At 72.6% G+C, this 115056-nt stretch carries 99 protein-coding genes and 2 riboswitches (1 of these 101 cut by a window edge); of the genes, 33 read left to right on the top strand and 66 right to left on the bottom strand.

Annotated elements, in window-relative coordinates; translation table 11 throughout:
- Positions 1 to 875: the 5' portion of an ABC transporter ATP-binding protein gene (locus AC0693_RS09090; RefSeq protein WP_478742332.1), read on the bottom strand. The gene continues 172 nt to the left of window position 1, outside the view; the window shows 875 of its 1047 coding nt (coding positions 1–875); the start codon lies at positions 873 to 875; its stop codon lies off the left edge, out of view.
- A gap of 124 nt (positions 876 to 999) precedes the next feature.
- Entirely contained in the window at positions 1000 to 2313 is a 1314-nt protein-coding gene (locus tag AC0693_RS09085) for an NYN domain-containing protein (RefSeq protein ID WP_469336654.1), read from the bottom strand.
- A gap of 241 nt (positions 2314 to 2554) precedes the next feature.
- On the opposite strand from AC0693_RS09085, the gene AC0693_RS09080 reads away from it, so the two are divergent.
- Positions 2555 to 2728 carry a hypothetical protein gene (locus AC0693_RS09080; protein ID WP_356412245.1) on the top strand — a complete coding sequence of 58 codons (174 nt, stop codon included), beginning with the start codon at positions 2555 to 2557 and terminating at the stop codon, positions 2726 to 2728.
- Between the two features lie 106 nt (positions 2729 to 2834).
- Here the strand turns inward: AC0693_RS09080 and dnaE are convergent, their stop codons facing one another.
- Positions 2835 to 6377, bottom strand: a complete 3543-nt coding sequence (gene dnaE / locus AC0693_RS09075; RefSeq protein ID WP_356412243.1) for a DNA polymerase III subunit alpha — start codon at positions 6375 to 6377, stop codon at positions 2835 to 2837.
- A gap of 215 nt (positions 6378 to 6592) precedes the next feature.
- On the opposite strand from dnaE, the gene AC0693_RS09070 reads away from it, so the two are divergent.
- The 5 genes from AC0693_RS09070 (at position 6593) to AC0693_RS09050 (ending at position 12493) form a co-directional block, all read left to right on the top strand.
- On the top strand, positions 6593 to 7918 hold the full coding sequence (locus AC0693_RS09070) for a DUF2252 domain-containing protein (protein ID WP_356412299.1): 1326 nt from the start codon (positions 6593 to 6595) through the stop codon (positions 7916 to 7918).
- 65 nt (positions 7919 to 7983) lie between these two features.
- Positions 7984 to 8691: a hypothetical protein gene (locus AC0693_RS09065; protein WP_469319543.1), complete on the top strand. Its 708-nt coding sequence runs from the start codon at positions 7984 to 7986 to the stop codon at positions 8689 to 8691.
- Positions 8692 to 8737: 46 nt separating this feature from the next.
- Positions 8738 to 9532, top strand: a complete 795-nt coding sequence (locus AC0693_RS09060) for a DsbA family protein (protein ID WP_356412239.1) — start codon at positions 8738 to 8740, stop codon at positions 9530 to 9532.
- A 104-nt stretch (positions 9533 to 9636) separates the two neighbouring features.
- Entirely contained in the window at positions 9637 to 11298 is a 1662-nt protein-coding gene (locus tag AC0693_RS09055) for an alkaline phosphatase D family protein (RefSeq protein WP_478742336.1), read from the top strand.
- Positions 11299 to 11518: 220 nt separating this feature from the next.
- Positions 11519 to 12493, top strand: a complete 975-nt coding sequence (locus tag AC0693_RS09050) for a zinc metalloprotease (RefSeq protein WP_478742352.1) — start codon at positions 11519 to 11521, stop codon at positions 12491 to 12493.
- Positions 12494 to 12579: 86 nt separating this feature from the next.
- Here the strand turns inward: AC0693_RS09050 and AC0693_RS09045 are convergent, their stop codons facing one another.
- Entirely contained in the window at positions 12580 to 13149 is a 570-nt protein-coding gene (locus AC0693_RS09045; protein WP_478742338.1) for a dienelactone hydrolase family protein, read from the bottom strand.
- Between the two features lie 68 nt (positions 13150 to 13217).
- On the opposite strand from AC0693_RS09045, the gene AC0693_RS09040 reads away from it, so the two are divergent.
- Entirely contained in the window at positions 13218 to 14270 is a 1053-nt protein-coding gene (locus tag AC0693_RS09040) for a mechanosensitive ion channel family protein (protein ID WP_468467553.1), read from the top strand.
- Positions 14271 to 14355: 85 nt separating this feature from the next.
- On the opposite strand, the gene AC0693_RS09035 is transcribed toward AC0693_RS09040, so the two are convergent.
- Both AC0693_RS09035 and AC0693_RS09030 read right to left on the bottom strand, forming a co-directional pair.
- Positions 14356 to 15726 (bottom strand): sensor histidine kinase, encoded by a 1371-nt coding sequence (locus AC0693_RS09035; protein ID WP_478801372.1) that lies wholly within the window; start codon positions 15724 to 15726, stop codon positions 14356 to 14358.
- A 104-nt stretch (positions 15727 to 15830) separates the two neighbouring features.
- Positions 15831 to 16541 carry a response regulator transcription factor gene (locus AC0693_RS09030; RefSeq protein ID WP_469319545.1) on the bottom strand — a complete coding sequence of 237 codons (711 nt, stop codon included), beginning with the start codon at positions 16539 to 16541 and terminating at the stop codon, positions 15831 to 15833.
- Between the two features lie 73 nt (positions 16542 to 16614).
- On the opposite strand from AC0693_RS09030, the gene AC0693_RS09025 reads away from it, so the two are divergent.
- Together AC0693_RS09025 and AC0693_RS09020 are read left to right on the top strand one after the other, a co-directional pair.
- On the top strand, positions 16615 to 17808 hold the full coding sequence (locus AC0693_RS09025) for a UDP-N-acetylglucosamine--N-acetylmuramyl-(pentapeptide) pyrophosphoryl-undecaprenol N-acetylglucosamine transferase (protein WP_478801316.1): 1194 nt from the start codon (positions 16615 to 16617) through the stop codon (positions 17806 to 17808).
- Complete coding sequence (locus tag AC0693_RS09020) at positions 17805 to 18842, top strand: SDR family NAD(P)-dependent oxidoreductase (protein ID WP_469319547.1); 1038 nt, start codon at positions 17805 to 17807, stop codon at positions 18840 to 18842. The genes AC0693_RS09025 and AC0693_RS09020 overlap by 4 nt, the downstream gene beginning before the upstream one ends.
- A 31-nt stretch (positions 18843 to 18873) precedes the next feature.
- Here the strand turns inward: AC0693_RS09020 and AC0693_RS09015 are convergent, their stop codons facing one another.
- From AC0693_RS09015 to AC0693_RS08995, 5 genes are all read right to left on the bottom strand, one after another.
- Positions 18874 to 20466 carry a Na+/H+ antiporter gene (locus AC0693_RS09015; RefSeq protein WP_356412224.1) on the bottom strand — a complete coding sequence of 531 codons (1593 nt, stop codon included), beginning with the start codon at positions 20464 to 20466 and terminating at the stop codon, positions 18874 to 18876.
- A gap of 66 nt (positions 20467 to 20532) precedes the next feature.
- The gene (locus tag AC0693_RS09010) at positions 20533 to 21018 is read right to left on the bottom strand and encodes a GNAT family N-acetyltransferase (protein ID WP_469319549.1); all 486 of its coding nucleotides are present in this window, start codon (positions 21016 to 21018) and stop codon (positions 20533 to 20535) included.
- A 4-nt stretch (positions 21019 to 21022) separates the two neighbouring features.
- Entirely contained in the window at positions 21023 to 21964 is a 942-nt protein-coding gene (locus AC0693_RS09005) for an RluA family pseudouridine synthase (protein ID WP_351038861.1), read from the bottom strand.
- A gap of 87 nt (positions 21965 to 22051) precedes the next feature.
- Entirely contained in the window at positions 22052 to 22615 is a 564-nt protein-coding gene (lspA, locus tag AC0693_RS09000) for a signal peptidase II (RefSeq protein ID WP_356412221.1), read from the bottom strand.
- A 131-nt stretch (positions 22616 to 22746) separates the two neighbouring features.
- A complete protein-coding gene (locus AC0693_RS08995; RefSeq protein WP_478801315.1) occupies positions 22747 to 23571 on the bottom strand; it encodes a TraR/DksA family transcriptional regulator in 825 nt (274 codons plus the stop codon).
- Between the two features lie 573 nt (positions 23572 to 24144).
- Between AC0693_RS08995 and ileS the strand changes: the two genes are divergently transcribed.
- On the top strand, positions 24145 to 27291 hold the full coding sequence (gene ileS, locus AC0693_RS08990; RefSeq protein ID WP_478801314.1) for an isoleucine--tRNA ligase: 3147 nt from the start codon (positions 24145 to 24147) through the stop codon (positions 27289 to 27291).
- 382 nt (positions 27292 to 27673) lie between these two features.
- Here ileS and AC0693_RS08985 read toward each other — a convergent pair whose 3' ends face one another.
- The 16 genes from AC0693_RS08985 to rsmH form a co-directional block, all read right to left on the bottom strand.
- A complete protein-coding gene (locus AC0693_RS08985; protein WP_356412216.1) occupies positions 27674 to 28900 on the bottom strand; it encodes a DivIVA domain-containing protein in 1227 nt (408 codons plus the stop codon).
- A 49-nt stretch (positions 28901 to 28949) separates the two neighbouring features.
- Complete coding sequence (locus tag AC0693_RS08980; RefSeq protein WP_351038871.1) at positions 28950 to 29246, bottom strand: YggT family protein; 297 nt, start codon at positions 29244 to 29246, stop codon at positions 28950 to 28952.
- An 82-nt stretch (positions 29247 to 29328) separates the two neighbouring features.
- Positions 29329 to 29949 (bottom strand): cell division protein SepF, encoded by a 621-nt coding sequence (locus tag AC0693_RS08975; RefSeq protein ID WP_478801313.1) that lies wholly within the window; start codon positions 29947 to 29949, stop codon positions 29329 to 29331.
- 163 nt (positions 29950 to 30112) lie between these two features.
- Complete coding sequence (locus AC0693_RS08970) at positions 30113 to 30832, bottom strand: YggS family pyridoxal phosphate-dependent enzyme (RefSeq protein WP_356412212.1); 720 nt, start codon at positions 30830 to 30832, stop codon at positions 30113 to 30115.
- A gap of 3 nt (positions 30833 to 30835) precedes the next feature.
- Positions 30836 to 31567, bottom strand: coding sequence for a peptidoglycan editing factor PgeF (pgeF, locus tag AC0693_RS08965; RefSeq protein ID WP_469319552.1), 732 nt, complete (start codon positions 31565 to 31567; stop codon positions 30836 to 30838).
- Entirely contained in the window at positions 31564 to 32769 is a 1206-nt protein-coding gene (gene ftsZ, locus AC0693_RS08960; protein WP_356412209.1) for a cell division protein FtsZ, read from the bottom strand. The genes pgeF and ftsZ overlap by 4 nt, the downstream gene beginning before the upstream one ends.
- Positions 32770 to 33046: 277 nt before the next feature.
- A complete protein-coding gene (locus AC0693_RS08955) occupies positions 33047 to 33889 on the bottom strand; it encodes a cell division protein FtsQ/DivIB (RefSeq protein WP_478801312.1) in 843 nt (280 codons plus the stop codon).
- A gap of 31 nt (positions 33890 to 33920) precedes the next feature.
- The gene (gene murG, locus AC0693_RS08950) at positions 33921 to 35015 is read right to left on the bottom strand and encodes an undecaprenyldiphospho-muramoylpentapeptide beta-N-acetylglucosaminyltransferase (protein ID WP_356412207.1); all 1095 of its coding nucleotides are present in this window, start codon (positions 35013 to 35015) and stop codon (positions 33921 to 33923) included.
- Between the two features lie 6 nt (positions 35016 to 35021).
- The gene (gene ftsW, locus AC0693_RS08945) at positions 35022 to 36389 is read right to left on the bottom strand and encodes a putative lipid II flippase FtsW (RefSeq protein ID WP_356412205.1); all 1368 of its coding nucleotides are present in this window, start codon (positions 36387 to 36389) and stop codon (positions 35022 to 35024) included.
- Between the two features lie 60 nt (positions 36390 to 36449).
- On the bottom strand, positions 36450 to 37877 hold the full coding sequence (gene murD, locus AC0693_RS08940; RefSeq protein ID WP_356412204.1) for a UDP-N-acetylmuramoyl-L-alanine--D-glutamate ligase: 1428 nt from the start codon (positions 37875 to 37877) through the stop codon (positions 36450 to 36452).
- The gene (gene mraY / locus AC0693_RS08935) at positions 37859 to 38929 is read right to left on the bottom strand and encodes a phospho-N-acetylmuramoyl-pentapeptide-transferase (protein WP_356412202.1); all 1071 of its coding nucleotides are present in this window, start codon (positions 38927 to 38929) and stop codon (positions 37859 to 37861) included. Before mraY ends, murD begins: the two co-directional genes overlap by 19 nt.
- Positions 38926 to 40350 carry a UDP-N-acetylmuramoyl-tripeptide--D-alanyl-D-alanine ligase gene (locus AC0693_RS08930; RefSeq protein WP_356412200.1) on the bottom strand — a complete coding sequence of 475 codons (1425 nt, stop codon included), beginning with the start codon at positions 40348 to 40350 and terminating at the stop codon, positions 38926 to 38928. The genes mraY and AC0693_RS08930 overlap by 4 nt, the downstream gene beginning before the upstream one ends.
- Complete coding sequence (locus tag AC0693_RS08925; protein ID WP_469336629.1) at positions 40347 to 42116, bottom strand: UDP-N-acetylmuramoyl-L-alanyl-D-glutamate--2,6-diaminopimelate ligase; 1770 nt, start codon at positions 42114 to 42116, stop codon at positions 40347 to 40349. The genes AC0693_RS08930 and AC0693_RS08925 overlap by 4 nt, the downstream gene beginning before the upstream one ends.
- 37 nt (positions 42117 to 42153) lie before the next feature.
- The gene (locus AC0693_RS08920) at positions 42154 to 44118 is read right to left on the bottom strand and encodes a peptidoglycan D,D-transpeptidase FtsI family protein (protein WP_469319555.1); all 1965 of its coding nucleotides are present in this window, start codon (positions 44116 to 44118) and stop codon (positions 42154 to 42156) included.
- 4 nt (positions 44119 to 44122) lie between these two features.
- Positions 44123 to 44620: a cell division protein FtsL gene (gene ftsL / locus AC0693_RS08915; protein WP_356412194.1), complete on the bottom strand. Its 498-nt coding sequence runs from the start codon at positions 44618 to 44620 to the stop codon at positions 44123 to 44125.
- Between the two features lie 79 nt (positions 44621 to 44699).
- The gene (gene rsmH / locus AC0693_RS08910) at positions 44700 to 45659 is read right to left on the bottom strand and encodes a 16S rRNA (cytosine(1402)-N(4))-methyltransferase RsmH (protein WP_478801311.1); all 960 of its coding nucleotides are present in this window, start codon (positions 45657 to 45659) and stop codon (positions 44700 to 44702) included.
- Positions 45660 to 45951: 292 nt separating this feature from the next.
- Here rsmH and AC0693_RS08905 point away from each other — a divergent pair, with 292 nt between their 5' ends.
- From AC0693_RS08905 to AC0693_RS08890, 4 genes are all read left to right on the top strand, one after another.
- On the top strand, positions 45952 to 46566 hold the full coding sequence (locus tag AC0693_RS08905) for a beta-class carbonic anhydrase (protein WP_468467574.1): 615 nt from the start codon (positions 45952 to 45954) through the stop codon (positions 46564 to 46566).
- Between the two features lie 98 nt (positions 46567 to 46664).
- Positions 46665 to 47675 (top strand): AAA family ATPase, encoded by a 1011-nt coding sequence (locus tag AC0693_RS08900; protein WP_356412190.1) that lies wholly within the window; start codon positions 46665 to 46667, stop codon positions 47673 to 47675.
- Positions 47675 to 49057 carry a DUF58 domain-containing protein gene (locus tag AC0693_RS08895; protein ID WP_469319556.1) on the top strand — a complete coding sequence of 461 codons (1383 nt, stop codon included), beginning with the start codon at positions 47675 to 47677 and terminating at the stop codon, positions 49055 to 49057. The genes AC0693_RS08900 and AC0693_RS08895 overlap by 1 nt, the downstream gene beginning before the upstream one ends.
- Positions 49054 to 51456, top strand: a complete 2403-nt coding sequence (locus AC0693_RS08890; RefSeq protein WP_478801310.1) for a transglutaminase TgpA family protein — start codon at positions 49054 to 49056, stop codon at positions 51454 to 51456. The genes AC0693_RS08895 and AC0693_RS08890 overlap by 4 nt, the downstream gene beginning before the upstream one ends.
- A gap of 574 nt (positions 51457 to 52030) precedes the next feature.
- Here AC0693_RS08890 and AC0693_RS08885 read toward each other — a convergent pair.
- Genes AC0693_RS08885 through AC0693_RS08875 form a run of 3 tightly spaced genes read right to left on the bottom strand, consistent with a single transcriptional unit; the run spans position 52031 to position 55603 of the window.
- On the bottom strand, positions 52031 to 52669 hold the full coding sequence (locus tag AC0693_RS08885) for a TetR/AcrR family transcriptional regulator (protein WP_356412184.1): 639 nt from the start codon (positions 52667 to 52669) through the stop codon (positions 52031 to 52033).
- A 29-nt stretch (positions 52670 to 52698) separates the two neighbouring features.
- A complete protein-coding gene (locus AC0693_RS08880; RefSeq protein WP_478741459.1) occupies positions 52699 to 54783 on the bottom strand; it encodes a YhgE/Pip family protein in 2085 nt (694 codons plus the stop codon).
- A complete protein-coding gene (locus tag AC0693_RS08875) occupies positions 54755 to 55603 on the bottom strand; it encodes an ATP-binding cassette domain-containing protein (protein ID WP_478801309.1) in 849 nt (282 codons plus the stop codon). Before AC0693_RS08875 ends, AC0693_RS08880 begins: the two co-directional genes overlap by 29 nt.
- A 294-nt stretch (positions 55604 to 55897) precedes the next feature.
- On the opposite strand from AC0693_RS08875, the gene AC0693_RS08870 reads away from it, so the two are divergent.
- The 5 genes from AC0693_RS08870 (at position 55898) to AC0693_RS08850 (ending at position 60086) form a co-directional block, all read left to right on the top strand.
- Positions 55898 to 56371, top strand: a complete 474-nt coding sequence (locus AC0693_RS08870; RefSeq protein WP_469319560.1) for an SAV_6107 family HEPN domain-containing protein — start codon at positions 55898 to 55900, stop codon at positions 56369 to 56371.
- Positions 56372 to 56460: 89 nt separating this feature from the next.
- A complete protein-coding gene (locus tag AC0693_RS08865; protein ID WP_356412177.1) occupies positions 56461 to 57219 on the top strand; it encodes a class I SAM-dependent methyltransferase in 759 nt (252 codons plus the stop codon).
- 252 nt (positions 57220 to 57471) lie between these two features.
- The gene (locus AC0693_RS08860; RefSeq protein WP_469319561.1) at positions 57472 to 57882 is read left to right on the top strand and encodes a DUF3040 domain-containing protein; all 411 of its coding nucleotides are present in this window, start codon (positions 57472 to 57474) and stop codon (positions 57880 to 57882) included.
- 143 nt (positions 57883 to 58025) lie between these two features.
- The gene (locus tag AC0693_RS08855) at positions 58026 to 58643 is read left to right on the top strand and encodes a DUF4126 domain-containing protein (protein WP_478741458.1); all 618 of its coding nucleotides are present in this window, start codon (positions 58026 to 58028) and stop codon (positions 58641 to 58643) included.
- 18 nt (positions 58644 to 58661) lie between these two features.
- Entirely contained in the window at positions 58662 to 60086 is a 1425-nt protein-coding gene (locus tag AC0693_RS08850; protein ID WP_469319562.1) for a phytoene desaturase family protein, read from the top strand.
- Positions 60087 to 60117: 31 nt separating this feature from the next.
- On the opposite strand, the gene AC0693_RS08845 is transcribed toward AC0693_RS08850, so the two are convergent.
- The 5 genes from AC0693_RS08845 to AC0693_RS08825 all read right to left on the bottom strand — a co-directional run bounded on the left by AC0693_RS08845 (position 60118) and on the right by AC0693_RS08825 (position 64602).
- A complete protein-coding gene (locus tag AC0693_RS08845; protein WP_478801308.1) occupies positions 60118 to 61071 on the bottom strand; it encodes a hypothetical protein in 954 nt (317 codons plus the stop codon).
- A gap of 41 nt (positions 61072 to 61112) precedes the next feature.
- A complete protein-coding gene (gene metF, locus AC0693_RS08840; protein ID WP_356412168.1) occupies positions 61113 to 62027 on the bottom strand; it encodes a methylenetetrahydrofolate reductase [NAD(P)H] in 915 nt (304 codons plus the stop codon).
- 144 nt (positions 62028 to 62171) lie between these two features.
- On the bottom strand, positions 62172 to 62810 hold the full coding sequence (gene thiE, locus AC0693_RS08835; protein ID WP_478801307.1) for a thiamine phosphate synthase: 639 nt from the start codon (positions 62808 to 62810) through the stop codon (positions 62172 to 62174).
- A gap of 70 nt (positions 62811 to 62880) precedes the next feature.
- Positions 62881 to 63246: an Rv2175c family DNA-binding protein gene (locus AC0693_RS08830; protein ID WP_356412165.1), complete on the bottom strand. Its 366-nt coding sequence runs from the start codon at positions 63244 to 63246 to the stop codon at positions 62881 to 62883.
- A 102-nt stretch (positions 63247 to 63348) separates the two neighbouring features.
- Positions 63349 to 64602 (bottom strand): NAD(P)/FAD-dependent oxidoreductase, encoded by a 1254-nt coding sequence (locus tag AC0693_RS08825; protein ID WP_478801371.1) that lies wholly within the window; start codon positions 64600 to 64602, stop codon positions 63349 to 63351.
- Positions 64603 to 64729: 127 nt separating this feature from the next.
- Positions 64730 to 64842, top strand: a riboswitch (TPP riboswitch).
- Between AC0693_RS08825 and thiO the strand changes: the two genes are divergently transcribed.
- From thiO to AC0693_RS08800, 5 genes are all read left to right on the top strand, one after another.
- A complete protein-coding gene (gene thiO, locus AC0693_RS08820) occupies positions 64840 to 66018 on the top strand; it encodes a glycine oxidase ThiO (protein WP_469319207.1) in 1179 nt (392 codons plus the stop codon). (Overlaps the previous riboswitch by 3 nt.)
- Positions 66015 to 66251 (top strand): sulfur carrier protein ThiS, encoded by a 237-nt coding sequence (gene thiS, locus AC0693_RS08815; RefSeq protein WP_478801306.1) that lies wholly within the window; start codon positions 66015 to 66017, stop codon positions 66249 to 66251. Before thiO ends, thiS begins: the two co-directional genes overlap by 4 nt.
- 2 nt (positions 66252 to 66253) lie before the next feature.
- Complete coding sequence (locus tag AC0693_RS08810) at positions 66254 to 67069, top strand: thiazole synthase (RefSeq protein WP_356412159.1); 816 nt, start codon at positions 66254 to 66256, stop codon at positions 67067 to 67069.
- Positions 67070 to 67615: 546 nt separating this feature from the next.
- Entirely contained in the window at positions 67616 to 69547 is a 1932-nt protein-coding gene (gene pknB, locus AC0693_RS08805; protein WP_478801305.1) for a Stk1 family PASTA domain-containing Ser/Thr kinase, read from the top strand.
- Complete coding sequence (locus AC0693_RS08800; RefSeq protein ID WP_478801304.1) at positions 69547 to 70404, top strand: deoxyribonuclease IV; 858 nt, start codon at positions 69547 to 69549, stop codon at positions 70402 to 70404. The genes pknB and AC0693_RS08800 overlap by 1 nt, the downstream gene beginning before the upstream one ends.
- Before the next feature lie 34 nt (positions 70405 to 70438).
- On the opposite strand, the gene AC0693_RS08795 is transcribed toward AC0693_RS08800, so the two are convergent.
- A complete protein-coding gene (locus tag AC0693_RS08795) occupies positions 70439 to 71071 on the bottom strand; it encodes a sulfite oxidase-like oxidoreductase (protein ID WP_468467598.1) in 633 nt (210 codons plus the stop codon).
- 164 nt (positions 71072 to 71235) lie between these two features.
- On the opposite strand from AC0693_RS08795, the gene bfr reads away from it, so the two are divergent.
- On the top strand, positions 71236 to 71715 hold the full coding sequence (gene bfr, locus AC0693_RS08790) for a bacterioferritin (protein WP_356409768.1): 480 nt from the start codon (positions 71236 to 71238) through the stop codon (positions 71713 to 71715).
- Positions 71716 to 71794: 79 nt separating this feature from the next.
- On the opposite strand, the gene AC0693_RS08785 is transcribed toward bfr, so the two are convergent.
- Positions 71795 to 72070, bottom strand: coding sequence for a (2Fe-2S)-binding protein (locus AC0693_RS08785; protein WP_469336616.1), 276 nt, complete (start codon positions 72068 to 72070; stop codon positions 71795 to 71797).
- Positions 72071 to 72218: 148 nt separating this feature from the next.
- Positions 72219 to 73583 carry a class II 3-deoxy-7-phosphoheptulonate synthase gene (locus AC0693_RS08780; RefSeq protein WP_468471053.1) on the bottom strand — a complete coding sequence of 455 codons (1365 nt, stop codon included), beginning with the start codon at positions 73581 to 73583 and terminating at the stop codon, positions 72219 to 72221.
- Between the two features lie 254 nt (positions 73584 to 73837).
- Between AC0693_RS08780 and AC0693_RS08775 the strand changes: the two genes are divergently transcribed.
- Complete coding sequence (locus AC0693_RS08775; RefSeq protein ID WP_478801303.1) at positions 73838 to 75841, top strand: chorismate-binding protein; 2004 nt, start codon at positions 73838 to 73840, stop codon at positions 75839 to 75841.
- Positions 75842 to 75888: 47 nt separating this feature from the next.
- On the opposite strand, the gene AC0693_RS08770 is transcribed toward AC0693_RS08775, so the two are convergent.
- The 5 genes from AC0693_RS08770 to AC0693_RS08750 all read right to left on the bottom strand — a co-directional run bounded on the left by AC0693_RS08770 (position 75889) and on the right by AC0693_RS08750 (position 81079).
- Positions 75889 to 76884, bottom strand: coding sequence for a 2-hydroxyacid dehydrogenase (locus AC0693_RS08770; RefSeq protein WP_478801302.1), 996 nt, complete (start codon positions 76882 to 76884; stop codon positions 75889 to 75891).
- 137 nt (positions 76885 to 77021) lie between these two features.
- Positions 77022 to 78050 (bottom strand): 6-phosphofructokinase, encoded by a 1029-nt coding sequence (locus tag AC0693_RS08765; protein ID WP_478741443.1) that lies wholly within the window; start codon positions 78048 to 78050, stop codon positions 77022 to 77024.
- Between the two features lie 195 nt (positions 78051 to 78245).
- A complete protein-coding gene (locus AC0693_RS08760) occupies positions 78246 to 78890 on the bottom strand; it encodes a response regulator transcription factor (protein WP_356409792.1) in 645 nt (214 codons plus the stop codon).
- 92 nt (positions 78891 to 78982) lie between these two features.
- Positions 78983 to 80197 carry a MacS family sensor histidine kinase gene (gene macS / locus AC0693_RS08755; protein ID WP_478801301.1) on the bottom strand — a complete coding sequence of 405 codons (1215 nt, stop codon included), beginning with the start codon at positions 80195 to 80197 and terminating at the stop codon, positions 78983 to 78985.
- Positions 80198 to 80281: 84 nt separating this feature from the next.
- A complete protein-coding gene (locus AC0693_RS08750) occupies positions 80282 to 81079 on the bottom strand; it encodes a lysophospholipid acyltransferase family protein (RefSeq protein ID WP_478741474.1) in 798 nt (265 codons plus the stop codon).
- A gap of 165 nt (positions 81080 to 81244) precedes the next feature.
- On the opposite strand from AC0693_RS08750, the gene AC0693_RS08745 reads away from it, so the two are divergent.
- Both AC0693_RS08745 and AC0693_RS08740 read left to right on the top strand, forming a co-directional pair.
- A complete protein-coding gene (locus AC0693_RS08745; protein WP_356409750.1) occupies positions 81245 to 82024 on the top strand; it encodes an alpha/beta hydrolase in 780 nt (259 codons plus the stop codon).
- Positions 82017 to 82625, top strand: coding sequence for a hypothetical protein (locus tag AC0693_RS08740; RefSeq protein ID WP_478801300.1), 609 nt, complete (start codon positions 82017 to 82019; stop codon positions 82623 to 82625). The genes AC0693_RS08745 and AC0693_RS08740 overlap by 8 nt, the downstream gene beginning before the upstream one ends.
- Before the next feature lie 445 nt (positions 82626 to 83070).
- On the opposite strand, the gene AC0693_RS08735 is transcribed toward AC0693_RS08740, so the two are convergent.
- The 6 genes from AC0693_RS08735 to AC0693_RS08710 form a co-directional block, all read right to left on the bottom strand.
- A complete protein-coding gene (locus AC0693_RS08735) occupies positions 83071 to 83847 on the bottom strand; it encodes an endonuclease/exonuclease/phosphatase family protein (RefSeq protein ID WP_356409745.1) in 777 nt (258 codons plus the stop codon).
- A 71-nt stretch (positions 83848 to 83918) separates the two neighbouring features.
- Positions 83919 to 84860, bottom strand: a complete 942-nt coding sequence (locus tag AC0693_RS08730) for an ROK family glucokinase (RefSeq protein WP_356409743.1) — start codon at positions 84858 to 84860, stop codon at positions 83919 to 83921.
- A 62-nt stretch (positions 84861 to 84922) separates the two neighbouring features.
- Positions 84923 to 85438 (bottom strand): DUF5304 domain-containing protein, encoded by a 516-nt coding sequence (locus AC0693_RS08725; protein WP_478801299.1) that lies wholly within the window; start codon positions 85436 to 85438, stop codon positions 84923 to 84925.
- Positions 85439 to 85509: 71 nt separating this feature from the next.
- Positions 85510 to 86733, bottom strand: a complete 1224-nt coding sequence (locus AC0693_RS08720) for an ArsA family ATPase (RefSeq protein ID WP_478801298.1) — start codon at positions 86731 to 86733, stop codon at positions 85510 to 85512.
- 76 nt (positions 86734 to 86809) lie between these two features.
- Positions 86810 to 87250, bottom strand: coding sequence for an SRPBCC family protein (locus AC0693_RS08715; protein ID WP_356409735.1), 441 nt, complete (start codon positions 87248 to 87250; stop codon positions 86810 to 86812).
- Positions 87251 to 87356: 106 nt separating this feature from the next.
- The gene (locus AC0693_RS08710) at positions 87357 to 88145 is read right to left on the bottom strand and encodes a metallophosphoesterase family protein (RefSeq protein ID WP_478801370.1); all 789 of its coding nucleotides are present in this window, start codon (positions 88143 to 88145) and stop codon (positions 87357 to 87359) included.
- A 270-nt stretch (positions 88146 to 88415) separates the two neighbouring features.
- Between AC0693_RS08710 and AC0693_RS08705 the strand changes: the two genes are divergently transcribed.
- Positions 88416 to 90212 (top strand): AMP-dependent synthetase/ligase, encoded by a 1797-nt coding sequence (locus AC0693_RS08705; RefSeq protein ID WP_356409730.1) that lies wholly within the window; start codon positions 88416 to 88418, stop codon positions 90210 to 90212.
- 191 nt (positions 90213 to 90403) lie between these two features.
- Here the strand turns inward: AC0693_RS08705 and AC0693_RS08700 are convergent, their stop codons facing one another.
- The 7 genes from AC0693_RS08700 to AC0693_RS08670 form a co-directional block, all read right to left on the bottom strand.
- The gene (locus AC0693_RS08700; RefSeq protein ID WP_478801297.1) at positions 90404 to 92020 is read right to left on the bottom strand and encodes a GMC oxidoreductase; all 1617 of its coding nucleotides are present in this window, start codon (positions 92018 to 92020) and stop codon (positions 90404 to 90406) included.
- Positions 92021 to 92158: 138 nt separating this feature from the next.
- Entirely contained in the window at positions 92159 to 93301 is a 1143-nt protein-coding gene (locus AC0693_RS08695; protein ID WP_469319219.1) for a glycosyltransferase family 4 protein, read from the bottom strand.
- A 19-nt stretch (positions 93302 to 93320) separates the two neighbouring features.
- On the bottom strand, positions 93321 to 94442 hold the full coding sequence (locus AC0693_RS08690) for a hypothetical protein (RefSeq protein WP_478801296.1): 1122 nt from the start codon (positions 94440 to 94442) through the stop codon (positions 93321 to 93323).
- A gap of 94 nt (positions 94443 to 94536) precedes the next feature.
- Positions 94537 to 95574, bottom strand: coding sequence for a C40 family peptidase (locus AC0693_RS08685; RefSeq protein WP_356409718.1), 1038 nt, complete (start codon positions 95572 to 95574; stop codon positions 94537 to 94539).
- Between the two features lie 262 nt (positions 95575 to 95836).
- On the bottom strand, positions 95837 to 96868 hold the full coding sequence (locus tag AC0693_RS08680; protein WP_469336571.1) for a C40 family peptidase: 1032 nt from the start codon (positions 96866 to 96868) through the stop codon (positions 95837 to 95839).
- 252 nt (positions 96869 to 97120) lie between these two features.
- On the bottom strand, positions 97121 to 98485 hold the full coding sequence (locus AC0693_RS08675; protein ID WP_356409786.1) for an NYN domain-containing protein: 1365 nt from the start codon (positions 98483 to 98485) through the stop codon (positions 97121 to 97123).
- Between the two features lie 43 nt (positions 98486 to 98528).
- Positions 98529 to 98768 carry a hypothetical protein gene (locus AC0693_RS08670; protein ID WP_356409713.1) on the bottom strand — a complete coding sequence of 80 codons (240 nt, stop codon included), beginning with the start codon at positions 98766 to 98768 and terminating at the stop codon, positions 98529 to 98531.
- 162 nt (positions 98769 to 98930) lie between these two features.
- Here AC0693_RS08670 and AC0693_RS08665 point away from each other — a divergent pair, with 162 nt between their 5' ends.
- Together AC0693_RS08665 and AC0693_RS08660 are read left to right on the top strand one after the other, a co-directional pair.
- Positions 98931 to 99665, top strand: a complete 735-nt coding sequence (locus tag AC0693_RS08665; RefSeq protein ID WP_469336569.1) for a rhomboid family intramembrane serine protease — start codon at positions 98931 to 98933, stop codon at positions 99663 to 99665.
- A complete protein-coding gene (locus AC0693_RS08660; RefSeq protein ID WP_351040466.1) occupies positions 99662 to 99943 on the top strand; it encodes an Lrp/AsnC family transcriptional regulator in 282 nt (93 codons plus the stop codon). Before AC0693_RS08665 ends, AC0693_RS08660 begins: the two co-directional genes overlap by 4 nt.
- A 392-nt stretch (positions 99944 to 100335) precedes the next feature.
- On the opposite strand, the gene AC0693_RS08655 is transcribed toward AC0693_RS08660, so the two are convergent.
- From AC0693_RS08655 to ctaE, 6 genes are all read right to left on the bottom strand, one after another.
- Entirely contained in the window at positions 100336 to 101751 is a 1416-nt protein-coding gene (locus AC0693_RS08655) for an aminotransferase class V-fold PLP-dependent enzyme (protein ID WP_478801295.1), read from the bottom strand.
- A gap of 223 nt (positions 101752 to 101974) precedes the next feature.
- A riboswitch (SAM riboswitch) is annotated at positions 101975 to 102091 on the bottom strand.
- 85 nt (positions 102092 to 102176) lie between these two features.
- The gene (gene trpD / locus AC0693_RS08650; protein WP_469319225.1) at positions 102177 to 103241 is read right to left on the bottom strand and encodes an anthranilate phosphoribosyltransferase; all 1065 of its coding nucleotides are present in this window, start codon (positions 103239 to 103241) and stop codon (positions 102177 to 102179) included.
- Between the two features lie 145 nt (positions 103242 to 103386).
- A complete protein-coding gene (gene qcrB, locus AC0693_RS08645) occupies positions 103387 to 105015 on the bottom strand; it encodes a cytochrome bc1 complex cytochrome b subunit (RefSeq protein ID WP_356409702.1) in 1629 nt (542 codons plus the stop codon).
- A complete protein-coding gene (qcrA, locus tag AC0693_RS08640) occupies positions 105012 to 106070 on the bottom strand; it encodes a cytochrome bc1 complex Rieske iron-sulfur subunit (protein WP_469319226.1) in 1059 nt (352 codons plus the stop codon). The genes qcrB and qcrA overlap by 4 nt, the downstream gene beginning before the upstream one ends.
- The gene (gene qcrC, locus AC0693_RS08635; protein WP_356409696.1) at positions 106067 to 106876 is read right to left on the bottom strand and encodes a cytochrome bc1 complex diheme cytochrome c subunit; all 810 of its coding nucleotides are present in this window, start codon (positions 106874 to 106876) and stop codon (positions 106067 to 106069) included. Before qcrC ends, qcrA begins: the two co-directional genes overlap by 4 nt.
- Positions 106877 to 106952: 76 nt before the next feature.
- Complete coding sequence (ctaE, locus tag AC0693_RS08630; RefSeq protein WP_356409693.1) at positions 106953 to 107573, bottom strand: aa3-type cytochrome oxidase subunit III; 621 nt, start codon at positions 107571 to 107573, stop codon at positions 106953 to 106955.
- Between the two features lie 176 nt (positions 107574 to 107749).
- Between ctaE and AC0693_RS08625 the strand changes: the two genes are divergently transcribed.
- On the top strand, positions 107750 to 108151 hold the full coding sequence (locus AC0693_RS08625; RefSeq protein WP_356409690.1) for a hypothetical protein: 402 nt from the start codon (positions 107750 to 107752) through the stop codon (positions 108149 to 108151).
- 141 nt (positions 108152 to 108292) lie between these two features.
- Here the strand turns inward: AC0693_RS08625 and AC0693_RS08620 are convergent, their stop codons facing one another.
- From AC0693_RS08620 to ctaC, 4 genes are all read right to left on the bottom strand, one after another.
- Positions 108293 to 109546, bottom strand: coding sequence for a L,D-transpeptidase (locus tag AC0693_RS08620; protein WP_469319227.1), 1254 nt, complete (start codon positions 109544 to 109546; stop codon positions 108293 to 108295).
- 113 nt (positions 109547 to 109659) lie between these two features.
- A complete protein-coding gene (locus tag AC0693_RS08615) occupies positions 109660 to 110058 on the bottom strand; it encodes a cytochrome c oxidase subunit 4 (protein WP_356409685.1) in 399 nt (132 codons plus the stop codon).
- Positions 110055 to 111785, bottom strand: coding sequence for an aa3-type cytochrome oxidase subunit I (ctaD, locus tag AC0693_RS08610; RefSeq protein ID WP_356409683.1), 1731 nt, complete (start codon positions 111783 to 111785; stop codon positions 110055 to 110057). The genes AC0693_RS08615 and ctaD overlap by 4 nt, the downstream gene beginning before the upstream one ends.
- Positions 111782 to 112771 (bottom strand): aa3-type cytochrome oxidase subunit II, encoded by a 990-nt coding sequence (gene ctaC / locus AC0693_RS08605; RefSeq protein WP_356409680.1) that lies wholly within the window; start codon positions 112769 to 112771, stop codon positions 111782 to 111784. Before ctaC ends, ctaD begins: the two co-directional genes overlap by 4 nt.
- Positions 112772 to 113065: 294 nt before the next feature.
- On the opposite strand from ctaC, the gene AC0693_RS08600 reads away from it, so the two are divergent.
- A complete protein-coding gene (locus AC0693_RS08600) occupies positions 113066 to 114457 on the top strand; it encodes an aminotransferase class V-fold PLP-dependent enzyme (RefSeq protein WP_469336565.1) in 1392 nt (463 codons plus the stop codon).
- Positions 114458 to 115056 lie beyond the last annotated feature (599 nt).

Genomic DNA, 115056 nt, shown 5'->3' with positions numbered 1-115056 from the left:
GATTCCTCGGCCCGCTCCAGCAGGGCCGCGACCTCCGGGACGTGCAGCGGGGCGCTCTCGCGCCACACCAGGTCGAGCCGGACCTCGCCGGAGACCTCGGCCTTGAGTCCGGCCGGGGTGTCGCAGGCGATGACGCGGCCCTGGTCGATGACGGCGACCCGGTCGAGGACCGTTTCCGCCTCGATGACGTTGTGGGTGACCAGGAGGACCGTGGCGCCGCGTTCGGCGCGCCTGCGGTCCACGGCGCGCCAGACGGCCCGCCGGGCGACGGGGTCCATGCCGGTGGTGGGTTCGTCCAGGACCAGTACGGGCCGCTCCCCCACCAGGGCGGCGGCGAAGCAGGCGAGGCGTCGCTGGCCGCCGGAGAGCTTCTTCAGGGGCCGGGCGGCGAGCGGGGTCAGGCCGAGTTCGTCGAGGACGGCGTCCCGCTCGGCGCGCGCCTCGCGCAGGCCGAGTCCGCGCAGCCGTCCGGTCGTCTCGGCGGCCAGGGCCACGGTCAGCTCGTCGAGGGCGGTGGATTCCTGGCCCAGGTAGGCCAGCAGCCGGGAGGCCCGCTCGGGGTGGCGGACGAGGTCGTGGCCGAGCAGGGTGACCGAGCCGGAGTCGGGCCGCAGCAGCCCGGTCAGCTGGCGCACCAGGGTGGACTTGCCGGCGCCGTTGGGTCCGAGGAGGCCGAAGATCTCGCCGCGGCGGACGTCGAGGCTGATGCCGTCGTTGGCGCGGGTGGCGGGCAGGGCGGGGGCTCCGCGGCCGCCCCGGGCCGCGGGGTAGGTCTTGACCAGGTCGCGCACGGCGCAGACGACGTCCCCCGGCCGGTCCCCCGGTCCCGGTGCCGCGGACCGTTCGCGTCCTGCCTGTGCTGTGCCCGTATCCACGAGGGAGCAGCCTACGGGGTTCCCGCGTCGCCGCCGTCCCCGGGGCGCGGCGGCCGGCCCGGGCGGGGGGCCGGACGGGCGGCGCGGGGCTGATCCGTGCCCGGGCTCATCCACGGCCCGGGGCTCATCCGCCGCCCGGGGAGAGGGCGGAGGCGCTCGGGGTGGCGGCGGGCGCGGTGGCGGTGGCCTGCTCGGCGGCGGCGCGGACGTCGATCTCCCGCCAGAATCCGGCCCGGATGGCGTAGCGGTCGTGTTCGTCGATCTGGTCGTCCTTGTGCGCGAGCAGTCCGAAGCGGGCGGCGTAGCGCAGCAGCTCGCCGTCGATGCGGTGCGGGATGCGCGGGTACATGGTGGACAGCTTGTGCAGGTGGACGCTCTCGGGCAGGCGTTCCATCCAGCGGCGGGCGAAGACCTGGCCGACCTCGAAGGGGTCGCCGCCGACGGTGGTGATGTCCTCCTCGCGGTCGGCCCAGCGCTGTTCGGCGCTGGTGAGCTGGGCGAGGGTGGGCAGGGAGGCGGTCTCGGCGGGTTCGCCGAGCGGTCCGGCGCGGTCGATCCAGCCCTTGTCGGAGGACCAGCGCAGGGCGCTGGGCGCCTGGGCGCCGGGCGAGACCTGCTGGCCGTTGGCGGTGGGCGCGGGGCCGGCGCCGTGGCCCGGGGCGCGGAGCACGGCGAGGTCCTTGGGGGTGGGCACGGGCCGGCCGGGGGCCACGGGCTGGGTCGCCCCGGCCGGGTCGCTGCGGGGGGCGGCGGGCTCCGCCTCGCGCCGGCCTCCGGGGCCGGAGCCGCCCCGGCCGGCTTCGGCGAGGGCCGCTTCGGGCAGCGGGGCCGAGAGGATCGCGGCGATCTCGGGGCGCGGAGCGGGGGCGGGGGCGCAGAGTCCGGAGAGGTCGCGGGCGCGGACGGCGCGGGTGATCCAGGCGCGGTCGAGGACGCGGCGCTCGTCGGCCTCGGCGACGAGGTCCTCGGACTGGTTGTAGTCGCCGTCGGCGGCCTGGACGGCCCAGAGGTGGACGGCGACCCCGTGTTCCTTGGCGGACATCAGGCCGGGGAGCAGGTCGCCGTCGCCGGTGACGAGGACGACGTCCGAGCAGGCCCGGTTGCGGGCGAGTTCGGTCAGTTCGGCGTGCATGGCGGCGTCGACGCCTTTCTGCGCCCAGCGGCCGTCGCTGCGGGTCAGGGCGCCCAGGCGGACGGTGACGCGGGGCATGACGCGCAGCCGCCGGTGCTCGGGCTGCGGTACCCGGTCGGGGGCGCCGTCGAACCAGTAGATGCGCAGCAGGGGCTGTTCCGTGTCGGCCTCGGCCCGCTCGCGCAGGCCCTGGATGAGGGCGGCGTGGTCGACGGTGATCCGGGAGCGCGAGGGCTCCCCTGCGAGGAGACTCGCGGCGGCGCCCAGCAGATAGCCGGCGTCCACCAGGACGACGCAGCGGTCCACGTTTCCACCCTCTTCCCTGGGGGTCCCGCCCGGCCGAGCGGGGGGACGGTCTGGGTTTTCCCCGAGTCTGCCCGAACGCAAGGAGGTTGACGGCCGGAACTCGATCATCGGCGTGGCGGATCTCACGGCGGGCGCGGGCGAGGCGCCGACTACGCGCAGTAATGATCCAAAATGCGGCCCTTGGGGCGGTATGTGAGGGTGAAGGCGGTCCTGGCCCCTAGACCCTCACGGAGGTTCCACCATGGCCAAGAACAAGAAGCAGAACCGCGAACCGCAGAAGTCCTCGGCTCCGGAACGCGGAGCCGATCAGGCCAGGAGTTCGTCGCTGACGGATCAGGCCCAGCAGCGGATCTCGCACCCCACGCCCGCCGACATGGCGCGCAAGGGCCGGGAGAAGCGCTTCGGCCACAACTGACGCCTCCGTGTGCGGTACGTGAAAGGGCGCGTCCGGGATGTCTCCGGACGCGCCCTTTCTTCACGTACCGCGACCCGCCGGGCCCGCGGGCCCTGCGGCGGCGGCGCTATCCGGCCAGGCAGGCCGGGCCGAGGAGCACCTTGAGGTCGCCGAAGAGCGCGGGGTCGGGCTGCACCCGGTGCTTGTCGAGGCGCAGCACCGTGGTGGTGCGCGGCCCCTGGAGCTTGATCCGGACTTCGGTGTTCCCCTTGTGGTGGCGCAGGATCTCGCCGAGACGGGTGACCATCGGCGGGGTGACCTTGACGGTGGGGATGGTCAGGACGACCGGGGCGTTGGTTCCGGCGGAGGTGAGGTCGGGGACCATCATCTCCATGGCGACCAGGCGGGGCACGTCCTCGCGCTTGTCCAGGCGGCCCTTGACGAAGACGACGGTGTCCTCGACGAGCTGGGTCGAGACGAGCTGGTAGGTCGCCGGGAAGAACATGCACTCGATGGAACCGGCGAGGTCCTCGACGGTGGCGATCGCCCAGGCGTTGCCCTGCTTGGTCATCTTGCGCTGGAGGCCGGAGATGATGCCGCCGATGGTGACGACCGCGCCGTCCCCGTGCTCGCCGCCGGTGAGCTGCGAGATGCCCGCGTCCGTCTTGTCGGACAGCACGTGCTCCAGGCCGAAGAGCGGGTGGTCGGAGACGTAGAGGCCGAGCATCTCGCGCTCCTGGGCGAGCAGGTAGGACTTCTCCCACTCCACGTCGGAGAACTCGACGTCGAGGCCGAAGCCGGGCTCGTCGCCCGCGCTCTCGTCGCCCATGCCGCCGAAGAGGTCGAACTGCCCCTCGGCCTCCTTGCGCTTGACCGCCACCACGTTGTCGATCATCGGCTCGTGGTGGGCGACCAGGCCCTTGCGGGTGTGGCCCATCTCGTCGAAGGCCCCGGCCTTGATCAGGGATTCGACGGTCCGCTTGTTGCAGACCACGGCCTCGACCTTGTCGAGGAAGTCGGGGAAGGTCGAGTACTTCCCCTTGGCCTTCCTCGTCTTGATGATCGAGTCGACGACGTTGGTGCCGACGTTGCGGACGGCGGTGAGCCCGAAGAGGATCACGTCGTCGCCCTGCGCGGCGAAGTTCGGCTCGGACTCGTTCACGTTCGGCGGGAGCACCTTGATGCCCATGCGCCGGCACTCGTTCAGGTAGATCGCGGACTTGTCCTTGTCGTCCTTGACCGAGGTGAGCAGACCCGCCATGTACTCGGCCGGGAAGTTCGCCTTGAGGTAGGCGGTCCAGTAGGAGACCAGGCCGTACGCGGCCGAGTGGGCCTTGTTGAAGGCGTAGCCGGCGAAGGGGACCAGGACGTCCCACAGCGCCTTGATCGCCTGGTCGCTGAAGCCCTTCTTCTTGGCGCCCGCCTCGAAGATGACGAAGTTCTTCGCCAGCTCCTCGGGCTTCTTCTTGCCCATCACGCGGCGCAGGATGTCGGCCTCGCCGAGCGAGTACCCGGCGATGATCTGGGCGGCCTTCTGGACCTGCTCCTGGTAGACGATGAGGCCGTAGGTGACGCCGAGGATCTCCTTGAGGGGCTCCTCCAGCTCCGGGTGGATCGGGGTGATCTCCTGCTGCTTGTTCTTGCGCAGGGCGTAGTTCGTGTGCGAGTTCATGCCCATCGGGCCCGGCCGGTACAGGGCCGAGACGGCGGAGATGTCCTCGAAGTTGTCGGGCTTCATCAGGCGCAGCAAGGAGCGCATGGGGCCGCCGTCGAACTGGAAGACGCCGAGGGTGTCGCCGCGGCCGAGCAGTTCGAAGGTCTTGGGGTCGTCGAGCGGCAGGCCCAGGAGATCGATGTCGATCCCCTTGTTGGCCTTCACCATCTTGACGGCGTCGTCCATGATCGTGAGGTTGCGCAGGCCGAGGAAGTCCATCTTCAGCAGGCCGAGCGACTCGCAGCTCGGATAGTCCCACTGGGTGATGGTGACGCCGTCGGTGTGCCGGACCCAGACGGGCACGTGGTCCGTGATCGTCTCGCTGGACATGATGACGCCGGCCGCGTGCACGCCCATCTGGCGGACGAGGCCCTCGACGCCCATGGCGGTGTCGATGACCTTCTTCACGTCCGGTTCGTTCTCGTACATCCCGCGGATCTCGCCGGCCTCGCCGTAGCGCGGGTGCTTCGGGTCGAGGATGCCGGAGAGCGGGATGCCCTTGCCGAGGACGTCGGCGGGCATGGCCTTGGTGAGCCGGTCGCCCATGGCGTAGGGGTAGCCCAGGACGCGCGCGGAGTCCTTGATCGCGTTCTTGGCCTTGATGGTGCCGTAGGTGCCGATCATGGCGACCTTGTCGGCGCCGTACTTCTCGGTCACGTACCGGATCACCTCGACGCGCCTGCGCTCGTCGAAGTCGATGTCGACATCGGGCATGGAGACGCGCTCGGGGTTCAGGAACCGCTCGAAGATCAGGCCGTGGGTGATCGGGTCGAGGTCGGTGATGCCCATGGCGTAGGCGACGATCGAGCCGGCCGCGGAACCACGGCCGGGGCCGACCGCGATCCCCTGGTTCTTGGCCCACATGATGAAGTCGGCGACCACGAGGAAGTAGCCGGGGAAGCCCATCGAGATGATCGTGTCCATCTCGTACTCGGCCTGCTTCATCCGGTCGTCCGGGATGCCCGCGGGGTAGCGGCGGTGCATGCCCCGCATGGTCTCCTCGCGGAACCAGCTGACCTCGGTGTGGCCCTCCGGGATGTCGAACTTCGGCATCAGGTTCCGGAACTGGAACATGCCCTCGGTGTCGACCTGCTCGGCGACCTTCCAGGTGTTGGCGCAGCCCTCCTGCCAGGCGTCCGAGGAGTCGATGGCGTACATCTCCTCCGTGGACTTCAGGTAGTAGCCGGTGCCGTCGAAGCGGAAGCGGTCCGGGTCGGAGAGGTTCTTGCCGGTCTGGATGCACAGCAGGGCGTCGTGGGCGCCCGCCTCGCTCGCGTAGGTGTAGTGCGAGTCGTTCGTCACCAGCGGCGGGATGCCGAGCTTCTTGCCGATCTCCAGCAGCCCGTCGCGGACCCGGCGCTCGATCTCGATGCCGTGGTCCATCAGCTCCAGGAAGTACCGCTCCTTGCCGAAGATGTCCTGGTATTCGGAGGCGGCCTTGAGGGCCTCGTCGAACTGGCCGAGGCGCAGCCGGGTCTGGAGTTCGCCGGAGGGGCAGCCGGTGGAGGCGATGAGCCCCTCGGACCACTGGCTGATGGTCTCCTTGTCCATGCGGGGCCACTTGGTGAGCCAGCCCTCGGCGTAGGCGTCGGAGGAGAGCCGGAAGAGGTTGTTCAGGCCGGTGGCGTTCGCGGCCCAGATCGTCTTGTGCGTGTATCCGCCGGAGCCGGAGACGTCGTCGCGCTTCTGGTGCGGCTGGCCCCACTGGATGCGGCGCTTGTTGCGCCGGGACTCGGGGGCGACGTACGCCTCGATCCCGATGATCGGAGTGATGCCCGCCTTCTTCGCCGTGTGGAAGAAGTCATAGGCCCCGTGCAGGTTGCCGTGATCGGACATGGCGATGTGGGACATGCCCATCTCGTTGCACGCGTTGAACATGTCCTTCAGCCGCGCGGCACCGTCCAGCAGCGAGTACTGGGTGTGGACGTGCAGGTGCGTGAACGGCGTTTTGGTCACGACGGCAGACCTCCGGGGGAAGTGAGGGGGCAGCCTCGAAGTCTACGTCGACCCGGTCGAAGATCGGGGAGCGCGCGAAGCGCTCGATGAGGGGTGGTGGTCGGGTGGCGGGTGGGAGGGCACCGAACGGTACGGTCGTCCGTTGCAGGACCATGGACGCTGTCCGGAAACCGACCGGCAGCCCGAACCACCCGCGCCACCTGGAGGCACCCGCCATGGCGGTCACCGAGACGACGAACGAGCAGCGCGCCGAGCAGATACTGGACGTGTTCGACACCGCGTTCGGCTCGCTGCTCGCGGCCGACCCCGCCGCCTTCCAGGTCAAGTTCCGCAAGATGGCGGCCTCCGCCTTCGCCTTCTACCGGGGCACCGCCTGCCTGTTCTACGCGGACCTGGAGCGGGAGCGGCACGGCGGCCCGTACCTGGACGAGCAGACCGGCCGGGTCTGGATCCACGGCGACCTGCACGCCGAGAACTTCGGCACCTACATGGACTCCAACGGCCGGCTGATATTCAACGTCAACGACTTCGACGAGGCGTACGTCGGCCCCTTCACCTGGGACCTCAAGCGCTTCGCGGCCTCCGTCGCCCTGATCGGCTACACCAAGGCGCTCAGCGACGACCAGATCAGCGGCCTGGTGCGGACGTACGCCGCCGCCTACCGGGAGCGGATCCACGCCCTGGCCACCGGCGCGAAGAACGACGAGGTGCCCTCCTTCACTCTGGACACCGCCGACGGCCCGCTGCTGGGGGCGCTGCGGGCGGCCCGCGCGCGCACCCGGTTCTCGCTGCTGGACTCGATGACCGAGATCCGCGACTTCGAGCGCCGCTTCACCGAGGGCGGCGGCGCGATCGAGCTGGACGCGGCGACCCGGTACAAGGTGCTGGCCGCCTTCGACGGCTACCTGGAGACCCTGCCGGAGGAGTCGCTGGTCCGCCCGGACTCCTACCGGGTCAAGGACGTGGTCGGCCGCCGGGGCGTGGGCATCGGCTCGGCGGGCCTGCCCTCCTACAACATCCTGCTGGAGGGGCACAGCGACGCCCTGGAGAACGACGTCGTGATCTACCTCAAGCAGGCGCAGACGCCGGCCGTCTCCCGGCACGTGACCGACCGGGCGGTACGGGACTACTTCCTGCACGAGGGCCACCGCACGGTGATCTCCCAGCGCGCGCTCCAGGCGCACGCCGACCCGTGGCTGGGCTGGACCGAGCTGGACGGGTCGGGGCAGCTGGTCGCGGAGGTCTCCCCCTACGCGGTGGACCTGGACTGGTCGGACATCGACGACCCGGCGGAGATCGCGGCCGTGGTCGCGGACCTGGGGCGGGCGACGGCGACCATGCACGCGGCGGCCGACGCGGCCGAGAGCGGGCAGTCGCTGGTGCCCTTCTCCACCGAGCGGGCCATCGACGCGGCGATCGCAGCCGACGAGGAGGGCTTCGCCGGGCTGCTGGTCGATTTCGCGCACGCCTACGGCGCCCGGGCGCGCGCGGACCACCAGATCTTCGTGGACCTCTTCCGCAATGGGCGGATCACTCCGTAAAAGTCCGTTTATGTGAGTGGGGCCGGGGTCCTCCTTCACAGGGACGCGTGGCACACTCGGCCGCGATGGACATATCAGAGGCGGGGCTCCGGGGGCTGCGCGGGCTCCGAGGGCTGCGGGCGGCGCTGTTCAGCGCGTTCGTCGTGCTGCTCTCGGCCGGCTCGCACGTCCTGCTGTCCCGGGTGCCGCTGCCGCCCGTCCTGCTGGCCGGCGCCTTCGCCGCCGTCTTCGGACCGGCCTTCGTCCTGGCCGGCCGCGAGCGCGGCTTCGCCGCGATCGGCGGGCTGCTCGTCCCGCTGGAGCTGGCCGCCGACACGGCCTTCAGCGCCGCCCAGCACCTCTGCTACGGCCCCGCGGGCGGCCCGGTCGACGGCCCGCTGCGCGCGCTCGGGCTGGCGGAGCTGTGCGGGGGCACCCCGGTGGGCGGGCCGCTGGCCACGGTCGCCGGGCCCGCCGCCGACCCGGCGCTGCTGCTGACCTCGCCCGGACCCTGGACTCCCTGGCTGCTGCTGGCGGCGCACGTCTCGGTGGGGCTGCTGGCCGCCCTGTGGCTGCGCCGCGGGGAGCGGGCCCTGGGCCGGCTGCTGCGCGTGATCGCGGTGCGCGCCTTCCGGCCGCTGCTGCTCGCGGTGGCTTCGGTGGCCGCGGCCCCCGGGTCCCGGCGGCCCGCACTGCGGGCGGTCCTTCCGGGCGTGGGGGCCCGTACCCGCTTCCCCGCCCATTCCGTGGGACGGAGGGGACCGCCGCGTCCGGCGCCCGTCTTCGGCGCCTGACGCACGCAGTCCCCCATCCGCAGTCCCTGATCCCACGGAGTACCCCATGAGTTCCCGCAACAGCCACGCCAACAAGGCAGCCGCGCGCGAGAAGCTGCGCGCCGAGCGCGAGCGCCAGGCGAAGAAGGACAAGGTCCGCCGTCAGGTCATGGTGGCGGGCGCGGTCGTCGTGACCCTCGCGCTGGCGGGCGGCATCGGTTACGCGGTCGTCCAGAACACCAAGCCCACCGCCTGGGAGGCCGCGGCCACGGCCACGCTGGTCAAGCCGAAGAACACCACCGGCGACAACGGCACGACCGTGGTCATCGGCAAGGCGGACGCGAAGAAGACCCTGGAGCTGTACGAGGACTCCCGCTGCCCGGCCTGCGCCCAGTTCGAGCAGACCGCGGGCGCGCAGGTGAAGAAGGACGTCGACGCGGGCAAGTTCAAGCTCCAGTACATCGGCGCGACCTTCATCGACAAGATGTCCTCCGGCGAGGGCTCGAAGAACGCGCTCAGCGCGCTGGGCGCGGCGCTCGACGTCAGCCCGGAGGCGTTCCTGGAGTACAAGGCGGCGCTGTACTCGACGGCGAACCACCCCGACGAGCGCGACGACGCCTTCGCCAAGGACGCGGCCCTGCTGAAGGTCGCGGACCAGGTCCCGGCCCTCAAGGGCAACGCGGCCTTCAAGAAGGCGGTCGAGGACGGCACCTACGACCGGTGGGCGCTGGAGATGTCCAAGGCGTTCGACAAGTCCGGCGTGACCGGCACCCCGACGCTGAAGATGGACGGCAAGAAGATAGAGACCCCGCAGACGGTCGAGGCGTACAACACCGCGATCGACGCGGCCCTGAAGGGCTGATCCGGGGCACCGGGCGACAGGGGCGGGCGAACTCCGGGAGTTCGCCCGCCCTTTGCTTTCCCAGGGCTGTCCCGCAGCCCTACCGGCCAGTAATCTGACCGGCCGTGACCAGTCATCTCCCCTCTCCTTCCGCCGAGCCGCGTCGCCGTACGGTCGTCAAGGCCGCCGCCGGTGTCGCCGTGCTCGCCCCCGTCGCCGCGACGGCCGCCCTGGCAGCGCCCGCCCGGGCCGCCGCGAACGCGCCCGCCTTCCTGCACGGCGTCGCCTCGGGCGACCCGCTGCCCGACGGCGTCCTGCTCTGGACGCGCGTCACCCCCACCGCCGGGGCCGTCCCCGGCTCCGGCCTCGGCCCCGACACCCGCGTGGACTGGGAGGTGGCCGAGGACCGGGCCTTCACCCGGATCACCGCGAGCGGCTCCGTCACGGCGACGGCGGCCGCCGACCACACCGTCAAGGCGGACGTGCGGGGGCTGCGTCCGCAGACCGCCTACTGGTACCGGTTCACCGCCGGGGACACGGTCTCCCCGGCCGGGCGGACCCGTACCGCCCCGGCGGCCGGCGCGCGGGTCCCCGGCATCCGCTTCGGCGTGGTCTCCTGCGCGAACTGGGAGTCGGGCTACTTCTCCGCCTACCGGCACCTGGCCGCCCGCGCCGACCTGGACGCGGTGCTGCACCTGGGCGACTACATCTACGAGTACAAGACGGGCGGCTTCCCGGAGCCGAAGTACGTGGTGCGCCCGCACGCGCCGACGCACGAGATCCTCACCCTCGCCGACTACCGCACCCGGCACGGGAACTACAAGACGGACGCCGACCTCCAGGCGCTGCACGCGGCCCACCCGGTGATCGCGATATGGGACGATCACGAGTTCGCCAACGACGCCTGGTCCGGCGGCGCGGAGAACCACACGCCGGGCGCCGAGGGCGACTGGGCGGCCCGCGCCGCCGCCGCGAAGCGGGCCTACTTCGAGTGGATGCCGGTGCGCCCCTCCACCGAGGGCACCGTCTACCGGCAGCTGCGCTTCGGCGACCTGGTCGACCTCCTCCTGCTGGACCTGCGCAGCTTCCGCTCCCAGCAGGCCGGCGTCGGCAGCGGCGCGGTGGACGACCCGGAGCGCAGCATCACCGGGCGGGCCCAGCTGGACTGGCTGAAGTCCGGGCTGGCCTCCTCGCAAGCCGCGTGGAAACTGGTCGGCACCTCGGTGATGATCTCCCCGGTGGCCTTCGGCGCGCTCCCGGCGCACCTGCTGGAGCCGCTGGCCGGGCTGCTGGGGCTGCCCAAGGGCGGCCTCGCCGTCAATGTCGACCAGTGGGACGGTTACACGGACGACCGGGCGGAGCTGCTGGGCCATCTCAGCGGCCGCGACATCCGCAACACGGTGTTCCTGACCGGTGACATCCACATGGCGTGGGCCAACGACGTGCCGGTGACGGCCGCGACGTACCCCTTCTCGAAGTCGGCGGCGGTCGAGTTCGTGGTGACCTCGGTGACCTCGGACAACCTCGACGACATCCTCCACGTCCCGGCCGACACCGTCTCGCTGGTGGCCGAGACCGCCGTCAAGGCCGCCAACCGCCATGTGAAATGGCTGGACATGGACGCTCACGGGTACGGCGTCCTGGACGTGACGGCCGAGCGGTCGCAGATGGACTACTACACGATCTCGGACAAGACGAAGCAGAACGCGACCTCGTCCTGGGAGCGTTCGTACCGGACGCTGAACGGTACCCAGAAGGTGGAGCGGGCAGACCGGCCGGTGCGCTGACGCGCCGTCAAATTTCCGGCGCGTGGGGGTTTTCGGCCATTTTCCGGAGGCCCCCACTCCCCGGAAGCAACAAATCTTTTACTTTCAAGCATTGACTTGAAGATGACATGCACACGTAAGCTTCGCGCCAGCGTGAGGAAATACCTCCGCCCCCACCACGCTACGAGGAGCCCACGTGCGCGCTGTCGCCCGCATATCCCCCCTTCTCCGCCGCCGCCTCATGGGAACGGCCGTCCTCGCCGGAACCCTTGCCCTGGCGCCGCTGACCTCCCCCACCTCGGTCGCCGCCGCCTCCGCCGTCAAGACCCCCGCCGAGGTCTGCGCCGACCAGGGCGCCGGGACCGGCGCCGCCGCCAACGCCCGTGTCGCGCGCCCCCACACGCAGCACGCCTCCGACTCCAACGAGCTGACCGACGCCCAGGTCAAGGCCATGGACGCGGACCTCAAGTCGAAGCTCGGCCTGGCGGCCGCCACCGCCAAGGCGCAGCAGCTCGACGGCCTGCGCGCCGACGCCGTCGCCGCGACGACGACCATCCCGGTCTACGTCCACGTGATCACCAACGGCACCGCCGGCCAGCTGACGTCCGCGCAGATCAACAGCCAGATCGCCGTCCTGAACGCCGCCTACGCGGGCCAGGGCACCGGCAACGTCAACTCCGGCTTCCAGTTCGCGCTCGCCGGCACCGACACCACGAACAACGCGACCTGGTACACCGTCTCCGACGGCACCACGGCCGAGAAGAACATGAAGAACGCTCTGCGCAAGGGCGGCAAGAACGCGCTGAACCTCTACACCGCCAACCTCGGCGGCGGGCTGCTCGGCTGGGCCACCTTCCCCAGCTCGTACAACTCGCAGCCCAAGATGGACGGCGTGGTCATCCTCAACAGCTCCGTCCCCGGCGGCTCCGCCACCAACTACAACCAGGGCGACACCGCCACCCACGAGGTCGGCCACTGGCTGGGCCTCTACCACACCTTCCAGGGCGGCTGCTCGGGCAGCGGTGACTCGGTCACCGACACCCCGGCCGAGTCGAGCGCGGCCTTCGAGTGCCCGACCGGGCGCGACACCTGCACCGCCAGCGGCGCGGACCCGATCCACAACTTCATGGACTACACGTACGACTCGTGCATGTACCAGTTCACCTCGGGCCAGGTAGCCCGCATGAAGAGCATGTGGACCGCCTACCGCGCCTAGTCCTCCGGCGCCGAAAGGGGCACGGTCCGGCATCCGCCGGGCCGTGCCCCTCGCCGTATCCGGCCCGTGCGGGCCCGCCGGTCCTCCTACAGGTTGTCGAGGAAGGCCAGAGCCACCTTCCAGGTCTGCTCGGCCGCCTCCTCGTCGTAGTCCGGGAGTTCCGGGTCCGTGTAGAGGTGACCCGCACCCGGGTAGCGGTGGACCTCCACGTCCGCGCCCGCGCGCCGCATCCGCAGGTACCAGGCGGTCAGCCAGTCGTGCGGCTCGAAGGGGTCCGGGTCCGCGATGTGCAGCTGGACCGGCAGGTCGTCGACCGCCGCGTCGTCGGCGATGTCGGAGGTGCCGTGCAGGAGCAGCAGCCCGCGCGCCTTGGCGTCGGCGAAGGCGAGGTGCTGGGCCACCGAGCCGCCGAAGGAGAAACCGGCGTAGACCAGACCGCCGTCCGAGTGGGGAGCCGCCGCCAGGACCGCGCGCCGGAGCAGCTCGTCGCGGCCGATCTCCTCCTGGTGGGCCATGCCCTCCTCGACCGTCCCGAACGTACGCCCCTCGAAGAGGTCGGGGACCTGCACCTCGTGCCCCGCGGCCCGCAGCCGCTCGGCCGCGGCGAGCACCGCGGGCCGCAGACCGTACGTCGAGTGGAAAAGCATGATGTTCATGGGTCAATCGTGCCAGCTCGGCGGACTCCCGCCCACGGGAGCCCGACCGGCTCCGCTACGGTCTGGGCATGGAGACCGTACTGCGCCCGCTGATCGTGATCGGCGGCTCGGTCGTACTCACCCTGTTCGCCGGGTGGCTGCTCGACCTGCTGCTGCGCCGCGCCGACGCCCGGCACCGCGAGACCCCGCTGTGGGGTCTGCTGCGCCGCTGCCGCCCCCCGTTCCTGCTGCTGCTGTGGGCCGCCCTGCTCCGGGCCTCGTACCTGCAGGCCGGGACGCTGGGGATCTACCGGGTGCCCGTCGGCCGCGCCCTGGACCTGGTCCTGATCGCGGCGGCGGCCTGGTTGCTGGTGCGGATCGCGACCGCGGCCGTCGAATCGGTGTACTTCCGCTACGCCGCCGGGGCCACCGACCAGGCCCGGGTGCGCCGCGTCCGTACGCAGATCACGCTCATCCAGCGGGCCGTCACCGCGATGGTCGTGGTGCTGGCGGTCGCCGCGATGCTGCTGACCTTCCCCACGATGCGGACGGTGGGCGCCTCGATGCTGGCCTCGGCGGGCGTCGTCGGCATCGTGGCCGGCATCGCCGCCCAGTCCACGCTCGGGAACCTCTTCGCCGGACTCCAGATCGCCTTCGGCGACACCGTCCGGATCGGGGACACGGTCGTCGTGGACAAGGAATGGGGGAAGGTCGAGGAGATCACCCTGACCTTCCTCGTCGTGCGGACCTGGGACGAGCGGCGGATCACCATGCCGGTGTCGTACTTCACCGGGAAGCCGTACGAGAACTGGTCGCGCGGCGGCGCGGAGATGACCGGGACGGTCTTCCTGCACCTGGACCACCGGGCCCCGGTCGCCCTGATGCGGGAGAAGCTCCAGGACATCCTGAAGGAGCACCCCGAGTGGGACGGCCGCTCCAGCGGCCTGGTCGTCACCGACACCACCCCGCACACCATCCAGGTCCGGGCCGTGGTCACCGCGAAGGACGCGGACGACATCTGGACCCTGCGGTGCGCGGTCCGCGAGCGGCTGATCGCCTGGCTGGCCGCGGAACACCCCTACGCCCTCCCCCGCATCGCGACCTCACCCGCCGTCGAGGCCCCGCCCGGACCCCTCTCCTGACGCGCCCCTCGCACGCCTCGGCCCCGGGGGGCCTCACCGGCTTCGCGCCGCTGCGCCGGACTCCGTCCGTCGAGCCCGCCCCGGCCTACACGCCGCCGCCCCCACCGAAAGCCAGCCGGAACAGCGCCCCGCCTCCCGGCGCCCGCTCAGCCGTCAGTTCCGCCCCGTGCGCGCGGGCGATCTGGCGGGCCATGGCCAGGCCGAGACCCGAACCGGGCAGGGCGCGGGAGGCGTTCGCGCGGTAGAAGCGGTCGAAGACGTACGGGAGGTCCTCGTCCGCGATGCCCGGGCCGTGGTCCCGGACCGTCAGCTGCGGACGGCCGCCGGACGCGGTCAGTTCGACCTCCACCGGGAGCCCGGGAGGGCTGAACTTCGCGGCGTTGTCGAGCAGGTTGGCCAGCAGCCGGCTGAGCCGGGCCGGCACGCCGGGGACCGTGCCCCCGGCCTCTTCCCCGGCCGTGCGGAGCTCCTCGGCCACCCGGAGGGCGAACGGCACGGCCGGCCAGTGCGTACGGGCCGCCGCCACCCCGTGTTCCAGCAGCGCGGCCAGCCGCACCCGTTCCACCAGCGGCTGCGGCTCCTCGTCCCGGGCCAGCTCGATCAGGTCGTTGACCAGCCCGGTCACCTCCCGCAGCTGGCGGCCCAGCGCCCCGCTCGCCCGCTCCCGCTGCTCCGGGGTCAACCGGTCGGCGCGCGCCAGGAGTTCGGCGTTGGTCCGCAGCGCGGTCAGCGGGGTGCGCAGTTCGTGCGAGGCGTCGGCGACGAGCCTGCGCTGGGCGGTGACGGACTGCTCCAGCTCGCCCAGCATCGTGTTGAAGCTGTCCGCGAGCCGGGTGATCTCGTCCTCCCGCCCCGGCGGGGGCAGTTCGATCCGGTGCCGGGGGTCGCGGGTCGCGGCGATCCGCTCGGCCGTGGCGGTGAGCCGGGTGACCGGCGCCAGCCCGGTGCGCGAGACCCAGTACCCGAGCCAGGCGGCGAGCAGCACCCCGGCCGCGCCGGTCAGGATCAGCTGCCAGGCGGCTTCCGTGATCCCCGCCTCGACGGAGTCGGCGCGCAGCGCGACCTGGAGCGCCCGCCCGTCCGCGAAGTCGGTGGTCAGCATCCGGGCGGGGAAGCCGGACACTTCGATGTCCGTGTAGAAGGGCCGGCGCTCGCCCGCGGCGACCTCCCGGGTCCGCTCGTCGACCGGCAGCAGGAACCCCTTGGCCGGGTCCCGCCCGGGATCCCGCGGCACCACCTCCGCGCAGGCGGGCGCCGCCCGGAAGCGGCACTCCCCGGCCAGCGTCCCGGGCCCGGCCCCCGCGCCGCGCTGCGCGGCGAGCCGGGCGGACTGGGTGAGGCTGCTGTCGAGCTGCTCGTAGAGCGCGGACCGCACGACGAGGAACGCGGCCACGCAGACCCCGAGCGCGACGAAGGCCACGGCTGCGGTGACGGCGAGCGCGAGGCGGGTGCGCAGCGGCCGGCGCCGCCGCCAGGGCGCGCCGAGCCCGCGGCGGCCGCGCCCGCGGAGCCCCGCACCGCGCGGCCCGCCACCGCCCCCGCCCCCGGCGCGCTGCCCGCTCACGCCGCGTCCAGCCGGTAGCCGACCCCGTGCACCGTGTGGACGAGGCGCGGTTCGCCCGCGGCCTCCAGCTTGCGGCGCAGGTAGCCGACGTACACGGCCAGCGAGTTGGAGTCCGGGCCGAAGTCGCGCCCCCACACCAGCTCCAGGATCAGCTCGCGCGGGAGCACCTGCCCGGGATGGCGCAGCAGCAGTTCGAGCAGGGCGGCCTCGGTCCGGCTGAATTCCAGGTTCCGGCCGCCCCGGCGCCCGGTCCGGGTCGCCGGGTCGAGGACGAGGTCGGCGAAGCCGAGTTCGGCGGGCCCGCCGTCCGGCTCCGGCGCGGCCCGCCGCAGCAGCGCCCGGACCCGGGCCACCAGCTCGTCCAGGGCGAAGGGTTTGACGAGGTAGTCGTCCGCCCCCGCCTCCAGCCCGTCGACCCGCTCGCTGACCGAGCCGAGCGCGGTGAGGACGAGTACGGGCGTCCGGTCGCCCAGCGCCCGCAGCTGACGGCACACCCCGAGCCCGTCGAGCACCGGCATCATCACGTCCAGCACCAGCGCGTCCGGCTGCCAGCTCCCGACCTCGCTCAGCGCGGCCAGCCCGTCGGCGGCCCCGCGCACCTCGTACCCCTCGACCGCGAGTCCGTCCTGGACGGCGGCCCGCACCTCCGGCTCGTCGTCGACCACCAGGATCCGCTGACCACGGCCACCGCTCGGCTGACTGCTCATGGGACACAGAGTGCCAAAGGCGGCCGGCCGAACCTCTTAGAACCTTCTTAGGGCGCACCGGGAGTGTGCGGCCATGACCACACCACTCTCCGTCGTGATCGGTGCGGGCGGCACCGGCGGCCACATCTATCCGGGGCTCGCGCTCGCCGACGCGCTGCGCGCCGCCGTCCCCGGGGCGGTCATCTCGTTCATCGGGACCGAACGCGGCCTGGAGACCGAGCTGATCCCCGGCGCGGGCTACCGGCTGCACACCGTCGACATGATCCCCTTCGATCCCGCGCTCGGCGCGAAGCGCTACCTGCTGCCCGCGGCCCTGCTGCGCTCGGCGGGCCAGGCCCACACCGTCATCCGCGCCCAGGGCGCACAGGTCGCCGTCGGCATGGGCGGCTACCCGAGCGCGCCCGCCGTCCTGGGGGCGCGGATGGCCGGGCTGCCCGCCGTGATCCACGAGTCCAACGCGGTGCCCGGCCGGGCCAACCGCTTCGCGGCCCGGCTCACCCCGCACATCGCGGTCGCCTTCGACCGCAGCCGCGCCCACCTGGCGGGCGGGGCGCACGCGCTCACCACCGGAATGCCGATCTCCGCGGCGCTGTCCGGGCTCGCGCGGCTGGACCGCCCGGCGCGCGAGGCGCTGCGCCACGAGGCCCGGCGGGCCCTGCGGGTGCCCGCCGGTCGGCGGCTCGTCGTGTTCAACGGGGGCAGCCTGGGCGCCGTACGGCTGACCGGGGCGGCGACCGCCCTGGCCGGGCTGTGGCGCGAGCGGGACGACGTGCAGCTGCTGGTCAAGACCGGGCCGGGGGCGCTGGACGCGGCGGCCGGGGAGCTGGCGGCGAACGGCGGCCACCGGATCGCGCGGGCCGTGCCCTACCTGGACCGGATGGACCTGGTGTACGCGGCGGCGGACCTGGTGGTGTGCCGGGCGGGTTCGGCGACCGTCGCGGAACTGGCCGCGACGGGGGTCCCGGCCGTGCTGGTGCCCTACCCGCACGCGCCCGGCGACCACCAGACGCACAACGCCCGGGTGCTGTCGGAGGCGGGCGCGGGCCTGCTGCTGCCCGACGGCGAGACCACCGCCGCCCGGCTCGCCGAGCTGGTGGGGCCGCTGCTGGCCGATCCGGCCCGGCTGGCCGCCATGGCCGGCGCCGCGGATCCGGGCCCGCACGCGCGGGCCGCCGAACTCCTGGCCGCCGAGGTGTTGCGGGTCGCCGGCCACCCCCTGCCGTTCCCCTCCCCCTTCCTCTACACCTCCCTGGAGCAGCACGCATGAGCACCGCAGCACACCCCGGCGCCGCACGCCCCGCCCCCGCCGCCGACTGGAGCGGGCGCACCGTCCTGGTCACCGGGGCGGAGGGGTTCATCGGCTCCACCCTGGTCGACCTGCTGGTGGCGCGGGGCGCCCGAGTGCGGGCCTTCGTGCACTACAAGCCCTACGCGGACAAGGGCCACCTCGCGCGCTACCTGGCGGACCCGGGCGGCCCGGTGGAGATGTGGGCGGGCGACGTGCGGGACGCGGGCCGGGTGAGCGACGCGGTGGCCGGGTGCGACACCGTCTTCCACCTGGCCGCGCTGATCGGGATCCCGTACAGCTACGTCTCCCCCGGGGCCTACGTGCAGACGAACGTGACCGGCACCGAGAACGTCGCCGAGGCCTGCCGGCGCCACGCGGTGCGGCGCCTCGTGCACACCTCGACCAGCGAGGTGTACGGCACCGCCCTGACGGCGCCGATCTCCGAGGCCCACCCGCTCCAGCCGCAGTCCCCGTACTCCGCGTCCAAGATCGGCGCCGACATGATGGCGCTCTCCTTCCACCACGCCTTCGGGCTGCCGGTGACGGTGGTGCGGCCCTTCAACACCTACGGCGCCCGGCAGTCGGCGCGGGCCGTGATCCCGGCGATCCTCGCGCAGCTGCACTCCGGCGCCCGGGAGATCCGCCTCGGCTCGCTGACCCCGACCCGCGACTTCACCTACGTCACGGACACGGCCGAGGGGTTCCTGGCGCTCGCCGGGTGCGACCGGGCCCTGGGCGAGGTGGTCAACCTCGGCTCCGGGCAGGAGATCTCCATCGGGGACCTGGCCGCCGCGCTGATCACCGCCTCGGGCCGGGACGCGGAGGTCGTGGCCGACCCCGCGCGGCTGCGCCCGTCGGGCAGCGAGGTGCAGCGGCTGCTGTCGGACAACTCCCGGGCCCGCGAGTGGGCGGGCTGGCAGCCGCGGGTCTCCCTCACCGGGGGGCTGGCCCTGACCTCGGAGTGGATCGCGGGCCACCTGGACCTGTTCGCCCCGGACCGCTACCAGGTGTAGCCGCAGGGGCTCGGGGGCCTGGTGGACCGGCCTACGGATTGCGCAGGCTGCGGACGTCCAGGTGGCGCAGGACCCGGTCGACGATCTCCGGATCGGCGCCGGGTTCGCTGCGCGCCGCGAGCACCTCGTGGCGGGCGGCGGACATCATCTCCCGCTGGATGCGCTGGACGTCCCGGATCCGCTCCACCCGCTTCGCGTACGCCTCGCGCCGCTCGTCGTCGACCATGTCGGGGCTGATCCTGGCGCCGACGTCGTAGGCCCGCCGGTGCAGCTGCTCGACCAGGTCGTCCGGGAGCTGCTCCACCTCCTCGATCTCCTTGAGCCGCCGCTTGGCGGCCCGCGCGGCGCGGATCGCGAGCGCGCGCTCGACGTCCCGCTCCGCGTCCTCGTCCGCCTCCACCCCCAGGCGGCGCACCAGCCAGGGCAGGGTGAGCCCCTGGATCAGCAGTGTGACCATGATCACGGCGAAGGCGATGAAGACGATCTCGTCGCGGACCGGGAAGGGCTCCCCGTCGTCCGTCCGGTACGGAAGGGCCAGGGCCAGCGCGACCGAGGCCACCCCGCGCATCCCGGCCCACCACATGACCACGCTCTCCCGCCAGGTCAGCGGGATCTCCTCGTCGACGTCGCGCCGGTCGTGCAGCTTCTGCGCCAGCCAGGACGCGGGCATCAGCCACAGCAGCCGGACCCCGACCACGACCGCGACGACGGCCGCCGCCCACCCGGCCATGGCCCACTCGCGGCCGCTCGCCGTGCCGAAGACGTGGTGCAGCTCCAGCCCGATCAGCCCGAAGGCAACACCGGTGACCAGCATGTCGACGACTTCCCAGAAGGTGTGCCCGGCCAGCCGCCCGAGCACGTCGTCCGCGTCCGTGGCGTACTCGGCCAGGAACAGCGCGGTGGTCAGCACGGCCAGCACGCCCGACCCCCCGAACTCCTCGGCGAGCACGTAGGCGACGAAGGGCACCAGCAGGGTCAGCCCGATCTGCAGCGTGGCGTCGCCGAGCCGGCCCATGAGCCGGTTGGCGGCCCAGCCGAGGGCCAGGCCGACGGCCAGCGCGACGACGGCGGACAGCACGAACTCGCCCAGCGCGCCGGGCCAGGAGAAGCTGCCGCCGACGGCAGCGCCGACCGCCACGTGGTAGAGCACGATGGCGGTCACGTCGTTGAAGAGCCCCTCGCCCTCCAGGATCGACACCATCCGCCGGGGCAGCCCCAGCGCTCCGGCGACCGCGGTCGCCGCGACCGGGTCGGGCGGGGCCACCAGCGCGCCGAGCGCGACGGCCGCCGCGATCGGCAGCCCGGGGACCACCGCGTGCGCGACGGCGGCCACGGCGGCGGTGGTCACGAAGACGAGCGCGACCGCGAGCAGGAAGATGGGCCGGATGTTGGCCGCGAACTGCCGCCAGGAGGTCCGCTGCACCGAGGCGTAGAGCAGCGGCGGCAGGACGAGCGGCAGGATGTACTCGGGCGGGATGTCGACGTTCGGGACCACCGGGACGAGGGCCAGGACCACCCCGCCGATGGTCATCAGGACCGGCGCGGGCAGCCGGAGCCGGTCGCCGAGCGGGACGGTGACGACGGCGCCGAGCAGGAGCACGAAGAAGAGGGCGAGCTGATCCACTCCCTCACCCTGCCCCATCCCCGGGCACGGATGCCTCAGGCGTGCGGGCCGGGGGTGTGGTCCCGGTTATCCCAGGGGCCGGCGCATCGCCCGGTGCGGCATGCCCGCGTCGTCGAACTCCGGGCCGTACGCCGTGTACCCGAGCCGCTCGTAGAAGCCGAGCGCGTGCGTCTGCGCGCCGAGGTCCACCGCGCTCAGACCCAGCCGTACGGCCTCGGCCTCGATGGCCCGGACCAGCGCGGCCCCGACGCCGAGGCCGCGGGCGGCCTGGGTGACGGCCAGCCGGCCGAGCGATCCCACGTCCGGGGAGCCCGTCTTGCCGAGGGCGGCCGCGCCGTGCAGCAGCCGCCCGGTGCCGAGCGGTCCCTGCGGCCCGACGGCCAGGACGTGGACCGCGTCCGCGTCGTAGGCGTCGTACTCGATGGATTCCGGCACCGACTGCTCGATGACGAACACCTCGGTCCGCACGGCGAAGCAGGCCGCGACATCGGCCTCCGACGCCGCGACACGGACCTCGTACGCCACCGGCCCGGCGGCCGCGCCCGCGGTCATCCGGTCACTCGCTCTCGGCGCGGATCACGTCCAGCGCGTGCTGGAGGTCGGCCGGGTAGGTGCTCTCGAACTCGACCCACCGGCCGTCCGACGGGTGCTCGAAGCCGAGCCGCACCGCGTGCAGCCACTGCCGGGTCAGGCCCAGGCGCTTGGCGATGGTCGGGTCGGCGCCGTAGGTGAGGTCGCCCACGCAGGGGTGCCGGTGCGCCGACATGTGCACGCGGATCTGGTGCGTACGGCCGGTCTCCAGCTTGATGTCCAGCAGCGAGGCCGCGCGGAACGCCTCGATCAGGTCGTAGTGGGTGACGGAGGGCTTGCCCTCCTGGGTCACGGCCCACTTCCAGTCCGAGCTGGGGTGGCGGCCGATGGGGGCGTCGATGGTGCCGCTCATCGGGTCCGGGTGGCCCTGGACGAGCGCGTGGTAGCGCTTGTCCACGACGCGCTCGCGGAACTGCTGCTTCAGGGAGGTGTAGGCGCGCTCGGACTTGGCGACGGCCATCAGGCCGGACGTGCCGACGTCGAGGCGGTGCACCACGCCCTGGCGCTCGGAGGCGCCGGAGGTGGAGATGCGGTAGCCGGCGGCGGCGAGGCCGCCGATCACGGTGGTGCCGGTCCAGCCGGGGCTGGGGTGGGCGGCGACGCCCACGGGCTTCATCACGACCACGATGTCGTCGTCGTCGTGGACGATCTCCATGCCCTCGACGGGCTCGGCCACCAGCTCGACCGGGCGCGGCGGGGCGGGCATCTCGACTTCGAGCCAGGCGCCACCGTGCACGCGCTCGGACTTCCCGACGACACTGCCGTCGACCGACACCTTCCCGGCCGAGGCCAGTTCGGCCGCCTTCGTCCGGGAGAACCCGAACATGCGGGCGATCGCGGCGTCGATGCGCTCGCCTTCGAGGCCGTCGGGAACAGGCAGGGTTCGGATCTCGGGAATCGTACTCACCTGTCGAGTATGCAGGACAAGACCGCTCGCCCGATCCGCGATCATGCTCCGGGCGGCCCGGGCGGGCCCGCCCGGGGCTTCGCGCGGTCAGTCCTTGTGGACGGTGCCGTCCGGGTCCAGACCCTTGAAGGAGAGCAGCACGATCAGGATCCCGCCGCACACGATCGCCGAGTCCGCGAGGTTGAAGACGGCGAAGTGCGCGGGCGCGATGAAGTCGACCACGGCGCCCCGGAAGACGCCCGGGGACCGGAAGATCCGGTCGGTGAGGTTGCCGAGCGCACCGCCCAGCAGCAGGCCGAGGGCGATGGCCCAGGGCAGGCTGTAGAGCTTGCGGGCGAGCCGCACGATCACCACGATCACACCGGCGGCGATGCAGGTGAAGATGATCGTGAAGGCCTCGCCGAAACCGAAGGCGGCGCCCGGATTGCGGATCGCGTCGAGCTTGAGCAGGTCGCCGACGAGGCGGATCGGCGGCTGGTGCTCCAGCTTCGCCACCACCAGCATCTTGCTGCCGAGGTCGAGGAGGTACGCGAGCACCGCCACGATGAGCAGTGCCGCGATCCGGCGGTGGCCCCTGGGCCGCTCGGACTCCGGCAGGGGGCCGTCGTCCCCGACCTCGGGCGTACCGATGATGCGCTCCGCCTCTGCCACGTGAGTCCCTCGAACTAGCTCGACCAGGAAGCTGCCAGGCTCCCGGAGACCCTGAACAGAACACGAGAGTACGTCAGGCGGCCGCTTCCGTGGCGTCCCGGTCCGCCCCCGATCCGCACGGCGGTCGCGCCCTAGTGGCGGCGCTCCTGCTTCTGCTTGCACTCGACGCACAGCGTGGCCCGCGGGAACGCCTGCATCCTGGCCTTGCCGATCGCCTTGCCGCAGTTCTCGCAGAGCCCGTAGGTGCCCGCCTCCAGGCGCTCCAGGGCCCGCTCGGTCTGCTCCAGCATGTCGTGGGCGTTGGCCGCGAGGGCCATCTCCGATTCGCGGGTGATGTTCTTGGTGCCCGTGTCGGCCTGGTCGTCGCCCGCGCCGTCCCCGGAGTCCCGCATCAGGCCCGTGATGGCCTGCTCGGAGGCGGTCAGCTCGCCGCGCAGCCGCTCCACCTCCGCGGTCAGCTCCGTACGGGCCTCGGCGGCCTCCTGCGGGGTCCACGGCTCCTCGCCCGGGCGGACGGCGAGCCCACCGGGCTCCGCCGCCGTCGCGGGGGCCACGGTGGCCGCGGCGCGCGTCTTGGGCAGCCCGCTGGTCGCGGCCGTGGCCGCCTTCCTGGCCGTGCCCGTGCTCTTCTTGGCAACCACTGTCCGGGCTCCCGTCTGTTCCGCGGCCGGTGTGGCCGTGGCGTGCTTCGCGGTCGTCTTGGCCGTGCTGGTCCTGGCCGTGCTGTTCTTGGTGTCGCTGGTCTTGGCCGTGCTGGTCTTCACCGTGCTGCTCTTCACCGTGCTCGTCCTCTTGGCCGGGCCGCTCTTCCCGGCCACGTTGTTCACCGTTCTCCCGGCCGTGCCCGTGGCCGTGCCCTGGGTGGCCGCGGCCTTCTTCGCGGCCTTCTGTACCGGTTCCGCCGACGCCTGTTTCGCTGACGCCGTCTTCTTCGCGGCGGTCTTCTTCGCCACCATGGCCGCGGCCCCTTCACATATTGTGATATTGCACGCGAATCGTGGTGGGACGATAAATCGACTTCGGCCCCGCGGCAACGGGGCACGCGTCCGCCGAGGCCGACTGCATCCGTTGTGCCCACCTCCGGGCCCGATAATCCGGTCCTACCGGCACGCCGGAGCCCGGACGCGCGCGTGAGCCCGTTCGGGTCGGTTCCGCGCCCCTTCCGCGCCCCCGCCGCACCCCGCGGCGACCCCCCGCACCACCCCCCGTAAACCGGTCTGCCGAGTCGCCTCCCGGCCCGTACACTGGGCCCAGCGAAAGGCATGGATGGGGACGAGTAGCGTCGGACGCAGCCAGGAGCGACCCGGGGACGGTGAGAGCCCGGGGGCGAGCGCGATGCGAAGGATCACCCCGGAGCCGCCGGAAGAAAGTCCGCAGGTGCCCCCGGGCGCCCGCCGGGTGAGTAGAACCGGCTCGCGCCCCAATGAGGGGGTCGTCGGATCCGTCCGGCGGCCAAGGAGGGTGGTACCGCGGGAGCACTGCTCTCGTCCCTCCGACGGAGATCTCACGCCGCCGGAGGAAGACGCCTCATGACCAACCCGCCGCAGTACCGCCAGGTGCCCGCTCAGGTCGACCTGCCCGCCCTGGAACACGCCGTCCTGGATTTCTGGCGCGAGAGCGACACCTTCGCCAAGACCCTGGCGCAGTCCGAGGGCCGCCCCGAGTGGGTCTTCTACGAGGGCCCGCCCACCGCCAACGGAATGCCGGGCGCGCACCACATCGAGGCCCGCGTCTTCAAGGACGTCTTCCCCCGCTTCCGCACCATGCGCGGCTACCACGTGGCCCGCAAGGCCGGCTGGGACTGCCACGGCCTGCCCGTCGAGCTGGCCGTCGAGAAGGAACTCGGCTTCAACGGCAAGAAGGACATCGAGGCGTACGGCATCGCCGAGTTCAACGACAAGTGCCGTGACTCGGTGACCCGCCACACCGACGCCTTCGCCGAGCTGACGACCCGCATGGGCTACTGGGTCGACCTCGACGACGCCTACCGGACGATGGACCCCGAGTACATCGAGTCCGTGTGGTGGTCGCTGAAGCAGATCTTCGACAAGGGCCTGCTGACCCAGGACCACCGGGTCGCCCCCTGGTGCCCGCGCTGCGGCACCGGTCTCTCGGACCACGAGCTGGCCCAGGGCTACGAGACGGTCGTCGACCCCTCCGTCTTCGTCCGCTTCCCGCTCACCAGCGGGCCCCTCGCCGGTCAGGCCGCCCTGCTGGTCTGGACGACCACCCCCTGGACCCTGGTGTCGAACACCGCCGTGGCCGCGCACCCCGAGGTCACCTACGTGGTCGCCTCCAACGGCGAGGAGCGGCTCGTCGTCGCCGAACCGCTGCTGGAGAAGGCCCTCGGTGAGGACTGGGTCACCACCGGCGAGTCCTTCACCGGCAAGGAGATGGAGCGCTGGACCTACCAGCGCCCCTTCGAGCTGGTGGAGTTCCCGGAGCCCGCGCACTACGTCGTGAACGCCGAGTACGTCACGACCGAGGACGGCACCGGTCTGGTCCACCAGTCCCCCGCCTTCGGCGCCGACGACCTCGCGGTCTGCCGCGCCTACGGCCTGCCGGTCGTGAACCCGGTCCGCCCCGACGGCACCTTCGAGGAGGACGTCCCGCTGGTCGGCGGCGTCTTCTTCAAGAAGGCCGACGAGCGGCTGACCGCCGACCTCGAAGCGCGCGGCCTGCTCTTCCGGCACATCGCCTACGAGCACAGCTACCCGCACTGCTGGCGCTGCCACACCGCGCTCCTCTACTACGCGCAGCCGTCCTGGTACGTCCGCACCACCGCCGTCAAGGACGCGATGCTGCGGGAGAACGAGAAGACCAACTGGTTCCCGGACTCGGTCAAGCAGGGCCGCTTCGGCGACTGGCTGAACAACAACATCGACTGGGCGCTGTCCCGCAACCGCTACTGGGGCACCCCGCTGCCCATCTGGCGCTGCGAGGAGAACCACCTCACCTGCGTGGGTTCGCGCGCGGAGCTGAGCGAGCTGACCGGGACGGACCTCTCGTCGCTGGACCCGCACCGCCCGTACATCGACGACGTCACCTTCCCCTGCACCGCCGAGGGCTGCGCGCTGACGGCCGTGCGCGTGCCCGAGGTGATCGACGCCTGGTACGACTCGGGGTCGATGCCGTTCGCGCAGTGGGGCTACCCGTACAAGAACAAGGACGTCTTCGAGAAGCGCTACCCGGCGCAGTTCATCTCGGAGGCCATCGACCAGACGCGCGGGTGGTTCTACACGCTGATGGCCGTCGGCACGCTCGTGTTCGACAAGTCCTCGTACGAGAACGTCGTCTGCCTCGGCCACATCCTGGCCGAGGACGGCCGCAAGATGTCCAAGCACCTGGGCAACATCCTCCAGCCCATCCCGCTCATGGACCAGCATGGCGCCGACGCCGTGCGCTGGTTCATGGCGGCCGGCGGCTCCCCGTGGGCGGCCCGCCGCGTCGGCCACGGCACGATCCAGGAGGTCGTGCGCAAGACGCTCCTGACGTACTGGAACACGGTGGCCTTCCAGGCCCTGTACGCCCGCACCTCCAACTGGGCGCCCAGCGCGGCCGATCCGGCCCCGGCCGACCGCACGGTGCTGGACCGCTGGCTGCTCTCCGAGCTGCACACGCTGACCCGCGAGGTCACCGAGGCGCTGGAGGCGTACGACACGCAGCGGGCGGGCAAGCTGCTCTCCTCCTTCGTCGACGACCTCTCCAACTGGTACGTGCGGCGCTCGCGCCGCCGGTTCTGGCAGGGCGACGCGGCCGCGCTGCGCACCCTGCACGACGTGATCGAGACGGTCACGCGGCTGATGGCCCCGCTGACCCCCTTCATCACGGAGCGGGTGTGGCAGGACATGGTCGTGCCGGTGACCCCGGACGCGCCGGAGTCGGTGCACCTGTCCAGCTGGCCGGAGTGGGACCCCGCGCGGATCGACGTCCCGCTGTCGCAGCAGATGGTGCTGGTACGGCGCCTGGTCGAGCTGGGCCGGGCCACGCGCGCCGAGTCGGGCGTCAAGACCCGTCAGCCGCTGTCCCGCGCGCTGGTCGGCGTCGCCGGTTTCGACACGCTCTCGCCGGAGCTGCACTCGCAGATCACGGAGGAGCTGAACGTGTCCTCCCTGGCCTCCCTCTCGGAGGTCGGCGGGTCCCTGGTGGACACGACGGCGAAGGCGAACTTCCGGGCGCTGGGCAAGCGTTTCGGCAAGGGCGTGCAGGACGTCGCGAAGGCGGTGGCCGCGGCCGACGCGGCGGCGCTGTCGCTGGCCCTGCGCTCCGGCACGGCCGAGGTCGAGGTGAACGGCGCCCCGGTGTCCCTCACCCCGGAGGAGGTCATCATCACGGAGACCCCGCGCGAGGGGTGGTCGGTGGCCTCCGACTCGGGCGCGACGGTCGCGCTGGACCTGGAGATCACGCCGGAGCTGCGGCTGGCGGGGCTGGCCCGTGACGCGATCCGGCTGATCCAGGAGGCCCGCAAGAACTCCGGCCTCGACGTGGCCGACCGCATCGCCCTGCGGTGGTCCTCCACGGACCCGGAGGTCGTCACGGCCCTGACGGACCACGCGTCCCTCATCGCCGACGAGGTCCTCGCGACGGACTACGCCCGCGGCGAGGCGGACGCCACCTTCGGCTCCGCCTTCGAGGACGAGTCCCTGGCCCTGACCTTCCACCTCCGCAAGGCCTGACGCCCCCCGGTGGCCCGGCTCCCCCGCGGGGGGGGCCGGGCCACCGGCATACCCGGCGTGCCCTCAAACGCCGGGCAGGCTGAAAATGCCACCCCCAGACACCTCCAGCCCCGCCGGCGTTTGAGGCGCCGCCCCCGGCGTGCCCTCAAACGCCGGGCGGGCTGAAATGCACCACCGCAGGCACATCCACCACCGCCACCAGATCCAGCCCCGCCGGCGTTTGAGGCGCCGCCGGAGGCAGGGCGCGGCGGCGGCGCCGGGCGGGCCGGGTTCGCTTTCCTCGGACCCGGACCCGGACCGGGGAACGGAAACGGGCCGGGCCCCGGAGTTCCGTAGGGAACCCGGGGCCCGGCCCGACCGTCTGCCGACGGGTGAGGCGCGCCTAGTTGTCGTCCTCGTCGATCAGGAAGCCCCGCATCGGCGACGGCGCCTGCTGCATCGGCTGCGGCGCAACCGGCCGCACCGGAGCCATCGGCTGCGTCATCGCGGGAGACATCTGCTGCTGGCCACCGTAGGAGGGACCGCCCATCGGAGACGGGCCGCCCATCGGGGAGGGACCGCCCATGGGGGACGGACCGCCCATGGAGTGGCCCATCGCTCCGGCCGGAGCCATCGACGGCGCCGGCGACGGCGGCAGCGAGGCGGTGGCCGGGGTGCGCGGCGGCGCGAGGGAGTCGTCGGCCTGGGTCTCCAGCTGACGCAGCTGGCTCTCCAGGTAGGACTTCAGACGCGTGCGGTACTCGCGCTCGAAGCCGCGCAGGTCCTCGACCTTGCGCTCCAGCGTGGCGCGGGCGGACTCCAGCGAGCCCATCGCGACGCGGTGCTTCTCCTGCGCGTCCCGCTCCAGCGCGTCGGCCTTGGCACGGGCGTCCCGCTCCAGGCCCTCGGCACGCGAACGGGCCTCGCCGACGATCTTGTTGGCCTCGGAACGGGCCTCCGCGATCGCCTGGTCGGCGGTCTGCTGCGCCAGCGACAGGACGCGGGCGGCGCTGTCGCCACCGGGGCCCTGCTGCGGGAGCTGCGGCTGCTGCTGCTGATGCATCGGCTGCATCTGCTGGCCCATGGGCTGCATCTGCTGCCCCATCTGCTGGCCCATCTGCTGCTGCTGCATGGGCTGCATCTGCTGGCCCATCTGCTGCTGCATCTGCTGCTGCTGCATCGGCTGGCCGAGCTGGTTCTGGCCGCCCATGGACTGCTGTCCGGCCATGGGGTGCTGCTGCATGGGGCCGCCCATCTGGCCCGGACCCTGCTGGCCGTGGCCACCGGGGCCGGCGGGCAGCTGCGGCTGGCCGCCCTGCAGCTGGGGCGGACCCATCTGCTGGGGCTGCTGCTGCTGCGGCGGGCCGGATATGGCGGCGGGCACCGGGGCGCCCGGGCCTCGCTGGTCCTGGGGCTCCGGCTTGCGCATGCCCTGCTGCTGCTGGTTCTGCGCGGCGGCACGCGTGGCGGCCGCCAGCTTGGCGCGCAGATCCTCGTTCTCGCGGAGCAGTCGCGTCAGTTCGCCTTCGACCTCGTCGAGGAAGGCGTCAACCTCGTCCTCGTCATAGCCTTCTCGGAGGCGAACGGTCGTGAACTGCTTGTTCCGCACGTCCTCGGGGGTCAGCGGCATCTCTTCTTCACCTCTACGTAGTCGTCGGCAGTCGGCAAGACCGTATCGTTCACACGCTTCTCGCTGCGGTGCTCACGAAACTGATGAGGATGTAAACGATGATCATCAGAACGAAGAAGGACAGGTCGAGTGCCACGCCCCCGAGACGCAACGGCGGGATGAACCGCCGAAGAAGCTTGAGCGGTGGATCGGTGACAGTGTAGGTGGCCTCCAGAACGACCACCATCGCCTTGCCAGGTGCCCACGAGGGTGCGAACTGGAAGACGTAGTCCATGACCAGTCGGAAGATCAGCACGATGAGGAAGCACATCAACGCGATGTAGACAACCTCCAGAGCCACGCCCATCCCGCGCTTCCCTCTCCCCTGCTGTCACTGGTCGGCCTGCCGGCCGGGCCGTTCGTTCCGGTCCCGTGTCTGAGTCGTCGGTCTAGCTTTGGTTGAAGAACCCGCCCTCCGCAATGCGGGCCTTGTCCTCCGCCGTGACATCGACGTTAGCAGGCGACAGCAGGAACACCTTCTGTGTCACGCGTTCAATGCTGCCGTGCAGACCGAACACGAGACCGGCCGCGAAGTCGACGAGACGCTTCGCGTCGGTGTCGTCCATCTCCGTGAGATTCATGATCACCGGGGTGCCCTCGCGGAAGTGTTCCCCGATGGTACGGGCCTCGTTGTAGGTCCGGGGGTGCAGCGTGGTGATGCGGTAGGGCTCCCGCTCGGAGACGACCTTGGGCATGATCACGGGGGCGTTCTTCTCCATGGTGGGGCGTTCAGGTGTGATGGATGCCACGGGGGCGATTCGCGGCGCTCGTCCGTTTTCTACCGGGATCGCGATGGGTTCGCGCTGCGCCGGGGGCTGGACGATTCGTGCCGGTTCTTCCGATACGGGCGGTTGGTGCGATACGGGCTGCTGCCGTCGGTCCCTGTCGCGGACTCGTTCCGGTTCCGGCTCGGGTTCGAACTCGTCGTCGGGGTCGTACCCCGGGTTGTCGTACCGGTCGTCCTCCACGAGGCCGAGGTAGACCGCCATCTTGCGCATCGCGCCGGCCATTCTCTGAGTCCTCCGCTCTGTGGTGGATCGCCCTGTCGCAGGTGTCGCGGGTGCCGTGTCGCCTTGTCACCAAAGTCACCAACTGCCTGCGATCCACGTGGTCTGTCCGCTCATCAGCGGAAATGACCATATTTTCTGCTGTGGTCCGACTTTCTTCGCGACGTTACCCGAGCCGGGCCCTCGCGCCGAGTACCGCAGTGCCGACGCGTACATGTGTCGCCCCGGCCATGACGGCCTGTTCCAGGTCGGCGCTCATCCCGGCCGAGACCATCGTGGCAGCAGGATGGTCCGCGCGCAGCTGGGATGACAATTCCAGCAGCCGCTCGAAAGCAGCCTGTTCGCGTCCCGCGTAGTGACCGGCCAGCGGGGCGACGGTCATCAGACCGTCGATCCGCAGTCCCGGCGCCCCGGCGACGAGGTCCGCCAGTTCCGGCAACAGGTCCGGGGCCGCGCCGCCCCGCTCCCCGCGCTCGCCCGACTCGGCGTCGAGCGCGATCTGTACGAGGCAGCCGAGTTCGCGTCCGGCCTTCACCGCGGCCGCCGAGAGCGCCGGCACCAGCCGGGCCCGGTCGACGGACTGTACGACATGCGCGTATCCCGCCACCGAACGGACTTTGTTCGTCTGCAACTGACCGACGAAGTGCCAGGTGAGGGGCAGATCCGCGCAGGCCGCGGCCTTGGGGGCGGCGTCCTGGTCGCGATTCTCCGCCACATGACGGACCCCCAGGTCCGCCAGCAGTCGTACGTCGCTCGCGGGGTACGTCTTGGTGACCACGATGAGCGTCACCTCGTCCCGCCCCCGCCCGGCCGCCGCGCAGGCGGTGGAGATGCGCTCCTCCACCCGCTCCAGGTTCGCGGCCAGCTCCGAGCTACGGTCAGTCATCTTTCAGTCCCACCAGATGTATCCGGCAAGCCGCCCGGTCACCCGGTCGCGGCGGTACGAGAAGTGGTCCCGCGACTCCAGTGTGCAGACCGGGGACCGGTGGGTTTCCACCACCCCCGCCTCGGCGAGCTGCGCGTGCACTCCGGCGACCACGTCGACGGCCGGTGTCCCCCACGACGTCTCGGCGAAGGCGGCCGGTACGACCGCGGCGACCTCGTCCCGCATCGCGGCGGGCACTTCGTAGCACCGCCCGCAGACGGCGGGACCGGTACGGGCCACCATCCGCGCGGGCTCCGCCCCCAGGGAGACCATCGCCGCCACCGCGGCGGGCACCACCCCCGCGACCAGTCCGGGCCGCCCGGCATGGGCGGCGGCCACCACCCCGGCGACGGGGTCGGCCAGCAGGACCGGCGTGCAGTCGGCGGTGAGGACGGCGAGGGCGAGCCCCCGACGGGTGGTCACCACCGCGTCCACGGCGGGGACGTCCTGGCCGGCGGCCCACGGGCCGTCGACCACGGCGACGTCCCGCCCGTGCACCTGGTTCATCCAGACCACCCGGTCCGGGGCGATGCCCAGCATCCGCGCAGCCTCGGCCCGGTTGGCGCCGACGACGACCGGGTCGTCCCCCACCGCGCCACCGAGGTTCAGCTCCTCATACGGAACGGCGCTCCCCCCGCCCCACCTGTCGGTGAAAGCGAAGTGGGCGCCGTTCGCGGTGTGCCGCTCTATCGTCACTTCAAGAAATCCGGGACATCCAGCTCTTCGGCCGGGCTGTCCTGGTACGGCCGGGCCGTCGGGACCTGCGGGGGCGCGGGGGTCGCGGCCTCGGCGGGCGCCGGCTCGACCGGCACCTGGACGTCCTCGCGCGGGGTGACCGAACCGAGTCCGCCGAAGGCCGGACGGACCGGCTCCGCGGCGCGCACCGGCGGGGCCGGCTCCTCGCGCTTGGTGGACGCGGCGCCGATGACGTTGTCCCGGCGGGCCGGGGGCTGTCCGCCGTCGAACCCGGCCGCGATGACGGTGACCCGCACCTCGTCGCCGAGCGCGTCGTCGATGACGGCGCCGAAGATGATGTTCGCCTCGGGGTGTGCGGCCTCGCTGACCAGCTGGGCCGCCTCGTTGATCTCGAAGAGGCCGAGGTCGGATCCACCGGAGATGGAGAGCAGCACGCCGCGGGCCCCGTCGATGGACGCTTCCAGCAGCGGGGAGGAGATCGCCATCTCGGCGGCGGCCACGGCGCGGTCGTCGCCGCGGGCGGAGCCGATGCCCATGAGGGCCGAGCCCGCCTCGGACATCACGGACTTGACGTCCGCGAAGTCGAGGTTGATCAGACCCGGGGTGGTGATGAGATCGGTGATGCCCTGGACGCCCGACAGCAGGACCTGGTCCGCCGACTTGAAGGCGTCGAGGACGCTGACCTGGCGGTCCGAGATGGACAGCAGCCGGTCGTTGGGGATGACGATGAGGGTGTCGACTTCTTCGCGGAGTTCGGCGATGCCGTCCTCCGCCTGGTTGGCGCGCCGGCGGCCTTCGAAGGTGAAGGGCCGGGTGACGACGCCGATGGTCAGGGCGCCGAGCGAGCGCGCGATGTTGGCGACCACGGGGGCGCCACCGGTACCGGTGCCACCGCCTTCACCGGCGGTGACGAAGACCATGTCGGCCCCCTTGAGGACCTCCTCGATCTCCTCGCGGTGGTCCTCTGCCGCCTTGCGGCCGACGGCCGGGTTGGCTCCGGCGCCGAGGCCCCGGGTGAGTTCGCGGCCGACGTCGAGCTTGACGTCGGCGTCGCTCATCAACAGCGCCTGGGCGTCGGTGTTGATGGCGATGAACTCGACGCCCTTGAGACCGACCTCGATCATTCGGTTGATGGCATTGACACCACCGCCGCCGACACCGATGACCTTGATGACTGCGAGGTAGTTCTGCGGTGCTGCCACGTCGAAGGCCTCTCGCCTCGAGTTACGTGTCGCCGCCTCGCGGGCCTGCGGTGCGACGACTGATGCCGAAAGTGGGACGGTCCAACACGCCGACCCGAACCCTAACCCTGAAGTTTAGGGTTAAGGGTGTGTCTGTTCCCTGGACTCTCCGTACAGGACACTAAGTCGACAAGTGGTGCGCGTTCAACGAACACGCCGAACCTCCCGTTTTTCTTTTCACCCTATGTGATCACCCATATCGCTGGCCAACCAGGGTGCGCCGGTGTTCGACTCGACGTCAACTCCCGGACACCGCAGGTGCCGTGGGAGCGCTCACGTCGAAGTGGTCCGCCTTGGGCGCCGCCTTGAGCAGCGCGGTCAGCGCGCGGGCTTTCGCGGCACCCTGTTCACCGCTCCCCCAGATCACCTTCCGGCCCCGGGTGAGCTCCAGGACGACCGCGTCGTACGAGCCCACCTTGACCAGCAGGGTCTCCCTGGCGACGGCCGGGGGGAGGTCGCCGGCGACGGCCACCGCCTCGTGCAGCAGCCGGTCCTCGTCGAAGCGCCGGGCACTCGGCGACCGTCCGGCGGACAGTTCGAGGACCGGAACTCCTGCGGGTGCTTTCGCAACCGTGTCGAATCGCACACCCGAAGCGTCCACTTCCACGAAGTCCGTGCCCTTTTTGATGAGCAGCACGGGTTTGCGCTCCGTCACTTCGAGTCCGATTCCGTGCGGCCACGACCGGGTGGCGGTCACGGTGTCGACCCGCGGCAGTTTCGCGCGGACCCGGCGTTCGATCTCGTCGGTGTCGACGGTGACGAGCGGCGCGCCGACCGGGACCGCCGCCGCCGCGAGCACCTGGGCGGGGGTGAGCACCTCGGTGCCGCCCGCCGTGACCTTCTCGACGCGCAGCCACGCGGACCCGTACAGGGCCCACGTGACGCCTCCGCCGAGCAGCACGGCGACGAGGAGGGCGGCGAGCAGCACCGGGCCCCGGCGCAGGCGCCCCGGCGCGGGCCGGGGGCCGCCGGGGCCGCGGGAGCCCGGCCCGGTCGCCGCCTTCGCCGTCCGGCCCTGCTCGGGCGCCTTGGCAGGCTTCGGGGGCTTGTCGCCCTCGCGTGCGGTCGTCGCTCCTGCCACTGCGCTGCCTCCTGCGTCGTGCCTGCCCGGGTCAGCGGGCCCTGTGCGCGGCGATCGCCTCGTAGACCATGCCGACCAGCAGATCATCGGCGTCCCGGCGGCCGAACTCCGCTGCGGCGCGCGACATCTCGTACAGACGGTGCGGATCGGCGAGTACCGGGAGGATCTGGCTGAGGATCCACTCGGGCGTCAGTTCCGCGTCGTCGACGAGCAGGCCGCCGCCGGCCTTGACCACCGGCTGGGCGTTGAGCCGCTGTTCGCCGTTGCCGATCGGCAACGGGACGTAGGCGGCGGGCAGCCCGACGGCGGACAGTTCGGCGACGGTCATGGCACCCGCGCGGCACAGCATCATGTCGGCGGCGGCGTACGCGAGATCCATCCGGTCCACGTACGGTACCGGCACATAGGGCGGCATCCCGGGCATGTTGTCGACACGCGGCAGTTCGTTCTTCGGGCCGACCGCGTGCAGGATCTGGATCCCGGAGCGCTGGAGGACCGGCGCGACCGCCTGGACGACCTCGTTGAGCCTGCGCGCGCCCTGCGAGCCGCCGGAGACCAGCAGCGTCGGCAGGTTGGGGTCGAGCCCGAAGGCGGCCCGGGCCTCGGGCCGCACCATGGCCCGGTCCAGGGTGGAGATCGAACGCCGCAGCGGGATGCCGACGTAACGGGCGCCCCGCAGCTTGCTGTCGGGCGTGGAGACCGCGACGGCGGCCGCGTAGCGCGAACCGATCTTGTTGGCGAGGCCCGGCCTGGCATTGGCCTCGTGGACGATGATCGGGACCCCGAGCCGCTTGGCGGCCAGGTAGCCGGGCAGCGCCACGTAGCCGCCGAAGCCGACGACGCAGTCGGCCTTGGTGCGCTCCAGGATCTGCTCGGCGGCCTTGATGGTGCCGCGCAGCCGTCCCGGGACGGTGATCAGCTCCGGGGTGGGCTTGCGGGGCAGCGGTACGGCGGGGATCAGTCCCAGCTCGTAGCCGCGCTCCGGCACCAGGCGGGTCTCAAGGCCCCGTTCGGTTCCGAGGGCGGTGATGCCCACGGAGGGGTCCCGCCTGCGCAGGGCGTCCGCGAGGGCGAGCGCCGGCTCGATGTGGCCGGCGGTCCCCCCACCGGCGAGTACGACATGCACCGAAATTCACCGCTCTCCGGACGGACGCTTCGTGACGCGCCGTCTCATCGTCTTCCATCTCAGCCCGGCCCGCTTCCAGCCGAACTTCGGCTGACGCATCGCGAGTGCCGCGCGCGCCGCGGGCTCCTCCCGCGCGAACGCGATGAGCAGTCCCACGGCGAACATCGTCGGCAGCAGGGCGGACCCCCCGTAGGAGAACAGCGGGAGCGGGACCCCGGCGATCGGCAGCAGACCGAGCACCGCACCGATGTTGATGACGGCTTGCGCCGTGATCCAGGTGGTCACGCCTCCCGCGGCAAACCTGACGAAGGAGTCCTCCGTACGTCCGGCCACGCGGATACCCGCATAGCCTAGGGCCGCGAACAGGGCGACCACCGACAGCGTGCCCGCCAGCCCCAGTTCCTCACCGGTGATGGCGAAGATGAAGTCCGTGTGGGCTTCGGGCAGTTGACCCCATTTTTCCACGCTCGCACCGAGTCCGGAACCGAACCAGCCGCCGGACGCCAGGGCGTAGATTCCGTGCACCGCCTGCCAGCAGAGGTCGTTCTTGCCCGGATCTGTCGCCCCCAGGCACGCGAGGCGGTCCATCCGGTGCGGGCTGGTCCGGATCATCACCGCGACGATCACACCCGCGAAGGCGAGCACCCCCACGAACATCCTGGTCGGCGCCCCGGCGAGCCACAACAGGCCGAAGAGGATGGCGCCGAGGATCATCGCGGTGCCCATGTCCCCGCCGAGCATGATCAGCCCGAGCAGCAGGAAGGCCACCGGCACCAGCGGCACCAGGAGGTGCTTCCACTGGCTCAGCAGCTCCCTGTCGCCCTTGCGGGCCAGCAGGTCGGCGCCCCACAGGATCAGGGCCAGCTTGCCGAACTCGCTGGGCTGGAGCATGAACGGGCCGCCGAGGGAGATCCAGTTCTGGTTCCCGTTGATCGCGACTCCTATCCCCGGGACCTGGACCAGGGCCATCAGGAAGAGGGTTCCGGCGAGGACGGGGTAGGAGAGGGCCCGGTGCAGTTTGACGGGCATCCGGGAGGCGGCCAGCAGCAGGACGGCGCCGATGCAGGCGGCCAGGAACTGCTTCTTGAAGAAGTACGAGGCGCCCAGGCCCAGCTGGAGGCCCTTGATCATGGAGGCCGAGTAGACCATCACCAGACCGAGCACGGTGATCAGCAGGGCGCTGCCGAAGATCAGGTAATACGCGGTGAGCGGACGGTCCCAGGCCCGGCGCACCTGCCGCTGGGTGCGCCGCAGCCCCTCCAGGGAGCCGCGCCCGGTGATCCTTTTCACGCGCGGAGCGGGCCGTTTGCGGCCCTGCGCCCTCGGCTTCGGGGCGGACGGCCGCCGCCCCGGCAGCAGTTGCTTGGCCGGCATGTGTGATCTTCCCCTCCACTCGGACGAGCAGCCGGCCGGAGGGGTCCGGCCCCTGCGTCGCTAGGCGCCCGCCGCGGCGAGTTCGCGGACCGCGTCGGCGAACGCGTCGCCGCGCTCGTTGTAGTTCGCGAACATGTCCATCGAGGCACACGCGGGTGCCAGCAGGACCGTGTCGCCCGGCTCGGCCAGCCGGGCCGCTTCCCGGACCGCCTCGGACATCGCCCCAGTGTCGGTCCGTTCCAGCTCGACGACCGGGACCTCGGGCGCGTGTCGCGCCAGCGCGTCGCGGATCAGGGCCCGGTCGGCGCCCATCAGGACGGCGCCGCGCAGCCGCTTCGCGGAGCGCGCCACCAGCTCGTCGAAGGTGGCGCCCTTGGCGAGGCCGCCCGCGATCCACACGACCGGCTCGTAGGCCGCCAGGGAGGCCTCGGCGGCGTGCGTGTTGGTCGCCTTGGAGTCGTCGACGTACGTGACGCCCGCGACCTCGGCGACGTGCGCGATCCGGTGGGCGTCGGGGCGGAAGTCGCGCAGGCCGTCGCGGACGGCGCGCGGCGGCACGCCGAAGGCGCGGGCCAGCGCCGCCGCCGCGAGGGCGTTGGCGATGTTGTGCGGGGCGGGCGGGTCGACGTCGGAAACCTCGGCCAGCTCCTGGGCGTTCTTCTGCCGGTTCTCGACGAAGGCGCGGTCGACCAGGATGCCGTCGACGACGCCGAGCATGGAGGGGCCGGGGGCGCCGAGGGTGAACCCGATGGCGCGGCAGCCCTCTTCGACGTCGGCTTCGACGACGAGGTCCTCGGTGGCCTTGTCGGACACGTTGTAGACGCAGGCGACGGTGTTGCCCTCGTAGACGCGGCCCTTGTCGGCGGCGTACGCCTCCATGGAGCCGTGCCAGTCGAGGTGGTCGGGGGCCAGGTTCAGGACGGCCGCCGAGTGGGCCCGTACGGAGGGCGCCCAGTGCAGCTGGTAGCTGGAGAGTTCGACGGCGAGCACGTCGTACTCCTCGGCGCCGGTCACCACGTCGATGATCGGGGTGCCGATGTTGCCGACGGCGGCGGTGCGCAGACCGGCGGCGCGCAGGATCGACGCGAGCATCCGGGTGGTGGTGGTCTTGCCGTTCGTGCCGGTGATCGCGAGCCAGGGCGCGGCGTTCTCGCCGCGCAGCCGCCAGGCGATCTCGACGTCGCCGACGACGTCCACACCGGCCGCGGCGGCCGCGGCGAACAGCGGGCTGTCCGGCTTCCAGCCGGGCGAGGTGACGACCAGGTCGGTGCCCTCGGGGAGGGTCTCGGCGTCGGCGAGCCGTACGGAGATGCCCAGGGCGCCGAGTTCGGCGGCCCGGGCGCGGTGGCCCTCGCCGTCGCCGCCGTCCACGACGGTCACGACGGCGCCGAGGCCGGCCAGGGCGCGGGCGGCGCTGACGCCGCTCACGCCGAGGCCGGCGACGGTGATGTTCTTGCCGTTCCAGGCGGTCACTTGTCCGCTGCCCATCCCGCGTAGAAGAGTCCGAGGCCGACGATCACGCACACGCCCTGGATGATCCAGAAGCGGACCACCACAAGGACTTCGGACCACCCCTTGAGTTCGAAGTGGTGCTGGAGCGGTGCCATCCGGAAGACCCGCTTGCCGGTCATCTTGAAGGAACCGACCTGGATCACCACGGACATGGTGATCAGGACGAAGAGGCCGCCGAGCAGGGCGATCAGGAACTCCGTGCGGGAGCAGATCGCGAGGCCTGCGAGCGCGCCGCCGAGGGCCAGCGAACCGGTGTCCCCCATGAAGATCTTGGCGGGCGAGGTGTTCCACCACAGGAAGCCGAAGCAGGCGCCCATGAGGGCGGACGCGACGACCGCGAGGTCGAGCGGGTCGCGCACCTCGAAGCAGGCGGACGGGTTCGGCAGGGTCTGCGCGTTGGCGCAGGACTCCTGGTACTGCCAGACACCGATGAAGGTGTAGGCGCCGAAGACCATCACGGCGGCGCCGGTGGCGAGTCCGTCGAGGCCGTCGGTGAGGTTCACGCCGTTCGACATCGCCAGGATCATGAACAGCGCCCAGACGACGAACAGCACCGGCCCGATGGACCAGCCGAAGTCGGTCACGAAGGACAGCCGGGTGGAGGCGGGGGTGAGCCCGCGCCCGTCCGAGAACTGCAGCGCGAGGACCGCGAAGGCGATGCCGACGATCAGCTGGCCGGCCATCTTGGCCTTGGCCCGCAGACCCAGCGAACGCTGCTTGACGATCTTGATGTAGTCGTCCAGGAAGCCGACCACGCCCATCCCCGCCATCAGGAAGAGCACCAGTAGACCGGAGAAGGTCGGCTGGCTGGAGGTGATCACCTTCGTCAGGGCGTACGCGACCAGCGTGGCCAGGATGAAGGAGATGCCGCCCATGGTGGGCGTGCCCTTCTTCCCGGCGTGGCCGCGCGGCCCGTCGTCCCGGATGAACTGGCCGTAGCCCTTGCGGGCCAGCCCCTTGATCAGCAGCGGTGTGCCGACGAGAGTCAGGAAGAGCCCGATGACTCCCGCGAACAGGATCTGCCTCATCGGCCGGTGACCTCGCCCTCGCGCTCGAGGAGCGCCAGCGCGACCCGCTCCAGGCCGATGGACCTGGAAGCCTTCACCAGCACGACGTCTCCCGGGCGCAGTTCACTGCGCAACAGGTCGACCGCCGCCTGCGCGTCGGACACGAGCACCGACTCCTCACCCCACGAACCCTCGTTATATGCGCCCAGTTGCAGCCAGGACGCTTCCCTGCCCCCGACTGCCACGAGCTTGTTCACGTTGAGCCGGACGGCGAGCCGTCCGACCGCGTCGTGCTCGGCGAGCGACTCGTCGCCCAGCTCGGCCATGGGACCGAGCACCGCCCACGTGCGGCCCCCGTTCGCCCGCGCGCCGCCGCCCATCGCGGCAAGTGCGCGCAGGGCGGCCCGCATGGACTCCGGGTTCGCGTTGTAGGCGTCGTTGACGACTGTCACGCCGTCCGCCCGCTCGGTGACCTCCATCCGCCACCGGGACAGCGTGCCCGCCCCGGAGAGCGCGGTGGCGATCTCGGCGACGGACATGCCCAGCACATGGGCGACGGCGGCCGCGGCGAGCGCGTTCGACACGTGGTGCTCACCGTACAGCCGCAAGGTCACTTCGCCGCACCCGGTGGGTGTGTGGAGTGTGAAGGAAGGCCGTCCGCCCTCCGTCATCCGCACCTCGGTGGCGCGTACGTCGGCGTCGTCGGCCTCGCCGAAGAGGACCGTACGGGCCTTCGTGCGGGCGGTCATGGCCCGTACCAGGGGGTCGTCGGCGTTGAGGACGGCGACGCCGCCCGCGGCCTCGTCCGGCAGGGACTCGACCAGCTCGCCCTTCGCCTGCGCGATCTGCTCGCGGCCGCCGAACTCGCCGATGTGGGCGGTGCCGACGTTCAGGACCAGGCCGATCCGCGGCGGGGTGAGGCCGGTGAGGTAGGCGATGTGCCCGATGCCGCGGGCGCCCATCTCCAGGACCAGGTGCCGGGTTTCGGCGGTGGCCTTGAGCGCGGTGAGCGGCAGGCCGATCTCGTTGTTGAGGGAGCCCGGCGTCCACACGGTGGGCGCGTGGTGCTGGAGCACCTGGGCGATGAGGTCCTTCGTGGAGGTCTTCCCGGCGGAGCCGGTCAGCGCCACGACGTCGGTGCCCAGGCGTTCGACGACGGCCCGGGCGAGGGCGCCGAGCGCCTTCTCGACGTCGGGGACGACGATCGCGGGTACGCCGACGGGACGGGCCGCGAGGACGGCCGCCGCGCCCGCGGCGACCGCGCGCTCGGCGTAGTCGTGGCCGTCGACGCGCTCGCCGTCGAAGGCGGCGAACAGGCTGCCCGGCTCGACCTGGCGGGAGTCGATGACGACGGGCCCGGTGACGCGTACGGACGGATCCGGTATGTCGTGCGCGAGTCCGCCGGTGATGTCGGCGATCTCGGCGAGGGAGAGGTCGATCACTGGTTCACCTCGGCCTGTCGTACGGGCGGGGTCTGTTCGGCCGCGGCGGGGTCCTGCGCGCGGCCGCGGTGTGCCTCGATGGCGGCGCGGAGCACCGCGCGGTCATCGAAGGGGCGGACGACGCCCGCGGTGTCCTGGCCCTGCTCGTGGCCCTTGCCCGCGACGAGGACGGTGTCGCCCGGTGCGGCGCGCGCGACGGCGGCGGCGATGGCCGCCGCCCGGTCGGCGTCGAGGAGGACCGTGGCCCGCTCGGCGGCCGGTACGGAGACGGCGCCTTCGAGCATCGCGGCGAGGATCGCGAGCGGGTCCTCGGAGCGCGGGTTGTCGGAGGTCAGCAGCGCGGTGTCGGCGAACCGGGCGGCCGCGGCGCCCATGGGGGCCCGCTTGGTGGTGTCGCGGTCGCCGCCGCAGCCGAGCACGATGTGCAGCTTGCCCTCGGTGACCTCGCGCAGCGCGCGCAGCACCGATTCGACGGCGTCGGTCTTGTGCGCGTAGTCGACGACGGCGAGGTACGGCTGGCCCGCGTCCACCCGCTCCAGGCGGCCCGGGACCCCGGGGACGGCGGCGACGCCGTCGGCGGCGGTCTGCGGGTCGATCCCGGCGGCGGCCAGGGTGACGATCGCCGCGACCGTGTTGGCCACGTTGAACGGGCCGGGCAGCGGGGCCGTGGCCGAGATCCGCTCCCCGGCCGGGCCCACCAGGGTCAGCGTGGAGCCGACGGGACCGGAGACGACGTCCTCGGCCCGCCAGTCGGCGGCCGGGTCGCCGGTGGCGGAGAAGGTCAGCGTCGGCACGCTCGCCTCCTTCGCGAGGCGGCGGCCGTACTCGTCGTCGAGGTTGACCACGCCCAGGCGGCTGCGGCGCTCGGTGAAGAGCCGCGCCTTGGCCTGGAAGTAGTCCTCCATGTCGGAGTGGAACTCCATGTGCTCGGGGCTCAGGTTGTTGAAGACGGCGACGTCGAAGACGCAGCCGTCCACCCGGCCGAGCACCAGCGCGTGGCTGGAGACCTCCATGGCGACGGCCTGGACGCCGCGTTCGCGCATCACCGCGAAGAGCGCCTGCAGGTCGGTGGCCTCGGGGGTGGTGCGCTCCGATTTGACGGCCTGGTCGCCGATCCGCATCTCGACGGTGCCGACGAGTCCGGTGCTCCGGCCGGCCCGCCGCAGCCCGCCCTCGATGAGGTAGGCGGTGGTGGTCTTGCCGGAGGTCCCGGTGATGCCGATCTGCAGGAGGTCCTCGCCGGGACGTCCGTAGATCGTGGCGGCCAGCTCGCCCATCCGGTCGCGGGGGTCGTCGACCGCGAGGACGGGCAGTCCGGTGGCGGCGGCGCGGGCCGCGCCCGCCGGGTCCGTCAGGATCGCGGCGGCGCCCAGCTCGGCGGCCTGCGGCGCGAAGTCGGCGCCGTGGACGCGGGCTCCGGGCAGGGCCGCGTAGACATCGCCGGGCCGCACCGCACGCGAATCGTGCGTGATGCCGGTGATGCCCGTGGGGCGGCCGTGATGACCGGGGCTGCCGGGCACCTCGGCGGGCACGGGCGTCTCGATGCCGAGCAGCGCGGCCAGATCGCCGAGCGGGGTCGGGCGGACGGCCAGCGGCCGGGGCGCTCCCGGCGGCGTTGCCGGGGCGTCTTTCTGGGTGGTTCTGGGCTGATCAGCGTGGGGCACGGCGGTGAGCGTACCGGGCGCGGCGGGCCGGTCGCGAAGCGAGGGCCCGCTCGTGGGGGCTTCGGCGGTCCGGTTCCCGGGTTTCGGGGTGATCGTTGTCACTGATGGTGCCTCACGGTCTGGTGGCGCGGCGGTCTGCTCACTGGCCGGGTTCGAAGGTGACCGGCAGTCCGGCGGGGGCGGTGCCGCTCGGGGCGACTTGGAGGGACTTGAGGGCGAACTCCATGACCTTCTTGTAGATGGGCCCGCAGATCTGTCCGCCGAAGTAGCTGCCCTTGGTGGGGTTCTGGATGGCGCAGTACACGGTGATGCGGGGGTCGTCGGCGGGGGCGAAACCCGCGAACGACGCGGTGTAGCCCTTGTAGTGGCCGGTGGCGGGATCCACCCGGTTGGACGTTCCCGTCTTGCCGCCGACCCGGTAGCCCGGGATGCGGGCCTTGGTGCCGGTGCCCTCCTGGTCGTCCACGACCGATTCGAGCATCGCGGCCAGGGTCTTGGCGGTCTCGGGGCTCACCACCGTGCGCTTCTCGGGCGCGGGGGCCGGGGTGAAGCGGCCGTCGGGGCCCTTGGTGCCGCGGACCAGGGTGGGCGTGATCCGGACACCGCCGTTGGCGATCGTCGAGTACACGGAGGCGGCCTGCATGGCGTTGAGGGAGAGGCCCTGGCCGAAGGGGATCGTGTACTGCTGGGAGGTGGACCAGGCCTCGGGCCTGGCCAGGATGCCGCGGGACTCGCCCGGGTAACCGAGGCCGGTGGGCTGCCCGATGCCGAACTTGTCCAGGTAGGAGTACAGGACCTTGTTCGCCTCGGCCTGGGTGGGGCCGAGCTGTCCGGTGGCCAGGATGGTGCCGATGTTGCTGGACTTGGCGAGGACCCCGTTGAGGGTCAGGTTCCAGGTCGGGTGGTCGATGTCGTCCTTGAAGAGCCGGTCGCCGCGGTGCAGCCGGTTGGGGACGGTGACGTGGGTGGCGGGGGTGGCCTTCTTCTCCTCCAGGACGGCCGCCATCGACATCACCTTGGCGGTGGAGCCGGGCTCGTAGACGTCTTGGAGGGCCGCGTTGCCCATGGCGGCGGAACGGGCCTTGCCGAGGTCGTTGGGGTCGAAGCCGGGGGCGTTGGCCATGGCCAGGACCTCGCCGGTGCGGGTGTCCTGGACGATGACGTAGCCGCGGTCGGCCTCGGACTTCTGGACCTGCTCGGCGATCGCGCTCTGCGCCGCCCACTGGATGTCGCGGTCGATGGTCAGCTCGATGTCCTGGCCGGGCACGGCGGGCTTCTCGCTGGACCCGGCGGTCGGGACGCGGCGGCCGCCGGACTGGGCGTAGGTCAGCTGGCCGTCCTTGCCGGAGAGCTTCTTGTCGAGCGAGGACTCCAGTCCGCCCGCGCCCTTGCCCTCGGCGTTGACGTAACCCAGTATCCCGGCGGCCAGGTCGCCGTTGGGGTACACCCGCTTGCTGCTGGGCTCCTGGAAGACGCCCGCGAGGACGTTGGCGCCGGGGCCGTTGTTCTTCTTGTCGGCCGCGGCCTTCTCGGCGAAGACCCGCTTGAGGTCCTTGATCTGGTTCCAGACCTGGGGGGTCTGGCGGTGGGCGAGGACGACGTAGCGGGTGTTCTTCGTCGCGAGCCGCTCCGTCAGCTCCTTGGCGTCCTCGCCGAGGATCGGCGCGAGGAGGGCGGCGGCCTGCGCGGGGGCGTCCGGGGCCTTGCTCTCCTGCGGGGTGAACATCGACGGGTCGGCGGTGATGTCGTGCGCGTCGACGCTGGTGGCCAGGGCCACGCCCTTGCGGTCGGTGATGTTCCCGCGCTCGGCGGCCAGGGTGTAGTTGGCGAACCGGTTCTTGGAGGCCGCGGCGGAGAAGGAGGAGGCGTCGACCGCCTGGACCTGGAGCAGCCGGACGACGAAGGCCGCCATGACCAGCGTCAGCGCGACCCCGACCAGCCGCAGCCGCGGCTTGGGGGCGCCGAGCCGGATCGTGTGCGGCGCCCGGGGCGCGGCGGGCCGGCGGGTGGCGGGGCGGGACGCCGGGCGGGCGGCGGGGCGCGCGGTCGTACGGGGCCTGGGCGGCCCGGGGATCCGCCGCCGCGGAGGTTCCTTGGGGCTCACTCGGTCACCTGCCGGGGGTCGGGGTGGGCTTGCCCGCGGAGGGCGGGGGCGGGACGGCGCCGGGTGCCGCGGCGGGCGGGGCGCCCGACGGGCCGGCGGACGCCGCCGGGGGCTGCGGGGCGGCGGACGGGGCGGCCGGCGGCGCGGAGGACGCGGCGGGGGCCGCCGGGGCGGCGGGGGGCGGCGGGGGCGGGGCGGGGGCGTCGGCGGCGGTCGGCGTGCCGCGGACGGTGCCGTCGGCGCCGAGGAAGACCGGGCTGCCGCCGGGCACCAGGCCGAGCTCGCGGGCCCGGCGCTCCAGCGCGTCGGGCGCCGACTGGGCGTCCACGTCGCGCTGGAGGGCCTGCTGCTCGTCGGTGAGCGAGGTGGTCTCCTTCTTCAGCTTGCTGAGGTGGAAGGAACCCTGGTTGAGCGCCGAGTTCAGCAGCAGCAGGCTGATCAGGCCGCCGCCGAGCAGGGCGACGACCAGCAGCACGAAGGGCGTCCGCCCGGCCTTGCTCACCCTGCCTCCTCCCGGTGGGCCCGCCGCGGGACCGTGGCCACGGCCGTGCCGCCCGGCGTCACGAATGCGCCGCCCGGCCTCACAGGTGCTCCGCCCGGATCCGCTCCACGCCCCGGCAGCGGGCCGGGGCCGCGCGGCGGTTCTCCGCGATCTCCTCCTCCGTCGGCAGCTCCGCGCCGCGGGTGAGGAGTCTCAGCTTCGGCTGGTACTTCTCCGGTACGACGGGCAGCCCGGGCGGCGCGGTGTTCGCGGCGCCCGCCGCGAAGACCTGCTTGACCAGCCGGTCTTCCAGCGAGTGGTAGGAGAGCACCGCGATCCGGCCGCCGACGGCGATCCGTTCCACGGCCGCCGGGATCGCCCGCTCCAGCCCCGACAGCTCGCCGTTGACCTCGATGCGCAGGGCCTGGAAGGTCCGCTTGGCCGGGTTGCCGCCGGTCCGCTTGGCCGCCTGGGGCAGCGCGTCGCGGATCAGTTCGACGAGCCGGGCGCTGTTGGTGAAGGGTTCCTTCTCGCGTTCGCGCACCACGGCGGAGACGATCCGCTTGGCCTGCTTCTCCTCGCCGTACTGGCGCAGGATCCGCACCAGCTCGCCCGGCGGGTAGGTGTTGAGGACCTCGGCGGCGCTCATGCCCGTCGTCTGGTCCATCCGCATGTCCAGCGGCGCGTCCTGGGCGTAGGCGAAGCCCCGGTCGGCCTCGTCCAGCTGCATGGAGGAGACGCCGAGGTCGAAGAGGATGCCCTGGACGGTGGGCGTGCCGAGGCCGTCGAGCACCTCGGCGAGGTCGGCGTAGATCGCGTGCACCAGGGTCGCGCGGTCACCGAAGCGGGCGAGCCGCTCGCCGGAGAGCCGCAGCGCCTCCTTGTCGCGGTCGAGCGCGATCAGGCGCGCTTCGGGGAACCGGGTCAGCAGGGCCTCGCTGTGGCCGCCGAGGCCGAGGGTGCAGTCGACGACGACGGCCCCGGGCCTCTCCAGGGCCGGGGCCAACAGGTCCAGGCACCGCTGGAGCATCACCGGGACGTGTCGGGACTCGCTAGTCACAGCGCCCTCTCAGATAACGGCGCGGCAGGCGCACGCACCACCGGGCCGGCCGGAGAGCCGGGGGCGGCCGGGCCGTGCGTACGCGCCGCGCACGCGGAGTTTCATCGGGGGCCGGGAGGCCGGTGAGGGCCGGGCCCCGGCCGGTTCGCGCCACTTTAGTCCAACGGTCGCCGCGGTCAACGAACCGCCCCGCGCGCCGTGCGCCGCCCTCGCGATGAACCGGCAAATGCCGCGAATCACCCGGACGGCCGCGTCCGTCACACCCTTGTGGGTTAGCTCACAACAAGGTCCATTGACGTTCTTTGTCCGCCCTCACTCCCTGCTCGCACCAGCGGTGACCCTTAACGTCGTAGGCATGACGACTTCCGCACACCTGCCTGCCGACTCCGCGCCCGAGTCTTCGGAGCGCGGCAGCGTCACCGACCGCCTCGTCCAGGCGAACGCCCGCTATGCCGACCGGTTCGCCGACCCCGGCATGGACGCCCGCCCGGTCCTCGGCGTGGCCGTCGTGGCCTGCATGGACGCCCGCCTCGACCTGCACGCCGCCCTGGGACTGGAGCTGGGCGACTGCCACACCATCCGCAATGCCGGCGGCGTGGTCACCGACGACACCATCCGCTCCCTCACCATCAGCCAGCGGGCCCTGGGCACCCGCAGCGTGATACTGATCCACCACACCGGCTGCGGCCTCGAAAGCCTGACCGAGGACTTCCGCCACGAGCTGGAGGACGAGGTCGGCCAGCGCCCCGCCTGGGCCGTCGAGGCCTTCCGCGACGTGGACCAGGACGTGCGCCAGTCCATGCAGCGGGTCCGGACCAACCCCTTCCTGCCGCACCGCGACGACGTGCGCGGCTTCGTCTTCGACGTGCACACCGGCCTGCTCCGGGAGATCGATGCAGCCTCTTGAGTGACACCGGGCCGTCACGCCGTCAACAATGTGTGTTTCGGGGTGGGCCGAACATGCGCAAATGGGCGTCGGCCCGGTGAAAGGGCCAGGAGAACCAGGTGACCACGTATGACGACCGAGCGAACCTCGCTGATCTGACCACGACGGCGGAGCGGATCCGCCGTTCGGTCGAGAGCGTGATCGAGGGCAAGCCCGAGGTCGTCCGCCTCGCGCTGACGGTCCTGCTCGCCGAGGGGCACCTCCTCATCGAGGACGTGCCCGGCGTCGGCAAGACCATGCTGGCCAAGACGCTCGCCAAGTCCATCGACTGCTCGGTGCAGCGGATCCAGTTCACGCCGGACCTGCTGCCCTCCGACATCACCGGTGTGAGCATCTACGACCAGCAGCGCCACGAGTTCGAGTTCAAGCCGGGCGCGATCTTCGCCCAGATCGTGATCGGCGACGAGATCAACCGGGCCTCGCCGAAGACCCAGTCGGCGCTGCTGGAGTCGATGGAGGAACGCCAGGTCACCAGCGACGGGCAGACCTACCGGCTGCCCTCGCCCTTCATGGTCGTCGCCACCCAGAACCCGGTGGAGATGGAGGGCACCTACCCCCTCCCGGAAGCGCAGCGCGACCGCTTCATGGCGCGCGTCTCCGTCGGCTACCCCAGCCCCGACGCCGAGCTGGAGATGCTCGACGTGCACGGCGGGCTCTCCCCGCTCGACGACCTCACCGCCGTCGCGCACGCGCACGACATCCTCAAGCTGATCGAGGCCGTCCGCGCGGTGTACGTCGCCCAGCCCGTGCGGCGCTACATCGTGGACCTGGTCTCGGCCACCCGCAGCCACCCGGAGCTGCGCCTGGGCGCCTCGCCCCGGGCCACCCTGCACCTGCTGCGCGCCGTCAAGGCCTCCGCCGCCCTGTCGGGCCGCGACTACGTCCTGCCCGACGACGTCCAGGCCCTGGCCGCCCCGGTGCTCGCGCACCGGCTGCTGCCCACCGCGCAGGCCCAGCTCAGCCGCCGGACCTCCGAACAGGTGGTCGCCGAGATCCTGCAGCGCACCCCGGTCCCGGCCGCCGGCGCGCGCGGCGAGCAGCCGCCGGGCGCCGGCGCCCGGAGCTTCTGATGGCCGCCGGTACCCCTGGCGGTGCCGGCGAGGGACCCGGGGTGCGCGCGGCGCTCTCCGGGCTCACCACCCGCGGCCGGTCCTTCCTGGCCGCGGGCATCGCCGCCGCCCTGTGCGCCTACGTCCTCGGCCAGGCCGAGCTGCTGCGCGTCGGGCTGCTGCTCGCCGTCCTGCCGCTGATCTGCGTCTACGCCCTGCATCGGACCCGCTACCGGGTCTCCGGCAGCCGCCGGCTGACCCCGATGCGCGTGCCCGCGGGCGCCGAGGCCCGGGTGCAGCTGCGGATGGACAACGCCTCCCGGCTGCCCACGGGCCTGCTGATGCTCCAGGACCGGGTGCCCTACGTGCTCGGGCCCCGGCCCCGCTTCGTCCTGGACCGGATGGAACCGGGCGGCCGCCGCGAGGTGTCCTACCGGGTCCGCTCCGACCTGCGCGGGCGCTACCCCCTGGGGCCGCTCCAGCTGCGGCTGGCCGACCCCTTCGGGCTGGTCGAGCTGACCCGCTCGTTCAGCACCTACGACACCCTCACCGTCATCCCGCGCACCGAGCCCCTGCCGCCCGTACGCCTGGCCGGGGAGTCCTCAGGCTACGGCGACGGCAGCCTGCGCGCCCTCGCGCTCGCCGGGGACGACGACGTGATCCCGCGCGGCTACCGGCAGGGCGACGACCTGCGCCGCGTCCACTGGCGCTCCACCGCCCGCTACGGCGAGCTGATGGTGCGCCGCGAGGAGCAGCCGCAGCGCAGCCGGGCGACCGTGCTGCTGGACACCCGCCGCCTCGCCTACGAGGGCGCGGGCCCCGACTCGGCCTTCGAATGGGCCGTCTCCGGCGCCGCCTCCGCGCTGGTGCACCTGCTGGAGCGGGGCTTCTCCGTCCGGCTGCTCACCGACACCGGGAACTCGGTGCCCGGCGAGGGCGCGGGCGGCTTCTCCTCCGGCGGCCACGAGTCCGCCGAGGCGGCCGGGCTGATGATGGACACCCTCGCGATCGTCGGGCACTCCGACGGGGCCGGACTCTCGCGCGCCCACGACCAGGTGCGGGCCGGCCACGACGGGCTGCTCGTCGCCTTCTTCGGCGAGCTGGACGACGTACAGACCGCGATGGCCGCCAAGATGCGCGGCCGGTCGGGGGGCGCGATCGCCTTCGTCATCGACACCGACGCCTGGGCCGACCCGCTGGCGGCGCCCGGGGGGCCGTCCGCCGGGCCGTCCGCGGCGGCGCCCACCCCCCTGGCCGACCGGCTGCGGCAGCTGCGCGACGCGGGCTGGACCGCGGTCGCCGTGCCGCCCGGCACCGCCTTCGCCGACCTCTGGCGGCAGGCGGGCACCGGGCACGGCCAGGACCAGGGCCACGACATGAACACCTCCGGAGGCAGGCCATGAGCGGCCGGGCGAGACTGACCCTCTACGCGCTGCTGGCGACCCTGCTCACCTCGGGCGCCCTGCTGCCGCTGGTCCATCCGACGACCTGGATCTTCCAGGCCGCGGCGCTGGCCGCCGTCCAGAGCGCGGTCGGCGCGGGGGCCCGGCGGGTGCCGCTGGCGCGCCCGCTCACGGTGGCCGCGCAGCTGCTGGTGAGCCTGCTCCTGCTCCTGCTGCTCTTCGCCGGGAAGGGCGCCCCGACCGGCTCGGGGCCGCTCGCGTACCTGGTCACCGACTTCGGCGGGCTGTACGGGCAGGGGCTGCGCGACGTCGGCGAGTTCGCGCTGCCCGCGCCGCTGACCGAGGGCATCCGGCTGCTGCTGATCTCCGGGGTCCTGCTGATCGGACTGCTGGTGGACATGCTGGCGGTGACCGCGCGGGCCGCCGCGGCGGCCGGGCTGCCGCTGCTCGCCCTGTACTCGGTGGCCGCCGGCCTCAACGGCGGGGGCGGCGCGTCCTGGCTGTGGTTCGTCCTGTCCGGCTGCGGCTACCTGCTGCTGCTCCTGGCCGAGAGCCGGGACCGGCTGGCCCAGTGGGGCCGGGTCTTCGGCGGCGCGGCCCCGGGCGGGGGCGCGCCACGTACGGGCCCGGGCGCCGGGAGCCGGCCGCAGGCCCCCGTCCGCACCGGGCGGCGGATCGGCGCGGTCGCCCTCGGGCTCGCCCTCGCGGTTCCGGTGGCGCTGCCCTCGATGAGCAGCGGCCTGCTGGACTCCCAGGGCGGCGGCTCGGGCGGCGCGGGGCAGGGCACCGGGGTCACGCAGGCGGTCAACCCGCTCGTGGCCCTCCAGGACAGCCTCAACACGCAGGACAACCGCGAGGTGCTGAAGTACCGCACGGACAGCCGGGAACTCTCCGACCAGTACCTGCGGATCCTCTCCCTCGACCAGTTCGACGGGGTCAAGTGGGAGGCGTCCGCGCGCCCGCTGAGCGACGTCCCGCAGCGGCTGCCGGACCCGCCGGGGCTGAGCCGGGAGCTGCGGGAGGGCTCCGGCGAGATCCGTACCAGCATCTCGGCGTCCGACACCTACGCGCAGCGCTACCTGCCGATGCCCTACCCGGCGACGGCCGTGGAGGTGCGCGGGCGCTGGCGGTTCGAGCCGGTGGGGCGGACCCTGGTCGGCGAGCAGCTCGGCAAGGACAAGTACCAGAACGCCCAGGGCGCGCAGTACACGGTGCGCAGCGTCGAGCTGCGGCCGACGGCCGACCAGCTCGCGGCGGCCCCGGCCGCCGCGCCGAGCGTCCTCGGCGAGAACACCCGGCTGCCGGACAACCTGCCGGCGGTGGTCTCGGAAACGGCCCGCAAGGTCACCCAGGGGGCGCGCGGGGACTACGCGAAGGCCGTGAAGCTCCAGGACTACTTCGCCGTCGACGGCGGCTTCACCTACGACACCAAGGTCGCCTCGGGCAGCGGCTCGCAGGCCATCGCCCGGTTCCTGGCGGACAAGCGGGGCTTTTGCATCCACTTCTCCTTCTCGATGGCGACGATGGCCCGCTCGCTGGGGATCCCGGCCCGGGTCGCGGTCGGCTTCGCGCCGGGCACCCGGCAGACCGACGGCAGCGTCGTCGTGACGATGCGGGACGCGCACGCGTGGCCCGAGCTGTACTTCGAGGGGGTGGGCTGGACCCGCTTCGAGCCGACCCCGCAGCGGGGGACGGCGCCCGCGTACACCCGGCCGGACACGCCCGTCGCGCAGCCGTCCGCCTCGGCGGCGCTGCCGTCGGCGTCCGCTTCGGCCCCGGTCCCGGCCCCCTCCGCGTCCCAGGACTGTCCGCCGCAGCAGAAGCGGCTCGGCGAGTGCGGCGACGCGGCGGCGGGCGCGGGCGCCGGATCGGGTGACGGGGGCGTCTCGGCCGGGGCGGTCCTCGGCTGGGCCGCGCTGGGGGCGGTCCTGATCGCCCTGCCCCTGCTGCCGCTGCTGTGGCGGAGCCGGGTACGGGGGCGGCGGCTGCGCTCCGGGGACCCGCTGGAGGCCTGGCGGGAGCTCGGGGACGCGGCGTGGGACGTCGGCATCGTGCCCGACGGGGCGCTGTCGCCGCGGGCTGCGGCGGGGCGCATCGTGCGGCGGGGGCGGCTGGAAGCGGATGCGGGTGCGGCGGAGGCCGTGCACCGGGTCGCGGGGGCGGTGGAACGCGTGCTGTACGCGCCCCCGTCCGCGGCGCCCCCGGCGCACGACCTGGCCCCGGACGTCCTGGCGGCCCGCCGGGCCCTCCTGGCCGCGGTCTCCCGCCCGACCCGCCTGCGCGCCCTCCTGGCCCCCCGCTCCGCGGCCCGCCTCACCCGCGCCGCAGCGGCGCAGTGGTCCGTCCTGACGCAGCGCGCCACCACCCTGACGCAGCGCCTCCGCCCCCGCCGCACCTGACCCGGCGGCGGGTGCCCTCAAACGCCGGGCAGGCTGAAATGCCCCGTGGGGCCACCCCCTCCAGCCCGTCCGGCGTTTGAGGACCCGCCGGAGGCAACGGCCACCAGGCCGCGACACGGGCCCCGCCCCTCGCGGACGCCTCCGGCGAGGGCCCTCAAACGCCGGGCAGGCTGCAATGCCCCGTGGGGCCGCCCCCTCCAGCCCGTCCGGCGTTTGAGGACCCGCCGGAGGCAACAGCCGACAGGCCCGGAACCCGGGCGGGCTGGAATTGCCCCCCGCAGGGGAGACGCACGCGGAGACGCCGGTGGGGTGGGCTCGATCCCCCCGAGCCCACCCCACCGGCGCACCGCTCCGACTGCCGGGCCCCCCGCCCCGCACTCGGCGGCAGGATCCCCGCCCCGCTCCGCGGCCCCGTGTCCGCGGTGCGGGCCGGGGCCCCGTCCGTCGCACCCATTCTGTGGCCGCCCCATGGGCCGGCCCATCCGCGCGCATACTCAGCTTCCGCGCCGCCGCACCTGGGTACGGATACTCAGTTCTACGCGTCCGGCTCGCCGGCCGGACACCGCCGACCGGGTCACCGGCTTCCGCTGACCCGCCCCCGCAGCAGCAGCGACAGCGCCGAGTGCACGTCGTCGATCGACCGCTCGCTCTGGAAGGACTGCCAGTCCAGCGCGGCCACCAGCACCATCCCGACCATCGCGGCCGCCGTCAGCGGCACGTCGATCTCCGCGCTGAGTTCGCCCCGCTCGACCCCTTCCCGCAGCACCGTCTCCACCACGGCCACCGCCTCCTGCCGGACCACCATGAGGGTGGACTGCCAGGCCCGGTTGGTCCGCCAGAGTTCGGCGACGTACAGCTGGGTGAAGGCCGGGTAGCGGTCGATGAAGACGAGCCCGGCCCGGATCATCTGGTCGAGCGCCTCGACCCGGGTGCCGCCGCGCGCCTCGGTCTCCTCGGCGGCGGTCCGCAGCGAGGCGGTCAGCAGCCCCACGCCGTGCCGCAGCAGCTCCTCGAAGAGGTCGGTCTTGCTCGCGAAGTTGTAGTAGACCGTGCCCTTCGCGACGCCCGCCCGTTCGGCGATCTCGTCGACCGTGGTCGCGGAGAACCCCTGTTCGGCGATGAGGGTGACGGCCGCTTCGTAGAGCTTCTGCCGCGTGGCCTGGCGTCGGCCGGTGCCGGTACCGGTGCCTGTGCCGGTGCTGCTGCTGTCCATGGCGCTGATTCTCACAGGTCCCCGCTCTCCTACAGGCTCAGGTCGGGGTGCAGCCGGGACATCGACCACACCTGCTTGCCGCGGGCGGCGAGCGTGGTGAGGGCGAGGGCGCCGACGGTGAAGGCGGCCAGGACGGCGAAGCCGGTCCAGACGGGGGCGAGGTCGCCGCCGGTGATCAGTCGGCGCAGGCCCTCGACGACGTACGACATCGGCAGGTAGGGGTGGATCCAGCCGAAGAAGCCGGGGCTGGTCTGGACGGGGTAGGTGCCGCCCGCCGAGGTCAGCTGGAGCATCAGGACGACGAGGACGAGGATCCGCCCGGCCGCCCCGAACTTGGCGTTCAGCCACTGCACGATCGCCGCGAAGCAGGCGGTCACCACGGCGAGGAAGCCGAGGGTGAGGGCGGGGCGCGCCATCTCCAGGCCGAGGCCCCAGTGCAGTACGGACATCAGCGCGCCCACCTGGACGATGCCGAGCCCGGCCACCGGCAGCCAGCCCGCCAGCGCGATCCGCCAGGACGAGGCCCCGGCGGCGAGCGCCCGCTTGTTGAGCGGGGCGATCAGCATGTACGCGACCATCGCGCCGACCCAGAGGGAGAGCGGGATGAAGTACGGGGCGAAGCCGGTGCCGTAGTTGGGCGCCTTGTGCAGGGACTCGTTGGCGAGCTTGACCGGGTCGGCCATGACCTGGGTCCGGGCGTCGCGCTGGGGCTGGTCGTAGTCGGGGATCTTGCCGACGCCGTCGTGCAGGCCGGTGGCGAGGTCGCCCGTACCGTCGACGAGCTTGAACATGCCGCCGTCGAGGGTGTGGGCGCCGTCACCGAGCTTGCCCACGCCGGTCTCCAGGCCGCTGGAGCCGGTGGCTGCGGTGCCGAGACCGGTGTGCAGCTGGGCCGTGCCCTTGGCGACCTTGTGGGCGCCGGTGTTGAGGGCGTCGACCTTCGCGACGGCCGCGTCGAGGTCCGACGAGAGCGCCGGGGCCTTGGCGGCGAGGTCGCGGGCCTGCGTCTCCAGGGTGGTCAGCTGGCCCTTGAGCTTGCCCAGGTCGCCGCCCGCGTCCTTGACCAGCGTGTTGACGTCGGAGGTCAGCTCGGCGGCCTCGGCCGCGTCGTCCTTGACCCTCTTCAGCTGCGGGCAGGAGGCGGGCTGGGGGCCGGTGGCCTTGGTGCAGACGTCGGCGTAGACCGAGGCGGCGCCCGTGGAGACGCGCTGGGTCACCCGCGCGGCGTCGGGCGCCTTCTTGGCGAAGGTGTCGAGGTGGTTGTTGACCGTGCGCGCGGTGTCGGCGACCAGTTCGGCGGTGTCCGAGAGCTGCTTGGGGTCCTTGACCAGCGGGCGCGCCTTGTCGGCGGCGCCGTGGACCTTGTCGGCGAGGGCCTGGGTGCCGGACGCGAGGTCCTTCGTACCCGTCTCCAGCTGGCCGGCGGCGGTGTCGAGCTTCTTGATCCCGCCCGCCAGTTCGCCGGTCTTCTCCTTGGCGGTGTCCAGGCCGTCGGCGAGGTCCTTGGCGCCCTCCTTGGCCTTTCCGGCGCCGTCCTTGAGCTTGTCGGCGCCGTCGGCGGCCTCGGCCGTCTTGTCGTGCAGGTCGGAGAAGGAGACGAAGATCTTGTCGAGGAACCCGCGGGAGGCGTTGGCGGAGGCGGCGGAGCGGACCTCGGCGAAGACGGTGCGCGAGATCGACCCGACGATGTAGTTGTTCGCGTCGTTGGTGCGGACCTGGAGGGCGCTGGTGGTGGGGTCCTCACCGGAGCTGGAGGCGATCTTCCGGCTGAAGTCGGCGGGCATGGTGAGGGAGAGGTAGTACTTCCCCTTTTCCAGGCCCTTGGCCGCCTCGTCGGAGCCGACCTCGTGCCACTCGAAGGTCTTGCTCTGGCGCAGCTTCTTGGTGATCTCGCCGCCCGCGTCGATGTGCTTGCCGGCCGCGTCGGCGCCCTTGTCGTCGTTGACGAGCGCGACGGGGAGCTTGTCGAGGCGGCTGTACGGGTCCCAGAACGAGCAGAGGTACAGGGCGCCGTAGAGCAGCGGCAGCAGGAGGAGGGCCACGAGCGCGGCGGCGGGCAGCTTCCCCCGTCCGAACCGCTTCAGCTCAAGCGCGGCGAGTTTCGGCGAGCGCATCCGCCTCCCCCTTCGTGTCGGTGGTGTCCGTCTCGGTGGCGGCGGTGTCGGTGGCGTCCGCCTCGCTGCCGGCGGTGCCGGTGGTCTGCGTGGTGTCCGTGGTCTCGGACGGGACCGGGGTACCGGTTTCGCCCGTCCGCAGGACCACCGCGCCGGCGGGTGCCTCGCTGCACACCGCGAGGACCGTGGTGCCGGAGTCTGCGATGTGCCGCAGCAGCGTCCAGGCCTCCTCGCGCTCGGCGCCGGACAGCTTGAGGTCGGTGTCGTCGACGGCCAGCAGCCGGGGGCCGCCGAGCAGGGCGATGGCCACGGACAGCCGCAGCGCCTCCAGCCGCTCCAGGTCGCGCACGGAGGTGCGCGGGCCCTTGGGCAGGGTCTCCAGGCGCAGTCCGACGGCGGCCAGCGCGGCGTCGATGCGGACCTGGGCGCCCGAGGCGCGCTCCGCGCGGGGGCGCAGCAGGGCGCGCAGGGGTCCCTCGTAGCGGCGCTGGAGCAGGGCGCCCTCGCGCAGCTGCTCGGCGACGGTGAGCGCGGGGTCGAGGTCGGTGACCCCGGGGACCGGGCCGAGGGCGGCGATGCGGCGGACCGCGGCCGTCTTCTTCGGCAGCCGGTGGCGGGCGATCTCGGCGGATCCCTCGGTGGTCTTCATCCGGCCGGTGAGCGCGAGGAGCAGGCAGGTCCGGCCACTGCCGGAGGGCCCTTCGACGGCGATCAGCGAACCGGCCGGGGCGTCGAGCGACACCCCTCGGAAGACCCAGCCGCGCGGGCCCTTGAGTCCGAAGTTCTCGGCCGTGACGGCCGCTCCGTGCGGGCTGTCCACACCCTCCCCCTCTTTTTGAACTGACTGGTCAGTTCAAAAAGTACCAGCATCGGCCCACCGACCGCACATCCGGGGGGTGTTATGCCGCCGATGTGGGGAAAGCTGCTGGTCAGAGCGATTGTCAGTGGGTGCCTTCACGATGGAGGACAGAAACACGCATTGCGCGGGTGCCCCGACACCAAGACGCCACGCAGCACGGCGCCCTGGCACCGGGTCACCGGCGGGCAAAACGAAGCAGGAAGCAGGAAGCACAAGGCACCAAGGCACGCTCCACGCAACGACAGGAGGTTCGTCATGGCCACACCGTCCCCGTCCCCTGTCCATCCCGTCCTGCGCTCGTCGGGTGCCCCTCCGGCCGCCGTCGAGCTGCTCGACAAGGCCCGGCGCGGGCTCGCGGAGGCGGCGATGCTGCCGCAGCCCAACGAGCGGTACGCCACCGCCCACCTCGCCGCCCTGCGCACCGCCGCGGCCGTGCTCGCCGCGCGCGGGCGGCCCGAGGCCGCGCACCCGCGCCGCCGGCCCCCGATACGCAGCGCCTGGGAGGTGCTCCCCCAGGTCGCCCCCGAGCTGGCCGAGTGGAGCACCCACTTCGCCTCGGGCGCCGCCCGCCGGGCCCGGGCCGAGGCGGGCATAGCGGACGCGGCGAGCAACCGGGACGCGGACGACCTGGTGCGTGCCACCGCCATGTTCCTGCGCCTGGTCGAGCGGATGCTGTCGCTCCAGCCGCTTCTGCCGGGGCCCCGGCCGGACCGTCCCGAGCTGGGATGACCCGGCCGACCGGCGGGGGCGGCGGGCGGCGGAGGCCATAGGGTGGGTCCTTGACCGCTCACCCTTTCCGCGCCGAGGAGTCATCAGCCGTGTCGGACACTTCCCGCCCCCGCGCCTCCCTCCGCACCGCCGTGGTGTGGGAGGTCCTCAAGGACGCTCTGGAGCGCCGGGCCAAGGCGACCGGGCGGGACGTGCTCGACGTACTGGACACCGGCGGCGGCACCGGCAAGTTCGCCGTCCCCGTGGCCCGGCTCGGCCACCGCGTGACCGTGGTCGACCCCAGCCCGAACGCGCTGTTCGGGCTGGAGCGGCGGGTCGCGGAGGCGGGCGTCGCCGATCTGGTGCGCGGGGTCCAGGGCGACGCCCAGGGCTTGCTCGACGTCGTCGACCGCGAGGCCTACGACGTGGTGCTGTGCCACGGCGTGCTGGAGTACGTCGACGACCCGGCCGAAGGCGTCGCCAACACGGTCGCCGCGCTGCGCCCCGGCGGCATCCTCAGCCTGCTCGGCGCCGGCCTGGGCGGAGCCGTCCTGGCCCGCGCGCTGGCCGGGCACTTCACCGAGGCCCGCACGGCCCTGACCGACCCCGCGGGGCGCTGGGGCGCGGGCGACCCGGTGCCGCGCCGGTTCACCGCCGACCAGCTCACCGAACTGTGCGGTGGAGCGGGCCTCGACGTCGGCTCCGTGCACGGGGTCCGGATCTTCGCGGACCTGGTGCCCGGCGTCCTCGTGGACACCGAGCCCGGAGCCGTCGAGGCCCTGCTGCGCCTGGAGGAGGCCGCGGCCGAACTGCCCGCCTTCCACGCGGTCGCCACGCAACTGCACGTCCTGGGCGAGAAGCGGGTCTGATCTGCGGCGCTGTCGCCGACGGAGTACCTCGCGGAACACCCCGTTCAGCCGGTCGGCCCCGTATGATCGGGGGACACCGCCCGGCATGGTGGACGGGCCAATGGGGAATAAGCGCCTCAACGACCGCCCTTACAACGGTACGGTTTGGCGAAATGGCGCAGAGGGGCGGGTTTCACGGGGGCGATTCCCTGCCTATCCTGGAGGGGACCCCCGGTCGCTACCCCGCGCGACCGACGGATGAGGAGGACTCCCGTGCCGCTCTCGGAGCACGAGCAGCGCATGCTCGAGCAGATGGAGCGAGCGCTGTACGCCGAAGATCCCAAGTTCGCGACAGCGCTTGAGGGAAGCGGGCTGCGTACGTACACCCGGCGACGGGTCTACCAGGCGGTCGCAGGCTTTCTGGTGGGTATCGCGCTCCTCATGACCGGAATGGTCGCGCAGAACCTGATCTGGGTCAGCGTGGTGGGGTTCCTCGTCATGCTGGGCTGTGCGGTTCTCGCCGTCACCGGATGGCGCAAAGCGCCCAAACCCGGCGAGCAGTCCGTCACCGGCGGTGCCGGTGACCTGGGCCGCGGCCAGAGCCGGCAGCGCCGGAGCGTGATGAACCGGATCGAGCAGCGCTGGCAGCGCCGCCGTGACGAGCAGGGCCAGCAGGGCCAGTAGCAGCGGGCCCCCGCAGGACACAGGGGTGAGGGGACGGACGCCGGTCGGCGTCCGTCCCCTCACCCGTCTCCGGGCGACCGGCCCGCGGCCCCCGCTCCGCGGGTTGGCCCGCCCGGCCGGGCCGCGTGCTGCATGATGACCGGGTGAGTGTCCTCCCCCTGGTCTTCACCAGCGGCTGGGCCAGCGGGATCAACGCCTACGCCGTGGTCCTGCTGCTCGGCATCTTCGGCGCGACCGGGCTCACCGACGAGGTGCCCGCTTCGCTCCAGCGCACCGACGTCCTGGTGGTCGCGGGCGTCCTGTTCCTCTGCGAGGCCGTCGCCGACAAGATCCCGTACGTGGACTCGCTCTGGGACACCGCGCACACCGTCATCCGCCCCGTCTCCGGGGCCGTCGTCGGGGCGCTGCTGGCCGGGCAGAGCGGTTCGCTCTCCGACATCGCCGCCGGGGCGGTCGGCGGATCCACCGCGCTGGCCAGCCACTTCGTCAAGGCCGGCACCCGGATGGCCGTGAACACCTCGCCCGAGCCGTTCACGAACATCGCGCTCAGCACGGCCGAGGACCTCGGCGTCGGCGCGATCGTCACCTTCGCCATGTTCAATCCGCAGGCCGCCGCTGTCATTGCGGGCGTGCTGCTGCTGATCGGGCTCGCGATGCTGCTCTACCTGTGGACCCGGATCCGCCGCTTCCTGCGCCGCCGCGCGCAGCGGCGCGAGGAGAAGCGCCTGGTCCGGGCCTCGGCGACGGGCCCACCGGGGTGACTCGGTAGGGTCGGGCGCATGGCACGAATTGCGGTGACCGGCGCCGGGATGGGCGCGATGGCGACGGCCGCCCGGCTGGCGGTGGCGGGCCACCGGGTGACGGTGTACGAGCGCTCGGCGACCTACGGCGGCGCGGTGGGGCGCTTCGAGCGCGACGGTTTCTCCTTCGACACCGGACCGGGTCTGCTGCACCTGCCCGCCGTCTACCGCGATCTCTTCGTCAAGACCGGCAAGCGCCCGTTGGAGGAGTGCGCCGAGCTGATCCAGGTGGACCCGGCCGCCCGGCACCTGATGGCCGACGGCGCCGAGGTCACTCTGCCGGGCGCCTCGCGCGGCGGGGTCGCCGCCGTCCTCGACCGGGCCTTCGGCGCGGGCTCCGGGGACCGCTGGAACGCCGTCCTGGGCCGCGCGCGCGACGCCTGGGACGCCACCCGACGCCCTCTGCTGGAGGAGCCGCTGCGCCCCGACTGGCGGGTACTGGGCCGCGACCCCTACCCCGCGCTGCGCGGCAGCGGGCTGCTGCGCCGTCGGCCGCCGACGCTGGCCGAGATGGCCGGGCGGGAGCTGGGCGGGCCGCTGGCGACGCTGCTGGAGGCGACGGTCCTCGGGCACGGGGCCGACCCGCGCACCGCGCCCGCCGCCGCCGCGGTGCTTGCGTACATGGAGCAGACCTTCGGCAGCTGGTACGTCCGCGGGGGCCTGCGGGAGCTGGCCACCGCCGTGTACGAGCGCTGCCGGGAGCGGAAGGTGGAGTTCTGCTTCGGCGCCCCGGTCCGGGAGGTGCTGGAGCACGACGGCCGGGCGGCCGGGGTGCTGCTGGAGGACGGGACCCGGGTGGCGGCGGACGCGGTGGTCTGCGGGGCCGATCCCCGCGGGCTCCTGGTCCCGCTGCTGCCGGGCGCCCGGCCCTGGCCCGCGGACGCGGTGCCCCCGCGCACGGAGGCCCTGAGCCGCAGCACCCTCTTCCTCGCGCTGCGCGGCCCCCGCCCCGGGGACGCCGTCCACCGCACCGTGGTGCACTCCCCCGGATCCCGGCCCGTCACGGTGCTGCGCCCCGACGACCCTGCCACCCGGCCCGACGCGGACCACGAGGCGGTCACCGTGAGCGCCGCGTGCACCGTCGCCGGGACACCGGACGCGGAGCTGCTCGCGGCGGCCGAGCGGGCGGTTCCCGGGCTGCGGGAGCGGCTGCTGTGGCAGGAGGCGCGCACCCCGGCGGACATCGCGCGGGACACGGGCGCGGTGGACGGCGCGGTTCCGCCGCCCGCCCTCGCGGGGGCGGGCGGGCGCATGCTCTACCCCGCGAACGCGACCGCCCTGCCGGGCCTGTACCTGGCGGGCGGCTGGGCCCACCCCGGCGGCGGACTGGCGCACGCCGGGATGACGGGGGCCCTGGTGGCGGGCCTGATCGTGGAGGGGGCCGGCTTCCGCGGCTCCCGCTGAGCCGACGCCCGGGCCGCCGGGCGCCCGGCCGTCAGTAGCGGTACGGCTCGTAGTCCCCCGTGCCCTGGTACGGGTACGGGTAGGGCTGCTGCGGATCCGCCGGGTCGGGGTGCTGCCCCTGCTGCTGGGGGTCCGGCTCGGTGTAGCGCTGCTGCGGCACCCACACGCCGCCGGGCGGGGTGTCCATGGAGTACTGCTGCTGCGCCGCCTGGTTCTGGGCGGCGTACGGGTCCGCATACGGCGCGTAGTCCGCGTACTGCGCGGGCTGGGCGCTGCCGCCCGTGCCGATGTAGGGGTCGGAGTAGGCGGCGTACACCTGCTGGTCCCCGGCCACCGGATAGCCGGTGTGGTAGTCGTACCCGTCGCCCTGGTACTGCTGCTGCGACTGCTGCGGGTGGCCGTCCTGCGCCGGGGCGAACTGCGGGTCGTAGTAGGCCGCGTACTGCTGGGCGTCCTGCGGGTGCGCGTCCTGCTGACCGGCCGCGGCGAAGGGGGAGGCGAAGGCCTCGGTCGGCTGGGCGCCGTACGGTCCCGGCTGCTCGTCCCGGTGCGCGGCCGCGGTGTCCCGGTCCCCGCCGTGGTAGGCGTCGCGCTCCGCTCCGGTGTCCTCGGCGTCGTCCGGACCGGACGCGGTGGGCCCGTACTCCAGGTCGCTCACCTCGAGGGCTGGCTCGCGCTGTGCGCCGCCGGCCCCGCGCCGCCGCTTGGAGGCGGTCCGTACGGGCGCCCCGCCCCGGCGCAGCGCCCAGCCGGCCACGAAGCCCTTGCGGAAGGAGAGCGTCACCAGGGTCTGGCCGACCGCGAAGGCGGTCGCGCCGGCCGCGATGACCAGCACCGAGGGCAGCATCACCCCGACGACCACGCCCACGAAGCCGGTGAAGGCGAGCAGCCTCCAGCGCAGCCTGGCCTTGTACTGGAGCAGTACCTCGGCAAGCAGCCACAGCGCGACGAATCCGAACGCGATGTAGAGGACCGTCATTCCCATGCATGGCCCCTCTCGGGTAGGCCGCCCACGGGTACGGCCGTTCAGGCCCGCTGGTGCAGGCCCAGGTTCTCGTAGATCTCCAGCGTCGCCGTGGAGTTGTGCGTGATGAAGTGCAGTCCGGGAACGCCTTCGGACAGCAGCCGCGCGCAGAACTCCGTGGCGAACTCGATGCCAATGGAGCGTACAGCGGCGCGATCGTCCTTGACGGCGAGCATGCGCTCTTTCAACTCCGCGGGGAAGACCGCGTTGCTCAGTTCCGGCAGCCGGTCCAGGGTCCGCACGTTCACAACAGGCATGACTTCAGGGATGATCGGGGTTTCGCAGCCCGCCTTCTCCACCCGGTCGCGCAGCCGCAGGTAGTTCTCCGGATCGAAGAACATCTGTGTGATCGCATAGTCGGCGCCCGCACGGCACTTGTCCACGAAGTGCCGGATGTCCGTGTCCCAGTCGAGGGACCGCGGGTGCATCTCGGGGAAGGCCGCGACGCCGACGCAGAAGTCGCCGGACTCCTTGATCAGCCGGACCAGGTCGGCGGCGTACAGCACGCCCTCGGGGTGCTCGATCCACTCGCCGAGCGGGTCGCCGGGCGGGTCGCCGCGCAGCGCGAGCATGTTCCGGATCCCGGCGTCGGCGTACTGGCCCAGCACGTGGCGCAGCTCGGCGACCGAGTGGTCGACGGCCGTGAGGTGCGCGACCGGGGTGCAGGTGGTGTCGGCGGCGATCCGCTCGGTCGCCTTGACGGTGCCCCCGCGGGTCGAACCGCCCGCTCCGTAGGTCACCGAGACGAAGCTCGGGGCGACGGCCTCGATGCGGCGCAGGGCGTTCCAGAGGCTGCGCTCCCCCTGCTCGGTCCGGGGCGCGTAGAACTCGAAGGAGTACGACGACTTGCCGGACGCGAGGATGTCGCGGACGGTGCGCGCGCGGTCCGGGCGGGTGGAAGCGGTACCAAGGGCCATGTGCGCAGGTTAGACGCGCCCTTGCGCCGACCGAAGCGGCGTCCATGGATTGGACAGATTTTTGGACAGTCGGGGCGGCCGGGGCGGGTACGGGGGCTCGCGGGACCGGCGGGACCCGGCCTTGCCGGCCGGCGGCCGGGGCGCTCAGCCCAGGCGCGCGCGGACCCGCTTCGCGAGGTCCGCGGCGGCCGCGCCCGGGTCGGTGGCCTCGGTGATCGCGCGGACGACCACGACCCGCTCGGCGCCCGCGTCGAGCACCTCGTCCAGGTTCCCGGCGTCGATCCCGCCGATGGCGAACCAGGGGCGGTCCTGGACGAGCGAGGCGGTGTACCGGACCAGGCCGAGCCCGGGGGCGTGGCGGCCGGGCTTGGTCGGGGTGGGCCAGCAGGGGCCGGTGCAGAAGTAGTCGACGCCGGTTTCGGCGACGGCGGCGTCCACCTCGGCCTCGGCGTGGCAGGAACGGCCGATCAGCACGCCGGCGCCGAGGATGGCGCGGGCGGCGGGCACGGGGATGTCGCCCTGGCCCAGGTGCAGGACGTCGGAGCCGATGGCGTGGGCCACGTCGGCGCGGTCGTTGACGGCGAGGAGCTTGCCGTGGCGCCGGGCGGCTTCGGCGAAGACCTGGAGGTGTTCGAGTTCCTCGCCCGCTTCCATGCCCTTGTCGCGCAGCTGGACGATGTCGACGCCGCCCGCGAGGACGGCGTCGAGGAACGCGGGGAGGTCGCCCTGCCGCTTGCGGGCGTCCGTGCACAGATAGAGCCGGGCATCGGACAGCTGCTGCATGGGAGAACCCCCGGGGTGGCCGTGGCGTACGGGCCCGGGCGGGCCCGCACACCACGTGGAGCGGATCAGGTCAGACGGCGAGCGCCTGAGCGCGGCGCTTCACCTCCGTGCCGCGATTCTCGCTCAGGGCCTGCACGGGGGTGCCGGGCAGGGTGGGGTCGGCGGTGAACAGCCACTCCAGGATTTCTTCGTCGGTGAAGCGGTCGTCCCGCAGCACGGTCAGCAGGCCGACGAGACCCTTGACCACCTTGTCGCCGTCGATGAAGGCGGCCGGCACCTGGAGGGAGCGGTTCTCCCCGCGGCGCACCGCGATGAGCTGGCCTTCCTTCACCATCTGCCGGACTTTGGTCACCTCGATGCCGAGCATCTCCGCGATGTCGGGGAGGTAGAGCCAGGCAGGGACGAGCTTTTCGATCTTTGCGTCAATCTCGGTCACGGGGACAAGCCTGCCATCCAGGACTGACAGCCGGTAGTCGGGCGGGCCGGGCGGGGTTCCCGCGGGGCCCGCGGACCCCGCGGGAACCCCGCCCGGCGCCGGTCACAGGACGGCCGATTTCAGCGGAACGGCCGGGTCCGCGGCCTTCGCCGGGTCCACCGGCGCCCCCGACTCGATGAGCTTGCGGCCCTGGGCGAGATCGCGCGGGCGCCCCACGGCGAGCACCGCCACCAGCACCCCCGCGCGCAGCCAGCACACCGACCAGGCGTCGTCCGCCGGGTCGCCGCGCCACAGCAGGGTGTCGGCCGCGGCGTGGTGGCCCGCGTACTGGACGAAGCGGCCGAACTGCTCGGACCAGAAGTACGGGACGGGGTCGTAGACGGCGGGGGGTTCCCCGGCCAGGGCGGCCAGGATGTTGGCGGCGACCGTGCGCGGGCCCTGCAGGGCGTTGTCCCAGTGGTGGACGAGGAGCCGCGCGCCGAAGCGCGCGGACGGGAAGGAGGCGCAGTCGCCGACGGCGTACACGTCGGGCAGCGAGGTCCGCAGGTGGGCGTCGGCCGTGACCGAGCCGTCGCTGCCGCGCTCGACGCCGGTCCCGGCCAGCCAGCCGGTGGCGGGGCGGGCGCCGATGCCGACGACCACGGCGGCGGCGGGCAGTTCGCCGCCGTCGGCGAGCAGCACCCGGCCGGGGGCTCCGGCGGCGCCCGGTTCGATCCCGGCGACCCGGGCGCCGGTGATCAGGCGGACCCCGGCCCCGGCGTACCAGGCGGCCATGGGCGCGGCGACCTCGGCGGGCAGGGCCCCGGCGAGGACCCGGTCGGCGGCCTCGACCACGGTGACGGCGCAGCCCGCCCCGCGGGCGGCGGTGGCGAACTCGGCGCCGATCCAGCCCGCGCCGACCACCACGGCCTCGGGTGCGGCGGCCAGCACCGGGCGCAGCCGCTCGGCGTCGTCGAGGGTGCGCAGCAGGTGGACGCCGGGCACCCCCTCGGTGCCGGGGAGGGTGAGCGGCTCGGCGCCGGTGGCCAGGACCAGAACGCCGTAGGCCACCTCGCCCGCGGTGGTGTCGAGGGCGTGGTCGGCGGCGCGCAGCGCGGTGACCTCGACGCCGAGCCGCAGGTCGATCTCCAGGCCGGCGAAGTCCACCTCGAAGGCGGCGCCCTCGGCCTTGCCGAGGAGGACGGCCTTGGAGAGCGGGGGCCGGTCGTAGGGCTGGTGGGGCTCGGCGCCGAGCAGGATCACCGGTCCGGTGAAACCCCGCTCCCGCAGGGCCACGGCGGTCTGCACCCCGGCCATTCCGGCGCCGACGATCACTACGGGGGGCGGGGCCCCGGGCCCGTCCGTCGGCTCCCCCACCGGGCCGTCCGCCCGCTCGTACGTCTGCTCGGTCTGCTCGTTCACGCCGCCACCCTAACCATCTGACGATCCGTCAGGAACAGGGAGGCCGCTTACCCGGTCCCGGCGGCGGGGTTAGTCTGGCCACCGTACCTATCGCGGGAGTCCGGGCGCACCGGGCTGAGAGGGAGGCTGGACGGCCTCCGACCGTACGAACCTGATCCGGGTCATGCCGGCGAAGGGAGGGGCTGGACGCCCATGCACTCTCACGGAGAATCCGGCCGGGGATGCGATGTCCTCGTCATCGGGGGCGGCATCATCGGCCTGGTCACCGCCTGGCGGGCGGCCCGCCGCGGACTGCGCACCGTACTGGCCGACCCGGCCCCCGGCGGCGGCGCGGCGCAGGTCGCGGCCGGCATGCTCGCCGCCGTCACCGAGCTGCACTACGGCGAGGAGACCCTGCTGGGTCTGAACCTCGCCTCCGCCGAGCGCTACCCGGCCTTCGCCGCGGAGCTCGCCGACGCGAGCGGCGGCCTCGGCATCGGTTACCGCGCCTGCGGCACCCTGGCCGTCGCCCTCGACGCCGATGACCGGGTCCACCTGCGCGAACTGCACGCCCTCCAGCGCCGCTGCGGCCTGGAATCCCAGTGGCTGACGGGCCGCGAGTGCCGCCGGCTGGAGCCGATGCTGGCCCCGGGCGTGCGCGGCGGGCTGCGCGTGGACGGCGACCACCAGGTCGACCCCCGGCAGCTCGCGGCCGCGCTGCTGGCCGCCTGCGAACGGGCCGGGGTCGTCCTCCACCGGGCGAAGGCCGCCCGGCTCACCGTCACCGCCGACCGCGCTGCGGGCGCGCTGCTCGACGACGGCACCGCGGTCGCCGCCGACCAGGTGGTGCTGGCGGCGGGCAGCCTCAGCGGCAGGCTGGACGGCGTACCGCCGCGGGCGCTGCCTCCCGTACGGCCGGTCAAGGGGCAGGTGCTGCGGCTCACCGTGCCGCCCGCCCGCGCGCCGTTCCTGTCCCGGACGGTCCGGGCCGTGGTCCGCGGCAGCCACGTCTACCTGGTGCCGCGCGAGAACGGCGAACTCGTCGTCGGGGCCACCAGCGAGGAACTGGGCTGGGACACCACCGTCACCGCGGGCGGGGTGTACGAGCTGCTGCGCGACGCGCACGAGCTGGTCCCCGGGATCACCGAGCTGCCGCTCACCGAGACCCGCGCGGGCCTGCGCCCCGCCTCCCCCGACAACGCCCCGCTGCTCGGCCCCACCGAACTGCCGGGGCTGCACCTGGCCACCGGCCACTACCGCAACGGCGTCCTGCTGACCCCGGTCACCGGCGACGTACTGGCCGACGTCCTGACCACGGGCGAGCTGCCCGAGGTGGCCCGCCCCTTCAGCCCGCGCCGTTTCTCCGCCGTACGCGAGGAGTCCCCCGCATGACCGCCTCCGGCCCCCGCGCCGCCTCCGCCGCCCGCGTCGTCTCCGTCAACGGCGAGCCCCGCGAGATCCCCGCCGGCACCACCCTGGACGCGGTCGTCGCGACGCTGACCGCCGCCCCCAAGGGGGTCGCCGCCGCGCTCAACGAGACCGTGGTCCCGCGCGGCCAGTGGGCCGCCACGGCGGTGGACCACGGCGACCGCGTCGAGGTCCTCACCGCGGTCCAGGGAGGCTGACCATGGCCGACGACCACGACAAGGACCACGACGACCTCTTCACCCTGGGCGACCGGACCTTCTCGTCCCGCCTGATCATGGGCACGGGCGGTGCGCCCAGCCTCGACGTACTGGAACGGGCGCTGACCGCCTCCGGGACCCAGCTGACCACCGTGGCGATGCGGCGCCTGGACCCGACGGTCCAGGGCTCCGTGCTGTCCGTCCTCGACCGGCTCGGCATCGCCGTCCTGCCGAACACCGCGGGCTGCTTCACCGCGGGCGAGGCCGTGCTGACCGCGCGGCTGGCGCGGGAGGCGCTGGGCACCGACTGGGTCAAGCTGGAGGTGGTCGCCGACGAGCGGACCCTGCTGCCCGACGGCGTCGAGCTGCTGGACGCCGCCGAGACCCTCGTCGACGAGGGCTTCACGGTCCTTCCGTACACGAACGACGACCCCGTCCTCGCGCGGAAGCTGGAGGACGTCGGCTGTGCGGCGATCATGCCGCTCGGGTCGCCGATCGGGTCCGGGCTGGGCATCCGCAACCCGCACAACTTCGAGCTCATCGTCGAGCGGGCCGGGGTGCCGGTGATCCTGGACGCGGGGGCCGGGACGGCGTCCGACGCGGCGCTGGCGATGGAGCTGGGGTGCGCGGGGGTGATGCTGGCGTCGGCGGTGACGCGGGCGCAGGTGCCGGTGCTGATGGCGGCGGCGATGCGGGACGCCGTGGCGGCGGGCCGGCTGGCCCGTCGCGCGGGGCGGATCCCGCGCCGCCACTTCGCCGCCGCGTCCTCCCCCGCCGAGGGCCGGGCCACCCTGGACCCGGAACGCCCGGCCTTCTGACCCCCTTACCTGCCTCCGGCGGGCCCTCAAACGCCGGGCAGGCTGAAATCGCCCCCACCGCCGCCTGCGGCGCGCCCTCAAACGCCGGGCGGGCTGGAATGTCCCCGAGCGGGCTGACAGCGCCGCCGCACAACCGGACGCCAAAGGCCGAGCCCCGCCCAATCAAGCCGCCCGGCGATTGAGGGCCCGCCGGAGGCAACAGCGGCCACCGCGCCGCCGCACCCACCACACCTGCGGCGCGCCCTCAAACGCCGGGCAGGCTGAAATCGCCCCCTGATCGCCAAGGGCAGAGCGCAACCACATCAAGCCCGCCCGGCGATTGAGGGCCCGCCGGAGGCAACAGCGGCCACCGCGCCGCCGCACGCTCGGCGCCTGCGGCGTGCCCTCGAACGCCGGGCGGGCTGAGACGGCCCCCGGGACAGGGACCCCAAACGCCGGGCAGGCTCAGATGGCCGCGGGGCCGGGCCCGGGCCCGGAGCGTCACAGGTGCGCTGCAAGCCACGGGCCCCGGACCGGCACCGCATCCGGCACTCGTAGAATCGGCGGGTGGATACGACCCTGGAAGACCCCCTCGTCGGGCGCGTGCTCGACGGCCGCTACCGCATCGACGCCCGCATCGCGGTCGGCGGGATGGCCACGGTCTACCGGGCCGTCGACACCCGCCTCGACCGCGTGCTCGCGCTCAAGGTGATGCACCCGGCCCTCGCCGCCGACACCGCCTTCGTCGAGCGGTTCATCCGCGAGGCCAAGTCCGTGGCCCGCCTCGCGCACCCCAACGTCGTCGGCGTCTTCGACCAGGGCACGGACGGCCCGTTCGTCTTCCTCGCCATGGAGTACGTCTCCGGCTGCACCCTGCGCGACGTGCTGCGCGAGCGCGGCGCCCTGCGGCCGCGGGCCGCGCTCGACATCCTGGAGCCGATGCTCGCCGCGCTCGGCGCCGCCCACCGCGCCGGTTTCGTGCACCGGGACATGAAGCCCGAGAACGTCCTGATCGGCGACGACGGCCGGGTGAAGGTGGCCGACTTCGGCCTGGTCCGCAGTGTGGACGCCGTCACGGACACCACCGGCTCGGTCCTCGGCACGGTCTCCTACCTCGCCCCCGAGCAGATCGAGAACGGCCTCACCGACACCCGCGTCGACGTGTACGCCTGCGGCGTCGTCCTGTACGAGATGCTCACCGGCGCCAAACCGCACACCGGCGGCACCCCGGCCCAGGTCATCTACCGCCACCTCAACGAGGACGTGCCGCCCCCGTCGGCCGCCGTCCCCGGGCTGCCCGCGGCGCTGGACGAGCTGGTCCGCGCCGCCGCCGCCCGCAACCCCGAGCTGCGCCCGTACGACGCGGTGGCCCTGCTCGCCCTGACGCGCGAGGCCCGCTCCGCGCTGACGGACGGCGAGCTGGACGCCGTACCGCCGCAGGCGCGCGCCGAGGAGCGGACGGCGGCCGAGGACCGCACCAGCGTGATCCCGCGCACCGCCCCGGCGCCCGCACCCGCGGGGCCCGAGCACACCTCCCGCCTGGAGCACCCGGGCCCGCCGGTCCGCGCGGACCGCCCGCACGCGGTACGCCGCCCCCGACCCGGCATCCGCCCGCGGCGCGGCACCTACCTGACCGTCGCCGGGATCCTGCTGGCCCTCGGCCTCGGCACCGGCGTCTGGTACATAAGCTCCGGCCAGTTCACCCGGGTCCCGCACCTGCTCGGCAAGACCGAGGAGCAGGCCCGCGCCCAGCTGTCGGCGTCGGGCCTCGGGGTGAAGGGCGTCGACCGGAAGTTCAGCGACGCCTTCGAGCGCGGCACCGTGATGAACAGCGACCCGGAGAGCGGCGGGCGGATCCGCGGCAACGGCGCGGTGACCCTGGTCATCTCCCGCGGCCCGCAGGTCGTCCCGGTGCCCGACCTCAAGGGCAAGCCGCTGGACGCCGCGAAGGCGGAGCTGACGAAGGCGGGCCTCGCCCCCGGCCTCGTCACCCAGGAGTTCAGTCAGGACCTCCCGCAGGGCGCCGTGGTCGCGACCAACCCCCGGGGCGGCGCCCAGCTCGCTCCCGACGCGGCCGTGGCTCTGGTGGTCAGCAAGGGCCGCCCGGTGCAGGTCCCGAGCGTGGTCGGCGCGGGCGTCGAGCAGGCCCGTAAGGGCCTGGAGGACCTCGGCCTGAAGGTCGAGATCGCGCCCGAGCAGGTCAACTCGGCGAGCCCGGCCGGTTCGGTGGCCAACCAGTCGCTGAGCGCGGGCGCCCAGGCGGCCGCGGGCGACACCGTCACGCTGACCGTCTCGAAGGGCCCCCGCCAGATCCCGGTGCCGGGCGTCACCGGCCAGGACGTGGACGCCGCGAAGCGGGCGCTGGAGGGCGCGGGCTTCAAGGTGCGGGTGGAGCGCCCGTTCCTGTCGTTCAGCAACACCGTCGACGCGCAGTCGGTGCCGGCGGGCCAGAGCGCCCCCGAGGGCGCCACGATCACCGTCAGGACCAAGGGGCTGTGATGCGCAACCCGGTCGGCGGGCACGTCCCCGTCGCGGGCGGACTCGCCTCGGTGGGGCTCGCGTACGCCCGCGACATGGGCGCCGAGGCCGTCCAGGTCTTCGTCGCCAATCCGCGCGGCTGGGCGATGCCGGCCGGCAATCCGGCGCAGGACGAACTGTTCCGCGCCGGGTGCGCCGAGGAGTCGATCCCGGTCTACGTGCACGCCCCGTACCTCATCAACTTCGGTTCGCACACCGGGGCGACGGTGGAGCGGTCCGTGGAGTCGCTGCGCCACTCGCTGCGCCGCGGCCGCGCGATCGGCGCCCGGGGGGTGGTCGTCCACACCGGTTCGGCGACCGGCGGCCGCCCGCGCGAGGCGGCGTACGCGCAGATCCGCGAGCACCTGCTGCCCCTGCTGGACGAGTTGACGCACGACGACGACCCCTTCCTGCTGCTGGAGTCGACGGCCGGCCAGGGTTCCTCCCTGTGCTCCCTGGCCGGGGAGTTCGGGCCGTACTTCGAGGCGCTCGACGCCCACCCCATGCTCGGGATCTGCCTGGACACCTGCCACGTCTTCGCGGCCGGGCACGACCTGGCGGAGCCGGGCGGGACGAAGCAGACGCTGGACCTGCTGGTGGACACGGTGGGCGAGGGACGCCTCAAGCTGATCCACGCGAACGACTCGAAGGAGGGCGTGGGCGCCCACAAGGACCGGCACGCCAACATCGGGCAGGGCCACATCGGGCGCGACGCCTTCGGCGAGCTGTTCTCGCACCCGGCGATGGACGGCGTACCGCTGGTCATCGAGACGCCGGGCGGCAAGGAGGGGCACGCGGCGGACATCGCGCTGCTGAAGGAACTGCGCGGGCTGCACTGACCGCTGGGCGCTCCCCGTGGTCGGCGGGCGGGCGTCAGAGCTCCGGACCGTCGCCCGGTTCCTCCTGGTAGGAGTAGCGCTGCTCGCGCCAGGGGTCGCCGATGTTGTGGTAGCCGCGCTCTTCCCAGAACCCTCGCCGGTCGGCGGTCATGTACTCGATGCCGCGGACCCACTTGGGGCCCTTCCAGGCGTACAGGTGCGGGACGACCAGCCGCAGCGGGAAGCCGTGTTCGGCGGTCAGGGGTTCACCGCCCTGGTGGGTGGCGAAGACGGCCCGCTCGGAGGCGAAGTCGGCGAGCCGCAGGTTCGAACTGAAGCCGTACTCGGCCCACACCATCACGTGGGTGGCCGTCGGCGCGGGCGGGGCCAGTTCGAGCACGTGGCGGGTGAGCACCCCGCCCCATTCGGCCCCCGGCATGCTGAATTTCGTCACGCAGTGCAGGTCGGCGGTGACGGTGGAGAACGGCAGCGCCGAGAACTCCTCGTGGTTCCAGCAGTGCTTGTCGCCGTCGGCGGTGGCCCCGAAGACCCTGAACTCCCAGCGGTCCGGCTTGAACTTGGGCACGGGACCGTAGTGGGTGACCGGCCAGCCCCGCTGCAGACGCTGCCCCGGAGGGAGCTCCGGCTGCGCTGCTTCCGCAGTTTCGCGGCTATCCGGCTGACCCATGTCTCCATGGTGACAGACGGACCAGGGTGGTCATGACCAGGTCCGGGCCGATTCGGGCAAGTCAGAGCAACTCCCACTAAGGAGGCACTTACTGGACGCCTCCGGGCGGCGGTGCGAGGATGCGCGCACCTGCCCCGTCACACCGCTGGAAGGAGCCCTCTGCCATGCAGGGCGACCCCGAGGTTCTTGAATTTCTCAACGAGCAGCTGACCGGTGAGCTGACCGCGATCAACCAGTACTGGCTGCACTACCGCATCCAGGACAACAAGGGCTGGACCAAGCTCGCCAAGTACACCCGTGCCGAGTCCATCGACGAGATGAAGCACGCGGACAAGATCACCGAGCGCATCCTGATGCTCGACGGTCTGCCCAACTACCAGCGGCTCTTCCACGTCCGGGTCGGCCAGACCCTGACGGAGATGTTCCAGGCGGACCGCCAGGTGGAGGTCGAGGCGATCGACCGCCTCAAGCGCGGCATCGAGGTCATGCGCGGCAAGGGCGACGTCACCTCGGCGCGGCTGTTCGAGGAGATCCTGGAGGACGAGGAGCACCACATCGACTACCTCGACACCCAGCTGGAGCTCATCGAGCAGATCGGCGAGCCGCTGTACATCGCCCAGCTGATCGAGCAGCCGGAGAGCTAGTCCCGGGCCGGTCCGGGCGCGGGGCTGCGCCGAACGGGTGGAACCGGTTGACGGAACGGGCGCCCGCGGGCGCCGGGCGTCACGCGGCCGGGGCGAGCGCCTCGTCGGCGACGGCCGCGGCGAGCACCGGGTCGGCGGCCAGGACCGCGGCGGCGTTGCCCGTCTCCAGCAGCTCGCGGCGGGGGCACGCGCCCCGGCCGAGCAGGCCCTGGATGGTCCGCACGCACGAGCCGCAGTCGGTGCCGGCCTTCGTGACCGAGGCGATCTGGCGGGGCGTGCACGCTCCCGCGTCCGCGTGGGCCTTGACCTGCTGGTCCGTGATGCCGAAGCAAGAGCAGACGTACACGCGGTTCACCTCCCGGACGGGGCCACCCCCCATTCGGTGAGGCTTACCTAACCCTACCCAAACTTAGGGTTCCCTAAAAGACCCGGATACGCCGATGGGGCGCGGATCACATCGATCCGCGCCCCACCGTCGTAGAGGCCACCTGCGCACCACGTTCCTACTGGTCGCGGTACATCTCGGCGACCAGGAACGCCAGGTCCAGCGACTGGCTGCGGTTGAGCCGCGGGTCGCAGGCCGTCTCGTAGCGCTGGTGCAGGTCGTCGACGAAGATCTCGTCGCCGCCGCCGACGCACTCCGTCACGTCGTCGCCGGTCAGCTCGACGTGGATGCCGCCCGGGTGGGTGCCCAGCGCCTTGTGCACCTCGAAGAAGCCCTTGACCTCGTCGAGCACGTCGTCGAAACGGCGCGTCTTGTGGCCGGAGGCCGCCTCGAAGGTGTTGCCGTGCATCGGGTCGGTGACCCACGCGACGGTCGCGCCCGACGCGGTGACCTTCTCGACCAGCTCGGGGAGCTTGTCGCGGACCTTGTCGGCGCCCATGCGCACGACGAAGGTCAGCCGGCCCGGCTCGCGCTCGGGGTCGAGGCGGTCGATGTACGTCAGCGCCTCGTCCACGGTGGTCGTGGGGCCGAGCTTGATCCCGACCGGGTTGGAGATCTGCGCGCAGAACTCGATGTGCGCGTGGTCCAGCTGGCGGGTGCGCTCGCCGATCCAGACCATGTGGCCCGAGGTGTCGTAGAGCTTGCCGGTGCGCGAGTCGGTGCGGGTCAGCGCACCCTCGTAGTCGAGGAGCAGCGCCTCGTGGGAGGCGTAGAACTCCACGGCCTTGAACTCGGCCGGGTCGGTGCCGCAGGCCTTCATGAAGTTCAGCGCGTTGTCGATCTCCCGCGCGAGCTGCTCGTAGCGCTGCCCGGACGGGGAGGCCTTCACGAAGTCCTGGTTCCAGGCGTGCACCTGGCGCAGGTCGGCGTAGCCACCGGTGGTGAAGGCGCGGACCAGGTTCAGGGTCGACGCGGAGGCGTGGTACATCCGCTTCAGCCGCTCGGGGTCCGGGATCCGGGCCTCTTCGGTGAAGGCGAAACCGTTGACCGAGTCGCCGCGGTAGGTCGGCAGCGTGACGCCGTCGCGGGTCTCGGTGTCCTTGGAGCGCGGCTTGGAGTACTGGCCCGCGATGCGGCCGATCTTGACCACGGGCACGGAGGCCGCGTAGGTCAGGACGGCGCTCATCTGGAGCAGCGTCTTCAGCTTGGCGCGGATGTGGTCGGCGGAGACACCGTCGAAAGCCTCGGCGCAGTCGCCGCCCTGGAGCAGGAACGCCTCGCCCTTGGCGACGGCTCCCAGTCGGGCGCGCAGCTGGTCGCACTCACCCGCGAAGACGAGCGGAGGATACGACTCGAGGTCCGCGACGACAGCGCGCAGAGCCTCGGCATCGGGGTACGAAGGCTGCTGCGCCGCGGGAAGGTCTCGCCAGGTCGCCTTGGCGGCGGGGGCTTGGTTTTCAGCGTTCACGGTCACCTCGTACACATTACGTCGTCACACGCCCCGTCCAGCCCGGCGATCGGATCGTGAGACGGGCGTCTCCCCGCGGGCCTCCCCCATGGGCTAGGGTGCCCCGCATGTACGCGCACTCGAACCAGAACTGGTGGTGGACCGCTCCGTTGGCGGCCCACTGACATCGCGTACCCACCGAACAGACGCGAAGGCCGCCCCCGGGGGCGGCCTTCGGTGTTTTCCGGGCCGCTCCTCTCCACGCACCCACTGGAAGGACCGCCCATCCCATGAGGCACACGGACCCCCTGACCGGCTCCCCGGACGTCGCCGCCCTGCTCGCCTCGCTGGCCGACCCCTCGGGGCCGCCCTTCGCGCTGCTGCGCCGGCGCACCCCCGGCCTGGACCACGACGCCGTCGAGGTGCTGACCGGCCCGGTGCACACGGCGGAGCGCCTCGCCGACCTGCCGGTCGGGGACCTGCCCACGCTCGCCCTGGTGCCGTTCCGGCAGATCCGCGAGCGCGGCTTCGACGTCCGCGACGACGGGACCCCGCTGAGCGTGCTGGCCGCCGAGCACGCCTACGCCCTGCCGCTCGACGCGGTCCTCGCGGCGCTCCCGGACCACGAGGTGCGGGTCGAGGGCGGGGGCTTCGACGTCCCCGACGAGCGGTACGCGGCGACCGTCGAGCGGGTCGTCCGGGACGAGATCGGCCGCGGCGAGGGGGCGAACTTCGTCATCCGGCGCACCTACGAGGGCAGCGTCCCGGGCTTCGGCCGGGCAGACGCGCTGGCGCTGTTCCGGCGGCTGCTGGTGGCCGAGCGCGGCGCGTACTGGACGTACGTCGTGCACACCGGGAACGAAGAAGGGCCCGAAGGGCCTTCCCCGGAAGGGCGGCGGCGGGCGACGGGCGGGCGCACCCTGGTCGGGGCGAGCCCCGAGGTCCACGTCCGCATGACCGGCGGCACGGTGGTGATGAACCCGATCAGCGGCACCTACCGCTACCCCGCCGGGGGCCCCACGGCTGACTCCCTCCTCGCCTTCCTCGGCGACCGCAAGGAGACCGAGGAACTGTCGATGGTCGTCGACGAGGAACTGAAGATGATGTGCACGGTCGCCGACCGGGGCGGGATCGTCGTCGGACCGCGGCTCAAGGAGATGTCCCACCTCGCGCACACCGAGTACGAGCTGCGCGGCCGCTCCACCCTGGACGTGCGGGAGGTGCTGCGCGAGACGATGTTCGCGGCGACCGTCACCGGCTCCCCGGTGCAGAACGCCTGCCGGGTCATCGAGCGGTACGAGTCCGGTGGCCGCGGCTACTACGCGGGCGCGCTCGCCCTGCTCGGCCGGGACGCCGAGGGCGGCCAGACCCTGGACTCCCCCATCCTGATCCGCACCGCCGACATCTGCGCCGACGGCACGCTGCGCGTCCCGGTCGGCGCGACGCTGGTGCGCCACTCCGACCCGGCGGCGGAGGTCGCCGAGACGCACGCCAAGGCCGCCGGGGTGCTGGCGGCCCTCGGGGTGCGCCCGGCGGCGCCCCGGCCCGCGGCCGGCTCGGCGCGGCTCGGCGAGGACCCCCGGGTACGGGCCGCCCTGGCCGCGCGCCGCCGGGACCTGGCCCCCTTCTGGCTGCGGATGCAGGACCGGCCCGAGCGGGCCGCGGGGCACGCGCTGGTCGTCGACGCGGAGGACACCTTCACGGCGATGCTGGCGCACGTGCTGCGGGTGGGCGGGCTGGAGGTGACCGTACGGCGCCACGACGATCCGGGGCTGCGCGCCGCCGCCCTCGCGTGGACGGGCCCGGTCGTGCTCGGCCCCGGCCCGGGCGACCCGGCGGACGCCGCCGACCCCCGGATGCGGCGGCTGCGCGCACTGGCCCGCGACCTGCTGGCCACACACCGGGACGGGATCCTGGGCGTCTGCCTGGGCCACGAGCTGCTGGCCGCCGAACTGGGCCTCCCACTGGTCCGCAAGGCCGAGCCCGCCCAGGGGGCGCAGAGCGCGGTCGGCCTCTTCGGCGCCCGCGAGGTGGTGGGCTTCTACAACACCTACACCGCGCGCTGCGACGACGCCGCTGCGGCCCGGCTGGCCGCCGCGGGCGTGGAGGTCTCCCGGGACCCGGCGACGTACGAGGTCCACGCCCTGCGTTCGGCTCCGGGCGCGGGGGCGACGGGCGCGGCGGGCGCCTTCGCCGGCGTCCAGTTCCACCCGGAGTCGGTGCTGACCCTGCGCGGCGCCGACCTGGTCCGCGACCTGCTGGCGGCCATGCGGCCGGTGCCCGCCGGGTCCTGACCGCCCGGCCGGCCCACCGTCCCCCCGGGCAGCCGCTCGGGGGACGGTCAGGCGGGCGGGACCAGGGTGTTCTGCGAGCGGCGGCCCGCCAGGTAGTCGCTCACGTTGGCGACCGTCGTGGCGATGATCTGCTCGACCGCGTCCCGCGTGTAGTACGCCTGGTGCGAGGTGACCACCACGTGCGGGAAGGTCACCAGCCGCGCCAAGGTGTCGTCCTCGACCGCGTCCAGCGACTTGTCCAGGAAGAACACCCCGGCCTCCGCCTCGTACACGTCCAGCCCCACGCCCGAGAACCGTCCGGCGCGCAGCTCGCCGACGAGCGCGTCGGTGTCGACCAGGCCGCCCCGGCTGGTGTTCACGAGCACCGCGTCGTCCTTCATCGTCCGCAGCGCCGCCGCGTCGATGATGTGGTGCGTGGAGTCCAGCAGCGGCACGTGCAGGCTGACCAGGTCCGCCGCCGCCAGGAGCTCGTCCTTCTCGACGTACTTCATGCCCAGCTCCACGCACGCCGGGTTCTGCGCGACGTCCCAGCCCAGCAGGTTCATCCCGAACCCGTGGGCGATCCTGGTGAACGCCTCGCCGATCTTGCCGGTGCCCAGCACGCCCACGGTGCGGCCGTGCAGGTCCCGGCCCATCAGGCCGTTCAGCCGGAAATCGAAGTCGCGGGTGCGGTTGGAGGCCCGCACGATCCGCCGGTTGACCGCCATCGCGAGCGTCCAGGCGAATTCGGCGACCGAGTAGGGCGAGTAGTACGAGACGCGGCCGACCGTCATGCCGAGGCGGCCCGCGACCTCCAGGTCGATGTTGTTGAAGCCGGTCGAACGCTGCGCGATCATCCGCGTCCCGCCCGCTGCCAAGGTCCGCAGCACCCGCCCGTTCAGGTCGGCGTTCACGCTGGAGGAGACGATCTCGTAGCCCGCCGCGATCGGCGCGGTGTCCTCGCTCAGGAAGACGTCCAGGCAGCGCGCCTCGTGCTGTCCCGCGAAGGCCCGCTCCAGCAGCGGTTTTTCGTCGGCCGTCACACCGAACGCCAGGATCTCCACGCTTGCTCCTGTCCGTAGGACCGGCCGGACCACGGGTCGCCCACGTGGCGGACGCACACCTTCCGCCACGATACGACCCGGGGTCACGGCGCGCCCCCCGGCCTTCGGCCGCCGGTCACCGGCCGTCGGCCCCCCGCTCAGCCGAAGAAGACCCCGGCCTCCGCGTACAGCGCGGGATCCACCGTCTTCAGCTTCGCCGTCGCCTCGGCGATCGGCACCCGGACGATGTCCGTCCCCTGGAGGGCGACCATCTTCCCGAAGTCCCGCTCCCGCACCGCGTCGATCGCGTGCAGGCCGAAGCGGGTGGCGAGCCAGCGGTCGAAGGCGCTCGGCGTGCCGCCGCGCTGCACGTGGCCCAGTACGGTCGTCCGCGCCTCCTTGCCGGTCCGCGCCTCGATCTCCAGCGCCAGCCACTCCCCGACGCCCGAGAGCCGGACGTGCCCGAAGGAGTCCTTCGTGGCGTCTTTCAGCACCATCTGGCCGTCCTTGGGCATGGCGCCCTCGGCGACGACCACGATCGGCGCGTAGCTCGCCCTGAAGCGGGAGGTCACCCACGCGCAGACCTGGTCGACGTCGAAGCGCTGCTCTGGGATGAGGATGACGTTGGCGCCGCCCGCCAGCCCCGAGTGCAGGGCGATCCAGCCCGCGTGCCGGCCCATGACCTCGACGACCAGGACCCGCATGTGCGATTCGGCGGTGGTGTGCAGCCGGTCGATGGCCTCGGTGGCGATGCCGACGGCCGTGTCGAAGCCGAAGGTGTAGTCGGTCCCCGACAGGTCGTTGTCGATGGTCTTCGGGACGCCGACGCAGGGGATGCCGTAGTCCTCGAACAGCTTCGCCGCGACCCCGAGGGTGTCCTCGCCGCCGATCGCGATCAGCGCGTCGACCTCGTACTTGCCGAGGTTCTCCTTGATCCGGCGCACCCCGTGCTCCACGGTGAACGGGTTGGTGCGCGAGGAGCCGAGGACCGTGCCGCCGCGGGGCAGGATGCCGCGGACCTCCGGGATGCCGAGCGGCACGGTGGCGCCCTCGACCGCGCCGCGCCAGCCGTCCTTGAACCCGATGAAGTCGTACGCGTACTCCTGGACGCCCTTGCGCACCGCCGCACGGATGACCGCGTTGAGCCCGGGGCAGTCGCCGCCGCCGGTCAGCACTCCGACCTTCATGGAATCTTCCCTTCGCCAAGGGGCCCGCTGAGCCCGCACGGCGGCCACGCTAGTGGTGACGCAGGTCACCCGACCCGGGCGCGGAGGGTCGTTTCCAGAGGATTCAAGGGCGGCTGCGCACTCACGTTCACTCGTACGGGAATTCGTACGATTACACGCGGTTCCCACCCGGTCGCACGCTTCCGCCGCGCGGTGCTACGCGTCGTCGAGGCCCCGCTCGATCGCGTACCGGACCAGCTCCACCCGGTTGTGCAACTGGAGCTTGCCCAGGGTGTTCTGGACGTGGTTCTGCACCGTGCGGTGGGAGATGACCAGGCGCTCCGCGATCTGCTTGTACGACAGGCCCTTGGCCACCAGCCGCAGCACCTCGGTCTCCCGGTCGGTCAGCTGCGGCGCCTTGCGCTCGTCGGCGGCGGCCGGGGCGGGGTCGCCGGCCAGGCGGCGGTACTCGCCGAGGACCAGACCGGCCAGGCCCGGGGTGAAGACCGGGTCGCCGACCGCGGTGCGGTGCACGGCCTCGATGAGCTCACCGGCGCCCGCCGACTTCAGCAGGTAGCCCGTGGCGCCGGACTTGACCGCCTCCAGTACGTCGGCGTGCTCGCCGCTGGCCGACAGGACGAGCACCCGTAGGGCGGGATCGGCGCCGACCAGTTCCTTGCAGACCTGCACGCCGGGCATGCCGGGCAGGTTGAGGTCGAGGACCAGGACCTGGGGCGCGGCGGCGCGCGCCCGGCGGACCGCTTCGGGTCCGTCGCCCGCCGTGGCGACCACGTCGAAGCCCGCGGCGGCGAGGTCGCGGGCGACGGCGTCGCGCCACATCGGGTGGTCGTCGACGACCATCACCTTGATGTCGGCCGCGCCCGCCCGGCCGCCGGAGCCGGATCCGTCGCGTCGTCCTGCGTGACCCGTGTGTCCTTCGTGTCCGGTGTTCATCAGGAACCCGTCCTCCCCCTCGGTACTTTCAGTTCCACTTCGGTGCCCTGGCCCGGTACGGAGACCAGCTCGGCGGTGCCGCCCAGGTCCCGCAGCCGCCCGCGGATCGACTGGGCCACGCCGAGGCGGCCTTCGCCCGCGGCCTGGTCCAGGCGGCCCGCCGCGATGCCCGGCCCGTCGTCCCGGACGGTGACGATCACCTCGTCGCCCCAGTCCTCGACCAGGATCCAGGCCCGGGCCCCCTCGCCCGCGTGGCGGCGCACGTTGTCGAGGGCGGCGCCGACCGCGGCGGCCAGCTCCCGCGCGGAGGGCGCCGGGAGCGGGACCGGGGCGCCCGGTTCCGCGAAGCTCACCCGCGACCCGGCGTGCGGGGCCAGCAGGGACCGCAGGTCCAGCTCCCCGTCGTCAGCGCCCGGTTCCTCCACGTCGACGCAGTCCACGAAGGCGCCCCGCGACTCGTCGCGGGAGACCCGGGAGGGGGGCACGAGCCCGCTGGAGACCAGGGTGCGCAGCGCCACCTCCTGCTCGCCGGCCATCCGGCCCAGCTCGGCGGCCTCACCGCCGACCTCCGCGCCGCGCCGCTGGACCATGGCGAGGACCTGGAGGACCCCGTCGTGGATGTCGCGGGCGAGGCGCTCGCGTTCGCGGGTGGCGGCCTCGATCTCCAGGGCGCGGGCGAGCGTCGCCTCACTGGCCCGGGCGACCTCGACGACGTACCCGATGGCTATGGAGGCGACCCAGACCAGCAGCACGTTGTGCAGGGTGTCCCGGGTCGGTTCGCCGCGCTGGATCACGATGTTGGCGACGGCGACGACGGTGGAGGCGAAGCCGGCCCAGCGCCAGCCGCCCTTGATCGCGAAGGCCAGGACGGCGCCCGCGGTCCAGATCGACGGCAGGGTCGGACCGCCGCCGGCGATCCGCGCCTGGGTGTCGGCGAGCGGGGTCAGCAGGATGCCGAGGACCGCGACCGCCAGGTCGCAGCCGAGGAACACCTTGGTGCACCGGGCCGCGTTGGCCACCCGGGAGAAGGTGGCCAGGGTCCACAGCACGAGGAGGCCGAGGTAGCAGCCGGCGACCCAGGGGCGGTCGAACTCGCGGTGGGCGAAGCCGAAGAGCAGCACCGCGTAGACCGCGGTGAGCAGCCGGTAGGCGGTCAGCGCCCGCCACAGCGGCAGCTCCACCGACATGCGCACGACGCGCTCGCGCTTGGCCATCTCCCCCACCCCTTACGGGCGGCGGCCCCGCCGGAACCCGCCCGGACCCGCCCGCCCCGCACCGCTCACGTCCCGCACCGCGCCCTACTTCGGCCCGGTGCCCGCGTCCTTGTCCCGGGCTTCCTTGTCCTGGGCTTCCTTGTCCTGGGCTTCCTTCGCCAGGGCTTCCCTCGCCTTGGCCTCCGCCGCCTGGTCGGCCTTGGCGGCCTTCTCGGCGTCGGCGATCTGCCGCTTGGCGGCGGTCGCGTAGATGTCGACGTACTCCTGGCCGGAGAGCTTCATGATCTCGTACATGACCTCGTCGGTCACCGAGCGCAGGATGAAGCGGTCGCCGTCCATGCCGTGGTAGCGGCTGAAGTCGAGCGGCTTGCCGATCCGGATGCCCGGGCGCATCAGCTTCGGCATCACCTTGCCGGGAGGCTGGATCTTCTCCGTGTCGATCATCGCCACGGGGATCACGGGGGCTCCGGTGGCCAGCGCCACCCGGGCCAGCCCGCCGGGCTTGCCGCGGTACAGGCGGCCGTCGGGCGAACGGGTCCCCTCGGGGTAGATGCCGAACAGCTCACCGCGCTCGATGACGTCGATGCCGCTCTTGATCGCGGCCTCGCCCGCGCCGCGCGCGCCGGATCGGTCCACCGGGAGCTGGCCGACGCCCTTGAAGAAGGCGGCCGTCAGCTTGCCCTTGACGCCCGGCGACGTGAAGTACTCCGCCTTGGCGATGAAGGTGACCTTCCGGTCCAGCACCGCGGGCAGGAAGAAGGAGTCCGAGAAGGAGAGATGGTTGCTCGCGAGGATCGCCGGCCCCTCGGCGGGAATGTTCTCGAGGCCCTCCACCCAGGGCCTGAAGGCGAGCTTCAGGGAGCCGCCGATGGAGAACTTCATTGCGCCGTAGATCAACTCGAAAGCCTTCCTTTGTCTGTCGAACAGACCTTAACCCGTGACCGCCCTTGTGACGGCCCGACGACCCTGGTCGGTGTCAGCGCGGTCGCGTACGGTGAAGTCACACAGCGCACCCGCCCCCAGAACGTGATGATCAAGGAGAATCAGGTGCCCGTCCTCCCTGGAGCCGAGCCGTTCCGCCACGAGGGCGGAGAGGTCGGTGTCCTCCTCTGCCACGGCTTCACCGGTTCTCCGCAGTCGCTGCGCCCCTGGGCCGACTACCTGGCCGAGCGCGGGCTGACGGTGTCGCTGCCGCTGCTCCCCGGGCACGGCACCCGGTGGCAGGACATGCAGCTCACCGGCTGGCAGGACTGGTACGCCGAGGTCGACCGGGCGCTGCGGGAGCTGCTGGAGCGGTGCGAACAGGTCTTCGTCTTCGGGCTGTCGATGGGCGGCGCGCTCTCGCTGCGCCTCGCCGCGAAGCACGGGGACGCGATCAGCGGCCTGGTCCTCGTCAACCCGGCCAACAAGGTGCACGACCCGCTGGCCTTCGCGCTGCCCGTCGCCCAGCACTTCGTCCGCTCCACGCCGGGCATCGCGAGCGACATCGCCAAGGAGGGTTCGCGGGAGGTCGGCTACGACCGCGTCCCGACCCGGGCGGCGCACTCGTTGCGCCGGTTCTTCCGGCTCGTGGACACCGAACTGCCCCAGGTGACGCAGCCGCTGCTGCTCCTGCACAGCCCGCAGGACCACGTCGTCCCGCCCGCGGACTCGGCGCGGATCCTGGCCCGGGTGTCCTCCACCGACGTCACCGAGACCCTGCTGGAACAGAGCTACCACGTCGCGACGTTGGACCATGACGCGGAGCGGATCTTCGCGGACAGCTACGCGTTCATCGGGCGGCTCGCGCAGAGCATCGGCAGGGAGGGGGCGGCCAGCGGTGGCTGAGCACGAGGAGTCGTCGGGCGGCGTACCGCCGCTGGACGAGGAGGCGGCGTGGGCGGCGATCGTCGCCGGATACGGGCAGGAACCGCCGGACCCGCCGGGGTCGCGGCCCTTCAGACCGATCGAGAACCTGATGCTGCCGGAGGACGACGTGGCGGCGGAGCCGGTGGCTCCGCCGAAGCCGGCGGATCCGAAGTCGGCGGGTCCCGAACCGGTTGCGGACGCCGGGCCGGCGGGGCCGCCGGTGCTGGGGAGTTCCGTGGTGTTCGCCCCGGGCGTGGGGGTCGGTCCGCGGGACCACTCCCTGCCGGAGGCGTCGGCGGGCTCCGCGGACGCGGGTGACGGGGCGGACGAGGGGCACTTCGTGCCGCCGGAGCCCCCGCCGCTTCCGTCGGGCGACCCGACGTCCCGTTTCGCCTGGCTGGCGGTGGTGGGCGGGCCGCTGCTGCTGCTGGTGGCGGTGCTGCTCCAGTGGGAGATGACCTGGTGGCTCACGACGCTGGGCATCGGCGGCTTCCTGGGCGGGTTCGCGACGCTGGTGGCGCGTATGGCGAGCGGTGACGACGACGAGGACGACCACCCGGGCCGCGGCGCGGTGGTCTGACCCCGCCCCCTGCCCTCAATCGCCGGGCGGGCTGGTGTGACACCGGTCGGCTGCCGCCCCGGCCCGTCGCCGCCTCCGGCGAGGGCCCTCAAACGCCGGGCAGGCTGAACTGCTGCCCTCAAACGCCGGGCGGGCTGGTGTGACACCGGTCGGATGCCATCCCCGGCCCGTCGCCGCCTCCGGCGGGGGCCCTCAAACGCCGGGCGGGCTGGTTCTGCCCGGCCCAGCAGTACGCGGCACAACCCCGACACCCCTCCTCCCGGTCCGCCCCCGCGGCAGCCCCCAGGCCCAGCCACCTCAAGCCCGCCCGGCGATTGAGGGCACCCCGCCGGAGGCGACACCCACCGGAGGCCACACGGTACGGGCGGACCACATCCAGCCTGCCCGGCGATTGAGGGCACCCCGCCGGAGGCGACGCCCGGCGGGGGCCCCACGGGCGGGGCGGCTAGCTCGCCGGGAGGCGGAGGGCGGCCAGGACCGGGTAGTGGTCGGTCGCGGCACGCAGGTCCGCGACCGAGACCCCCGGCAGTCCCACGGGGACACCGCAGCCCAGCACCTCCACCCCCCGCGAAGCGAACACGGCATCGATCCGCCGCGCCGGATCCGTCCGCACCCACGTGTGCTCCCCGCCCCACGGCGCCACCGCCCAGCAGTCCTGCAGCTCCGCCGCGAGCCGCCGGAAGGCCGGCCCCTCCGGCCGCTCGTTGATGTCCCCGGCCGCCACGACGTACGGGACGTCCATCCCGGCCAGCCGCTCCAGCAGCAGGCCCGCCTGCTCGTACCGCTCCGCCGCCCGCAGGGACAGGTGCGCGCTGAGGACGCCCACCCGGACGCCCCCGATCCGGACCACGGCCGTCGCGAAGCCGCGCCGGTGCTCCCCGGGGGCGAGCGGCAGCAGCACGTCCTCGGTCCGTTCCACGGAGGCCCTCAGCGAGCACAGCAGCAGCGGCCCGGCAGCCGTCGCACCCCCGCTCAGCACCACCAGGTCCGTCTTCGACGCGAGGCGCGCCGCGTGTTTGCGCCAGCGGAAGAACCGCGGCGCTTCCTGGATGAAGACCAGGTCGGGGGCGCACGCCCGGATGACCCGGACCAGCGCTTCCTCGTCGTCGCGCAAGGAGCGCACGTTGTAGCCGAGCACCCGGATCACGGCGGAACCGTCGGGCTCGGTGAGCGATGCGGGCAGCGGAGGCACGTCCACGGCCATGTCCACGGGCAGGTCCATACGGACCAACCTATGCAGCTGCCCGCCGCTCCCCCAGGGGGCGCGACGGGCAGATTGCGAGAGGAGCGAACTCAGCCCTGGCGGGCCAGGTCGGCCGCGCCGACGAGCCCGGCCTTGCCGCCGAGCTGGGCGGCGAGGACCTGCGCGTGCGGCCGCCAGGCGCCGCCGACCAGCCAGCGCTTGAAGGACTTGCGGATCGGGTCGAGGACGAGGTCGCCCTCGTCCGAGACCCCGCCGCCGACGATGAACGCCGACGGGTCGAAGAGCGAGGCCAGATCGGCCAGACCGGCGCCCGCCCAGCGGGCCAGCTCGCGGAAGGCGTCGACCGCCACCAGGTCGCCCGCGCGCGCGGCCTCGCTGATGTGCTTGCCCTCGATGCCCTCGGGCGTGCCGTCGCCGAGCGCGAGCAGCGTCGTCGCGTTCTCGGGGGTGGCGTTGGCCCGCTGCCGTGCGTACCGGACGAGCGCGCGCCCGGAGGCGTACTGCTCCCAGCAGCCCTGGCTGCCGCAGCCGCACAGCAGGCCGTCGGGGACGACCCGGATGTGCCCGAATTCGGCGGCGACGCCGAACCGTCCGCGGCGCAGCTTGTTGCCGATGATGATGCCGCCGCCCAGGCCGGTGCCGAGGGTGATGCAGATGACGTCGTCGTGGCCCTGGCCGGCGCCGAAGCGGTACTCGCCCCAGGCCGCGCAGTTCGCGTCGTTCTCGACGACGACCGGCAGGCCGATGCGCTGCTCGACCTTGTCCTTGAGCGGCTCGTGCCGCCAGTCGATGTTGGGTGCGAAGAGCACCGTCGCGCGCTTGTCGTCGACGTACCCGGCGGCGCCGATGCCGACGGCGTCGATGGTGTGGCTGCTGCCGACTTCGGACACTGCGGCGCAGATCGCGTCGGTCACGCCGTCCGCGGTCGGCGGGGTGGGCACCTTGTACGTCTCAAGGATGGTGCCCTCTTCGTCGACCACGCCGGCCGCGATCTTCGTGCCGCCGATGTCGACGCCGATGGTGAGTCCCATTAGTCCCTCGGTTTCCGGTCAAACCCCGCCGGGGCCCACGGTACCCGAGGGCTGGACGGGAATCAGTCGAGATCGATGCGCTCGGCGGGGCCGGATCCGTCGTCGCCGGCCTTGCCGTCCGTCGTACGCTCCCCCGTGCCGTCGCCCGCGCCCTGCCCGCGGGCGCCCGCGCCGGGGGCCGTGCGGGGCGAGGGCTCGTCCCGGGTCCAGCGGCGCTCGTGGCCCTCGACGGCCGAGCGGTAGGCGGCGAGCAGCTCGGATCCGGCGGCGGCGAGGTGGTCGAAAACCTCGGGGTTGCGCTCGATCACGGGCTTGACGGCGCTCTTGGCCTGGCTGACGAACTGGCGGGCGGCGCCCTGCGCGGCCATGCCGATCAGCGGGTTGTTGAGGCCCGCGACCTTGTCGGCGACGGCTTCGAAGAGCTTGAAGAGTTCCTCGGCCGGGCTCCCCGGGTCGGCGGGGCCCCCGCCCTGCGGGCCCTGGCGGGACCGGCGCCGTTCCCGCTCGGCGGCCAGGTCCTCGGCGCACGCCCTGGCCCAGGCGTCGTCGTCTGCGGGACGGTCGGTTGCCTCGCTCATGGCGGACTCTCCTGGGCAGGCTGCGGGGCGGTGGGAACACCCTCGACGTTACCCGAACGGCGGCACAGCGTTCAGGGTGCGACCGGCCACTGGCCCGGGTCCGGGGTGAAGCGGATGCGCAGCGTCCCCTCGTGCAGGCCCGCGCCGGAGACGGTGCAGCGGCGCAGCGCGGAGGGCAGCGAAACGATCCTGCGGAACGGGCCGGCCGTCAGCAGCAGCTCGTCCCCGCGCCGGACCAGGTCCAGGTCCTCCTTGACCGCGCCGGGGAGCGCGGCCGCCCAGACGAGCACCCCGTCCTCGGCGAGGCGGTCCTCGACCGCCCAGGCGCGGCGCGGCCCGGCGGGTACGTCCGCCAGCTCGTCCCGCGGGTCGAGCGCGGCCAGGTCCCCCGGACCGCGCGGGTCCGCGCCCAGGTGGTCCAGGGCGAGCCGGGCCGCGCCGGGGTGGGCCCCGGACCAGGCGGCGGCGTACTTCTCCTGCTGCGCGGCCAGTCCGGCCAGCCAGGGGTCCGCGGAGCTGCTGGGCACCAGCCGGTTGGCCACGACGGCCCCGACGGGCAGCTCGTGCAGGGCCAGTCCGAGCATCCCGAGCCGCAGCGCGCCGTCGGCGCCCGGTCCCGGCTCGGCGACCACCCGTACGGAGGTGGTGTCCGCCTCCACGACGGCCTGGACGGCGGCCAGTTCCTCGTCCCAGCGCGCGGCCGCCTCGTACAGCCACTGCGCGGGCATGGGGACGCCCGCCAGCTGGGCCAGTACGGGCCGCAGCGCGCGGGCGGCCTGCCGCTGGGCGGGCAGCAGCCGGGCCAGGTAGCGGCGCAGCTGGGCCGGGAGCGCGAGGGTGGCGACGGCCTGGTGGAAGGGCGGCATGTCGACCACCACCAGGTCGAAGGTTCCGGCGCGGGCGGCGCCGGCGGCCCGGCGCAGGGCGCGCAGCAGGGCGAACTGTTCGGCGCCGGGGAGTTCGGTGAGTTCCTCGGCGCCCAGGGGCCGTGCGCCGAGCATGCCGAGGACGGTGGCGCCGCGTTCCTGGAGGGTGACCAGCTCGGCGCGGAACTCGTCGGCCGAGTCGATCCGGGCGGCCCAGAGGCCGTCGGCCGCGACGGGTACCGCCGTGAGTCCGGGCGCCACCCTGGCCGCCGCCCCGAGGGCCGGGCCCAGCAGGGTGCCCAGCGGGTCACCGGGGTCGCCGGAGAGGACCAGCACCCGGCGTCCGCGCCGGGCCGCCGCGAGGGCGGTGGCGGCGGCGACGGTGGTGCGGCCCGCCCCGCCGGGGCCGGTGATCAGCAAGGTGTGCACGTGCGACGGCTCCGGGTCGGGTACTGCGGGTTCGGCGGGTGCGCGATGCGCGAGGGGCGGCGGGCCGCGACCGGTTCTAGACGGCCTCGACGCGCTTCTTCAGGCCGGCCAGCGCGCGGTCGATGATGACCTTCTCCGCCTTGCGCTTGATCATGCCGAGCATCGGGATCTTGACGTCCACGGTCAGCTGGTAGGTGACCTCGGTGCGCTTGCCGCCGTCGAGCGGGGCGAGCCGGTAGGAACCGTCGAGCTGGCGCAGCATCTGCGACTTGTCGAGGGTCCAGCTGACCTCGTCCGCGCCCTTCCAGGTGTAGTTGAGCGTGTGGTCGTCCTTGATCGCCCCGGCGTCGAGCAGCAGGCGCACCTTCTCGGCGCGGCCCGCGGCGTCGGAGGCCAGCACCTCGGCCTCCTTCACCTCGCCGGTCCACTCGGGGTAGCGCCCGAAGTCGGCGATCACGGCCATGACGTCCGCCGGCGCCGCGTCGATCGTGATGCTCGAGCTGGTGTGTTCCGCCATCGCGGTCGCTCCTCCGGGCTGGTGGCACCTCCCAGCGGCAGCTGGGGACGTGCGGGAAGTGTCGCGGCCTGCGGCCGCCGCGTGAAGGCTACCGCGCGGGCGGGGCTCACCACTCCAGGGCCCAGGGCCTTCCGGTCGACGCGAAGTGCCCCACGTTCACGCACTCGGTGGCGCCGATCCGCATCCGGCGGGCCAGCGGCTGGTGCACGTGTCCGAAGAGGGCGTACCGGGGCCGGGTCCGGCGGATGGCGTCGAGCAGGGCGGCGCTGCCGCGTTCGAAGCGGCGGGCCACGGTGTCGTAGCAGAGCTCGGGGACCTCGGGCGGGATGTGCGAGCACAGGACGTCGACCTCCCCGAGCGCCTCGATCTTGGCGGCGTACTCCTGCGGGTCCACCTCGTACGGGGTGCGCATCGGCGAGGGCAGGCCGCCGCCGACGAAGCCGAAGACCCGGCCGCCGATCTCCACGCGCTCGCCGTCGAGGACGGTGGTGCCGGGGCGGGCGTACTGCGGCCAGAGGGAGGGGATGTCGACGTTGCCGTAGGTGGCGTAGGTGGGGGTGGGGAAGGCGGCGAACATCTCCTCGTACTGCCGGCGCACCGCGCCCTCGATGACCTGCTCGCGGTCCAGGCCCGCCCACAGCTCGCGGCCCAGCGCGCGGGCCTCCTCGAAGCGCCGCTCGGTGCGCAGGGCGACGATCCGGTCGGCGTTCTCGACGCCGAAGAGGTCCGGGAAGATGCCGCGCGAATGGTCGGCGTAGTCCAGGAAGAGGACCAGGTCGCCCAGGCAGATCAGCGCGTCCGCGCCCTCCCCGGCCCGGGCCAGCGCCTCGGCGTTGCCGTGGACGTCGCTGACGACGTGGACCCGCGTGCCGCTCTTGGTCCCCGTGCCCGCCATGCGTTCGTTGCCGCTTTTCACACCACCCATGCAGCCACCCTAGGGGTGCGCGGGGGCGGGCCGCCGCCGGGGTGGGGCGGATCTCGTACAGCTGCCCGGACCTGCGGTTACTTCCGGGTCCCGAAGGGGGTCGACTACGCTCGGGTGGGTACGGCGGCGTCGTGTGACGCACGGAACATCTGGCCGGTTCCCTCTATCGGGAACCCACTACTCGTGGGTAACGTCCGGTCGGTCCACATCGTGGCGATGGCGCCCAGAGGAGCAGCAGTCTTGCGCGAGTTCAGCCTTCCGGCCCTGTACGAGGTCCCGTCGGACGGGAACCTGACGGATCTCATCCGCCGCAACGCCGCTCAGCATCCGGCCACCGCCGTCATGGCGCGCAAGGTCGCCGGCGCCTGGCAGGACGTCACCGCGACCGAGTTCCTGGCGGAGGTCCGCGCCACGGCCAAGGGCCTGATCGCGGCGGGCGTGCGGCCCGGCGACCGCGTCGCCCTGGTGTCGCGGACCCGCTACGAGTGGGTCCTGATCGACTTCGCGATCTGGAGCGCGGGCGCCGTCACCGTCCCCGTGTACGAGACCAGCTCGGCCGAGCAGATCCAGTGGATCCTCGGCGACTCCGGCGCGGCCGCCGTGATCGTCGAGAGCCCCGGGCACAGCGCGACCGTGGCCTCCCTGCGCGACCGGCTCCCCGAGCTGCGCGAGGTCTGGGAGATCGAAGCGGGCGCGCTGGAGTCCCTGCGCGCCGCGGGCGCCTCGGTCACCGACGCGGAGGTCGACGAGCGCAGCGGCCTCGCCAACGCCGACGACCCGGCCACCATCGTTTACACCTCGGGCACCACCGGCCGCCCCAAGGGCTGCGTGCTGACCCACCGCAACTTCTTCGCCGAGTGCGGCAACGTGGTGGAGCGCCTCAGCCCGCTCTTCCGCACCGGCGAGTGCTCGGTCCTGCTCTTCCTCCCGGCCGCCCACGTCTTCGGGCGCCTGGTCGAGGTGGCGGCGGTACTGGCCCCCATCCGGCTCGGCTGCGTGCCCGACATCAAGAACCTGACCGACGAACTCCAGTCCTTCAAGCCCACCCTCATCCTCGGTGTGCCGCGCGTCTTCGAGAAGGTCTACAACTCGGCGCGCGCCAAGGCCCAGGCCGAGGGCAAGGGCCGGATCTTCGACGCCGCGGCCGAGACCGCGATCGCCTACAGCCGCGCGCTGGACGCCCCGGGCGGCCCGTCCTTCGGGCTCCGGCTCAAGCACAAGCTGTTCACGAAGCTGGTCTACTCCAAGCTGCACACGGTCCTCGGCGGACGCGGCGAGTACGCGATCTCCGGCGGCGCCCCGCTCGGCGAGCGGCTCGGCCACTTCTTCCGCGGCATCGGCTTCACCGTGCTGGAGGGCTACGGCCTGACCGAGTCCTGCGCGGCGACCGCCTTCAACCCGTGGGACCGGACGAAGATCGGTACGGTCGGCCAGCCGCTCCCGGGGTCGGTCGTGCGCATCGCGGACGACGGCGAGGTGCTGCTGCACGGCGAGCACGTCTTCAGGGAGTACTGGAAGAACGAGACGGCCACCGCCGAGGCCCTGGCCGACGGCTGGTTCCGTACGGGCGACGTCGGCACCCTCGACGAGGACGGCTACCTCACGATCACCGGGCGCAAGAAGGAACTCATCGTCACCGCGGGCGGCAAGAACGTCGCTCCCGCGGTGATCGAGGACCGGATCCGCGCCCACGCGCTGGTCGCCGAATGCATGGTGGTCGGTGACGCGAGGCCGTTCGTGGCCGCGCTGGTGACCATCGACGAGGAGTTCCTCGGCCGGTGGGCGGCGGAGAACGGCAAGCCCGCGGGTTCGACCGCGGCGTCGCTGCGCGAGGACGCGGACCTCAACGCCGCCGTCCAGCAGGCGATCGACGACGGCAACGCGGCGGTCTCCAAGGCGGAATCGGTGCGGAAATTCCGCATTCTGCCCTCCCAGTTCACGGAGGAGTCGGGCCACCTGACGCCGTCGCTGAAGCTGAAGCGCCATGTGGTGGCGAAGGACTACGCGGACGAGGTCGAGGCCCTCTACCGCGGCTGAGCCCCACGTCCGCCCGGCCGGGCGGGGCTAGGGGGTGTCTGATGGATCTCCGTGGGTAAGGAGTGGCGTCCGGTGCGTGCTCTCGGTGTGCCGGCCGGAAGCTCGCGTACTGGACGTACTTGGGCTTTCGGCCGGTGCGGCGAGAGCGCGTGCCGGGCGTCGCGACGCCACGGAGATCCATCAGACACCCCCTAGCGCGGGTCCTCGGCGAGGATCCGCGCCATGTTCCGCTCGGCGAGCGCGGTGATGGTGACGAACGGGTTGACCCCGAGGGAGCCCGGGACGAGCGAGCCGTCGACGACGTACAGGCCCCGGTAGCCCCTGGCCCGGCCGTAGTCGTCGGTGGCGGCGCCCAGCACGCAACCGCCCAGCGGGTGGTAGGTGAAGTTGTCCGCGAAGTTCCGGTTGCCGCCGAACAGGTCGTAGCGGTAGATCGTCGCGTTGGCCCGGTTGATCCGGTCGAACAGGCGCCTCGCGGCGTCCACGGACGGGGTGTTCTGGTCCCGGGTCCACCGGAGCCGCGCCGAATCGGTGGCCGCGTCGTAGGTGAAGTGGCCGCGCTCCGGGTTCCTGGTGATCGCCAGGTACATCGAGATCCAGTGCTCGAACCCCATCGGCAGCGGCGCGATCTCGGCGAAGACGGGGTTCGAGGGGTTGTCCCAGTCGTCGATGCCGAGGGCGGGCATGGTCGCCTGGTGGGCGCCGACCGTGTCCCACAGGTGGTTGGCCCGGGCAGTCATCACGTTGCCGTTGTGGCCCCAGCCGCGCCCGACCTCCTCGCTGAGCCCGGGCAGCGCCCCGGTCTCGCGGGCGCGCAGCAGGATCTCGGTGGTGCCGAGGCTGCCCGCGCCCAGGAACAACTGCCCGCAGCCCAGTTCGCGGGTCCGGGTGACCCGCCCGGTCAGGTCGCTGGTCCGGACGGTGAGGACGTATCCCCCGGCCGGGTCCTGGCGTACCGCGACCACGCGCTGCATGGTCTCGATGGTGACGTTGCCGGTGCCGAGGGCGGCGGCGAGGTAGGTCTTGTCGACGCTCTTCTTGCCGTGGTTGTTGCCGTAGATGACCTCGCCCGCGAGCGCGGACTTCGTGGCGGTGCCGGCCGCCTCGCGCTGCATGTACGCGAAGTCGTAGACGTTGGGCACGAAGGTGGTCTTCAGGCCGGTGTTCCGGGCGTGTTTGCGGGAGATCCGGGCGAAGCGGTACCACTCGGTGGACTCGAACCAGGAGGGGTCGATGTCGTTGACACCGAGCATCTGCCGGGCCCGCGGGAAGTAGGTCCCGTACATCTCGTCGGCGTCGACCCGGGGCAGCACCTCGGTGAAGTACGCGCGCTTGGGGGTGGGCGCCATGCCGCCGTTGACGAGGGAGCCGCCGCCGACGCCGCGGCCGACGTAGACGGACATGTCGCCGTAGTTCACCCGGTCGAGGACGCCGGGGTAGGGGCTGATGTCGCGGTTGACCACGTCGAGCCAGAGGAACTGGGCGAGCGGGGCCTCGGTGCGCGTGCGGTACCACATGGAGCGCTGGTCGGGGGCGGAGGTGGAGGGGAACACCTTCCCGTCGGAGCCGGGGGTGTCCCAGAGCCGCCCCATTTCGAGGACGACGGTCCGTACGCCCGCCTGCCCGAGGCGCAGCGCGGCGACGGCGGAGCCGTAGCCGGATCCGACGACGATGGCGGGGGCGTACTGCGCGGCGGCGGGCTCGACGGCGGCCGCGGCGGACGGTCCGATCCGGGTGAATCCGAGGGCGGCCGCGCTCTGGAGGGCGCCGAGTCCCAGGAGGTGACGGCGCGTCAGTTGGGGTGTCATGCTCGCATCATGGGCGGAATCGTAACGTCCACCCAGATGCCGTATTGACAGATATCTGAGTAACAGTCAGACATGGCCAGGAGTGATCATCTTCGGTTCCGCGCCCTTCAGGAACGGCCCCTCCCCGGGCAATGGCTGTCACAGCAACCCGCGCAGCCGCTCCGCCAGCAGGTCCCAGCGCCACCGCTCCTCCACCCAGGCCCGGCCCCGCTCCCCCATCGCCCGGGCCAGCGCCGGATCGAGGAGCAGGGTGACGATCCGGTCCGCCGTGTCGCTCACCGAGCCGCCCCGGACCACCCAGCCCGTCTCCCCGTCCAGCACCGCGTCCGGCGCGCCCCCGGAGTCCCCCGCGACCACCGGCAGGCCGGTCGCCGACGCCTCCAGGTAGACGATCCCGAGGCCCTCCACGTCCAGCCCGCCCCGCCGGGTCCGGCACGGCATCGCGAAGACGTCGCCCGCCCCGAAGTGCGCGGGCAGCTCCCCCCACGGCAGGGCGCCGGTGAAGCGCACCGCGTCCACGACCCCGGTGGAGGCGGCCAGCGCCCGCAGCGCGCCCTCGTACGGCCCGCCGCCCACGATCAGCAGCACCGCGCCCGGCACCTCCGCACGGATCAGCGGCAGCGCCCGGATCAGGGTGTCCTGGCCCTTGCGCGGCACCAGCCGGGACACGCACACCACCACCGGCCGGTCCGCCAGCCCGAGCCGGGCCCGGATGAGGTCGCCGCCCGACCCGGGGTGGAAGGTCTTTTCGTCGACCCCGGGCGGCAGCCACGCCATCCGCGCCGCGGCCTCCTCGCCGAGCGCGCCCGCGATCCGCGAGCGGGTGTACTCGCCGAGGTAGGTGACCGTGTCCACGCCCTCGCCGATCCGGTGCAGCAGGCCGCGGGCGCCGGGCAGCTGAGCCCAGCCCGCCTCGTGTCCGTGCGTGGTCGCCACCACCCGCCGGGCGCCCGCCCGGCGCAGCGCGGGCCCCATCAGGGCGAGCGGGGCGGCGGCGCCGAACCAGACGGCCTCGCAGCCGTGTTCGCGCAGCAGGGCGGTGGCCCGGTGGGTCACGCGGGGGGTGGGGAGCAGCATCGTCGCCGGGTCCCGGACGACGGGGAAGGGCTGCGCCGCGTCGAAGGCGGCGGTGGCCGCGGCGGCCTCCGCGCCCCGCTTCCAGGTGGAGGCGTAGACGACCACCCGGCCGGGGTCCAGGCGCAGTGCCATGTTGTGGAGGAAGGCCTGGATGCCGCCCGGACGTGGCGGGAAATCGTTGGTCACGATCAGCGTCTTGTGCATCGTGCGGCGAGGCTACCGCTCACCGCAGCTCCTCCCGCAGGGTCGACTGCCACGTTCGGGTGAGCGCGGAGAGGTCGGTGTCCAGGGCGTCGCGCAGGGCCGTCGGCAGCGGGCTCCGGCCCGCGTCGGCATAGAGCCTGACCAGGGCCGCCTCGCCCCAGCGGTCGGCGATCAGCCGGCACGCCAGCCAGGCCCCCTCGTAGGCGCGGGCCATCGCCTGCGCGTCACTCCCGAAGGTGAACGCCTCGTTCGGGGGGAGCGCGGACGGAAGTTCACCCCGGCCCACGGCCCGGCGCAGGGCCGGGGCGGCCTCCGCCGGCGTGCGCCCGGTCGAGCGGTACGCCACCCAGTCCGCGAAGCCCTCGGAGAGCCACAGCGGGGTCGCGGCCGTGGTCGCGGAGCGGGTGGCGACGTGGGTGCTCTCGTGGGTGAGCACCACCTGGCGGCCCGGCTCGCTCAGGCCCTCGTACGCCTGCGGGTTGACCACCACCCGGTCGGCCGGGGCCGGGGAGACGCCGACCAGTCCGGTGGTCACCGCCGCCAGCCCCCGGTAGGAGTCGGCGGGCCGCCCCAGCAGGGCCGCCATGGCGTCCAGGCCCGCGGGGACCACGACCACCACCCGGCCCGCCCACGGCCGCGGCCAGGCGTCGCTCACCTCGGGCGCGGCCCGTCCGGCCACCACCGCGACCTCTTCCAGGCTCTCCCGGGACCGCCCGGAGGCGCCCAGCACCAGCGCGCGGTCCCCGCGCACCACGCTGACCGGGCCCTGGTCCCACAGCTGCGGCAGCGCGCCCGGCGCGGGCCGGTCACCGGTGACGTGCCATCCGCCGCCGTCCTCGCTCAGCGTCAGGGCGCGGCCGGAACCGGTGGGAGCGGCGTCGTAGCCGGTGAGCCGGTAGCGCAGTTCGGCGCGGACATCGGCCCGGGTGCCGTCCCGGCGCACCGAGGTGACCTCGTACGTCCAGCCCTCCAGCGGGACCGCGGCGAGCGCCGCGGGGGGCCGGGCCGACCAGGCGGCCACCGCCGCCCGCACGGCCCGCTCGGCGCCGTCGGGCGGAGCCGCCGGGCGGGCGCAGGCCGACCCGCCGGCCAGCAGCACGGCCAGCAGCGGGAGCAGCGCGCGCAGGGGACCCCGGACCATCCGGCGATCGTACGCGCGGAGGGCGGCCGCGCGATCACGGGGCGGGCTCCCCCGGAGGCGGGCCTCCTCAGGGGCGGGTCACCGAGGACACCGGTCAGGGGCGGGTCACCGAGGACACCGGCATCATCCCGACCGGGTCGTAGCGCACGGCGGCCCCCGGGTAGGGGGCGTGCACCACCTGGCCGTTGCCGACGTACATCCCGACGTGGCTGGCGTCGGAGCGGTAGGTCACCAGGTCGCCCGGCCGGGCCTCGGAGAGGGAGACCCGGCGCCCCGCGTGGCGCTGCTCCTGCGAGGTGCGCGGCAGGGAGACGCCCGCCTGCCGGTAGGACCAGACCATCAGCCCGGAGCAGTCGAACCCGGACGGCCCGGTGGCGCCCCACACGTACGGCCGCCCGATCGCGGCCCGGGCGGCCCGCACGGCTGCCGCGGCGCGCCCGGAGGAGGCGCCGCCGGAGCCGGGCGGTTCGGGCAGCGCGCCGGCCCGGTCGGCGGAGCGCGAGGACCGGTCGAAGGAGGCCCGTTCCTCCGACGGCATGGCGTTGAGCAGCCGCTGGGCGGCGGCGAGCTTGGCGGTGACGGACCGCTTGTGGCGGGCCGTGTCGGCGCGCAGCCCGTCGAGTTCGGCCAGCTTGCGGGAGGCCTCGCGGCGCTCCTGGTCCAGCGTGCGCTGCTCCTCGCGCAGTTCGTCGAGCTGCCGCGCCTGGCGGTCGGTCAGCCGGTCCAGCGCGCTGGCCTTGTCGAGGTACTCGTCGGGGTCCTCGGAGAGCATCAGCTCGACGGCCGGGTCGAGGCCGCCGGACTTGTACTGGGCCCCGGCGAAGCTGCCGAGCACCCCGCGCATGGTGTTGATCCGGTCCTGGCCGCGGGCCACGGCGTCCTGGGCGCGCAGGACTTCGGCGCGCAGCTTCGCGCTGCGCTCCCCGGCCGCGTTGAAGCGTTCGGTGGCCTGCTCGGCCTCCTCGAACAGCCGGTCCACCTGGGCCCGGGTACTGACGGGCGGATCCGCGGGGGCCGCGCCGGCCGGTCCGCCCGTCAGGGCGACCGCGGCGGTGGCCGCGGCGGCGGTCAGCACGGTGACCCTGGTGTTCCGGTCGTGCGCCGTAGGCGCGGGCCGGCGATGGGATGCCACGTCGAGCAGCTCCCTTCCGCTAGCGCGGGGCCCGGGTCCGCCCCCCGTGGGCGGCCGTGTGCCGGGTTCCGCGCTGGCAGACAGTAGCGGCCCGCTCACGCACCGGCCAACGACCGGCGGCGGGCACGCACAGTGACGCCCCGCCGGAGACCCAGGTCACCGGCGGGGCGAGGGGGCGCGGCGCGCCCTGGTAATTCGCCCGGATGGGCGGTCCGCGGCGCGTCCGCGGGCAGGGCCCTCCCGGGGAGGGGCCGGGGCGGGATCAGCCCGCGACGCGGACGCCGAACTGGAAGGGCATGTTGCGGACGGCCTCGTACTTGACGCCGCCGCGCGGGTTGGAGGCGTGCAGCGTCATCCCGTTGCCCGCGTACAGGCCGACGTGGTGCAGGTCGTCGTAGAACAGGATCAGGTCGCCGGGCTGGAGTTCGCTCAGGCTCAGGTGCCGGCCCGCGTTCGCCTGGTCGTAGGTGACGCGCGGGAGGTCCACGCCGGCCTGGCCGTAGGCCCACTGGACCAGGCTGGAGCAGTCCCACGAGTCGGGGCCCGTGTCACCCATGTGGTAGGCGTCGCCGAGCTGCGTCTTGGCGTACTCGAGGGCCTGTCCGGCGCGGCCGGAGCCCTTCGCGCCGCCGCCGAGGTTCGCGCGGTCGCCGTCGCTGCGGCTGGCGCGCTTCTCGTCCTCGCCGAGCTTCGCCCGCTCGTCCGCGCTCAGGGAGTTGAGGACCGCCTGCGCCGCGGCCAGCTTCTCCTGGGCGGCCTTCTTCTTCTCGTCCAGTTCCTTGCGGGTGGCCGCGAGGTCGGCGAGCTTGCCCGAGGCCTCCTGGCGCTTCTGCGCGAGACTGCGCTGCTTCGCCTGGATCTTCTGGACCGCTTCGACCTGCTTGCCGCTCAACTGCTCCATGGTGGAGGCCTTGTCGAGGTAGCTGTCGGGGTCGCCGGAGAGGAAGAGCGCCAGCGAGTTGTCGATGCCGCCGGTGCGGTACTGGGCACTCGCCATCGAACCGAGGGCGCTGCGCAGGGTGTTGAGCTCGTCCTGCCCCTTGGCGACCTGGTCCTGGAGCTGGCTGATCTCCTTCTCCAGCTTGTCCTGGCGCTCCTTGGCGCCGTTGGCCTTCTCGGCGGCCTGCTCGGACTCCTCGTAGAGCGCGTCCACCTTGGCCTTGGCCTCGTCCTTGCTCGGCTGCGGAGCGGCGGAGGCGCCGTTGGCGGAGAGGACGACGGCCGCGGCGGCGGTGGCCGTCAGGACGGTCACGCGGAGGCGGCTCGGCTGCTTGGGTCGACGGTGGGACGCCACGGGGGCGAGCTCCTTCTTCCTAGAGCCGCCGGAGCACGCACACCCGGCAGCCCCTTCGGCCGGCACCCCGAATGAGTGATCCATCGCACGAAGGTTTGGGGCGACCCTAGTGACCCTCCTGTGATCAGTTCAAATCCTGGCGGCAAAAAAATCGGTCACCGACCAGCTTCTTTACTTTCACCCCACGCGCCGTAGCGGTCACTTGACGGTACGTTCCGAAAATCCCGGCAAATACCCCATGCCGCCCAGGAGTTACGAAACGCGCGAAAGCCGCTTCAGCAGCAAGGCGGACGTCACCGGCCGCGCTCCCGCCTTGGCCACCCCGTCGGCCACCTCGCGGTCGGTGGAGACCACGACCACCGGGCGCCCGGGCGGCTCCGCGCGCACCAGCTGACGGATCAACTCGTCCGCCGTGACGCCCGCCTTGGAGAACAGCACCCGCACCCCGCGCGGCGGGGCCAGCAGCACCGGCGCGGCCAGCTCGGCCCCGTCGAAGACGCAGGTCATCTCCGCCCCCGTCTGCGCGGCCAGCATCGAGAGCCCGCCCAGCAGCCGCAGCCGCTGCTTCTCCAGCGGCATCGTCGGATAGCCGGTCTTGGTCACGTTGTAGCCGTCCACCACCAGATGGGCCTGAGGCAGCGCCAACAGCTGGTCCAGCAGCGCCGGATCCGTCTCCGACAGCGCCCGCGCCGCGATGTCCTTCGGGGTCATCCGGCCCGGCTCCACCGCCTCGACCGTGTCCGCGGGCCGCGTCGAGACCGGCGGCAGCGCCAGCTCCCGGCGCAGCCCCTGGGCCGCTTCGAGCACCGTGTCCAGCAGCAGCCGCAGCCGCATGTCCTCGATGCTGCGCCCCTCGCGGGTGGCCCGGCGCGAGGTCTCCAGCGCCGACTCCACCTCCGCCAGCCGCGACTTCAGCCGCCGGGACTCGCTCTCGGCGGCCACCACCCGGGCGCCGGTCTCGCTGCGGATCCCGTCGATCTCGGCCATCACCTTGCGCAGGGCCGCCTCGCCCCGCTTGACGTCGTTGAGCGCGCTGCGCAGCTTGCGCTGAAGCGATTCGGCTTCCTTGCGGGACGCCTCCAGCTCCGTGCGCACCTGCTCGCCGCCGTTGCGGTGCTGCTCGCGCAGGTGCGCCAGCTCCTCGCGCAGCCGCTCCAGTTCGCGCTGGGTCTCCTCGCCGACCCGCTCGGCGTCGGCGCGCTGCGCCTCCTCGCCGGCCGCGGCCACGAGCTTGACCCAGCCCGCGGGGCGCAGGACGTACGCGGCGGCCGCCACGTCGAGGGGATCGGCGGCGGCGGGCGGCGCGCCGCACTCCAGCGCGGCCGACAGGTCCGGCTGGGCCTCGCGCAGCTTCTCGGCGACCCGGCCGCGGAAGACGGCGTCCGTCTCCACGGCGGCCGCCATGGCGTTGCCCGCGAACTTCGCCCGCCGGGTGGGGGTGAACCGGGCGTACTGGCGCAACTGGCCCGGAAGATCGGCGACCGTCAGGCCGCCGAAGGCGTCCGAGACCAGCGCGACCACCCGGCGCCGCACGCCTTCGGGCAGCGGGCGGTCGAGCACCTCCGCGGCGTCGCCGGCCGCGTCGGCCGGCTCAGCGCCGCTTGCTGGCTCCACGATCCGTCACCCCTACCGTTACGTCCTGACCGCGGGCCCGGACTCCCTAGGAGTCCGCACCCGGCCGGTCCACGAGTTCGATCTGGTCCACCGCGTTGCACCAGCGGCAGCGGACCGACTCGATGGTCTCATTGACCACCTCGCGCTCCTCGACCTTGGGCTCCCCGGCGAGGTCCAGGTGGACGTACTCCACGACCTTCGACGAGCGCGTGACGTCGAACCGCGTGAGGTTGCCGCACAGCGTGCAGCGCCACCGGGTCGTCTCGGTCGGCAGGGGAACCGTCATCGGGCCGCTCACTCCTTCGTCGCTGTTTCAATTAAAGCGGTCCACACCTCTCGGCGGGGACCGCAGCTCGTAACCCTACGGCCTGACGCCGCTTCCGCGCGGGGCGCCGTCCGCTGCGCGGGACGCGGCGGGGCGAGCTGCCCGGGTCCCTCCGGTTACGCCATGCTCTGTCCCATGAGCGTAAGGTGGCGGACCGTCCGCGAGGCCGCGCGCGGCCCGGTGGTGACGTACGCGCTGATCGCGGCCTGCGCCGTCGTCTTCGTCATGAGCCCGGCCTCCGGGCTCAACCCGGTCTACGGCACGGGCGAGCGGCTGGTCGCCTCCGGCACGGCGTACTTCCGGCACTGGGGCGTCGTCCCGGACGAACTCCTCGGCGGCGGCCGCCGCGCCCTGCTCACCCCGCTGACGGCGCTCTTCGTGCACGGCGGCTGGCTGCACCTGCTGGGGAACTGCCTCTTCCTCTACGTATTCGGCGCGATGGCCGAGGAGCGGATGGGGCGCGCGCAGTTCCTCGTCTTCTACGTCACCACCGGCTACCTCGCGCTGGCCGCCTACGCGGCGGCCAACGCCACCTCGGACCAGACCCTGGTCGGCGCCTCCGGGGCCATCTCGGCCGTCCTGGGGGCCTTCCTGTGCCTCTTCCCCAGGGCCCGGGTGACCAGCCTCTTCCCGTTCCTGTTCTTCGTGCCGCTGCGCTTCCCGGCCTGGATCGTGCTGCTGTTCTGGTTCGGCCTGCAGTGGCTGGCGGCGCACCGCGCCGGGAGCGGGCCGGGGGTGGCCTACCTGGCCCATGTGGTGGGCTTCTCGGGCGGGTTCCTGTACGCGTGGGTCCGATATCGGCGTACGACTAGAGTGAGGCGACCAGCGACGGCCACCGAGGGAGACAGCCAGCCGTGATCACCGCGATCGTGCTCATCAAGACCAGCGTGGACCGCATCCCCGAGATCGCCGAGTCGATCGCCGCGCTGGAGAACGTCAGCGAGGTCTACTCCGTCACGGGTACGTACGACCTCATCGCGCTCGTCCGGGTGCCGCGCCACGAGAACCTCGCGGACATCATCCCCGGCCGCATCAGCAAGATCCCTGGCGTGGAGGCGACGGACACCCACGTGGCGTTCCGCACCTACTCCCAGCACGACCTGGAGGCGGCGTTCGCGATCGGCCTCGACGCGTAGCGCCGGCCGCGGCCGTTTCGCCTCAAACGCCGGCGGGGCTGGGGTATGGCCCCTGGCCCGGGGTGGCGGGCCGCGGCCGTGCCGGTGCCGCGCACGAGCGTCTCCTCGGCTCGCGGCCTCACCGGTTCGGAGAAAGTCCCCAGCGGTGGCCGCTCGTCCTGCGGGGACACTCCTGCCCGTCCCCGTCCCGACCCCGACCCGCGGCGTGGGCCATGGCGTCAGGGACCACTAGCCCTACCCAGCCCCGCCGGCGTTTGAGGCGAACCACCGCGGGCCGGGACGCCCACCCCCGGGCCAGGGGGGCATACCCCAGCCCCGCCGGCGTTTGAGGCGAACCCGCCGACCCCGGGCCAGGGGGCATGCCTCAGCCCCGCCGGCGAATGAGGCGAGCGTCAGACGGCCGGGACGCAGCGGCCTTCTTCCGTGCGGTACGTCCACTGCGCCCCCTGCGCCACCAACTCCCGCACGGCCCCCACGAACCGCTCCACGTGCTCGTCCGGCGTACCCGCCCCGAAGCTGACCCGGATCGCGTTCAGCGACCGCTCCCCCGGCTCCGACTCCGGCGCCCCGCACTCGCCCGGCTCCTGCGGCGCGCTGCCCAGCAGGGTCCGGACCAGCGGGTGGGCGCAGAACAGGCCGTCGCGGACCCCGATCCCGTACTCGGCGGAGAGCGCGGCGGCGAAGTGCGAGCTGTTCCAGCCGTCCACGACGAAGGAGATGACGCCCACGCGCGGCGCGTCGTCACCGAACAGGGACAGGATCCGCACGGCCGGGACCTCGGCCAGGCCCTCGCGGACCTTCGCGATCAGGTGCCGCTCGCGCGCGACCAGGGTGTCGAACCCGGCCTCGGTCAGCGCCCGGCAGGCGGAGGCGATGGAGTAGACGCCGATGACGTTCGGCGAACCGGCCTCGTGGCGGGCCGCGGTGGTGTGCCACTCGACGTCCACGCCGCCGTCCTCGCGCCGGGCCACCTTCCGGGAGGCACCGCCGCCCGCGAGGTACGGCTCGGCCTCCTGGAGCCAGTCGGCCCGCCCCGCGAGCACGCCCGAGCCGAAGGGCGCGTACAGCTTGTGCCCGGAGAAGGCGACCCAGTCGACGTCCAGGTCCTGCACCGACACCGGGTGGTGCGGGGCGAGCTGGGCGGCGTCCAGGACGATCCGCGCGCCGTGGGCGTGCGCGGCGGCGGCGAGTTCCCTGACCGGCCACAGTTCACCGGTGACGTTGGACGCGCCGGTGACGCAGACCAGCGCCGGGCCGTAGCCCCCTTCAGTCGATGCAGTGCGGTCGGCCAGCGCCCGCTCCAGCGTGGCGACGGCCTCGCCCGGGGTGCGCGGGGCGTTCAGGTAGGTGACCCGGGCGTCGCGCCAGGGCAGCAGCGAGGCGTGGTGCTCGGTCTCGAAGACGAAGACCTGGCAGTCGGCCGGGAGCGCCTGGCCGAGGAGGTTCAGCGAGTCGGTGGTGGACCGGGTGAAGATCACCTGATCGGCGGGGCGGCAGTCGAGGAACTCCGCGACCGTGGCCCGGCTCTGCTCGAAGAGGTCGGTGGAGAGCTGCGAGAGGTACCCGGCCCCGCGGTGCACGCTGCCGTAGTAGGGGGCGTACGCGGCCACGTCGTCCCAGACCCGCTGCAGCGCCGGGGCGCTGGCGGCGTAGTCCAGCGCCGCGTAGGTCACTTCGCCGCCGGTGACCAGCGGCACGGTGACGTCCCGGCCGAGCACCTGGAGCGGCTCGGCACAGGCGGCGTCGCAGGCGGCGCCGACGCTCGTGTCAGCGGTGGAGGTGGTGGCGGCGTTCAGGGATGCGGACATGGCGGTATCTCCCGGCAGGCAGGGGTGAATGGCTTCAGGGGGCCCGTACGCGGCCGCGGAGGGCGGGGTACGGGGAGTCCCGGGAGACGGGGTGCGCCGGCGGTACCGGAGGTACGCGGACAGGACCCTGTTCCGGGGGGTGAAGAAGGGGCTTGAGCGCCCTATCGCATTCGCTTGCTCACGGAAAACGCTCCTCGAGAGACCAGGACCCCTGGATTCGAGGGATCCGCGCTTGCCGCAAGCCTCGCTGCCTGCGGCCTGGTCATCACCCGGGGCACCCCGCCACGGAAGGAGGGTTGCCGGACAGCAAGCCGGGGCCTAAACGCTGTCACTCGTGACCTGGTCTGCATCCTGCCACACGATCTCCCGCGCACAAGCCCCGGTCCGCATGTCGGAACCGGGGCCCGGCGCGAAACCGACCCTGCTCAGGCGTTGCTGGCCTTCACCCACCGGTCCAGCGCGGCCAGGGCCGCACCGGAGTCGATCGACTGCGCCGCCCGGGTGACGCCCGCCGCCAGCTGCTCCTCCAGCGTGCCGCTGCCCGGGTCCAGGGCCACCAGCGCGGCCGCCGAGTTCAGCAGCACGGCGTCGCGCACCGGGCCGCCCTCCCCCGCCAGCAGGCGCCGGGCGACGTCCGCGTTGTAGGCGGGGTCGGCGCCCCGCAGCGCGGAGACGTCGACCAGGGAGATGCCGATGTCGCGCGGGTCGAAGCCCTGCTCGGTGACCTTGCCGTCGCGCACCCACCACACCCGGGAGGTCGCCGTGGTGGTCAGCTCGTCGAAGCCGTCGTCGCCCCGGAAGACCAGTGCGGAGGAGCCGCGTTCGGCGAGCACGCCCGCCACGATGGGGGCCATCCGGGGGTCGGCGACGCCGGTCGCCTGCGCCCGTACCTTCGCGGGGTTGGTCAGCGGGCCCAGCACGTTGAAGGTGGTCCGGATGCCCAGTTCCCTGCGGGCGCCCGCGACGTACCGCAGCGCCGGGTGGAACTTGACGGCGAAGCAGAAGGTGATGCCCGCCTCCTCGGCCACCTCGGCCACCCGCGCGGGGGTCAGGTCGAGGTTGACGCCCAGCTGCTCCAGGACGTCGGAGGCGCCGCTGGAGGAGGACGCGGCGCGGTTGCCGTGCTTGACCACCTTGGCGCCCGTCCCGGCGACCACGATCGCGGACATCGTCGAGATGTTGACCGTCTTGGCGCCGTCGCCGCCGGTGCCGACGATGTCGACCGTCCGGCCGGGGACCTCGATCAGGTTGGCGTGGTCGTACATGGTCCGTACGAGGCCGTTGATCTCGGCGACGGTCTCGCCCTTGGCCCGCAGCGCGACCACGAAGCCCGCGATCTGGGCGTCCGTCGCCTCTCCGCGCATGATGCGGTCCATCGCCCACGCCGTGTCGTCCGCGCCGAGGTCGCGGCCGTCGAGCAGGGCGTCCAGTACGGCCGGCCAGGTGCGGGCCGCCACGCTGTCGCCGCCCGCCGGGGTCACAACGTTCATGGTCCGCTCCTGATGGTCCACAGTCGATGGGTGAGGCCCCAGCCTATCCAGGCGGGGAGTACGGCAAAGAGCCCCGTCCAGTGACTGGACGGGGCTCTTGCCGTGGCGACGCGGAGACTGACCGGAATCAGTCCGTCAGGCGGAGTCAGTGGTGGCCGTGGCCGCTCTGGATCTCCTTGTACTCCTCGGACGTGGGCTTCGGGATCTGGTTGTCCTCGCCGTAGAAGCCCTTGCTCAGCTTCGCGCGGAGCTTCTCGACGCCCGAGACCTTGCGCTCGACGCCGTTCTCGTCGACCGTCGGGCCGATCTCGAGCGGCTTGTACTGCTCGTACGAGGTCAGCGTGTGCAGCTGGCCCTGCGAGAGCGGCTCGTGGACCTCGACGAACTCACCGTGCGGCAGGCGCTTGATGATGCCGGTCTCGCGACCGTGCAGCACCTTGTCCCGGTCCCGGCGCTGGAGGCCGAGGCAGATCCGCTTGGTGATGACGAAGGCGATGACCGGGCCGACGAAGAAGCCGATCCGCGCGAACCACGTGATCGAGTTGATCGACAGGTGGAAGTACTGCGCGAACATGTCGTTGCCGCCGGCGATGAGCAGGATCACGTACCAGGTGATCCAGGCGACGCCGAAGCCCGTACGGGTCGGGACGTTGCGCGGGCGGTCCAGCAGGTGGTGCTCGCGCTTGTCACCGGTGACCCAGGACTCGATGAACGGGTAGACCGCGATCGCGACCAGGATCAGCGGGAAGATCACCAGCGGGATGAACACGCCCAGGACGAGCGTGTGGCCCCACAGGTTGATCTCCCAGCCCGGCATGGCACGGATCAGGCCCTCGGAGAAGCCCATGTACCAGTCGGGCTGCGCACCGGTGGACACGTGGTCCGGGCGGTACGGGCCGAGCGCCCAGATCGGGTTGATCGACGCCAGCGCCGCGATGGCCGCGATGACACCGAAGACCAGGAAGAAGAAGCCTCCGGCCTTGGCCATGTAGACCGGCAGCAGCGGCATGCCGACGACGTTCTTGTTCGTCTTGCCGGGGCCCGCGAACTGGGTGTGCTTGTGGTAGAAGACCAGGATCAGGTGGGCCACCAGCAGGCCCATCATGATGCCGGGCAGCAGCAGGATGTGGATCGAGTAGAACCGCGCGACGAAGTCGCCGCCGGGGAACTCGCCGCCGAAGAGGAAGAACGACAGGTACGTGCCGACGACCGGCACGGACAGGATCGCGCCCTCCATGAAGCGGACACCGGTGCCCGAGAGCAGGTCGTCCGGCAGGGAGTAACCGGTGAAACCGGTGAACATGCCGAGGACCAGCAGCAGGAAGCCGAAGATCCAGTTGACCTCGCGCGGCTTGCGGAAGGCACCCGTGAAGAACACGCGCATCATGTGCACGAGCATGGCCGCGACGAAGATCAGCGCCGCCCAGTGGTGGATCTGCCGGATCAGCAGACCACCGCGGACCTCGAAGCTGATGTCCAGGGTCGAGGCGAAGGCCTCGGACATCCGGACGCCCTGCATCGGCACGTACGAGCCGTGGTACACGACCTCGTTCATGCTCGGGTGGAAGAACAGCGTCAGGTACACACCCGTGAGGATGATGATGATGAAGCTGTAGAGGCAGATCTCACCGAGCATGAAGGACCAGTGGTCCGGGAAGATCTTGCGCATGTTCGCCTTGGCGAGGCCGTAGATGCCCAGGCGGCCGTCCGCCCAGTCCGCTACGCGCTCGCCGGCAGGCGCTTTGCGCCCCGTCGTTTCAGTGGCAGTGCTCATCCGCGCTCCCAGAATGCAGGACCGACGGGCTCTTCGAAGTCGCCATGCGCTTCGAGGAAGCCTTCGTCATTCACGCCGATCCGCAGCTGCGGGAGCGCGTGACCGGCCGGGCCGAAGATGACGCGGGCGCCGTCGGAGAGGTCGAAGGTGGACTGGTGGCACGGGCAGAGCACGTGGTGCGTCTGCTGCTCGTACAGGCTGATCGGGCAGCCGACGTGGGTGCAGATCTTCGAGTAGGCCACGATTCCCTCGTGGGACCACTCCAGCTCCCGCTTGTCCTTGATGTCCTCCGGCTTGATGCGGACGATCATCAGGGCAGCCTTGGCGATCTGCGTCTGGAAGTCGTGCTGGTCCTCCTCCAGGCCTTCCGGCCGGGCGAAGGTCAGCGAACCGACCACGACGTCCTCGGGACGCAGCGGCTCGTTCGTGTTGTCGTTGATGAGCAGCTTGCCCTTGGCCCACACCGTCTTGCGGAGCTTGGTCTCCGGCAGGGGACCCAGGTCGCGCAGGATCACGACGGCGGACAGCGGCAGCATGGCCAGCGCGCCCAGCATCGTGTTGCGGATCAGGGGGCGACGGCCGATGGCCGACTCCCTGGCGCCGTCGGCGAAGTCCTGCAGGACCTGCGCCTTGACCTCCGGCGGAGCGGCGATCTCGTGGCGCTCGGCGGCGACCTCGACGTCGGACATCAGGGTGCGGGCCCAGTGGACCGCGCCCGCGCCGATGCAGAAGAGGGCGGTGCCCAGCGTCATGCCGAGGGCGAAGTTGAGCGCGCTGACCTTCCCGATGGGGAAGATGAACACGATCTTGTCCACCGGCAGGGTCACGTACGAGGCGATGAAGCCGATCGTGGCCAGCATCGACAGCGTGAACAGCATCGCGACCGTGCGCTCGGAGCGCTTGGCCGCCCGCTCGTCGATGTCCTGGATGCGGGGCTTGTGGGCCGGCAGGCCCGGGTCGGCGAACGGGTCGTCCGCCACTGCCACGCCACCGTGGTGCGCGTCGCCCTGCTCGCTCGGCAGGTGCTTCTCTACGGGAATGTCTTGGCTACTCATGACTTCTTGGCCTTAGCGGTGTGGGCCGCGACCCAGACGGCGACAGCGATCAGCGCACCCAGTCCGAAGATCCAGCCGAAGAGGCCCTCGGACACGGGGCCGAGGCCACCGAGCTTGAGGCCGCCGGGGCTGTTCGACTTCTCGCCGTTCACGTTCTGGAGGTACGCGATGATGTCCTTCTTCTGCTTCTCCGGCATGGTGCTGTCGGGGAAGGAGGGCATGTTCTGCGGGCCGGTGAGCATGGCCTCGTAGATGTGCTTCGGCTCGACGCCCTCGAGGTTCGGGGCGTACTTGCCGTGCGTCAGCGCGCCGCCCTCACCGGTGAAGTTGTGGCACTGCGCGCAGTTGTTGCGGAACAGTTCGCCACCCCTGGCGATGTCGGCACCCGCCGGGTCGTACTGCTTCTCGGTCGGCGTGATCGGACCGGCACCGAGGGACGCGATGAACGCGGCCAGCTGGTCGGTCTGCGCCTGGGTGTAGATGACGGGCTTCTTCGGCACCTGAGCGCCGGGCTGCTGGGCGGGCATACGGCCCGTGCTCACCTGGAAGTCGACGGCCGCGGAGCCGACACCCACCAGGCTCGGGCCGTCAGAGGAACCCTGACCGCCGGTCCCGTGGCAGCTTGCGCAGCCCACGGCATAGAGCTTCTTGCCCTCCTCGATGGCGAGGGACTGGGAGGTGTCGTCTGCCTGCGCATTGCCCGCGGGCGCGAAGGCGGCGTACAGCCCCCCGGTGACCGCCAGGGCGAAGAGTAGAACGACGACCGCCGCCAGCGGATGGCGTCGTCGTGCGGAGAGCTTTTTCACGGATTACCCCGGTGTCAGGATCTTCTGCGTCGGTGTGTCTGGATGGAGTGCCGGGACCTGCCCGGCGACGTGTTCGCTACTTGATCAGGTAGATCGTCGCGAAGAGGCCGATCCAGACGACGTCGACGAAGTGCCAGTAGTAGGACACGACGATGGCCGACGTGGCCTGTTCGTGGGTGAACCTCTTGGCCGCGTACGTCCGGCCGAGGACCAGGAGGAAGGCGATGAGGCCGCCCGTCACGTGCAACCCGTGGAAGCCGGTGGTCAGGTAGAACACCGAGCCGTACGGGTCTGACGAGAGACTCAGGCCGTCCTTCTTGACCAGCTCGGTGTACTCGAACACCTGGCCGCCAATGAAGATCGCACCCATGACGAACGTGATGATGAACCACGTCCTGAGCTTCTTCACGTCACCTCTCTCGGCGGCGAATACGCCGAGCTGGCAGGTGAGCGAGGAAAGCACCAGGACGGTGGTGTTCGTCGCCGAGAAGGGCAGATTCAAGGCCTCGGCCTGTTCTGCCCAATGCTCGGCGCCCATCACCGATCGCAGGGTGAAGTACATCGCGAAGAGGGCCGCGAAGAACATCAGCTCGGAACTCAACCAGATGATCGTTCCGACGCTGACGAGGTTCGGCCTGTTGACCGTCGGGTGCGCGTGCCCGGTATCTACTGTCGTTGCTGTCGCCACGACCGACATTATGTCGGTCGCTTATCCCGCCCTCACCCCGGGGGGTGCCGTTCGGAGTGTCCGGGGCGTGTGCAAGGCCCGAACGGCCCATCGGAGGCCCCCGCGAACCGATGTTGACAGGGTGTCGGACGGAGTAGCATCCGCGACATCATCAACGTGATTCATGTGACACGTGGAGGAACGAAATGCGGGCGACTGCGCGGGTTCTGGTCTACAGCGATGACGCCAACACCCGGGAGCAGGTGCGGCTGGCGTCCGGGCGCAGGCCCGCAGCGGACCTGCCGCCGGTGGAGTTCCTGGAGTGCGCCACCCTGGACGCCGTCCTCAGCGAGCTGGACGCGGGCGGGATCGACGCCTGCGTGCTGGACGGCGAGGCCGCGCCGGCCGGGGGCATGGGCGTGTGCCGCCAGATCAAGGACGAGATCTTCCGGTGTCCCCCGGTGCTGCTGCTGATCGGGCGCCCGCAGGACGCCTGGCTGGCCACCTGGAGCCGGGCGGACCGTGCGGTGACCCTGCCGGTCGACCCGGTGGAATTCCCCGGGGCGCTGGCCGACGTCCTGCGGACGCGGCTGTCCCTGAACGCCTGAAAGCCCGCAAGGGCCCCCGAACGGCGCGCGGCGGCCCCTGGAGCCCTCCTACGGGCTTCCAGGGGCCGCTGCGTCGCTTCCGCGGCCGGTGCCGGGCGTGTCCGGCGGGCCGGGCGCGGTGCGGTGGGCGCCGACGGCGCCTCAGACCCGGGGGCGCAGGCGGGCGGCGTCGACGGGACTGCGCCCGTCCTGGGTGCCCTTGAGCAGGGCGCTGCCCTCGCGCCAGTCCTTCCAGTCCAGGTTCCAGTCGCCGTAGCCGTTGCCGAAGGGGTCCATGTCGTCGCCGATGCTGTTGATCACCCGGACGATGTCGCCCTCGCTGATGTTCTCGTAGAACCAGGCGGCGTTCGCGGTGCTCATGCCGGTGCAGCCGTGGCTGACGTTCTCGTAGCCCTGCGAGCCGACGGACCACGGCGCGGCGTGGACGTATTCACCGCTCCACGTCACCCGGGTGGCGTAGTACACGGGGAGGTTGTAGTACTCGCTGCTGCCGACGCCGATGCCGACGGTGTCGCCGCGCATCTGGACGAAGTACTGCTTGCCCAGCACGACCTTGACGCCGTTGCGGGTGGAGAAGCCGGGCTTTCCGGTGGTGACCGGAATGGTGTTGATCACTTCTCCGTTGCGCTTGAAGGTCAGTTGGTGCGAGGAGGCGTCGGTGATGGCCTCGACCCGGTCGCCGATCTCCAGCGTGAGCGACTTGGCGGCGGCGCCGTAGAGCCCGTCGGCGATCTTGATGCCCTCCAGGTTGCTCCGTACGGAGACGGTGGTGTTGGCGGGCCAGTACTCCTTGGGGCGGAAGTGGAGCCGCTTGTCGTCCACCCAGTGCCAGGCTCCCTGGACGTGGGCGGGGGACTCAACGATCAGGCCCCGCTCGACGACGGCGCGGGCCGCCTTGTCCTTGACGGGTTCGGTCAGTTCGGCCGTCAGGGGCTGGCCGACGCCGTATTTGCCCGCCTCCGGGCCGAATTCGACGTGGACGACCTTCTTGGCCGGGGTGGTCTCGAAGTTCAGCGTGCGCTGCCCCTGGGCGCCGCGTTCGTCCTCCGTGCCGACCGTGACCGTGTAGCGGACGCCCGCGGCCATCGGGGCGGTGCTGTGCCAGCGGTCGCCCTTGGCGGAGAGCTCGCCCGCGAGGTGCCGGCCGTGGGTGTCGACGGCGCTCACGTCGGTGATGCGGCCGTCGCCCTTCTTGGCGGTGACTTCCAGCGGGCGGTCGGGGTCGACGGGACGGCCGCCCGACGCCTGGTTGAAGGCGACCTCGTCGCCCGCGTCGTAGGGGCGGGCCGACAGCGGGTTGTTCTCGCCGGACCCGCATGCGGTGGCGCCGGCCCCGAGGGACGCGACCAGCAGGGAGCAGCCGACTACCGTCCAAAGACGCGGTGAGTGGTTCATGGGACCACGCTATGAAGATATGCCCGGCACGGCGCGCGGGGTGACTGCAAACGAGGGGCCCGGACCCCTCTCGAAGAGGTGTCCGGGCCCCAAGCGGGTGACGCGGTGCCGCACTACTGGTTGGCGTTCTCGCCCCGGTAGTACTCGTACACCCAGCCCCACAGACCGATCAGGATCAGCGGCGCCGAGAAGTACATCAGCCACCAGCCGAAGACGACGCCCATGAAGGCGAAGGCGCCACCGATGGCCAGGGACAGCGGCTGCCAGCTGTGCGGGGAGAAGAATCCCAGCTCGCCGGCCTCGTCCGCGACGTCGGCCTCCAGGTTGTCCTGGGCCATCTCGTCCACGCGCCGGGCCGTGAAGGCCAGGTAGTAGCCGATCATGACGCTCAGGCCGAAGGCCAGGAAGAGAGCGGTGGTCCCGACCGGTTCCTTCGACCAGACGCCGTACACGACGGCCATGATCAGAATGAACAGGGAGAGCCAGAGGAACATCCTGCCCTGGATCTTCACTTGCCGGCCTCCTTGCCACCGGTGACGGCCTGGTTGGCCACGCTGTGGTCCTCGAGGTGGTCGAGGGCAGCGATCTCAGGGTGATGCAGGTCGAACGCCGGGGACTCGGAACGGATCCGCGGCAGGGTGAGGAAGTTGTGCCGCGGCGGCGGGCAGGACGTGGCCCACTCCAGCGAGCGGCCGTAGCCCCACGGGTCGTCGACCTCGACCTTCTTGCCGTACTTCGCCGTCTTCCAGACGTTGTACAGGAAGGGCAGGATCGACAGGCCGAGCAGGAACGAGCTGATCGTCGAGATCGTGTTCAGCGCGGTGAAACCGTCGGCGTCGAGGTAGTCCGCGTAACGCCGCGGCATGCCTTCCGCACCCAGCCAGTGCTGCACCAGGAACGTGCCGTGGAAGCCGATGAACAGCGTCCAGAAGGTGATCTTGCCCAGGCGCTCGTCCAGCATCTTGCCCGTGAACTTCGGCCACCAGAAGTGGAAGCCGGCGAACATCGCGAAGACCACGGTGCCGAAGACGACGTAGTGGAAGTGCGCGACGACGAAGTACGAGTCGGAGACGTGGAAGTCCATCGGGGGCGAGGCCAGGATGACGCCGGTCAGACCACCGAAGGTGAAGGTGACCAGGAAGCCGATCGTCCAGAGCATCGGGGTCTCGAAGGACAGCGAGCCCTTCCACATGGTGCCGATCCAGTTGAAGAACTTCACACCGGTCGGGACCGCGATCAGGAAGGTCATGAAGGAGAAGAACGGCAGCAGCACACCACCGGTGACGTACATGTGGTGGGCCCACACGGTCACCGAGAGGCCCGCGATCGCGATGGTCGCCGCGATGAGGCCGATGTAGCCGAACATCGGCTTGCGGGAGAAGACCGGGATGACCTCGGACACGATGCCGAAGAACGGCAGCGCGATGATGTACACCTCCGGGTGGCCGAAGAACCAGAAGAGGTGCTGCCAGAGCAGGGCACCGCCGTTGGCCGCGTCGAACACGTGCGCACCGAACTTGCGGTCGGCCTCCAGCGCGAAGAGCGCGGCGGCCAGCACCGGGAAGGCGAGCAGGACCAGCACACCGGTCAGCAGCACGTTCCAGGTGAAGATCGGCATGCGGAACATCGTCATGCCGGGAGCGCGCATGCAGATGATCGTGGTGATGAAGTTGACCGAACCGAGGATCGTGCCGAAGCCGGAGAAGGCCAGACCCATGATCCACATGTCACCGCCGATGCCGGGCGAGTGCACGGCGTCGGTCAGCGGGGTGTAGGCGAACCATCCGAAGTCGGCCGCGCCGCTGGGCGTCGCGAAGCCGCCCACCGCGATGGTCGAGCCGAAGAGGTACAGCCAGTACGCGAACATGTTCAGCCGCGGGAACGCCACGTCGGGCGCGCCGATCTGCAGCGGCATGATCCAGTTCGCGAAGCCCGCGAAGAGCGGGGTGGCGAACATCAGCAGCATGATCGTGCCATGCATGGTGAACGCCTGGTTGAACTGTTCGTTCGACATGATCTGCGTGCCCGGACGGGCCAGCTCGGCGCGCATGAAGAGCGCCATGATCCCGCCGATGATGAAGAACACGAACGACGTGACCAGGTACATCGTGCCGATGGTCTTGTGGTCGGTGGTGGTCATCCACTTCACGACGACATTGCCCGGCTGCTTGCGCCGTACCGGCAGCTCGTTCTCGTACGAGTCCGCGGCGGCACCCTGAGGCTGGTTGAGGATGCTCACAGTTTGTTCACCTCAGCGTTGCGGGCCGGGTCGGTCTGCTTGATGCCGGCCGGCAGGAAACCGGTCTGCCCCTTCTCCGCCAGGTCCTTGAGGTGCTTGCGGTACTCCTCGGGGGACACGACCTTGACGTTGAAGAGCATCCGGGAGTGGTCGACGCCACACAGCTCGGCGCACTTGCCCATGAAGACGCCCTTTTCGGTCGGGGTGACCTCGAAGACGTTGGTGTGGCCCGGGATGACGTCCTGCTTGAACAGGAAGGGGACCACCCAGAAGGAGTGGATGACGTCGTTCGACGACAGGACGAAGCGGACCTTCTCGCCCTGGGGGAGCCAGAGCGTCGGACCCGGGTACTTGAGGCCTTCGGCCGCCTTGTCCGGGTTGACGTCCGCCGGGGTGCCCTTGTCGTAGACGCCCTCGGCACCGGCCGGGAAGTCCTTGGTGTAGCGGTCCGGGATGGAGGCCAGTTCCTTGGGAACCGTGCCCGCCTTGGGGGTCACCGCGTCGCCGTCGACGTCCTCGACGTAGTTGAAGCCCCAGCTCCACTGGAAGCCGATCACGTTGATCGTGTGCGTCGGCTTCGCGGAGAGGGACAGCAGCTTCGACTCGTCACGCGCGGTGAAGTAGAACAGCACCGAGACGATGATGAGCGGGACAACCGTGTACAGCGCCTCGATCGGCATGTTGTACCGGGTCTGCGGCGGGACCTCGATCTTCGTCCGGCTGCGCCGGTGGAAGACGACGCTCCAGATGATCAGGCCCCAGACCAGGACGCCCGTGATCAGCGCGGCCGCCCAGGACCCCTGCCACAGGGAGAGGATGATCGGCGCCTCTTTGGTGACCGGGTCCGGCATACCGAGGTTGGGGAAGTTCTTATATGAATACGAGCAACCAGTGGCGGTCGCCAGGACCACGCCCGCAGTCAGCGCCTGCAGCAGCTTCCGCCGCATCGGGCGCCGCGGCGAGCGGTCGGAGCCGTAGGGACTCACGTAGCGCCTTCCCGAGAGTCTCGGCCCGCGCGGTCGGCCGCGGCCGTGTTCGGGTCGGTCGCCGGCCCTGACGCAGGCAGGGGTTTGGATGTTTATGCGGACCAAACCCTACTGGACGCTATTTGGGGTCGCGCGGGGAGGGTGCCCAACGCGCCGCTACTGCCCCCGAAGGGGTGGCTCCGCCGTACGGGGGAAGGTCCGTCCGGCCCTGAATGGCGGCCTCCCGTGGCCATCTGACGGGGTCTGACCTCGGGGGACGTCCGCCGGCGCGGACCCTGCGGCTAGCGTGGGCGGATGCCGTACTTCGACGCCGCCTCCGGCGCTCCGCTCCACCCGGTCGCCCGGCAGGCCCTGCTGGCCGCCCTGGACGAGGGCTGGGCCGATCCCGCCCGGCTCTACCGGGAGGGCAGGCGGGCCCGGCTGCTGCTGGACGCGGCGCGGGAGGCGGCGGCCGAGGCCGTGGGGTGCCGCCCGGACGAACTCGTCTTCACTCCTTCGGGGACGCACGCCGTTCACGCGGGCGTCGAGGGCGCCCTGGCGGGTCGTCGGCGCGTCGGAACGCACCTGGTGCTCTCCGCGGTCGAACACAGTTCTGTCCTCCATTCGGCGGCGGCAGTCGAGTCACGCGGGGGCGCTTTCACCGAGGTGCCGGTCGACCGCACCGGCGCCGTGTCCGCGGAGGCGTTCGAACGGGCGCTGCGCACCGACACCGCGCTGGCGGCCCTGCAGTCCGCCAACCACGAGGTGGGGACGGTCCAGCCGGTGGCGGAGGTGGCCGAGCGCTGCCGGGCCGCGGGGGTGCCGCTGCTCGTGGACGCGGCCCAGTCGCTGCCGTGGGGTCCGGTGCCCGGGGGCTGGTCGCTGCTGACCGCGAGCGCGCACAAGTGGGGCGGGCCGGCCGGGGTGGGTCTCCTCGCCGTCCGCAAGGGCGTCCGCTTCGCGCCCCAAGGCCCGGGCGGGGAACGGGAGTCGGGCCGCTCCCCCGGCTTCGAGAACATTCCGGCCATCGTGGCGGCCGCGGCCTCGCTGCGGGCCGTACGGGCGGACGCGGCGGCCGAGTCGGAGCGGCTGCGGGTGCTGGTGGACCGGATCCGGCGGCGGGTGGCCCGGCTGGTGCCGGACGTGGAGGTGGTCGGCGATCCCGTGCGGCGGCTGCCGCACCTGGTCACCTTCTCCTGCCTCTACGTGGACGGGGAGGTGCTGCTGCACGAGCTGGACCGGGCCGGGTTCTCGGTGTCGTCCGGGTCCTCGTGCACGAGCTCGACGCTCACCCCGAGCCACGTGCTGAAGGCGATGGGGGTGCTCTCGGAGGGCAACGTCCGGGTCTCGCTGCCGGTGGGCACGACGGCGCAGGAGGTGAACGGGTTCCTGGAGGCGCTGCCGGGGGTGGTGGCGGGGGTCCGCTCCCGCCTCGGCGTGGCGCCGGCTCCGGATCCGGCGGCCGGGGGGTCGGCCGGGTCCCTGGTCGTGGACGCCCTCGGGATGCGGTGCCCGCAGCCGGTGATCGAGCTGGGGAACGCGATCGGGGGCGTGGCGGTCGGCGGCACGGTCACGGTCCTGTCGGACGACGAGGTGGCGCGGCTGGACATCCCGGCGTGGTGCGGGATGCGGGGGCAGGAGTACGTGGGCGAAGCGCCTGGCCCCGGCGGGGCGGGGGTCGCGTACACGGTCCGGCGGGTGGTGTAGGGGGCCGGGAGCCCCCGGCGCCCCCGGCGCCGCGGCCGGCCTGCCCGGACGCCTGCCGCCGCCGGGCGTCCGGGTTCCCCTACGCCGCCCGGCGCGGCCGGCCGGTCGGGCGACTGCCGCTGCGCGCGGCATCCGCTGCCTCCGGCGGCGCGGCCGGCCCGCCCGGGCGAGTGCCGCCGCGCGCGGCATCCGCTGCCTCCGGCGGCGCCTCAAACGCCGGCGAGGCTGGAATGGCGCCCCTGCACGCGGCCCGGCGAGGCTGAGGTGGGGTCGCTGCACGCGGCCCGGCACGGGTGAGGTGGCACGGGCATGGCCGGGTGCGTCTCAGCCCGCGCCGCACACCCCTGCCTGGCCCGGCACATTCCAGCCCGCACGGGCGCACTCAGCCCGGCCGGGGACATCCCAGCCTGCCCGGCGATTGAGGGCGCCCGAACGTGCACGGGCGCACCCACCGCAGCCGGGCACACCCAAGCCCGCGCACTCAGCCCAGCCAGGTACATCCCAGCCCGCCCGGCGATTGAGGGCGCCCGAACGTGCACGGGCGCACCCGCCCCAGCTGGGCACACCCAAGCCCTCGCAGGCGCACTCAGCCCGGCCGG

The sequence above is a fragment of the Streptomyces sp. NPDC043876 genome (assembly GCF_056435825.1).
The sequence above is the reverse complement of the archived record's forward strand: the minus strand, read 5'-3'. Positions and strand labels throughout refer to the sequence as shown.

Bases quoted from the DNA above. Each gene is read 5' to 3' on its own strand.
- AC0693_RS08665 (WP_469336569.1), top strand. From the start codon at position 98,931: ATGCTCTGTCCCATGAGCGTAAGGTGGCGGACCGTCCGCGAGGCCGCG.
- AC0693_RS08970 (WP_356412212.1), bottom strand. From the start codon at position 30,832: ATGACTGACCGTAGCTCGGAGCTGGCCGCGAACCTGGAGCGGGTGGAG.
- thiE (WP_478801307.1), bottom strand. From the start codon at position 62,810: ATGCAGCAGCTGTCCGATGCCCGGCTCTATCTGTGCACGGACGCCCGC.
- AC0693_RS08880 (WP_478741459.1), bottom strand. From the start codon at position 54,783: ATGCGCTCGCCGAAACTCGCCGCGCTTGAGCTGAAGCGGTTCGGACGG.
- AC0693_RS09040 (WP_468467553.1), top strand. From the start codon at position 13,218: ATGGAGACCGTACTGCGCCCGCTGATCGTGATCGGCGGCTCGGTCGTA.
- AC0693_RS09020 (WP_469319547.1), top strand. From the start codon at position 17,805: ATGAGCACCGCAGCACACCCCGGCGCCGCACGCCCCGCCCCCGCCGCC.
- bfr (WP_356409768.1), top strand. From the start codon at position 71,236: ATGCAGGGCGACCCCGAGGTTCTTGAATTTCTCAACGAGCAGCTGACC.
- AC0693_RS08885 (WP_356412184.1), bottom strand. From the start codon at position 52,669: ATGGACAGCAGCAGCACCGGCACAGGCACCGGTACCGGCACCGGCCGA.
- AC0693_RS08995 (WP_478801315.1), bottom strand. From the start codon at position 23,571: ATGGTGGCGAAGAAGACCGCCGCGAAGAAGACGGCGTCAGCGAAACAG.
- AC0693_RS08760 (WP_356409792.1), bottom strand. From the start codon at position 78,890: ATGGTCGTCGACGACCACCCGATGTGGCGCGACGCCGTCGCCCGCGAC.
- AC0693_RS09070 (WP_356412299.1), top strand. From the start codon at position 6,593: ATGGCGGTCACCGAGACGACGAACGAGCAGCGCGCCGAGCAGATACTG.
- AC0693_RS08725 (WP_478801299.1), bottom strand. From the start codon at position 85,438: ATGAGCGAGGCAACCGACCGTCCCGCAGACGACGACGCCTGGGCCAGG.
- AC0693_RS08750 (WP_478741474.1), bottom strand. From the start codon at position 81,079: ATGAAGTTCTCCATCGGCGGCTCCCTGAAGCTCGCCTTCAGGCCCTGG.
- macS (WP_478801301.1), bottom strand. From the start codon at position 80,197: ATGGCCAAGCGCGAGCGCGTCGTGCGCATGTCGGTGGAGCTGCCGCTG.
- ileS (WP_478801314.1), top strand. From the start codon at position 24,145: ATGACCAACCCGCCGCAGTACCGCCAGGTGCCCGCTCAGGTCGACCTG.
- AC0693_RS08735 (WP_356409745.1), bottom strand. From the start codon at position 83,847: ATGGACCTGCCCGTGGACATGGCCGTGGACGTGCCTCCGCTGCCCGCA.
- AC0693_RS08670 (WP_356409713.1), bottom strand. From the start codon at position 98,768: ATGACGGTTCCCCTGCCGACCGAGACGACCCGGTGGCGCTGCACGCTG.
- AC0693_RS08715 (WP_356409735.1), bottom strand. From the start codon at position 87,250: ATGGCGGAACACACCAGCTCGAGCATCACGATCGACGCGGCGCCGGCG.
- ctaE (WP_356409693.1), bottom strand. From the start codon at position 107,573: ATGTCGGTCGTGGCGACAGCAACGACAGTAGATACCGGGCACGCGCAC.
- AC0693_RS08810 (WP_356412159.1), top strand. From the start codon at position 66,254: ATGGCCGACGACCACGACAAGGACCACGACGACCTCTTCACCCTGGGC.
- AC0693_RS08890 (WP_478801310.1), top strand. From the start codon at position 49,054: ATGAGCGGCCGGGCGAGACTGACCCTCTACGCGCTGCTGGCGACCCTG.
- AC0693_RS09080 (WP_356412245.1), top strand. From the start codon at position 2,555: ATGGCCAAGAACAAGAAGCAGAACCGCGAACCGCAGAAGTCCTCGGCT.
- AC0693_RS08730 (WP_356409743.1), bottom strand. From the start codon at position 84,860: ATGGGACTCACCATCGGCGTCGACATCGGCGGCACGAAGATCGCGGCC.
- AC0693_RS09050 (WP_478742352.1), top strand. From the start codon at position 11,519: ATGGGAACGGCCGTCCTCGCCGGAACCCTTGCCCTGGCGCCGCTGACC.
- AC0693_RS08980 (WP_351038871.1), bottom strand. From the start codon at position 29,246: ATGGGCGTGGCTCTGGAGGTTGTCTACATCGCGTTGATGTGCTTCCTC.
- ftsW (WP_356412205.1), bottom strand. From the start codon at position 36,389: ATGCCGGCCAAGCAACTGCTGCCGGGGCGGCGGCCGTCCGCCCCGAAG.
- AC0693_RS09010 (WP_469319549.1), bottom strand. From the start codon at position 21,018: ATGACCGCGGGCGCGGCCGCCGGGCCGGTGGCGTACGAGGTCCGTGTC.
- AC0693_RS08895 (WP_469319556.1), top strand. From the start codon at position 47,675: ATGGCCGCCGGTACCCCTGGCGGTGCCGGCGAGGGACCCGGGGTGCGC.
- AC0693_RS08765 (WP_478741443.1), bottom strand. From the start codon at position 78,050: ATGAAGGTCGGAGTGCTGACCGGCGGCGGCGACTGCCCCGGGCTCAAC.
- AC0693_RS09060 (WP_356412239.1), top strand. From the start codon at position 8,738: ATGAGTTCCCGCAACAGCCACGCCAACAAGGCAGCCGCGCGCGAGAAG.
- qcrA (WP_469319226.1), bottom strand. From the start codon at position 106,070: ATGAGTAGCCAAGACATTCCCGTAGAGAAGCACCTGCCGAGCGAGCAG.
- AC0693_RS08690 (WP_478801296.1), bottom strand. From the start codon at position 94,442: ATGGTCCGGGGTCCCCTGCGCGCGCTGCTCCCGCTGCTGGCCGTGCTG.
- thiO (WP_469319207.1), top strand. From the start codon at position 64,840: ATGCACTCTCACGGAGAATCCGGCCGGGGATGCGATGTCCTCGTCATC.
- AC0693_RS09065 (WP_469319543.1), top strand. From the start codon at position 7,984: ATGGACATATCAGAGGCGGGGCTCCGGGGGCTGCGCGGGCTCCGAGGG.
- trpD (WP_469319225.1), bottom strand. From the start codon at position 103,241: ATGAACGTTGTGACCCCGGCGGGCGGCGACAGCGTGGCGGCCCGCACC.
- AC0693_RS08845 (WP_478801308.1), bottom strand. From the start codon at position 61,071: ATGGGAATGACGGTCCTCTACATCGCGTTCGGATTCGTCGCGCTGTGG.
- AC0693_RS08625 (WP_356409690.1), top strand. From the start codon at position 107,750: ATGCGGGCGACTGCGCGGGTTCTGGTCTACAGCGATGACGCCAACACC.
- AC0693_RS09045 (WP_478742338.1), bottom strand. From the start codon at position 13,149: ATGAACATCATGCTTTTCCACTCGACGTACGGTCTGCGGCCCGCGGTG.
- thiS (WP_478801306.1), top strand. From the start codon at position 66,015: ATGACCGCCTCCGGCCCCCGCGCCGCCTCCGCCGCCCGCGTCGTCTCC.
- AC0693_RS08620 (WP_469319227.1), bottom strand. From the start codon at position 109,546: ATGAACCACTCACCGCGTCTTTGGACGGTAGTCGGCTGCTCCCTGCTG.
- qcrB (WP_356409702.1), bottom strand. From the start codon at position 105,015: ATGAGCACTGCCACTGAAACGACGGGGCGCAAAGCGCCTGCCGGCGAG.
- AC0693_RS09030 (WP_469319545.1), bottom strand. From the start codon at position 16,541: ATGAGCAGTCAGCCGAGCGGTGGCCGTGGTCAGCGGATCCTGGTGGTC.
- AC0693_RS08795 (WP_468467598.1), bottom strand. From the start codon at position 71,071: ATGGGTCAGCCGGATAGCCGCGAAACTGCGGAAGCAGCGCAGCCGGAG.
- murD (WP_356412204.1), bottom strand. From the start codon at position 37,877: ATGGGCAGCGGACAAGTGACCGCCTGGAACGGCAAGAACATCACCGTC.
- AC0693_RS08600 (WP_469336565.1), top strand. From the start codon at position 113,066: ATGCCGTACTTCGACGCCGCCTCCGGCGCTCCGCTCCACCCGGTCGCC.
- AC0693_RS08800 (WP_478801304.1), top strand. From the start codon at position 69,547: ATGCGCAACCCGGTCGGCGGGCACGTCCCCGTCGCGGGCGGACTCGCC.
- mraY (WP_356412202.1), bottom strand. From the start codon at position 38,929: ATGAGGCAGATCCTGTTCGCGGGAGTCATCGGGCTCTTCCTGACTCTC.
- AC0693_RS08695 (WP_469319219.1), bottom strand. From the start codon at position 93,301: ATGCACAAGACGCTGATCGTGACCAACGATTTCCCGCCACGTCCGGGC.
- AC0693_RS08710 (WP_478801370.1), bottom strand. From the start codon at position 88,145: ATGGCGGGCACGGGGACCAAGAGCGGCACGCGGGTCCACGTCGTCAGC.
- AC0693_RS09025 (WP_478801316.1), top strand. From the start codon at position 16,615: ATGACCACACCACTCTCCGTCGTGATCGGTGCGGGCGGCACCGGCGGC.
- AC0693_RS08870 (WP_469319560.1), top strand. From the start codon at position 55,898: ATGGCCACACCGTCCCCGTCCCCTGTCCATCCCGTCCTGCGCTCGTCG.
- metF (WP_356412168.1), bottom strand. From the start codon at position 62,027: ATGGCCCTTGGTACCGCTTCCACCCGCCCGGACCGCGCGCGCACCGTC.
- AC0693_RS08985 (WP_356412216.1), bottom strand. From the start codon at position 28,900: ATGCCGCTGACCCCCGAGGACGTGCGGAACAAGCAGTTCACGACCGTT.
- AC0693_RS08775 (WP_478801303.1), top strand. From the start codon at position 73,838: ATGAGGCACACGGACCCCCTGACCGGCTCCCCGGACGTCGCCGCCCTG.
- AC0693_RS08655 (WP_478801295.1), bottom strand. From the start codon at position 101,751: ATGTCCGCATCCCTGAACGCCGCCACCACCTCCACCGCTGACACGAGC.
- AC0693_RS08700 (WP_478801297.1), bottom strand. From the start codon at position 92,020: ATGACACCCCAACTGACGCGCCGTCACCTCCTGGGACTCGGCGCCCTC.
- AC0693_RS08975 (WP_478801313.1), bottom strand. From the start codon at position 29,949: ATGGCCGGCGCGATGCGCAAGATGGCGGTCTACCTCGGCCTCGTGGAG.
- AC0693_RS08850 (WP_469319562.1), top strand. From the start codon at position 58,662: ATGGCACGAATTGCGGTGACCGGCGCCGGGATGGGCGCGATGGCGACG.